General features: G+C 23.8%; 106 protein-coding genes, 3 tRNA genes, 1 rRNA gene and 4 pseudogenes (1 of these 114 only partly in view). 56 read left to right on the forward strand and 58 right to left on the reverse strand.

What is annotated here, in order from left to right:
- Positions 1-57: 57 nt before the first annotated feature.
- The 22 genes from speD to D9V64_RS01155 form a co-directional block, all read right to left on the reverse strand.
- Positions 58-861 (reverse strand): adenosylmethionine decarboxylase, encoded by an 804-nt coding sequence (gene speD / locus D9V64_RS01060; RefSeq protein WP_158366463.1) that lies wholly within the window; start codon positions 859-861, stop codon positions 58-60.
- Between the two features lie 27 nt (positions 862-888).
- On the reverse strand, positions 889-1,749 hold the full coding sequence (gene speE, locus D9V64_RS01065) for a polyamine aminopropyltransferase (protein WP_158366466.1): 861 nt from the start codon (positions 1,747-1,749) through the stop codon (positions 889-891).
- Positions 1,750-1,947: 198 nt separating this feature from the next.
- Positions 1,948-2,655 carry a 5'-methylthioadenosine/adenosylhomocysteine nucleosidase gene (locus D9V64_RS01070; RefSeq protein ID WP_158367272.1) on the reverse strand — a complete coding sequence of 236 codons (708 nt, stop codon included), beginning with the start codon at positions 2,653-2,655 and terminating at the stop codon, positions 1,948-1,950.
- A gap of 25 nt (positions 2,656-2,680) precedes the next feature.
- On the reverse strand, positions 2,681-3,016 hold the full coding sequence (erpA, locus tag D9V64_RS01075; protein WP_410051769.1) for an iron-sulfur cluster insertion protein ErpA: 336 nt from the start codon (positions 3,014-3,016) through the stop codon (positions 2,681-2,683).
- A 249-nt stretch (positions 3,017-3,265) separates the two neighbouring features.
- On the reverse strand, positions 3,266-4,423 hold the full coding sequence (gene ftsZ / locus D9V64_RS01080; RefSeq protein WP_158366470.1) for a cell division protein FtsZ: 1,158 nt from the start codon (positions 4,421-4,423) through the stop codon (positions 3,266-3,268).
- Between the two features lie 49 nt (positions 4,424-4,472).
- Positions 4,473-5,714 (reverse strand): cell division protein FtsA, encoded by a 1,242-nt coding sequence (gene ftsA / locus D9V64_RS01085; protein ID WP_158366472.1) that lies wholly within the window; start codon positions 5,712-5,714, stop codon positions 4,473-4,475.
- Positions 5,715-6,029: 315 nt separating this feature from the next.
- On the reverse strand, positions 6,030-6,965 hold the full coding sequence (locus D9V64_RS01090) for a D-alanine--D-alanine ligase (RefSeq protein ID WP_158366474.1): 936 nt from the start codon (positions 6,963-6,965) through the stop codon (positions 6,030-6,032).
- Positions 6,962-8,089, reverse strand: coding sequence for a UDP-N-acetylmuramate--L-alanine ligase (gene murC / locus D9V64_RS01095; RefSeq protein WP_261979790.1), 1,128 nt, complete (start codon positions 8,087-8,089; stop codon positions 6,962-6,964). The genes D9V64_RS01090 and murC overlap by 4 nt, the downstream gene beginning before the upstream one ends.
- 8 nt (positions 8,090-8,097) lie before the next feature.
- Complete coding sequence (locus tag D9V64_RS03190; RefSeq protein ID WP_261979791.1) at positions 8,098-8,412, reverse strand: Mur ligase domain-containing protein; 315 nt, start codon at positions 8,410-8,412, stop codon at positions 8,098-8,100.
- A 12-nt stretch (positions 8,413-8,424) separates the two neighbouring features.
- The gene (gene murG / locus D9V64_RS01100; protein WP_158366476.1) at positions 8,425-9,501 is read right to left on the reverse strand and encodes an undecaprenyldiphospho-muramoylpentapeptide beta-N-acetylglucosaminyltransferase; all 1,077 of its coding nucleotides are present in this window, start codon (positions 9,499-9,501) and stop codon (positions 8,425-8,427) included.
- A complete protein-coding gene (gene ftsW, locus D9V64_RS01105; protein WP_158366479.1) occupies positions 9,502-10,647 on the reverse strand; it encodes a cell division protein FtsW in 1,146 nt (381 codons plus the stop codon).
- Between the two features lie 16 nt (positions 10,648-10,663).
- Positions 10,664-11,980, reverse strand: a complete 1,317-nt coding sequence (murD, locus tag D9V64_RS01110) for a UDP-N-acetylmuramoyl-L-alanine--D-glutamate ligase (RefSeq protein WP_158366481.1) — start codon at positions 11,978-11,980, stop codon at positions 10,664-10,666.
- Positions 11,970-13,046, reverse strand: coding sequence for a phospho-N-acetylmuramoyl-pentapeptide-transferase (gene mraY / locus D9V64_RS01115; protein ID WP_158366483.1), 1,077 nt, complete (start codon positions 13,044-13,046; stop codon positions 11,970-11,972). The genes murD and mraY overlap by 11 nt, the downstream gene beginning before the upstream one ends.
- A complete protein-coding gene (locus D9V64_RS03195) occupies positions 13,030-13,620 on the reverse strand; it encodes a glutamate ligase domain-containing protein (RefSeq protein WP_261979792.1) in 591 nt (196 codons plus the stop codon). The genes mraY and D9V64_RS03195 overlap by 17 nt, the downstream gene beginning before the upstream one ends.
- A complete protein-coding gene (gene murF, locus D9V64_RS03200; protein ID WP_261979793.1) occupies positions 13,596-14,411 on the reverse strand; it encodes a UDP-N-acetylmuramoyl-tripeptide--D-alanyl-D-alanine ligase in 816 nt (271 codons plus the stop codon). The genes D9V64_RS03195 and murF overlap by 25 nt, the downstream gene beginning before the upstream one ends.
- On the reverse strand, positions 14,408-15,901 hold the full coding sequence (gene murE, locus D9V64_RS01125) for a UDP-N-acetylmuramoyl-L-alanyl-D-glutamate--2,6-diaminopimelate ligase (RefSeq protein ID WP_158366486.1): 1,494 nt from the start codon (positions 15,899-15,901) through the stop codon (positions 14,408-14,410). The genes murF and murE overlap by 4 nt, the downstream gene beginning before the upstream one ends.
- Positions 15,902-15,927: 26 nt before the next feature.
- Positions 15,928-17,637, reverse strand: a complete 1,710-nt coding sequence (gene ftsI, locus D9V64_RS01130; protein ID WP_158366488.1) for a peptidoglycan glycosyltransferase FtsI — start codon at positions 17,635-17,637, stop codon at positions 15,928-15,930.
- Between the two features lie 95 nt (positions 17,638-17,732).
- Positions 17,733-17,984: a cell division protein FtsL gene (ftsL, locus tag D9V64_RS01135; RefSeq protein ID WP_158366490.1), complete on the reverse strand. Its 252-nt coding sequence runs from the start codon at positions 17,982-17,984 to the stop codon at positions 17,733-17,735.
- On the reverse strand, positions 17,977-18,921 hold the full coding sequence (gene rsmH, locus D9V64_RS01140) for a 16S rRNA (cytosine(1402)-N(4))-methyltransferase RsmH (protein ID WP_158366492.1): 945 nt from the start codon (positions 18,919-18,921) through the stop codon (positions 17,977-17,979). The genes ftsL and rsmH overlap by 8 nt, the downstream gene beginning before the upstream one ends.
- A gap of 142 nt (positions 18,922-19,063) precedes the next feature.
- Entirely contained in the window at positions 19,064-19,537 is a 474-nt protein-coding gene (gene ilvN, locus D9V64_RS01145; RefSeq protein ID WP_158366494.1) for an acetolactate synthase small subunit, read from the reverse strand.
- 7 nt (positions 19,538-19,544) lie between these two features.
- Positions 19,545-21,260 (reverse strand): acetolactate synthase 3 large subunit, encoded by a 1,716-nt coding sequence (locus D9V64_RS01150; RefSeq protein ID WP_158366496.1) that lies wholly within the window; start codon positions 21,258-21,260, stop codon positions 19,545-19,547.
- 247 nt (positions 21,261-21,507) lie between these two features.
- Positions 21,508-22,518, reverse strand: coding sequence for an FAD:protein FMN transferase (locus D9V64_RS01155; RefSeq protein ID WP_187308568.1), 1,011 nt, complete (start codon positions 22,516-22,518; stop codon positions 21,508-21,510).
- A 244-nt stretch (positions 22,519-22,762) separates the two neighbouring features.
- Here D9V64_RS01155 and degP point away from each other — a divergent pair, with 244 nt between their 5' ends.
- Positions 22,763-24,196, forward strand: a complete 1,434-nt coding sequence (gene degP, locus D9V64_RS01160; protein ID WP_158366500.1) for a serine endoprotease DegP — start codon at positions 22,763-22,765, stop codon at positions 24,194-24,196.
- Between the two features lie 66 nt (positions 24,197-24,262).
- Here the strand turns inward: degP and dapD are convergent, their stop codons facing one another.
- The gene (gene dapD, locus D9V64_RS01165; protein ID WP_158366502.1) at positions 24,263-25,087 is read right to left on the reverse strand and encodes a 2,3,4,5-tetrahydropyridine-2,6-dicarboxylate N-succinyltransferase; all 825 of its coding nucleotides are present in this window, start codon (positions 25,085-25,087) and stop codon (positions 24,263-24,265) included.
- Between the two features lie 63 nt (positions 25,088-25,150).
- On the reverse strand, positions 25,151-25,933 hold the full coding sequence (map, locus tag D9V64_RS01170; RefSeq protein ID WP_158366504.1) for a type I methionyl aminopeptidase: 783 nt from the start codon (positions 25,931-25,933) through the stop codon (positions 25,151-25,153).
- Positions 25,934-26,227: 294 nt separating this feature from the next.
- Between map and rpsB the strand changes: the two genes are divergently transcribed.
- The 9 genes from rpsB (at position 26,228) to dnaE (ending at position 37,940) form a co-directional block, all read left to right on the forward strand.
- Positions 26,228-26,962: a 30S ribosomal protein S2 gene (gene rpsB, locus D9V64_RS01175; RefSeq protein ID WP_158366506.1), complete on the forward strand. Its 735-nt coding sequence runs from the start codon at positions 26,228-26,230 to the stop codon at positions 26,960-26,962.
- Positions 26,963-27,012: 50 nt separating this feature from the next.
- Positions 27,013-27,816 carry a translation elongation factor Ts gene (tsf, locus tag D9V64_RS01180; protein ID WP_158366508.1) on the forward strand — a complete coding sequence of 268 codons (804 nt, stop codon included), beginning with the start codon at positions 27,013-27,015 and terminating at the stop codon, positions 27,814-27,816.
- 90 nt (positions 27,817-27,906) lie between these two features.
- Positions 27,907-28,632, forward strand: a complete 726-nt coding sequence (pyrH, locus tag D9V64_RS01185; protein WP_158366510.1) for a UMP kinase — start codon at positions 27,907-27,909, stop codon at positions 28,630-28,632.
- A gap of 93 nt (positions 28,633-28,725) precedes the next feature.
- Positions 28,726-29,283 (forward strand): ribosome recycling factor, encoded by a 558-nt coding sequence (gene frr, locus D9V64_RS01190; protein WP_158366513.1) that lies wholly within the window; start codon positions 28,726-28,728, stop codon positions 29,281-29,283.
- A 65-nt stretch (positions 29,284-29,348) separates the two neighbouring features.
- Positions 29,349-30,542, forward strand: a complete 1,194-nt coding sequence (ispC, locus tag D9V64_RS01195; protein ID WP_158366515.1) for a 1-deoxy-D-xylulose-5-phosphate reductoisomerase — start codon at positions 29,349-29,351, stop codon at positions 30,540-30,542.
- Between the two features lie 68 nt (positions 30,543-30,610).
- Positions 30,611-31,339 carry a polyprenyl diphosphate synthase gene (gene uppS, locus D9V64_RS01200; protein WP_158366517.1) on the forward strand — a complete coding sequence of 243 codons (729 nt, stop codon included), beginning with the start codon at positions 30,611-30,613 and terminating at the stop codon, positions 31,337-31,339.
- Between the two features lie 167 nt (positions 31,340-31,506).
- Positions 31,507-33,894: an outer membrane protein assembly factor BamA gene (gene bamA / locus D9V64_RS01205; protein ID WP_261979794.1), complete on the forward strand. Its 2,388-nt coding sequence runs from the start codon at positions 31,507-31,509 to the stop codon at positions 33,892-33,894.
- Between the two features lie 89 nt (positions 33,895-33,983).
- Entirely contained in the window at positions 33,984-34,433 is a 450-nt protein-coding gene (fabZ, locus tag D9V64_RS01210) for a 3-hydroxyacyl-ACP dehydratase FabZ (protein WP_410051767.1), read from the forward strand.
- A gap of 39 nt (positions 34,434-34,472) precedes the next feature.
- A complete protein-coding gene (gene dnaE, locus D9V64_RS01215) occupies positions 34,473-37,940 on the forward strand; it encodes a DNA polymerase III subunit alpha (RefSeq protein WP_158366523.1) in 3,468 nt (1,155 codons plus the stop codon).
- An 82-nt stretch (positions 37,941-38,022) separates the two neighbouring features.
- Here the strand turns inward: dnaE and D9V64_RS01220 are convergent, their stop codons facing one another.
- Positions 38,023-39,732: a proline--tRNA ligase gene (locus D9V64_RS01220; protein WP_158366525.1), complete on the reverse strand. Its 1,710-nt coding sequence runs from the start codon at positions 39,730-39,732 to the stop codon at positions 38,023-38,025.
- A 219-nt stretch (positions 39,733-39,951) separates the two neighbouring features.
- Between D9V64_RS01220 and flhB the strand changes: the two genes are divergently transcribed.
- Positions 39,952-41,091 carry a flagellar biosynthesis protein FlhB gene (flhB, locus tag D9V64_RS01225; RefSeq protein WP_261979795.1) on the forward strand — a complete coding sequence of 380 codons (1,140 nt, stop codon included), beginning with the start codon at positions 39,952-39,954 and terminating at the stop codon, positions 41,089-41,091.
- Complete coding sequence (gene flhA / locus D9V64_RS01230) at positions 41,084-43,177, forward strand: flagellar biosynthesis protein FlhA (RefSeq protein WP_158366529.1); 2,094 nt, start codon at positions 41,084-41,086, stop codon at positions 43,175-43,177. Before flhB ends, flhA begins: the two co-directional genes overlap by 8 nt.
- A gap of 96 nt (positions 43,178-43,273) precedes the next feature.
- Here the strand turns inward: flhA and argS are convergent, their stop codons facing one another.
- Positions 43,274-45,016 (reverse strand): arginine--tRNA ligase, encoded by a 1,743-nt coding sequence (gene argS / locus D9V64_RS01235; protein WP_158366531.1) that lies wholly within the window; start codon positions 45,014-45,016, stop codon positions 43,274-43,276.
- Between the two features lie 437 nt (positions 45,017-45,453).
- On the opposite strand from argS, the gene D9V64_RS01240 reads away from it, so the two are divergent.
- The 3 genes from D9V64_RS01240 to D9V64_RS01250 all read left to right on the forward strand — a co-directional run bounded on the left by D9V64_RS01240 (position 45,454) and on the right by D9V64_RS01250 (position 47,238).
- Positions 45,454-47,000 (forward strand): 16S ribosomal RNA (locus tag D9V64_RS01240).
- Between the two features lie 59 nt (positions 47,001-47,059).
- Positions 47,060-47,136 (forward strand) — tRNA-Ile (locus D9V64_RS01245).
- 29 nt (positions 47,137-47,165) lie between these two features.
- A tRNA-Ala gene (locus D9V64_RS01250) sits at positions 47,166-47,238 on the forward strand.
- On the opposite strand, the gene gloB is transcribed toward D9V64_RS01250, so the two are convergent.
- The 3 genes and pseudogenes from gloB to D9V64_RS01265 form a co-directional block, all read right to left on the reverse strand.
- The gene (gloB, locus tag D9V64_RS01255; RefSeq protein WP_158366533.1) at positions 47,220-47,981 is read right to left on the reverse strand and encodes a hydroxyacylglutathione hydrolase; all 762 of its coding nucleotides are present in this window, start codon (positions 47,979-47,981) and stop codon (positions 47,220-47,222) included. The genes D9V64_RS01250 and gloB overlap by 19 nt on opposite strands.
- Positions 47,981-48,331: an RNase H family protein gene (locus D9V64_RS01260; RefSeq protein ID WP_158366535.1), complete on the reverse strand. Its 351-nt coding sequence runs from the start codon at positions 48,329-48,331 to the stop codon at positions 47,981-47,983. Before D9V64_RS01260 ends, gloB begins: the two co-directional genes overlap by 1 nt.
- 74 nt (positions 48,332-48,405) lie before the next feature.
- A pseudogene (locus tag D9V64_RS01265) lies at positions 48,406-48,672 on the reverse strand (RNase H family protein); the annotation flags it as partial.
- A gap of 34 nt (positions 48,673-48,706) precedes the next feature.
- Here D9V64_RS01265 and dnaQ point away from each other — a divergent pair.
- From dnaQ to D9V64_RS01290, 5 genes are all read left to right on the forward strand, one after another.
- Positions 48,707-49,414 carry a DNA polymerase III subunit epsilon gene (dnaQ, locus tag D9V64_RS01270; protein ID WP_158366539.1) on the forward strand — a complete coding sequence of 236 codons (708 nt, stop codon included), beginning with the start codon at positions 48,707-48,709 and terminating at the stop codon, positions 49,412-49,414.
- Between the two features lie 90 nt (positions 49,415-49,504).
- Positions 49,505-49,578, forward strand: a tRNA-Asp gene (locus D9V64_RS01275).
- Positions 49,579-49,616: 38 nt separating this feature from the next.
- Positions 49,617-50,219 carry a D-sedoheptulose 7-phosphate isomerase gene (lpcA, locus tag D9V64_RS01280; RefSeq protein ID WP_158366541.1) on the forward strand — a complete coding sequence of 201 codons (603 nt, stop codon included), beginning with the start codon at positions 49,617-49,619 and terminating at the stop codon, positions 50,217-50,219.
- A 74-nt stretch (positions 50,220-50,293) separates the two neighbouring features.
- The gene (gpt, locus tag D9V64_RS01285; RefSeq protein WP_158366543.1) at positions 50,294-50,758 is read left to right on the forward strand and encodes a xanthine phosphoribosyltransferase; all 465 of its coding nucleotides are present in this window, start codon (positions 50,294-50,296) and stop codon (positions 50,756-50,758) included.
- Between the two features lie 73 nt (positions 50,759-50,831).
- Complete coding sequence (locus D9V64_RS01290; protein WP_261979796.1) at positions 50,832-51,362, forward strand: nucleotide exchange factor GrpE; 531 nt, start codon at positions 50,832-50,834, stop codon at positions 51,360-51,362.
- A gap of 77 nt (positions 51,363-51,439) precedes the next feature.
- Here the strand turns inward: D9V64_RS01290 and D9V64_RS01295 are convergent, their stop codons facing one another.
- A complete protein-coding gene (locus tag D9V64_RS01295; RefSeq protein ID WP_158366547.1) occupies positions 51,440-51,724 on the reverse strand; it encodes an RnfH family protein in 285 nt (94 codons plus the stop codon).
- A 108-nt stretch (positions 51,725-51,832) separates the two neighbouring features.
- On the opposite strand from D9V64_RS01295, the gene smpB reads away from it, so the two are divergent.
- Together smpB and tadA are read left to right on the forward strand one after the other, a co-directional pair.
- Positions 51,833-52,321: an SsrA-binding protein SmpB gene (gene smpB / locus D9V64_RS01300; protein WP_158366550.1), complete on the forward strand. Its 489-nt coding sequence runs from the start codon at positions 51,833-51,835 to the stop codon at positions 52,319-52,321.
- A complete protein-coding gene (gene tadA, locus D9V64_RS01305) occupies positions 52,315-52,803 on the forward strand; it encodes a tRNA adenosine(34) deaminase TadA (protein ID WP_410051768.1) in 489 nt (162 codons plus the stop codon). The genes smpB and tadA overlap by 7 nt, the downstream gene beginning before the upstream one ends.
- Here tadA and acpS read toward each other — a convergent pair.
- From acpS to lepA, 5 genes and pseudogenes are all read right to left on the reverse strand, one after another.
- Entirely contained in the window at positions 52,800-53,180 is a 381-nt protein-coding gene (gene acpS, locus D9V64_RS01310; protein ID WP_158366552.1) for a holo-ACP synthase, read from the reverse strand. The two genes, tadA and acpS, sit on opposite strands and share 4 nt — an antisense overlap.
- A 97-nt stretch (positions 53,181-53,277) precedes the next feature.
- Complete coding sequence (gene era, locus D9V64_RS01315; protein WP_158366554.1) at positions 53,278-54,105, reverse strand: GTPase Era; 828 nt, start codon at positions 54,103-54,105, stop codon at positions 53,278-53,280.
- Entirely contained in the window at positions 54,102-54,782 is a 681-nt protein-coding gene (gene rnc, locus D9V64_RS01320; protein WP_158366556.1) for a ribonuclease III, read from the reverse strand. The genes era and rnc overlap by 4 nt, the downstream gene beginning before the upstream one ends.
- Positions 54,783-54,899: 117 nt before the next feature.
- A pseudogene (gene lepB, locus D9V64_RS01325) lies at positions 54,900-55,840 on the reverse strand (signal peptidase I).
- 13 nt (positions 55,841-55,853) lie between these two features.
- Entirely contained in the window at positions 55,854-57,644 is a 1,791-nt protein-coding gene (lepA, locus tag D9V64_RS01330) for a translation elongation factor 4 (protein ID WP_158366558.1), read from the reverse strand.
- A 242-nt stretch (positions 57,645-57,886) separates the two neighbouring features.
- On the opposite strand from lepA, the gene mnmA reads away from it, so the two are divergent.
- From mnmA to ribA, 10 genes are all read left to right on the forward strand, one after another.
- The gene (mnmA, locus tag D9V64_RS01335) at positions 57,887-58,990 is read left to right on the forward strand and encodes a tRNA 2-thiouridine(34) synthase MnmA (protein ID WP_158366560.1); all 1,104 of its coding nucleotides are present in this window, start codon (positions 57,887-57,889) and stop codon (positions 58,988-58,990) included.
- A 141-nt stretch (positions 58,991-59,131) separates the two neighbouring features.
- Positions 59,132-60,505: an adenylosuccinate lyase gene (purB, locus tag D9V64_RS01340; RefSeq protein ID WP_158366562.1), complete on the forward strand. Its 1,374-nt coding sequence runs from the start codon at positions 59,132-59,134 to the stop codon at positions 60,503-60,505.
- Positions 60,506-60,725: 220 nt separating this feature from the next.
- Positions 60,726-61,154: a transglycosylase SLT domain-containing protein gene (locus tag D9V64_RS01345; RefSeq protein WP_261979804.1), complete on the forward strand. Its 429-nt coding sequence runs from the start codon at positions 60,726-60,728 to the stop codon at positions 61,152-61,154.
- 83 nt (positions 61,155-61,237) lie between these two features.
- A complete protein-coding gene (locus tag D9V64_RS01350) occupies positions 61,238-62,020 on the forward strand; it encodes an enoyl-ACP reductase (RefSeq protein WP_158366564.1) in 783 nt (260 codons plus the stop codon).
- A 115-nt stretch (positions 62,021-62,135) separates the two neighbouring features.
- On the forward strand, positions 62,136-64,076 hold the full coding sequence (gene rnb, locus D9V64_RS01355; protein ID WP_158366566.1) for an exoribonuclease II: 1,941 nt from the start codon (positions 62,136-62,138) through the stop codon (positions 64,074-64,076).
- Between the two features lie 81 nt (positions 64,077-64,157).
- Complete coding sequence (locus D9V64_RS01360; protein WP_158366568.1) at positions 64,158-64,799, forward strand: YchE family NAAT transporter; 642 nt, start codon at positions 64,158-64,160, stop codon at positions 64,797-64,799.
- Between the two features lie 54 nt (positions 64,800-64,853).
- A complete protein-coding gene (gene lipB, locus D9V64_RS01365; protein WP_158366570.1) occupies positions 64,854-65,495 on the forward strand; it encodes a lipoyl(octanoyl) transferase LipB in 642 nt (213 codons plus the stop codon).
- 87 nt (positions 65,496-65,582) lie between these two features.
- Entirely contained in the window at positions 65,583-66,488 is a 906-nt protein-coding gene (gene lipA / locus D9V64_RS01370) for a lipoyl synthase (RefSeq protein WP_158366572.1), read from the forward strand.
- Between the two features lie 100 nt (positions 66,489-66,588).
- Complete coding sequence (gene pyrF / locus D9V64_RS01375) at positions 66,589-67,299, forward strand: orotidine-5'-phosphate decarboxylase (protein WP_261979797.1); 711 nt, start codon at positions 66,589-66,591, stop codon at positions 67,297-67,299.
- Positions 67,300-67,379: 80 nt separating this feature from the next.
- Positions 67,380-67,970: a GTP cyclohydrolase II gene (gene ribA, locus D9V64_RS01380; protein ID WP_158366576.1), complete on the forward strand. Its 591-nt coding sequence runs from the start codon at positions 67,380-67,382 to the stop codon at positions 67,968-67,970.
- A gap of 187 nt (positions 67,971-68,157) precedes the next feature.
- Here the strand turns inward: ribA and cls are convergent, their stop codons facing one another.
- The 8 genes from cls to trpD all read right to left on the reverse strand — a co-directional run bounded on the left by cls (position 68,158) and on the right by trpD (position 76,103).
- The gene (gene cls, locus D9V64_RS01385) at positions 68,158-69,618 is read right to left on the reverse strand and encodes a cardiolipin synthase (RefSeq protein ID WP_158366579.1); all 1,461 of its coding nucleotides are present in this window, start codon (positions 69,616-69,618) and stop codon (positions 68,158-68,160) included.
- Positions 69,619-69,846: 228 nt separating this feature from the next.
- A complete protein-coding gene (yciA, locus tag D9V64_RS01390) occupies positions 69,847-70,257 on the reverse strand; it encodes an acyl-CoA thioester hydrolase YciA (protein ID WP_158366581.1) in 411 nt (136 codons plus the stop codon).
- A 39-nt stretch (positions 70,258-70,296) separates the two neighbouring features.
- On the reverse strand, positions 70,297-70,830 hold the full coding sequence (locus D9V64_RS01395) for a septation protein A (protein ID WP_158366583.1): 534 nt from the start codon (positions 70,828-70,830) through the stop codon (positions 70,297-70,299).
- A 26-nt stretch (positions 70,831-70,856) separates the two neighbouring features.
- On the reverse strand, positions 70,857-71,600 hold the full coding sequence (locus tag D9V64_RS01400) for a YciC family protein (RefSeq protein ID WP_158366585.1): 744 nt from the start codon (positions 71,598-71,600) through the stop codon (positions 70,857-70,859).
- Positions 71,601-71,705: 105 nt separating this feature from the next.
- Positions 71,706-72,515, reverse strand: coding sequence for a tryptophan synthase subunit alpha (gene trpA / locus D9V64_RS01405; RefSeq protein ID WP_158366587.1), 810 nt, complete (start codon positions 72,513-72,515; stop codon positions 71,706-71,708).
- Positions 72,512-73,699 carry a tryptophan synthase subunit beta gene (trpB, locus tag D9V64_RS01410; RefSeq protein ID WP_158366600.1) on the reverse strand — a complete coding sequence of 396 codons (1,188 nt, stop codon included), beginning with the start codon at positions 73,697-73,699 and terminating at the stop codon, positions 72,512-72,514. The genes trpA and trpB overlap by 4 nt, the downstream gene beginning before the upstream one ends.
- 35 nt (positions 73,700-73,734) lie before the next feature.
- Complete coding sequence (trpCF, locus tag D9V64_RS01415) at positions 73,735-75,090, reverse strand: bifunctional indole-3-glycerol-phosphate synthase TrpC/phosphoribosylanthranilate isomerase TrpF (protein WP_158366602.1); 1,356 nt, start codon at positions 75,088-75,090, stop codon at positions 73,735-73,737.
- 2 nt (positions 75,091-75,092) lie between these two features.
- A complete protein-coding gene (gene trpD / locus D9V64_RS01420) occupies positions 75,093-76,103 on the reverse strand; it encodes an anthranilate phosphoribosyltransferase (protein ID WP_158366605.1) in 1,011 nt (336 codons plus the stop codon).
- A 191-nt stretch (positions 76,104-76,294) separates the two neighbouring features.
- Here trpD and D9V64_RS01425 point away from each other — a divergent pair.
- From D9V64_RS01425 to D9V64_RS03230, 8 genes and pseudogenes are all read left to right on the forward strand, one after another.
- Positions 76,295-77,193: pseudogene (locus tag D9V64_RS01425) on the forward strand (DMT family transporter).
- On the forward strand, positions 77,190-77,924 hold the full coding sequence (locus D9V64_RS01430; RefSeq protein ID WP_158366607.1) for a pseudouridine synthase: 735 nt from the start codon (positions 77,190-77,192) through the stop codon (positions 77,922-77,924). Before D9V64_RS01425 ends, D9V64_RS01430 begins: the two are co-directional and overlap by 4 nt.
- 152 nt (positions 77,925-78,076) lie before the next feature.
- Entirely contained in the window at positions 78,077-78,199 is a 123-nt protein-coding gene (locus tag D9V64_RS03205) for a hypothetical protein (RefSeq protein ID WP_261979798.1), read from the forward strand.
- Between the two features lie 552 nt (positions 78,200-78,751).
- Positions 78,752-78,868: a DNA topoisomerase gene (locus D9V64_RS03210; protein ID WP_261979799.1), complete on the forward strand. Its 117-nt coding sequence runs from the start codon at positions 78,752-78,754 to the stop codon at positions 78,866-78,868.
- Between the two features lie 178 nt (positions 78,869-79,046).
- Positions 79,047-79,304: a hypothetical protein gene (locus D9V64_RS03215; protein WP_261979800.1), complete on the forward strand. Its 258-nt coding sequence runs from the start codon at positions 79,047-79,049 to the stop codon at positions 79,302-79,304.
- Positions 79,301-79,609 (forward strand): DNA topoisomerase, encoded by a 309-nt coding sequence (locus tag D9V64_RS03220; protein ID WP_410051770.1) that lies wholly within the window; start codon positions 79,301-79,303, stop codon positions 79,607-79,609. Before D9V64_RS03215 ends, D9V64_RS03220 begins: the two co-directional genes overlap by 4 nt.
- Before the next feature lie 236 nt (positions 79,610-79,845).
- The gene (locus D9V64_RS03225; RefSeq protein WP_261979801.1) at positions 79,846-80,046 is read left to right on the forward strand and encodes a hypothetical protein; all 201 of its coding nucleotides are present in this window, start codon (positions 79,846-79,848) and stop codon (positions 80,044-80,046) included.
- A gap of 85 nt (positions 80,047-80,131) precedes the next feature.
- On the forward strand, positions 80,132-80,554 hold the full coding sequence (locus D9V64_RS03230; protein WP_261979802.1) for a hypothetical protein: 423 nt from the start codon (positions 80,132-80,134) through the stop codon (positions 80,552-80,554).
- Here D9V64_RS03230 and D9V64_RS01440 read toward each other — a convergent pair.
- Positions 80,446-81,237: an inositol monophosphatase family protein gene (locus tag D9V64_RS01440; protein ID WP_158366609.1), complete on the reverse strand. Its 792-nt coding sequence runs from the start codon at positions 81,235-81,237 to the stop codon at positions 80,446-80,448. The genes D9V64_RS03230 and D9V64_RS01440 overlap by 109 nt on opposite strands.
- Positions 81,238-81,433: 196 nt before the next feature.
- Here D9V64_RS01440 and rlmN point away from each other — a divergent pair, with 196 nt between their 5' ends.
- From rlmN to glyA, 4 genes are all read left to right on the forward strand, one after another.
- Entirely contained in the window at positions 81,434-82,516 is a 1,083-nt protein-coding gene (gene rlmN, locus D9V64_RS01445) for a 23S rRNA (adenine(2503)-C(2))-methyltransferase RlmN (protein ID WP_158366610.1), read from the forward strand.
- Positions 82,517-82,612: 96 nt separating this feature from the next.
- Positions 82,613-83,713, forward strand: a complete 1,101-nt coding sequence (gene ispG, locus D9V64_RS01450) for a flavodoxin-dependent (E)-4-hydroxy-3-methylbut-2-enyl-diphosphate synthase (protein WP_158366611.1) — start codon at positions 82,613-82,615, stop codon at positions 83,711-83,713.
- A 55-nt stretch (positions 83,714-83,768) separates the two neighbouring features.
- Positions 83,769-85,046 carry a histidine--tRNA ligase gene (hisS, locus tag D9V64_RS01455; protein WP_158366612.1) on the forward strand — a complete coding sequence of 426 codons (1,278 nt, stop codon included), beginning with the start codon at positions 83,769-83,771 and terminating at the stop codon, positions 85,044-85,046.
- Between the two features lie 50 nt (positions 85,047-85,096).
- A complete protein-coding gene (gene glyA / locus D9V64_RS01460; protein WP_158366613.1) occupies positions 85,097-86,350 on the forward strand; it encodes a serine hydroxymethyltransferase in 1,254 nt (417 codons plus the stop codon).
- 58 nt (positions 86,351-86,408) lie between these two features.
- On the opposite strand, the gene bioD is transcribed toward glyA, so the two are convergent.
- Positions 86,409-87,113, reverse strand: coding sequence for a dethiobiotin synthase (gene bioD, locus D9V64_RS01465; RefSeq protein ID WP_158366614.1), 705 nt, complete (start codon positions 87,111-87,113; stop codon positions 86,409-86,411).
- Between the two features lie 199 nt (positions 87,114-87,312).
- Positions 87,313-88,335 (reverse strand): biotin synthase BioB, encoded by a 1,023-nt coding sequence (gene bioB, locus D9V64_RS01470; RefSeq protein WP_158366616.1) that lies wholly within the window; start codon positions 88,333-88,335, stop codon positions 87,313-87,315.
- A gap of 78 nt (positions 88,336-88,413) precedes the next feature.
- Between bioB and bioA the strand changes: the two genes are divergently transcribed.
- Positions 88,414-89,706 (forward strand): adenosylmethionine--8-amino-7-oxononanoate transaminase, encoded by a 1,293-nt coding sequence (gene bioA, locus D9V64_RS01475; RefSeq protein ID WP_158366618.1) that lies wholly within the window; start codon positions 88,414-88,416, stop codon positions 89,704-89,706.
- Here the strand turns inward: bioA and pgl are convergent.
- Together pgl and mfd are read right to left on the reverse strand one after the other, a co-directional pair.
- On the reverse strand, positions 89,703-90,710 hold the full coding sequence (gene pgl, locus D9V64_RS01480; protein ID WP_158366620.1) for a 6-phosphogluconolactonase: 1,008 nt from the start codon (positions 90,708-90,710) through the stop codon (positions 89,703-89,705). The two genes, bioA and pgl, sit on opposite strands and share 4 nt — an antisense overlap.
- Positions 90,711-90,808: 98 nt before the next feature.
- Entirely contained in the window at positions 90,809-93,217 is a 2,409-nt protein-coding gene (mfd, locus tag D9V64_RS01485) for a transcription-repair coupling factor (protein WP_158366622.1), read from the reverse strand.
- Positions 93,218-93,594: 377 nt separating this feature from the next.
- On the opposite strand from mfd, the gene D9V64_RS01490 reads away from it, so the two are divergent.
- From D9V64_RS01490 to gap, 4 genes are all read left to right on the forward strand, one after another.
- Complete coding sequence (locus D9V64_RS01490; RefSeq protein WP_158366624.1) at positions 93,595-94,785, forward strand: FtsX-like permease family protein; 1,191 nt, start codon at positions 93,595-93,597, stop codon at positions 94,783-94,785.
- Positions 94,778-95,470, forward strand: coding sequence for a lipoprotein-releasing ABC transporter ATP-binding protein LolD (gene lolD / locus D9V64_RS01495; protein ID WP_158366626.1), 693 nt, complete (start codon positions 94,778-94,780; stop codon positions 95,468-95,470). The genes D9V64_RS01490 and lolD overlap by 8 nt, the downstream gene beginning before the upstream one ends.
- Positions 95,467-96,708 (forward strand): FtsX-like permease family protein, encoded by a 1,242-nt coding sequence (locus tag D9V64_RS01500; protein WP_158366628.1) that lies wholly within the window; start codon positions 95,467-95,469, stop codon positions 96,706-96,708. Before lolD ends, D9V64_RS01500 begins: the two co-directional genes overlap by 4 nt.
- 74 nt (positions 96,709-96,782) lie before the next feature.
- The gene (gene gap / locus D9V64_RS01505) at positions 96,783-97,778 is read left to right on the forward strand and encodes a type I glyceraldehyde-3-phosphate dehydrogenase (protein ID WP_158366630.1); all 996 of its coding nucleotides are present in this window, start codon (positions 96,783-96,785) and stop codon (positions 97,776-97,778) included.
- Positions 97,779-97,875: 97 nt separating this feature from the next.
- On the opposite strand, the gene queF is transcribed toward gap, so the two are convergent.
- Both queF and fldA read right to left on the reverse strand, forming a co-directional pair.
- The gene (gene queF, locus D9V64_RS01510; RefSeq protein WP_261979771.1) at positions 97,876-98,691 is read right to left on the reverse strand and encodes an NADPH-dependent 7-cyano-7-deazaguanine reductase QueF; all 816 of its coding nucleotides are present in this window, start codon (positions 98,689-98,691) and stop codon (positions 97,876-97,878) included.
- A 60-nt stretch (positions 98,692-98,751) separates the two neighbouring features.
- Entirely contained in the window at positions 98,752-99,261 is a 510-nt protein-coding gene (gene fldA / locus D9V64_RS01515) for a flavodoxin FldA (protein ID WP_158366634.1), read from the reverse strand.
- A gap of 251 nt (positions 99,262-99,512) precedes the next feature.
- Between fldA and phrB the strand changes: the two genes are divergently transcribed.
- The 7 genes from phrB to D9V64_RS01550 all read left to right on the forward strand — a co-directional run bounded on the left by phrB (position 99,513) and on the right by D9V64_RS01550 (position 108,802).
- Positions 99,513-100,955, forward strand: coding sequence for a deoxyribodipyrimidine photo-lyase (gene phrB, locus D9V64_RS01520; RefSeq protein WP_158366636.1), 1,443 nt, complete (start codon positions 99,513-99,515; stop codon positions 100,953-100,955).
- Between the two features lie 5 nt (positions 100,956-100,960).
- The gene (locus D9V64_RS01525; protein WP_158366638.1) at positions 100,961-101,704 is read left to right on the forward strand and encodes a Nif3-like dinuclear metal center hexameric protein; all 744 of its coding nucleotides are present in this window, start codon (positions 100,961-100,963) and stop codon (positions 101,702-101,704) included.
- A gap of 58 nt (positions 101,705-101,762) precedes the next feature.
- Positions 101,763-104,528 (forward strand): 2-oxoglutarate dehydrogenase E1 component, encoded by a 2,766-nt coding sequence (locus D9V64_RS01530; protein WP_158366640.1) that lies wholly within the window; start codon positions 101,763-101,765, stop codon positions 104,526-104,528.
- Positions 104,529-104,544: 16 nt separating this feature from the next.
- Complete coding sequence (sucB, locus tag D9V64_RS01535; protein WP_158366642.1) at positions 104,545-105,759, forward strand: dihydrolipoyllysine-residue succinyltransferase; 1,215 nt, start codon at positions 104,545-104,547, stop codon at positions 105,757-105,759.
- Between the two features lie 261 nt (positions 105,760-106,020).
- Positions 106,021-106,710: a 2,3-diphosphoglycerate-dependent phosphoglycerate mutase gene (gene gpmA, locus D9V64_RS01540; RefSeq protein WP_158366644.1), complete on the forward strand. Its 690-nt coding sequence runs from the start codon at positions 106,021-106,023 to the stop codon at positions 106,708-106,710.
- Positions 106,711-106,942: 232 nt separating this feature from the next.
- A complete protein-coding gene (gene pfkA / locus D9V64_RS01545; RefSeq protein WP_158366646.1) occupies positions 106,943-107,905 on the forward strand; it encodes a 6-phosphofructokinase in 963 nt (320 codons plus the stop codon).
- Between the two features lie 105 nt (positions 107,906-108,010).
- Positions 108,011-108,802: an MIP/aquaporin family protein gene (locus D9V64_RS01550; protein ID WP_158366649.1), complete on the forward strand. Its 792-nt coding sequence runs from the start codon at positions 108,011-108,013 to the stop codon at positions 108,800-108,802.
- Here the strand turns inward: D9V64_RS01550 and tpiA are convergent, their stop codons facing one another.
- The 8 genes and pseudogenes from tpiA to serS form a co-directional block, all read right to left on the reverse strand.
- Positions 108,803-109,573, reverse strand: a complete 771-nt coding sequence (tpiA, locus tag D9V64_RS01555; RefSeq protein ID WP_158366651.1) for a triose-phosphate isomerase — start codon at positions 109,571-109,573, stop codon at positions 108,803-108,805.
- A gap of 105 nt (positions 109,574-109,678) precedes the next feature.
- A pseudogene (gene ihfB, locus D9V64_RS01560) lies at positions 109,679-109,962 on the reverse strand (integration host factor subunit beta).
- Between the two features lie 80 nt (positions 109,963-110,042).
- Entirely contained in the window at positions 110,043-111,719 is a 1,677-nt protein-coding gene (gene rpsA / locus D9V64_RS01565; RefSeq protein ID WP_158366653.1) for a 30S ribosomal protein S1, read from the reverse strand.
- A 144-nt stretch (positions 111,720-111,863) separates the two neighbouring features.
- The gene (gene cmk, locus D9V64_RS01570; protein ID WP_158366655.1) at positions 111,864-112,274 is read right to left on the reverse strand and encodes a (d)CMP kinase; all 411 of its coding nucleotides are present in this window, start codon (positions 112,272-112,274) and stop codon (positions 111,864-111,866) included.
- Positions 112,274-112,513 carry a (d)CMP kinase gene (locus D9V64_RS01575; protein ID WP_158366657.1) on the reverse strand — a complete coding sequence of 80 codons (240 nt, stop codon included), beginning with the start codon at positions 112,511-112,513 and terminating at the stop codon, positions 112,274-112,276. Before D9V64_RS01575 ends, cmk begins: the two co-directional genes overlap by 1 nt.
- Before the next feature lie 84 nt (positions 112,514-112,597).
- Complete coding sequence (gene aroA / locus D9V64_RS01580) at positions 112,598-113,884, reverse strand: 3-phosphoshikimate 1-carboxyvinyltransferase (protein ID WP_158366659.1); 1,287 nt, start codon at positions 113,882-113,884, stop codon at positions 112,598-112,600.
- Between the two features lie 35 nt (positions 113,885-113,919).
- Positions 113,920-115,005, reverse strand: coding sequence for a 3-phosphoserine/phosphohydroxythreonine transaminase (serC, locus tag D9V64_RS01585; RefSeq protein ID WP_158366661.1), 1,086 nt, complete (start codon positions 115,003-115,005; stop codon positions 113,920-113,922).
- Between the two features lie 30 nt (positions 115,006-115,035).
- Positions 115,036-115,343: the end of a serine--tRNA ligase gene (gene serS, locus D9V64_RS01590; protein WP_158366663.1), read on the reverse strand. The gene runs 976 nt beyond the window's last position; the window shows 308 of its 1,284 coding nt (coding positions 977-1,284); the start codon falls outside the window, past its right edge — the gene reads right to left on this strand; it ends in the stop codon at positions 115,036-115,038.

Below are 115,343 nucleotides of genomic sequence, written 5' to 3' on the forward strand. Positions count from 1 at the left end.
AAAAGAATTATATTAAATATTTTATTTTTAAATATATATAATAAAATTATATTAATTTTATACTGATTTAATCATAGGAATATTTCTACCATGATATATTTCCCTCATTTCTTTCCATAATAAATCAACAATATATGAACGTTCTCTTTGTGATAAATCTTGAATACTAGTATTAAATAAATAATTTTGTAAATGAAATTCTCTTAATAACATTCTAGTATGAAATATATTTTCTTGATATACATTTACGTCGACCATTTCATACATAGATTTAATACTGTGAGACATAAAATTTTGAATAGAGTTAATTTTATGATCAATGAAATGTTTTATTCCATTAACATCACGAGTAAATCCCCTAACACGATATTCAATCGTCACAATATCTGATTCTAGTTGGTTTATAAGATAATTTAATGCGTTAAGTGGAGATATTATTCCACATGTTGAAACCTCAATATCTGCACGAAAGGTACAAATACCACTTTGAGGATGACTTTCCGGATATGTGTGGACACAAATATGACTCTTATCTAGATGCGCTAGCACAGAAGATGAAATAATGTTTTTGTTTTTTTTAATCTTTGCTGTATCTAAATTTATTGGTTCCTCACATACTAATATAGTTACACTTGCTCCCTGTGGATCATAATCTTGATGAAATATGTTTAAAACATTAGCACCAATAATTGAACATGTTTTTTTTAATATCTTTTTCAATCGAACAGCATTATATTGTTCATCAATATATGCAATATAGCTGTTTCTTGAATTATTAGTATTTGCATAACAAATATCATAGATACAAAAACTTAGGCTTTTAGTTAGATTATTAAAGCCATATAATTTTAGTTTTTGCAATTTAATTACTCTCCTATGAAAGGATTTCTAACTTTTATCTAATGTATTAATTATATATTGAGGCAAATAAAAACTGCTTATATGTATTTGAGGATTATAGTAGTTAAAAATTAATTTGGTTTTTTTTATACGGGATTTTAATTTTTTAAGATCAATTAAACGTAACTCTATATTATCAGATCCCCATGCAAACATCATTGTTCCTCCATAATACGTAGGAATTGTCGCTTGGTAAAAAGTAGTATCGTGAAAATATTTTGTTAAATTTTTATAAGTTGAAATAATCTCATTTTTTTGAAAAAAAGAAGTTCCGTTTTGTGCTACAAAAATTCCATTTTTTTTAAGATTTTTTTGGCAATTTAAATAAAAATCTGAAAAAAACAAACTTTTCCCAGACCCTACTGGATCAGTACAATCGGATATAATTAGATCAAATTTTTTGTTTGTATTCTTAATAAAATTGAGTCCATCATCAATAATTAATTGTAAACGAGAGTCATCATATGCACCATTGCTATGACTTGGAAAATATTTTTTACATAAATTAATAATACTCATGTCAATTTCTACCATCGTGATATTATTGACGTTTTTATGTTTGCATATTTCCCTTAATACGCCTCCATCACCCCCACCTATTATCAATACATCTTTTATAAATCCATGAGAAAAAATAGGTACATGAGTTAACATTTCATGATATATAAATTCATCTTTTTCTGTAGTCTGAACAATGTCATCTATTGTCATTATTTTACCCATGACTGTATTATAAAAGATCTTAATATCATGGTATTTGTTTTTTTCTTTATATAACATTTTATCAATTAAAAAATATTGTCCAATATGACGATGAAGTTTTTCATGCCATATTTTTTTATCAATCATGGTTTTTTTTACCCTTAAATATATTAATAATAAATTATTTAGTAATTAATTTTAGGTGTAATGAAATAATAGAGTTTATTTTTAGATTTTTTTAAAGAAGGATAATGATTTTTTTAAATAATATATGCTTAATAAATATTTAAAAATATTTTAATTTATTTAAGATTATCAAAAATATTATTATAATACTATTATTTATTAATTAAATTTACAAAATTTTATGTTTTCTAATATTAACTTAACTAATTTAAAAGATTGTAGTGATGCAATAGATATATTTTTTTTGAAATTTATTGTGGCTTTTTTATCAGATAAATCAGATATTGATTTTACAACAATTAATGGTATATGAAATTGATAACAAACTTGTGCTATTGCAGTAGATTCCATTTCTACTCCAATTGCATTTGAAAATTGAGATTTTAATTGATTAGCTAATTGTTTTCCGTTTATAAATGAATCTCCAGTAATAATTAATCCTGTAGTAAATTTAAATTTAAATTTCATGGAAGTGCTTATAGTAAAATCATATACGTTTTTATTAATTTTAAATTTTTTTGGATATTGAGGAACTTGTCCCATAGAATATCCGAAATTTATTAAATTTACGTCATAATAACATAAATAATTGGGAATTATAATATTTCCTATTTTTAATCGAGAATCTAAACTACCTGCTGAACCAGTATTAATAATAATATTTGGTTTAAATGAATTAATAAGAATCATACATGCAATGCTAGCAGAAACCTTGCCAATACCCGATTTTATTAAAAAAATATTATTTTTTTTAAATTTTCCTATAAAAATTTTAAATTGTCCAATATTTTTTATTTTTTTATATTTTATAATTTTTGTAAATTCTTTGATTTCTTGATCCAAAGCCCCAATAATTCCAATTTTTATATTCATATAAATTCATTTTAATTATTTAAATATTAAATGATAAACCACATCCACATGTATTTTTTGCATTTGGATTCTTAACTATAAATTTTGATCCTTCTAAATTTTCTATATAATCTATTTTGCCACCAACTAGATATTGAAAACTAATAGGATCAACAATAATAGAAACATCTCCTTGTTTAATTAATATATCATCGTTATTTTTATGCTCGTCAAAAGTAAATTGATATTGAAAACCACTACATCCACCACCAAGAATATAGACCCTTAATTTTAAGTTTTTATTTTTTTTATCGAAGATTAGATTTTTAATTTTTTTAATAGCAGTTTTTGTGAGTTTAATATGATTATTAATAATATTTTTCACTTTTAAAATATTCTCAAAATATTTAGATATTATTATAAATAAGATAACATATCTTATCATAAATTAAATAATTTAAAAAAATGTATATAAATTAATTGCTATATAATTATTTATTCCTTGCGCCGATAGATTATTTTCTATTATTGGCGCAGGTAATAATTATAATAATAAAAATATCTCAACTAATATAAATAATTTCTATTTTACACTTAAAAGTCTTTTATTTTTACTTTTACAAAATTAATCAGATCTTTTTCGAAGAAATGCAGGAATGTCTAAATACTCTGGTTCTTTGCGTTTTGTATTTTCTGTTTCTTTAATTTCATTTTTTACATGTTTCTTATCTAATGTTGTAGATGACATATTTAAATATTGATAACGATAATCCATCAATTTTTCTTTAGAAGATTTATTTTTAGTTTGGTTAGTAGTATCTGAGTATTTTTCCATACCAATTCCAGTTGCTACGACTGTTACTCTAAGAGTATCATTCATATCTGGATCTAATGATGTTCCTATAACAACTGTTGCGTTATCTGAAGCAAAAGATCTAATAGTATTCCCTACTGTTTCAAATTCATCTAATTTTAAATCAAAACCAGCGGTGATATTTACTAAAACCCCCCTAGCTCCTGATAAATCTATATCTTCTAATAAAGGACTTGATATTGCTATTTCTGCCGCTTCTTCAGCACGATTTTCTCCAGAAGATATGCCAGTACCCATCATAGCATATCCCATTTCTGCCATAACAGTACGAACATCCGCAAAATCTACATTCATAAGACCAGGTCTAGTAATTAGTTCGGCAATACCCTGTACAGCACCTTTTAATACATTATTTGCAGCTCCAAATGCATCTAATAAAGAAATACCTCTACTAAGTACTTTAAGTAATTTATCGTTTGGTATTGTTATTAAAGAATCGACGTATTTTGATAATTCAACAACTCCTTGATCAGCTACAATCATTCTTTTTTTACCTTCAAAATTAAAAGGTTTTGTTACTACAGCTACAGTTAAAATACCTAATTCTTTTGCTATTTCTGCTACGACTGGTGCTGCTCCAGTCCCAGTTCCACCGCCCATTCCAGCAGCTATAAACACCATATCAGAACCATCTAATGCTGATTTTAATAATTCTTTATCTTCTTCTGCTGAGTTTCTTCCAATTTCTGGATTTGCACCGGCTCCTAGTCCTTTAGTAATATTATTTCCTATTTGAATAGTTTGACCTACTTCTATTTTTCTTAAAGCTTGTGCATCAGTGTTAATGGCAAAAAATTCAACTCCTTCAATACGTTCTCTTACCATGTATTCCACAGCATTTCCACCACCCCCACCAACACCTACTACTTTAATTATTGCATTATTACTTAATTCTACAGGCTCAAACATAATTTAATTCCATTATCTATCTTAAATTTTAAAGACGTTTAAAATTAGTTTAAAATTCTTTTTTAAACCAATTATTAATTTGTTTAAACCATTTTTCAATAAAAGAACTTTCTTTTTTCATATTTTTAGATTTTAAGTAAAATTCTTTTCCATAGTGTAATAATCCCACTACTGTTGAATAATGTGGTTCAGTTATATTTTCTATTAATCCTGAAATATTTATAGGCTTAGCAATACGAATTTTATTTTGAAAAACTTTTTCTGCATATTTTTTTATTAATGGAATAGTTGAAGCACCTCCTGTTAATACTATACCACTTGATAATTGATATTTTCTACCTTCTTTGTAAAGTTTATTTTGTATATAAAGAATTCTATGATGAATTAAAGTTAATAATTCATTATACCTTGATTCAATTACTTCTGATACGGTATCTAGTTCTAGATTTTTAAATAGATTTTGATATTTTTCAGGAAATTGAATATCATCAGATAATTCTGAAGAGACATAATTTTGTTTTATAATTTCTGAATCAGAATAAGAAGTTCTAAATGCATATGAAATATCTTTAGTTACAATATTTCCTGCATATGGAATGACTTGACTGTCTTCTATAAATCCATCAATATATGTAGTAAAATCTATTGTCCCCCCACCTATATCAATCATACAGACACCTAGTTTACATTCTTCTTCACTTAATACCGCTTTACTAGATGCAAGACCTGAAAAAATTATTTGATCAACTTTTATATTGCATGTTTCTACTGCTTTAATTATATTTTTAGCTATATTTTCATGACAAGTAATTAAATGTACTCTTACTTGCATTCTCGTACCTGATAAACCTATTGGATTTTTTATTCCAGATTGTTGATCAATTGAATATTCTTGAGGAATTACATGTATTATATGATGTTCATTAAGTATTTTAACTGATTTTGCAGTATGTATTACGTTTTCTATGTCTTCTTTTGTAACTTCATCTTCAGAAATAGGAACCATTCCTATTTCATTTTGACAATTAACATATTTACTAGATAAAGATAAATATACTGAAGTAATATTACAATTAGCCATAATTTCAGCTTGATAAATAGATTCCTGTATACATGAAACAACTGCATCTAAATTGTTAATTCTACCTTTATCTATTCCTTTTGACTTACATATTCCAATACCGATTATTTTTATTGTATTATCTATTAAAATTTCACCTACTAATGTTACTACTTTAGTAGTTCCTACTTCTAGTCCTACTACCAATTTTTTATTTGTTGATATAATCATTATTTCTTAGCCTATACTATATTTTTTTAAATTATGCCTTGTATTATAAATCAGAATTTCTGATATTTTATATTATAGTTGTTTGACATCAACAATGTTTTAAAATTGTTTATTTAGACAGAAATAAGTTTTTAAAAATCTAAGTTTTTGTTTACAAAGTATATGATAATATTAATTATAAAAAATTAAATTCATTAAATAACATTTTTAATTTTTTATTTTAAACTAAAAAAATATGTTTATATTTAACAAATCTATCAAATAATAACAAATCTTTTATTTTTTAATATTTAAATCTTTTAAATATATTTTTTGTTAAATATTTGGTGTAATAGTTTTATTTAAAATTTTTAGTACTAATTTATCAAATGATATACCTATAGCATTTGCAGATATTGGAAGTAAACTACGATGTGTCATACCTGGAATGGTATTTACTTCTAGCAACCAAAATTTATTATTATTATCTAATATTACATCAATTCTACCACATCCATTACATCCTAACGTATTCCAAGCTCGCTTTATTATTTTTTTTAATTTTTTTTCTTGATTTAAATTTAATCCGCTTGGACATAAATATTTAGTAGAAGATGATTGATATTTTGAAATATAATCATAAAAATTATTTTTTGTAATAATTTGGATAGAAGGTAATATTTGCGTATCAAGAATGGAAACTGTATATTCTTTTCCTATAACAAATTTTTCCAATAAAATAGTATTACTATAATTAAATGCTTTTTCAATTGCATTTTTTAGCTGATCTTTAAAATGAACTAATGTAATACCTATACTTGATCCTTGATTATTTGGTTTTACTACAATTGGATATGGTAGTTTTTTAAAATTTTCTTTTATTAAAAAATTATTTATACCTTTTAAAACATCTTTTTTTTGAATATATATATCAGGTAATACAGGTAGATTATCAGATTTCCATAATAGTTTTGTTCTTTTTTTGTCTAAAGCAATTGAAGATGCCATAATTCCACTACCAGTATAAGGAATATTTAAATATTCCAATACTCCTTGAATACTACCATCTTCACCTCCTTTTCCATGCAGTGCAATATATGCTAAATCAAATCCTTGTTTTTTTAATTGCATAATAGGGAAATCACGTGTATCAAATGAATATGCGTTAATTCCAGAGCGAATTAAACTCTTTAACACTGCATTTCCTGATATTATTGATATTTCTCGTTCTGAAGAATTACCACCTAAGAGTACTGCTACTTTTTTTTTCATATTGTCACTTTTGTGTTTTTTTGAATAAAAATTTCACTAGCTATTTTATCTATATTTCCAGCACCTTGTATTAAAATAATATCATCTCCAGTGAGATAAGAAATAATAGAATTTAATATTAATTTATCATTTTTAATAAAAATTACATTCATATTTTTTGTTTTTTTTAAATCGTTATATATTGATTTACTGTCTGCTCCATTAATTATGTTTTCATTTGCAGAATAAACATTTAAAATTACTAATGTATCTACTTTAGATAAAATTTTAATAAATTCATTATATAAGTTATATGTTCTTGTATATCGATGAGGTTGAAATATCATTATTATTTTTTTTTCAGGCCAACTTGTTCTTATTGTTTTAATATTTTCGTCTAGCTCAGTTGGATGATGACCATAATCATCAATTAACATAATATTTTTTTTTAAAGTTTTGTTTGTTTTTATTGATATTTTTCCAAGATATTCGAATCTTCTACAGGTACCTTGAAAATTTTTTAATGATTTAAGAATTCTTTGATCAGGTATTTTTTCTTTAGTTGCTAGTGCTACTGCAGCTGCTGCATTTAAAGCATTATGTTTACCAGGCATTTTCAAATGAATATTTAAATTTAATTGATTTTTTCGAATTAAAGTAAAGTTTGAAATAAAATTATTTTGCTGATAATGACGAATTTGAACTTCAGCAGTATTACTGAATCCGTATGTAATAATCTTACATTTTATTTCTGGAATGATTTCTTGTATAGCAGGATTATCTATACATAATATAACCGTACTATTTGATGGAATTATATTTATAAATGTTAAAAATGATTTTTTTAATAAACTAAAATCATTATTATAATTATTCACATGATCAGATTCAATATTAGTTACAACAATGATTTTTGGAGTTAAATAAAGAAATGAACGATCACTTTCATCTGCTTCTGCAATAAAGTAATCGGAATGTCCTAATTTAGAATAAGAATTAATTGATTTTATTAAACCGCCATTAATAATAGTAGGATCCAACTTGTTTTCATTGAATATATCAAAAATCATTGAAGTTGTAGTGGTTTTACCATGTGTTCCAGAAATAGCTATTCCAAACTTAAATTGCATTAATATTTGTAACATTTCTGCTCTTAATAATATAGGAATATTTTTTTTTTTGCTTCTATAATTTCTGGGTTATTTAATGTAATAGCACTAGATATTACAATAAAATCAACATTTTTAATGTTTTTTTTACAATGTTTAAAATATATAATGATTCCTAATTCTGTTAGTTTTTGTGTAATAGAAGTTTCTGATATATCTGAACCAGTAATTTTACATCCTAATTGTAATAAAATTAAAGCAATTCCATTCATTCCAGAACCTCCAATTCCTATAAAATGAATTTTATTAAATGATTTATTTTGAAAGAAATTGTTTTTTTTTATATTTTTTACGTTCATTTTTTTATATATTTAATTATTGAGAATTTGTTTTTCAGTAATGTTATTAATTATTTTAAAGATTTTTTTTGTAGAATCTTTAACTCTTAGAGAAAAAGCTTTTTTTGCCATTATGAATAGTTTATATCTATCTAAAGAATTTAGTATTTTCACTACATTTTCTATATTAAATTTAGATTGATCAATAATTTTTGCAGCACCATTTTTTTTTAAATCTTGTGCATTTAGTAATTGTTGTTGATCTTTATGTGGGTATGGTATTAAAATTGAACCTAGTCCTACACTACTTATTTCACTTACAGTTAACGCACCAGAACGAGATATAACCAGGTCAGCCCATTCATATGCAGAAGCTATATTTTCAATAAAATCATCAATTATATGTTGATGTAATCCATATTTTTGATATTTTTTTTGTGTTTTTTCTAGTTCTTTTTTTCCTGTTTGATGCCAAATAATAACTTTTGATTTTAAAAATAATGGTATTTTAGGTAAAATACTGTTAAAAATAGATGCACCTTGACTTCCGCCTATAATTAATATTCGTAAAGGACCAGATCTATTTTTAAAACGATTAATAGGGGGTTTAATTTGTATAATGTTTTCACGTATAGGATTTCCTACAACTTCAGCATTTTTTAATGCGCCTGAAAATGCTTGCATGTTTTTTGTAGATATTTTAGAAAGTATTCGATTCGTAATACCTGGAATTTTATTTTGTTCATGTAGAATAAAAGGAATCTTTGAAGACCAAGCTGCTAAACAACCAGGGCCAGAGACATAGCCCCCCATACCTAATATAATATTTGGAAAATAATTATTTATAATTTTTTTTACTTTTAAATATGATTTTAATATATATATTGGAGAATAAATTAAGTTTTTTAAATTAGTATTTCGTAATCCATTAATCTGTATAAAATGAATTTTAATATTATTTTTAGGAACAACTTCGGATTCTATTTTATTTTTTGTTCCTATCCAATTTACTTCCCATCCATGTTTAATTAAATAATTTGCTATAGTAATACCAGGAAAAACATGTCCACCACTACCTCCTGCTATAATTATAATTTTTTTAGAATGCATTTAATTTTCCTTAGGAAGTGCTTGATTTTTACTTAATCTTGATTCGAAATCAATTCTTAATAAAATGCAAATAGCTATTAAATTAATAATTAAACTTGAACCTCCATAACTAATTAAAGGTAAAGTTAATCCCTTAGTTGGTAATATTCCAGTTACAGCCCCAATGTTAATTAATGTCTGAAAGCTAAACCATAAACCAATTGAACAAGCTAAAAAACCCGAAAAAAGTTGTTTTTTTTCAAGAGATTTTTGTCCAATATGCATAGCTCGAAAAGAAATAATAAAAATAGTTAATAATATTAAAAAACAACCTATATATCCTAGTTCTTCTCCAATAATAGAAAAAATAAAATCACTGTGAGCTTCTGGTAAATAATTTAGTTTTTGTATTGAATTCCCTAAACCTTGTCCCAAAAAATGGCCTCTTCCTAATGCTATCAATGATTGTGTCAATTGATAGCCATTGCCAAATGGATCTTTCCAAGGATTCCAAAATGATAATATTCTATTAATGCGATATGGTTTAGTTAATATTAAAAATATTATTAATAGTACAACTAAACCAATAATTGAAAAAAATTGTTTTATTTTTGCCCCAGAAAGAAATAAAATAGATAAAGATGTAAGAAACAAAACTATCACTGTTCCTAAATCTGGTTCTGCTAACAAAAAAATTGATTCCATGGCAATAACACTCATGGGTTTTAAAAATCCCCAAAAATTATTGTGTACTTCTTTAATTTTTCTTGAAAGATAGTTAGAAATATAGAGAAAAGAAGAAATCTTAGATATTTCAGCAGGTTGTATATGTAATATACCTATACTTATCCATCGATAAGATCCATGTACGGACTTTCCTACTAATAATACAATAACAAGTAAAATAGTTGAAATTATAATGATAATATTACTATATTCTTTCCAAGAAGTAATAGGTATTCTTAAAAAAACAAAAGATAATAAAAATATTAAAATAAAATAAAATATTTCTCTTTTTACAAAAAAAAAGGGATCTTTATACAAGTTTTGTCCTATAGGTATAGATGTAGATATTACCATTATTAATCCAGTAATACATAAAGCTAAAGTTAACCATACTAGCAATCGATCATATAATATAATATATTTTTCTGTATTTTTTTTTATTTTTTTTTTAAAAACATTAACTGATTTCCTTTGATAATGTTATAAAAAGATTGCCTCTTTCTTCAAAATTTTTAAATTGATCTTTACTACTACATCCTGGAGATAAAAGTACTATATCACCTGGTACTACTTTTTGTGCAATTAAAATCATAGCTTCTTTTAAACTTTCAACATAAATAGAATTATTTTTATATATTTTGGCTATATTCATACCATCTTTTCCAAAACAATATATTTTAATTTTTAATTTTTTAAAATCATTTTTTAAAAGATTAAAATTAGCAGATTTTTTATCTCCTCCTAATAATAACCATATTGTACCTTGAACATTAATATTTTTTAAAGCTATTTTAGTGCTATTTACATTTGTTGATTTTGAATCATTAATCCAAAATATATTATTTTTTTTATGTACTATTTGAAATCTATGTGGCAAATTTGAAAATTTACTAAATACGTCTTTAGTTTTATTTCTAGGAAAATTCATAGCATCTGAAATTGCTAATGATATCAAAGCGTTTTCATAATTTTGATATCCATATAAAGTAGTTTTGGATGTATCAATTATTTTTTCTTTTTTATAACATAAAAAAGCATTTTCTTTTATGTAATCAATATAATAATCACTTTTTTTTGTTCCAAAAGTAATATATTTTTTGTTTTTATTTTTAAAATAATATTTTTTTTCTGTTTCGTTTATTAAACATATTTCGGAATTTTTATAAATAGATAATTTAATTTTTTTATATTGTTTAAATCCCATTGGATATCTATCTAAATGATCTTCAGTAATATTCAGTACAACAGCTATTTTTGATTTTAAAGTAAATATATTTTCTAGTTGGAAACTAGATAACTCTAGTATATATAAATCAGCTTTTTTATCTAACATTTCTAAAGCTGGAAATCCAATGTTACCTCCTAAACAAACTTTACATCCTGATTGTTCTGCAATTTTTTTTACCATGGTTGCTACAGTACTTTTTCCATTAGTTCCTGTAACAGAAATAATTGGAGATTTTGCTTCTCTTGAAAACAATTCAATGTCGCTGATAATTTCAATACCTAAAATTTGAGCCTTGATTAAAATAGGTTTAAAAGAAGATATTCCAGGACTAATAATAATCAAATCTGATTCTAAAATCCATGTTTTATCTAAACTTCCCAATTTATATTGAATATTTTTAGGAATTTTATTTAGATAATCAGGTTTTTGAGATTCATCAATGATTTTAGGAACTATACCTCTTTGCAAAAAGAAATTAATACAAGATATTCCAGTTAATCCAATTCCTAAAATTAATATTTTTTTATTTGAATACTTATATGACATTATTTATCCCTAATGATGTTATTCCTATTAATAATAATATAAAAGATATTATCCAAAATCTAACAGTAATTAAATTTTCTGATAATCCTTTTATTTCATAATGGTGATGAATTGGTGCCATTTTAAATATTCTTTTTTTTCTGATTTTAAAATAAATAATTTGTAATATTACAGATATAGTTTCAAATACAAAAATTCCACCCATTAATAATAATAATAACTCTTGGTGTAGTAGTATAGAGATTATTCCTAATGCACCACCTAGTGATAAAGACCCGACATCTCCCATAAATATTTTAGCAGGATAAGCATTAAACCATAAAAATCCCAATCCAGAACCAGCAATTGCTGCGCATAATACACTTAATTCATTTGCTTTGAATAAATAAAAAATATTTAGATGATTACATAAATCAATATTAGAGCTAAAAAAAGCAATTAAACTAAATCCTAATGATATAAAAATTACTGGCATTATTGCTAATCCATCTAATCCATCTGTTAAATTAACTGCATTGCTTGTACCTACAATAACTAAATATGATAGAAATATATAGAAATAATTCAACTTTAGATCAATTGAAGTATAAAAAGGAACTATTAGTTTAATAGAAATTTTGATTTCTTCATTAAAATACATAATATAAATAACTAATATTGCAATTATTGATAACCAAAAAAATTTCCATAACATTTTTAGTCCTGTTGAATTATTAAATTTTATTTTTTTATAATCATCTAATAAGCCAATTAAACCATATCCTAATACAATAGAAATAACATACCAGATATATGTATTATACAAGTCACAATAAAGAAAAACAGATAGTAATATTGAAATAATAATAAATAATCCTCCCATAGTAGGAACATTATTTTTATCAAGATGAGCAATAGGACCATCAATTCGTATTGTTTGAAATTTTTCTAATTTTTTAAAATACGATATAACGTATGGTATAATAAATAAATTTATAAAAAATGATGTTAATAAGCTAAATATTATTCGAAAAAAAATCATGTTAAATATTTTCAAATTTAAGCATTTATTAATTAAAAATATCATTTTTTTTATATTCCTTGATTAAATATTCTATAATAGTTTCCATTTTCATATTACGTGAACCTTTTATTAAAATTGTACTTTTATTGTGTTTTAAAATAGTTTCTTTTAATTTTTTGTTTAATATGTGCTTCTGATTTTCTAAAAAATGTCTTCCATTTTTACATATTTTAAAAATTTCATAGCTATATTTTCCAAAACTAAAAATATGATTGATATTTGATGCATTAGCAATATTTCCTATAATTTTATGGTATAAAATACTTTTTTCACCTAATTCTGCCATATCTCCTATAACTAATATTTTATAACCCGGCATTTTTTCTAAAATTTTAATAGCTACAATCATAGAAGCAACATTTGAGTTATATGTATCATTGATTAAAATTGTATTATTGTTTAACTTAATAGGTTCTAATCGTCCTGGTACAATGGGAGTTTCTAATAATCCTATTTGAATTTGTTTTAATGGTATTTTAATTGAAAATGCAAGGGCGCTAGCAGCTAATGCATTAGATATACTTTGATAACCTAGAAAGGGTAAAACAATATTTATTGTTCCAGATGGTGTATGCATAATAAAACATGTTTTATTTGCATTAATTTTAATATTAGTAGCAAAAAAATCACTTTCTTTTTTTTTTCAATAGAAAAATATAATATTTTTTTATTTTTAATTTTTTTTGTCCATTGTGAAAGATGGTGGCTATCTAAATTAATCACAACTATACCGTTGTTTTTTAAATAAGATAATATTTCTGATTTTTCTTTTGATATGCCTAATAATGATTTAAAACCTTCTAAATGTGAGTAATAAATATTATTTATTAAAACAATATTTGGTTGAGTAATTTTTGAGGTATATCGAATTTCACCTGGGTGATTAGTTCCTAATTCAATTACTCCATATTTATCTGTTTCTTTTAATTTTAATAAAGTAATAGGTACTCCTATATGATTGTTTTCATTATGTATAGTATATATTATATTGTGACGTTTTTTTAATATAGAAGCAGTCATTTCTTTCACTGAAGTTTTTCCACAAGATCCAGTAATAGCCAATATTTTAGGATTAATTTTATTGCGAAGGTATGTAGCAATTTTTGCTAAAGCAATAGTAGAATCTTGAACTATAATATAAGAAATGCAGTATATTATTTTTTTATTAGTTAGTATTGCAGAACATTTTTTTTTAACTGCTTCTTTAATGAAAATATGCGCATCAAATTTTTTACCCTTTAATGCGATAAATAAAGTGTTTGTTGTTATTTCTTTACTATTTATGCTAATATTATTTATTATTTTATTTTCTCCATATAATAAGCCATTTGTAATATTAGCAATTTTTTTTAACGACATAGGAATCATGTTGTTTTTCCCAATAAATTTAATACTATTTCTTGATCTGAGTGGTAAATATACTGATTTTTAATTATTTGGTAATTTTCATGTCCCTTACCAGCAATAAAAATTATATCATTGATATTTGATTGAAAAAAAACATAAGAAATAGCTTTTTTTCTATTTGGAATAATTTTTATTTTTTCTTTTTGTTTACATCCAATTACAATTTCTTTAATAATTTTATTTTGATCTTCATTTCTAGGATTATCATTAGTGATGACAATTTGGTTTGCTATTTTTTCCGCAATTTTACCCATTAAAGGACGTTTTTTTTGATCTCTTTCTCCACCACATCCGAATATACACCATATTTTTTTTTTTGAATATTGTAATTTAATTGCATTTAATGATTTTTCTAACGCATCGGGAGTATGAGCATAATCTATAATGCAAATTGGTTTTTTAAAAAAATTAAATTTTTGCATTCTCCCATATATTGGATCTAGTTGAATAGATGTTTTAATAAGATCAGATAATTTATTATTCATTTCTAACATGCATGCCATTGCTAGTAATAAGTTTTCTATATTAAATTTTCCTATTAAATAAGTTGATAAAATTCCTTTTCCCCAACTAGATTCAAATTTTACATCAGTTTTTTCACCATTCATTTTAATATAAATTGCATTAATCCATTTTGTAGAATATTTTTTTTGTGTATCATCTTGAATTGTTACTGCAATTGTATATTTATTAGAAAATTGCTTTAACCAATTTTTTGCATATTTATCATTAGCATTTAATATTATTTTTTTAACTTGGTAATCAGTAAAAAGTGAACGTTTAGCTAATTCATATTTTTTCATATTTTCATGATAGTCTAAATGATCTTGTGTTAAATTAGTAAATATTGCAGCATAAAATGATATATTTTTAACACGATCTTGTACTAAACCATGGGATGAAACTTCTAAAGTAACTAATTTAACTTTATTTAATACTGAACTTAAAAATGATTGTATATCGATTGATGATGAAGTGGTGTTATTTGTATACTTTAATGATTTATAAAAACCATTACCTAGAGTACCCATTGTAGCAATTTTATTACCTAATAATTCACTCCATTGGTTTATAAGTTGTGTTACTGTTGTTTTTCCGTTTGTTCCAGTTATTCCAATTATTTTTAATTGATTACTGGGTTTATAATAAAATCTTTCAGCTAATTTTGAAAGTTGCTTAGATAGTTTAAAAAAAGATATAATAGGAGTATTATGAATATAATTTATTTTCCCATGTTGATTTTTTTCTGTAATTTCAGATAGTACTGCTGTTACTTTTTTAGAAATTGCTTCTAAAATAAAATCATGTCCATCTTTTTCTTTACCCTTTATAGCTATAAAAATATCTTTAGGTTTTAATTTTCTACTATCTAAAACTAGATTATTGATATTTTTTTTTGGAAGATTTTTAATCCAAGGTGATAAAAAATGTTTTAAGTTTTTTTCTTTCATGAATTTGATTTAAATTTATTTGTTTCTTATAAATTATCTGGTTGAATTTTCATTGTTTTCAAGACTAATGTCATAATTTTATTGAAAACTGGAGCAGAAACCGCGCCTCCATAGTATTTATTTCCTTTAGGATTATCAATAACGATTATTAAAGAAAATTTTGGATTATTGGCCGGTGCAAAACCTGCAGTGTAAGCTATATATTTCTTAATATAACATCCATGACTTCCAACTTTTTTTGCTGTTCCTGTTTTTATAGCTATACGATATTTTTTCATTTCTGCTGTAGTTTCACTTTCATCTGGTGGAATAATTTTTTGCATCATTTCAATAACTGTTTTTACATATTTTTGAGGAAAAATTCTTTTTTCATATAGTGGTTTATTAATTTTTACAATAGAAAGCGGCCGATAAATTCCATAACTACCAATAGTAGTATATAATCTAGCTAATTGAAGTGGTGTAACCATAAGTCCATATCCGAAAGAGAAAGTTGCTTTTTCTAAATTTGATAATACTTTCTTTTTAGGTAAAAATCCTTGATGTTCTCCAATTAATCCCAAGTTAGTTCGTTCTCCTAATCCAAATTTTAAATATGTATTAATTAAATCTTTGGTTGCCATAGACATTGCAATTTTGGAAACTCCGACATTACTAGATTTTTGTAATATTCCTGCAATGTTTAATTTTTCATTATATGAAACATCTTTTATTTGGTGTTTTCTAATAAAAAAAGGTTTAGTATTTATTATTGAATTTTGTTTAATAATACCTTCTTTTAATGCTTCCATGATAACTATTGGCTTAACTGTAGAACCTGGTTCAAAAACATCTGTAATAGCTCGATTTCGAAAATTTTTTGAAACTATATATTGTCTTTCATTTGGATTATATGCTGGGCTAGTAGCCATTGATAATATTTCTCCGGTTTTTATATCAATTAATACAGCAATTCCAAAATCTGCTTTGTTTTTATTAACTCCTTCATATAATTTTTGATAAGTAATCGTTTGTAGTTCTTTATTAATACTTAAGATTAAATTTTTGGATTTAGACTTATTAATTAAAGATATATTTTCAATAACGTGTCCCTCATTATCTTTTCTTATTTTTCTTTTTCCTGGTTTTCCTGTTAAGTAATCATTAAAACTTTTTTCAACACCTTCAATTCCTTCGTCATCTATATTATTAACTCCAATAAGTTGTGCAGCAATTTTACCTGAAGGATAATAACGTTTTGCTTCTTCCGTTAAATAAATTCCAGGTAGTTTTAATGCTTTAATATATTCACCAAGTTCAGGAGCAATTCGACGTGCTAAATAAATGAATTTTATATTTTTATCAAAATTAACATGAAAAATAATTTTTTTTAATGGAATAGAAAGAACTTCAGATAACGCTTTCCATCTCACATTATTTTCAATGTCTATGTCATTTTGAATCATACTAGGATCTATAAATACAGCATTTACAGGCACAGTAACAGCTAATGGATATCCAAGACGATCTTTAATAATTCCTCTTGTATTTAATACAGATTGTATTCTTAAAGTTCTACGATCTCCTTCATATGATAGTTTTTTAGAATCAATAAATTGAATAAATATTATACGTAATGTTAAGATAATCAAAAATGAGAAAAGGATACTACATAGTGCTATAAAACGCCAATTTATATAATTTCTTTTTCTTATTTTTTTTTCTTTAAATGATTTTGTATTTTTTGTTCTGTACATTTTGTAATTATCTTATTTTTCGAGATTTTTAAAAAATTGATAATATTTATATTTTATTTAAATAATTATCTATTTTAAATAAGTAAATATTTTCATTAATCAATTGGAGGCATAGTAAGAGTATTCTTTTCAATTATCAAATTTCTCCATTCATCACTTTTTTTTTTTTTTTCTATACGTAACTTTTCTTCTTCAGCAATTAACATTCGTGTCTTATAAACTATAATTACAATCGAATTAGCAGATAATATTATTGCTAATAAAAGAACAATATGTATTTTACCATATGAAAGAAAATCATTTTTAATAATATTTGGTAAGTCATAGTGTTGTTTTTTTTTATTCATATTTTTTTAATTCTGCTGTACGTAAGATAGAACTTCTAGATCTAGGATTTGTTTTAATTTCTTCGTAAGTTGGTAATAACCGATTGATAATTTTTAATTTACATACTTTAAGTTTTTCTATTTTTTTTTCTGTTATAGGCATACCATATGGAATTATTGCTTTCATACTATGTTTTAGCATAAATTTTTTGACTATTCTGTCTTCTAATGAATGAAAACTAATGACTACAATACGACCTCCTGGTTTTAATATTTTTAATGAATCTTCTAGCGCATTTTTAATTTCTTCTAATTCTTGATTAATATAAATTCTAATTGCTTGAAAAGTTCGTCTGGCCGGATGTTTAAATATACTTTTTATTGGTATTGCTTTTTTTATAATACTAACTAATTCTAAAGTTTCTGTTATTTTTTTTGTTTTACTATAGTTTTTAATTGCATATGCAATTTTTTTTGAAAAACGTTCTTCTCCAAAATTTTTTAAAACAAACATAATTTTTTTAGCATCGCTTTTATAAATCCAATCTGATGCTGTAATACCACAACTTTGATTCATTCTCATGTCTAGAGGTCCATTTTTTTTAAATGAAAAACCTCTTTTATAATCTTCTATTTGTAATGAAGAAACACCTAAATCAAATAAGATTCCATCAACTTTTTTAATAATTTTTTTAGATTTCGCATAATTTAAAATTTTTGAAAAAGTACCGTGAATTATACAAAAACGTTTATCTTGAATTTTATTTCCTATTAATATAGATTTAAAATCTCTGTCAATTGAATATAGTTTTCCATTTTTTCCTAGTGTTTTTAAAATTTCAATAGAATGTCCACCCATTCCAAATGTACTATCAATATAAATACCATCTTTTTTAATTTTTAATGATTCAATTAATTCTTTTGTCATTACAGGAATATGTGTTATGTTTTCTGTCATAAGTGAAATTTTATAATATAAATAAAAAAGACACATGATCATTTATATTTTATGACCATGTGTAAGTAATAATTAATGAAGTTTTTTAAAATATACTTGGTTTCCTATTTAAAAAACATATAATGAAGATATTATATCTGAATTAACCTCTCGAAATCCCTACAATACCAGAACGAGTCATTTCAATAATTTCAGATATATTTCTAATTATTTTAAGAAAAGAATCTAATTTTTTTGTAGTTCCTGCAAGTTGTAATACATATGTAGTAGATGTGATATCTACGATTTGTCCGCGAAAAATTTCAGTAATATGTTTAATATCATTTTTGCAATTATTTATTTGTACTTTTAATAACATAATTTCACGTTCGATATGAGATGTTTGTTCAATTTTAATTACTCTTAATACATCAATTAATTTATGTAGTTGTTTTTCAATTTGTTCAATAGATTTTTCGTTTCCTACTGTTTGTATCGTCATTTTTGACAAAGATGGGTCTTCTGTCGGTGCTACTGTGACTGTTTCTATATTATAACCTCTTTGTGAAAAGAGTCCTATTACACGTGATAGTGCACCTGATTCATTTTCTAAGAGAATAGATAAAATTCTTCGCATATTTTTATTAAAAAACCTCTTTTTTCCTTAACCACATTTCATTCATGCCTCCTCCTTGAATTTGCATAGGATAAACATGCTCAGAATTATCTATTTGAATATCTAAAAAAACTAAATTTCCTTCAGATAGTTTTTTTAATGCGAATATCAATTTTTCTTCTAATTCTTGTGTTTTTTCTATACGCAATCCAATATGTCCATATGATTCTACTAATTTTACAAAATCTGGAAGCGAGTCCATATATGAATGAGAATGTCTTCCAGAATAAATCATATCTTGCCACTGTCTTACCATGCCTAAAGAAGAATTATTTAAATTCACTATTAAAACTGATAAGTTGTATTGTTTTGCAGTGGATAATTCTTGAATATTCATTTGAATACTACCATCGCCAGTAATACAAATTACAGTAGCATTGGGTATAGCTAATTTCACACCTAGTGCAGCAGGTAATCCAAAACCCATAGTGCCTAATCCACCAGAATTAATCCAATGTTTAGGTTTATTAAATTTATAATATAGTGCTGTAAACATTTGATGTTGACCAACATCAGAAGTAATATAAGATTTTCCTTTGGTTAATTTAAAAAGTGTTTGGATAACATTTTGAGGTTTTATTTTTTCACTTTTTATATTATAATCTAAACTTTTAACTTTTTTCCATTCTTTTATAGTATCCCACCATTGATTTAATGAATGAATTTCTTTTTCTTTTTTTATTAATTCAATAATTTCTTTTAAAACATGTTTTGCATCTCCAACTATTGGTATATCCGCAGAAACAGTTTTAGAAATAGATGTAGGATCTATATCAATATGTAGAATAGTAGCATTTGGACAATATTTTTTTAAATTATTTGTTGTTCTGTCATCAAAACGAACTCCAACAGCAAAAATTACATCAGCATTATGCATAGCCATGTTAGCTTCGTATGTACCATGCATACCTAACATAGAAATACTTTGAGGATGATTTCCAGGGAAAGCTCCTAATCCCATTAAGGATGTTGTAACAGGACAATTAGTTTTTTCTGCAAATTCTATTAGCTCTTGACTACTATTAGAACTAATTACGCCACCACCAGCATAAATAACAGGTTTTTTAGCTTTTAATAATATGCTGAGTGCTTTTTTAATTTGTCTTTTATGACCTTTAGTAGTTGGATTATAAGATCGTATATGTACATTTTTAGGCCATATAAATTCTGATTTACTTTTTTGTTTTAAAATATCTTTAGGTAAGTCAATAACTACTGGTCCAGGTCGTCCAGTAGATGCTATCCAGAATGCTTTTTTAAAAACAATAGGTATATCTTCAGTTTTTTTAACTAAAAAACTATGTTTAACTATTGGACGAGAAATACCAATCATATCACATTCTTGAAATGCGTCGTAACCAATTAAAGATGATGCTACTTGACCTGAAATAACTATCATTGGAATTGAATCCATATAAGCTGTTGCAATTCCAGTAATTGCATTAGTAGCACCTGGTCCAGAAGTCACTAATACGACACCTACTTTACCAGTAGATCTAGCATATCCATCAGCCATATGAGTAGCAGCTTGCTCATGTCTAACTAAAATATGTTCAATTCCACCAATAGTTTTTAGAGCATCATAAATATCTAGTACCGCACCACCAGGATAACCAAATATATGTTGTATTCCCTGATTAATTAATGATCTAATAACCATTTCGGCTCCTGATAATATTTCCATTTTTTCCTCCAGGATGCTATTTTATTAGGTTTATTCCTATTTTTTATTTGTAGTTTATCCTGATAGTTTATCTAGATAAAGTAAGAACAAAGTAAGAACAATGTAATTTAATTTTAAAAAAAGATTTTTAATATTTATTCATTTTTGAATTTTATATATTATTACAAATATATTAAATATTATCAATAATGTTGAAGTAAATTAAACAATTATATACTTTTTTAAAATTAAATTTCTCACAATCTTTTTAGATTAAAAATTTTTTAAATTGAGGTGATATCCATGTCAAAAATTTATTTTTTTCTTTAATTATAAGACAGACTGCTAAATTTTCATTAATAGACAATTTTTTTGCTTTTTTAACACCTAGTAATAGCAATGCAGTATCCCAACTGTCTGCTTCTAAAGCAGTTGAAGAAATAACACTTACTGATACTAAATTGTTTTTTATAGGGGTTCCTTTTTCAGGATCAATAATATGTGAAACATTCTTACTATGAAGAAAATAATAATTAAGATAAGTGCCTGCTGTACTAATAGATTTGTTATTTAAATTAACGAGTAATTGAATTGATCTTTTTTTATCTGTAGGTTTTTGAATCGCGATAATTTTAGTCTTATTGTTAACTAAAACTGTACCTCCTATCGAAATAGTATAATTTTTTATTCCTTTTTTTTTTAGTATACAAGATAAATGATCTACAGCAAACCCTTCACCTAGTGTAGAAAGATTTATTTTCATACCATTTATGTTTTTTTTTAAATATATTCCATGTGAATTATTAATAATTTTTAAATTGTGAATACCTGTAAGATTTATATTTTTTTTAATGGTATTTATTAAAGGGTAATGGTGTGGTTTTTTTTCAGTTCCAAAACCCCATAAATTAATTAATGTGCCAATAGTGATATCTAGTTTTCCATTAGTTTTTTTGTGCATTGTCAGTGCTGTTAAAATAATTTTTAAAAATTTTTTATTAATTTTTAATAGTTTATATTTTTTTAATTGATTAAATTGATAAACTAAAGATTTTTTTTTCCAAGGAGATAATAATTGTTCATCTGCATCTAGATTTTTTTGTATTAATTTTTTTATGTATTTTATATTTTTTATTTTTGTATTAGGAATTTTTACTTGCCAGTATGTTCCCATGGTTTTTCCTTGCAATTGTATTGTTTGTGTTTTTTTTTTATTTTTTATAATAAAGAAAAGTGTTAAAAAACATAAAAAAATACCAATTATTTTGTTTAATATCATATATAAAACCATATATTTTAAAATAGAAAATAATATTATATAGAAATATAGTTATTTACAAAAATATTTAAAAAACTGCAATTTTTTAAATATTTTTAAGATATACTTTTTTATTTATCTACTAACGATTGATGGAGTTAATGAATTATGGAGTGTATAATAAGGGTTTATTTTAATTAAAAATTTTGTATTTTTTATTCGCTTTATCTATGAGATTAGATTGTAATTTATTGAGAAAGAAATAATGAAAAGAATAAATATAGTATTAGGCGGAACAGTATTTATTTTAACTCTGTTACTAAGTTTCGGAATGTCTTGGGGAAATGAAAAATCTGTTTCTAATAATATTTCCTCTATACATGTAATTCCTAGTTTAGCACCTATGCTAGAAAAAGTTATGCCTTCAGTAATTAGTATTAATATTGAGGGAAGTACTATAATTCAGAATTCTCGTTTACCGCATCAATTTCAACCATTTTTTGGTGATAATTCTCCATTTTGTCAAGGTAATTCACCATTTCGAAATTCTCCATTTTGTCGTTCTAATCCTAATTCTGATAATACAAACGAAAAGTTTCATGCACTAGGATCAGGTGTTATTATAGATGCTGAAAAAGGATATGCTGTAACTAATAATCACGTTGTAGAAAATGCAAATAAGATTCAAGTACAATTAAGTGATGGACGTCGTTATGAAGCTCATGTAATTGGAAAAGATCAACGTTCTGACATTGCTTTAATACAATTACAAAATGCAAATAATTTAAGTGCAATTAAAATTGCAGATTCTGATAAATTAAGAGTAGGTGATTATACTGTAGCAATTGGAAATCCGTATGGTCTTGGTGAAACAGTTACATCTGGTATTATTTCTGCTTTGGGGAGAAGTGGATTAAATATTGAACATTATGAAAATTTTATTCAAACTGATGCAGCTATTAATAGAGGTAATTCCGGTGGTGCATTAGTTAATTTAGATGGTGAATTAATAGGTATTAATACTGCGATATTAGCTCCAGATGGAGGTAATATAGGAATTGGTTTTGCAATTCCTGGAAATATGGTTAAAAATCTTACAGCACAAATAGCTCAATTTGGTCAAGTAAGACGTGGTGAGTTAGGTATAATAGGAATGGAATTAAATTCTGACTTAGCAAGAATAATGAAAATTAATACTCAAAAAGGAGCTTTTGTTAGTCAAGTCCTACCTAATTCATCTGCATTTCAAGCTGGTATTAGAGCCGGAGATATTATTGTATCTTTAAATAAAAAACTGATTTCTAGTTTTGCAGCATTACGTGCTGAAATTGGATCTTTACCAGTTGCTACTAAGATGGAATTAGGTATTTTTCGAAATGGTATTATTAAAGATGTAATTGTAGAATTAAAGCCATCGCTTAAACAAAGTATGAATTTTGGAGATATTTATCCAGGTCTTGAAGGAGCTGATTTTTCTAATTTTTCTATAGATGATCAAAAGGGTGTAAAAGTAGATAATGTTAAAATAAATACTCCAGCTGGAAAAATTGGTTTTAAAAAAGATGATATTATCATTAAAGTGAATCAAAAATTAATAAATGATTTAGATGACTTGAAAGATGAATTAGCTCATAAACCAAGCATATTAGTTTTTAGTATAAAAAGAGGAAGTAGTAATATTTATTTAGTTAGTGAGTAATAGTTAAAAAAACAGTTTATTATATGATTCCGCCCTATTTTTTTAAAATACGGGCGGTTTTTAATGTTAATTTAAACCACGTAATAATTTGTTAATTTCTACTTTACTTGTAGTTTTATGGTCTACTTTTTTAACAATAACTGCAGCATATAAATTATATTTTCCATTTTTAGATGGCAAACTACCAGAAACTACTACAGAATTCGAAGGAATTTTCCCGTAAGAAATTTCTTCAGTTTCTCGATTATAAATTTTAGTACTTTGTCCTATAAAAACGCCCATAGATATTACAGCACCTTCTTCTACAATTACTCCTTCTACAATTTCAGAACGAGCACCAATAAAACAATTATCTTCAATAATAGTAGGATTATTTTGTAAAGGCTCTAATACACCACCTATTCCAACTCCTCCTGATAAATGCACATTTTTTCCAATTTGTGCGCATGATCCTACAGTCGCCCATGTATCTATCATACTTCCTTCATCTATATATGCACCTATATTTACATATGATGGCATAATTACTGTATTGCAATTAATAAATGCGCCATATCTAACAGTAGCTGGTGGTACTATTCTAACTTTTTCTATTTCAAAATTTTCTTGAGTATATTTATTGTATTTAAGTGGAATTTTATCGTAATAATTAGTATTTTTACCTAAAAAAATGTTATTTTTTGTAAAATATATATATAATAATATTGCTTTTTTTAACCATTGATGAGTAATCCATACATTATCTTTTTTTTCTGAAATACGTAGTTCCCCTTTGTTTAATAAACTTAATATATAAGCGATAGTTTCATAAGTTTCAATATCAATATTTTTAAAATTAATTTCATTTCTATTTATATAAGCATTTTCAATTATTTTTTTAAATTTTTTCACTTTAAATTATCCCAATTTAATTATATTGAATTTTAACAAGAAAAATAAAAACATTTATTTTTATTAATTGATAAAACTAGGAAGTATTTTTTCTTTTTTTTGCCATGTTAAAATATCACATCCATAATTTGTAACTAGTATAGTATGCTCATATTGAGCAGATAATGAGTGATCTTTTGTTTTAACAGTCCATCCATCTTTCATACATTTTACCTCTGATTTTCCTGCATTTATCATAGGTTCAATAGTAAAAATCATTCCTTTTTCTAGAATCATTTTATTTTTATTTTTATAATGCAATATATGTGGTTCTTCATGAAATGAAGTACCAATACCGTGTCCACAATATTCTTTTACAACTGAAAAACCTTGTTTTTCAACATAATTTTCAATTGTTTCTCCAATTTTTAAAAGTGGTACGCCTGATTTTATAATTTTTAAAGATGTATAAAGGCTTTCTTGAGCAACTTTACATAAACGTTTAGATAGAATACTTGTTTCTCCTACAAAAAACATTTTTGAGGTATCTGCATAATAGTTATCTTTAATAACTGTAACATCAATATTAACTATATCTCCTACTTTTAAAATTTGTTTTTTACTTGGAATACCGTGACATACAACGTCATTAACAGAAATACAGACAGATTTTGGAAAACCATGATATCCTAAACATGCTGGAATAGCATTATTTTGCATGATAAAATTATGACATATATTATTTAGTTCTTCTGTACTTACATCTGGTTGAACATATTTTTCAATCATTTCTAATACTTTTGCAGCTAATTTTCCAGATATTCTCATTTTTTCTATTTCTGATTTTTTTTTTATCATATGATTCATAACATTTAACCAATTAAAATATATAAAGTTTAATTTGTATAAATTATAGTTTATAAAATTTAGTTATAAAAATTTTTATTTTAATATTTAACGAGTAATTTAAAAAAAATAAAATACGTTAATAATTATTACTGTTCTTAAATATTGAATATGATATATTTCATTTAATTTATTAGATATATTTAATATGATGTGAATATACAAGATATTTATATTTTTCATTTAATATAAAAGTTATAGAATTGTTATTAATATTCATTTTTTAAAATTTGATTTTTTAATTAGGAGATTTTTATGGAAATAGTGTCAATGAGAGATATGTTAAAAGCTGGAGTTCATTTTGGACATCAAACTCGATATTGGAATCCAAAAATGAAACCATTTATTTTTGGTTCTAAGAATAAAGTACATATTATTAATTTAGAAAAAACTCTTCCTATGTTTAATTTTGCTTTGTTAGAATTGAGAAAAATCGCTTTTAAAAAAGGAAAAATATTATTTGTTGGAACTAAACGTGCTGCTAGTATAAAAATAAAAGAAACAGCAATAAATTGTGATCAATTTTATGTTAATCATCGTTGGTTAGGTGGAATGTTAACTAATTGGAAAACAGTACGTCAATCTATTAAACGTTTAAAAGATTTAGAAATAGAATCTAAAGATGGTACGTTTTTAAAACTTACAAAAAAAGAAGCGTTAATACGAACAAGAGAATTATCTAAATTAGAAAATAGTTTAGGTGGTATAAAAAATATGGGAGGTCTTCCAGATTGTTTATTTATCATTGATGCTGCTCATGAGCATATTGCAATTCAAGAAGCAAATAATTTAGGAATTCCTGTTTTTGCTGTTGTAGATACTAATTCTAATCCTGATGGTGTAGATTATATAATACCTGGAAACGATGATGCAATTAGATCTGTTGCATTATATTTAAAAGCGGTAACAATGAGTATTTGTAAAACAGATCATCATACTTCAATAACTGAAGTTTTAATTAATTCAAAAGAAAATTTAGATATTGAATAAATATATATGTATATACTTATATTTATAAAACCTGCTAAGAGAAGATATTTATGATTGATATTCCTGCTTTATTAGTAAAAAAATTGAGATTACGTACAGGTGTTGGTTTTATGGAATGTAAACGAGCATTAATAGAAGAAAATGGAGATATTGAGTTATCAATTGATAATTTAAGAAAATCAGGAAAAATACAAGCTTCAAAAAAATTAAAAAATACTACGAATCATGGTGTAATATTTGCTAGTACTCAAAATAATATTGGAGTTATGATTGAATTGAATTGTCAAACTGATTTTGTAGCAAAAGATAATCTTTTTATTTCTTTTGGAAAAGAAATAATTTTAACGGCATTATCTGAAAAAATAAAAAACATTTTTGACATACAAAATTATTTTAAAATAAAAATAACAGAATTAATTGTAAAATTTGGTGAGAATATTAAAATTAATCGATTTGAAATTATTAATGGTAATAATATATTTTCTTATGTGCATGCTGGTCGTATTGGTGTGTTAGTTAGTGCTAATAATTTAAATCAGGATGTATTAAAAAACATTTCTATGCATATAGCAGCAAGTAAACCAGATTATATACATCCTAAAGATGTATCCAAAGAAATATTTGAAAGAGAATATAATATTCAATTAGAACTAGTAAAAAATTATAAGAAGCCTACTAATATATTAAAAAAAATAGTAGATGGTCGTATGAATAAATTTTTAAATAATATTTCTTTAGTTGGTCAAAATTTTATAATTGATCCAAATAAAAAAGTAGGTCAAGTATTAGATGAACATAATGGTAATATTATATCTTTTGTTAGGTTTGAAATTGGAGAAAATACAATTAAATAATTAACAGATATTAATTAATAGCAATATGATTTTTTTAAAATAACACTTATATTTATTTTTAAATATATTAAATATATTCGGATTAAAAAAATGTCTACCAATACAAAATTTATATACCCCCGTATTTTATTAAAAATAAGTGGAGAAGTTTTACAAGGAGTGAATAAATTTGGTATTGATGTGAATTCTTTAAAAAAAATAGCTAAAGAAATAAAATTAGTATTAAATATTGGTGTACAAGTTGGATTGGTAATTGGAAGCGGAAATTTATTTCGTGGATCAACGTTATCTAATATCGGAATAAATAGAATAGCATCTGATCACATTGGTATATTATCAACAATAATTAATAGTTTAGCGATGCATGACATCATGCAATATTATTCTATTCCTTCTTGTGTAATGTCTTCGATACCAATAAATGGAATGTGTGAGACTTATAATCATCGACAAGCAATAAAACTTTTATCTAATAATTATGTAGTTATTTTTGCAGCTGGAATCGGTAATCCATTATTTACAACTGATTCTGCAGCATGTTTACGTGGTATTGAAATACAAGCAGATATTATTTTAAAAGGGACTAAAGTTGATGGAGTGTATTCTAAAGATCCAAACAAATATGCCCATGCAACTTTTTATAAAAAATTAACTTATGAGGATGTACTTAAAAAAGAATTAAAAGTTATGGATCTCTCTGCTTTTGCCCTTGCCAGAGATCATAATTTGCCAATTCGAGTTTTTAATATTAACAAATTTCAATCTTTATATCATATTATTACAGGACATGATGAAGGTACTATTATTACCACATAAAATATGAAATATTTTTCTGTAATTATAAATATTTTAAAATATACAAAAACATTATTTAAAATTAAATAACAAATAGATATTATAGGTAAATATGTGATTAATGAACTTTTTATTAAAATCAATCAAAAAATGGAAGTATGTATTAAAAATTTTCAAATTCAAATGAGTAACATTAGAACTGGTAGAGCATCTCCAGATTTGCTTAATAATATATATATTGAATATTTTGGTTCTAAAGTCCCGATTAAGCAAATTTCTAATATAGTGGTTGAAGATTATCATACTCTTAAGATAAATATATTTGATAGTTCTAACACGACTACAATTAATAAAGCTATTTTAAATTCAAATCTCGATTTAAATCCAGTAATACATGGAAAAGATATTATTGTACCAATACCGGGTCTAACAGAAGAAAGAAGAAAAAATCTTATTAAAATTATAAGAAATAATGCTGAAAATACTCGTATTTTTATACGTAATATTCGTAGAGATGCCAATGAAAAAATTAAAATTTATTTAAGAAATAAAATTATTGGAGAAGATCAAGAACATAGTTCACAAAATAAAATTCAAAAAATGACAGATGATTATATTAAAAAAATAGAAAATATTTTACTTTTTAAAGAAAAAGAACTTATGAAATTTTAACATAGTTAAAATAAAATAAAATTTATATATTAAATATTTATGAAAATGTCTATTAAAAAATTTTTATGAAGAAAATCACAATTTTAGGATCAACTGGTTCAATTGGTATAAGTACAATATCTATTATTAAAAAACATCCTGATCTATTCAAAATAGTTGCACTAGTTGCAAATAAAAATTTTGCTATAATGTTAGAACAATGTAAATTATTTTCACCTGATTGGGTGGCCATGAAAAATGAAACATCTGCAAATATACTTAGAATTAAATTAAAAGAAGAAAAAATTAAAACACAAGTTTTATCTGGTAATAAAAATATTTCTGCATTAGCTTCTTTAGAAGAAAATGATTATGTAGTATCTGCTATTGTTGGAATGGCGGGTTTATTACCTACATTATCTGCAATATATGCTGGAAAAACTATTTTATTAGCTAATAAAGAATCTTTAATTACTTCTGGTTGTATATTTATGAATGCTTTATTTTGTAGCAATGCTAAAATTATTCCTATTGACAGTGAACATAATGCGATTTTTCAAGTTTTACCTGAACGTCTACAAAAAAATTTAGGAAAGTTTAATTTACAAGAACATGGAATTAAATCTATTATTTTAACTGGATCAGGTGGTCCATTATATCATTTAAAAAAAGAAGATTTACCTTTTGTAAAACCTGAGCAAACATTTGCTCATCCAAATTGGAATATGGGTAAAAAAATATCAGTAGATTCAGCAACTATGATGAATAAAGGTTTCGAATATGCTGAAGCAAGATGGTTATTTAATGCTTCAGCTGATGAAATTAATATTTTAATTCATCCTCAATCAATTATTCATTCTATGGTAGAATATATTGACGGCTCAGTATTAGCTCAAATTTCAGTTCCAGATATGAAAGTAGCTATTTCGTATGCAATGTCATTTCCTAAACGTATTTCTTCTGGATCTAATTATTTGGATTTTAAAAAATTAAATTATTTAAATTTTTTTGAACCAGATTTTAAGCAATTTCCATGTTTAAAATTAACAATTGATGCTTTTTCTCATGGTCAGTCAGCAATGACTGTATTAAATGCTGCTAATGAAGTTTCTGTATCTGCTTTTTTAAGTTCAAAAATTAAATTTAATAAAATTTTTGAAATAAATAATGATGTTTTAATGTCTTCTTCTTTTTCAGAACCAACTTCTGTTTTAGAAATCTTAGAAATTGACAAAAAAGCTAGAATACAAACAGAAAAAAAAATATCCTCTTTAATTTGAAATTATTAGCATTTTTAAAAAAAATTATTTTTAGAGAATATATATGTAATATTATATAAATACTTAACATGCAAAAAAATAAAAAAAAAATACCTCTTCATGTTGCCATAATTATGGATGGCAATGGAAGATGGGCTCAAAAAAAAGGTAAAATACGTTCTTTTGGCCACAAAATAGGTTTTAAAGCAGTAAAAGAAACGATAAAATTTGCTATTAAAAATAACATAAAAGTATTAACATTATATGCTTTCAGTAGTGAAAATTGGAAACGTCCAAAATTAGAAGTAATTTCTTTACTTAAACTTTTTTTGTTTACATTAAATAATGAAATAGAAAATTTAAATAAATACAATATTTGTCTTAAAGTAATTGGTGACATAACTTTTTTTAATAAAGAATTACAATTATCTATTTATAATGCAGAAAAAAAAACTATAAAAAATAGCGGTTTGACTTTAAATATTGCTGCAAATTATGGTGGTAAATGGGATATAGTACAAGGTGTAAAAAAAATAATTGCTGATGTTAGAAATGGATATTTAGATATAAATCAAATTGAAGAAGAAACATTTTCTCAATATTTATCTACTAGTACTTTATTACCGGTAGATTTAGTAATTAGAACTGGAGGTGAAAAAAGAATTAGTAATTTTTTATTATGGCAAATCGCATATTCTGAATTATATTTTACCGATATTTTATGGCCTGATTTTAATAAATTTATATTTCAAGATGCAATTAATTATTTCAGCACGAGAAAACGTCGTTTTGGAGGATTTATTGAAGATCAAAAGTAATTTTAATATTATTTAAATCTTAAATTTTTAATCTAAATACAACAAACATCTTATTTTTATTTCTTAATTTCTTTTAGATTGTATGGTATAAATACATACAAAGTATTAGATCTATTGCAGGAAAAATTGCAATAATGTTAATTAAAAAATTTTTTATGATTTTTTTGATGTTTTTTAGTATAAATATTTACTCAAAAAATTTGTGGACTATAAAAAACATTGAATTTCAAGGACTAAAATATATTTCAAAAGATGAAGCATTAAGGCATATTTTATTTAATATTGGTAGTACAATAACCAAAAATGATATTAAAAAAAGTATTAAATCTTTATTTAAAACAGGAAAATTTGAAGATATTAAAGTTTTTTTTTCAGAAAAATCAATTATTTTTAAAATAATAGAACGACCTTTAATATACAATATTAGTATTTCAGGTAATCATCTAATTAAAAATGATATTCTTAATAAATATCTTGATCAATTAAATATCAAAGTAGGTAGACAATATAATCCATATTTAAAAGATGTTTTTATAAAAAATATACAAAATTTTTACGATCATATTGGAAGATATCAGTCAAAAATTAAGGTATTGACAACGTTTTCTTCAAATAACAAAATTAATTTAAAAATATTAATTGATGAAGGACATTTAACTCAAATAAATTATATCAAAATTCTCGGAAATAAAAATTTTTCACGAGATAAAATAATTTCTTTATTTAAATTAAAAGATCATAAACCCTGGTGGAACTTTTTAGAAAAATGTATTTATTATTCTAATCAATTAGAAAAAGATTTAGATAATTTAAATAAATTTTATTTAAATAGAGGATATTATTATTTTCATATAGATAAAAAAATAATTAATTTTTCAAAAAATAAAAATAAAGTGAATATTATTTTACAAATTTTTGAAGGAAGCAAATATAAAGTTTCTCATTTTTTTGTTAACGGTAATGTATTACACTATTACGAACAAATAAAAAATTTGATTACTATCAATAATAATGAATTATATAATCAAGAAAAAATTGATTTAATTGTTCAAAAAATAAAATATTTTTTATCTGAACATGGATATATTAATACTCAAATTTTAATTAATCCTGATATAAATGTTCGAACAAAAACTATAATTTTAAATTTTAATATAAATATTAATGAACGTTATTTCGTTAATAAAATACTTTTTAAAGGTAATGAATTAACTAAAGATATAGTTTTACGACGTGAAATAAAACAAATAGAAGGTAAATGGTTTAATACAAAACTAATTAATTTAGGTAAAGAATCATTAGAAAAAATAAAATATATTCATGATATTGTAGTTACAAAAGATTTTTTAGATGATAAAAAAAATGCAGTTAATGTTATTTATGAATTAAAAGAAAATCCTACTGGTACAGTAAATTTTGGATTAGGTTATGGAAAAGATAGTGGATTAAGTTTCAATGCTTCACTTTCAAAAGATAATTTATTTGGATCTGGTAATTCACTAAAGACTAGTATTATTAAAAATGATAATCAAAAATATGCAGACTTATTAGTGACATATCCTTATTTTTTTGAGAATGGTACTAATTTGAATAGTAAACTATTTTATAATGATTTTAAATATCATCTTAATGACATGTCTATTCTTAAAAAACAGACAATTGGATTTGAAAATGATTTAAGTTTTTTGATTAATAGTTTTAATAGATTTAATATAGGTTTTGGATATACTCGAAATAATTTAATTAATGAAAATAATTTAACTAATATAAAAAATAAAAAAAATATTATAAATAATACAGTTCAAACATTTGATGATCAGTTTTTAAAAAATAGCTTAGTGAATGATTTTACTTTAAATTATTCATTTTTACATAACACTTTAAAAAATTTTTATTTTCCTATTTCTGGTAATCAAACTTATTTAAGTGGTAAAAACACTATTCCTGGTTCTGATAATAGCTTTTATAAAATCTTGTTAGATACTGAACAATATATACCTTTAGATCAAGAAAAAAAATTTATATTTTTAACTCATTTCCGAGCTGGTTTTGGAGATAGTTTTAACCAACAAAAGTTGCCTTTTTATGAAAATTTTCATTCAAATAGTTCAAATAATATTCGTGGATTTCGTATTCATACCATTGGTCCAAAAAAAGAATATACTGTTAGTAATCTAAAAGAATGTTTAGGACATAAAAATAATAATTTTTGTGAATCTTTAGATTCAATTGGTGGTAATGCAATGGTTATTGCTAATTTAGAATTAGTTTTACCAATTCCATTCATTGAAGAAAAGTATACACATTTTCTTCGATCTTCCTTATTTTTAGATATTGGTAATATTTGGGATACTAGATCTAAAAAACAAAAAAATACTTCTAATTTACAGTTTATAGATTTTAGTAATTTAAAAAATATTTATTCTTCTATTGGTGTTTCTTTGCAATGGTTTTCACCTATTGGTCCGTTAGTTTTTTCCTATGCTTATCCTATTCAAACAAATGAAAATAATCAATTAGAAGCATTTCAATTTAATATTGGTAAAAATTGGTAATTTAAATAAATTTGGTTTTTTTAAAAATAAAGACTTAATTTATAAAAAATGTATTTATTTGATGTTATCACTTTTAAAAGGTGAATATTTTGAGTTCTAGTTATAATTTTTTGGATATTAAAAAAATTTTAAAAATTTTACCACATCGTTATCCTTTATTATTAATTGATCGAATTTTAGATTTTAAAATTTTTCATTATTTACAAGCATTAAAAAATTGTACTATAGATGAACCATTTTTTCAGGGGCATTTTTTAGAAAAACCAGTATTTCCAGGTGTTTTAATTATTGAGGCTATGACTCAAGCAGCTGCTATTTTAATTTATAAAAGTACAGGAATATTAAATATTAATAAATTATATTATTTTGTTGGTATTGAAAATGCGAGATTTAAAAAAAATATTATCCCTGGAGATCAAATATTTATTCAAGTGATTTATTTAAAAAATAAAAAAAATTTAATTAAATTCAAAGTGTATGCAATGGTAAATAATATAAATATTTGTCATGCTACTATTCTTTTTTATAAAAAAAATTAATATTAAATAAAATATTTTTATATTAAATTCGGAAAATAAATGCATTCACCAAAATTTGTACATCTTCATGTACATAGCGATTATTCAATGTTTGATGGTTTATCTAAACCAGAAGATCTAGTAAAAAAAGCAGTTTCTTTGAAAATGATAGCTTTAGCTATTACAGATTTCAGTAATTTATATGGTGTAATAAAATTTTATAATTCTGCACATAAATTTGGTTTAAAACCTATTATTGGCACAACAGTGAAATTTATTTCAGAATTCGTAAAGAATGAATTAGTAGAATTAACTATATTAGCTAGCAATGAAAAAGGATACAAAAATTTAATTTTGTTAATTTCTCGTGCTTATACAAAAGGATATATTAATAATAAGTTTGTTACAATAGAAAAAAAATGGCTTTCAGAACTTAATCATGGATTAATCCTACTTTCAGGAGGGTGTCGTGGTGAAATTGGAAAAATTTTGTTAAGTAAACAATCTTCATTTATATCTTCTTGTTTAAAATTCTATGAAACATATTTTCCTTCTTCATATTATCTGGAATTAATGAGAACAGGAAGAAAAAATGAAGAAAAATATTTACATTTAGCTGTAGATTTGTCTTATTGTAAAGGTATTCCAGTAGTAGCAACTAATGATGTATGTTTTTTAAATAAAGAAGATTTTAAAATTCACAAAATTAGAATTGCTATTCATGAAGGAGAAACTTTAAAAAATTCTAAAATTCAAAATAACTATAGCCAAAATCAATATTTAAAAAGTGAAAAAGAAATATTTGAGCTGTTTTCTGATATTCCAGAAGCATTAATTAACAGTGTAGAAATTGCAAAACGTTGCAATGTTTTTATATCTTCTGGACAGTATTTTTTACCACAATTTCCTACAGGTAAAACAAGTATTCAAGATTATTTGATTATTAAAGCAAAAAATGGATTAAAAAAACGTTTAAAAGTACATTTTACAAATTGTAAAATAAGTAAAGAAATTTATTTAAAATATAAAAAACGTTTAATGATGGAGTTAAATATAATAAATAAAATGGGTTTTCCTGGGTATTTTTTAATTGTTATGGAATTTATACAATGGGCAAAAAATAATAATATCCCAGTTGGACCTGGAAGAGGTTCAGGTGCAGGTTCATTAGTTGCATATGCATTAAATATAACTGAAATAAATCCTTTATTATTCGATTTATTATTTGAACGATTTCTAAATCCTGAACGTATTTCTCTACCTGATTTTGATATTGATTTTTGTATGGATAAACGAGATAGAGTAATTGAACATGTTTCTGATATGTATGGTAGAGATGCAGTAGCTCAAATTATTACTTTTGGAACAATGACAGCAAAAGCTGTAATTCGAGATGTAGGAAGAGTTTTAGGTTACCCTTATGGGTTTATCAATCATTTATCTAAATTAGTACCATTAGATCCTGGAATCACACTTAATGAAGCTTTTTCTAAGAAATCTGAATTATATAATCTTTATAAAAATAATGAAGATATTAAAAAATTAATTGATATATCTAAAAAATTAGAAGGAGTAAATAGAAATATTGGAAAGCATGCAGGTGGTGTTGTAATTTCTCCGACCAAAATTACTGATTTTTGTCCTTTATATTGTGACGAAAATGGAAGTAATTCTGTTACTCAATTTGATAAGAATGATATTGAATATGTCGGTTTGTTAAAGTTTGATTTTCTTGGTTTACGTACATTAACAACAATTAATTGTACAGTAGATATGATTAACGTAAAATTATTACCGAATGAAAAAAAAATTAATATTAATTCTATTTCATTAGATGATGAAAAATGTTTTCTTTTATTAAAAGAATGTAAAACTACTGCTATTTTTCAATTAGAATCTTATGGAATGAAAGATTTAATTAAAAGATTAAAACCAGATTGTTTTGAAGATATTATTGCACTTTTAGCACTTTTTAGACCTGGTCCTTTACAATCCGGAATGGTAGATAATTTTATAAATCGAAAGCATGGATATGAAAAAATTTCATATCCTGATTATAAATGGCAGCATATACTTTTAAAACCAGTATTAAAATCAACCTATGGTATTATTTTATATCAAGAACAAGTTATGAAAATTGCTCAAATTTTAGCGGGTTATACTTTAGGAAAAGCTGATATTTTAAGACGTGCTATAAGTAAAAAAAATTTTAAAGATATGGCAAAGCAAAGAAAAATTTTTTTAGAAGGATCTAAAAAAAATGGAATTGATTTAAAATTAGCATCAAAAATTTTTGATTTATTGGAAAAATTTGCTGGATATGGATTTAATAAATCACATTCTGTAGCTTATGCGTTAGTTTCTTATCAAACATTATGGTTAAAATCACATTATCCTGCTGAATTTATAGCAGCTACTATGAACTCGGATATAGATAATACAGAAAAAATTATCATTTTAGTTCATGAAACACTTAATTTAAAATTAAAAATGATTCCTCCTAATATTAATTTAAGTAAATATGAATTTTATGTAGACAATTCTAACAATATAGTCTATGGTCTTGGGGCTATAAAAGGAATAGGTGAAAATTCAATAAAAAGTATTATTGAAGAAAGAGATAAAAACGGTTATTTTTATGATTTATTCGATTTATGTATGCGTTGTGATCCTAATAAAATAAACCGTAGAATATTAGAAAAACTAATTATGTCTGGTAGTTTAGATGTTATAGATAAGAATAGAAATTGTTTGCTTAATTTAATTGAAGATGCAATTAAAGTTTCAAAAGAATATCTACGAATTAAAAATAACCGGCAAATAAGTCTTTTTGGGGATTTTAAAGATGAATTAAATATAATAAAAAAAAATAATTTATCTAAATTTTCACATCTTAATCAACAAGATCAATTAAAAAATGAATATCAAGTTTTAGGTTTTTATTTAACAGGACATCCTATTAATCAGTATTTAGCAGAACTAGAATATTATGTAAATGTTTTAAAAAATTTAGAATTAAATTCCAGTCATAAAAATAAAATAGTTTTAGGAATTGTTATTTCAATTAAAATAAAAACAACTAAAAATAAAAATAAAATAGCTATATTAATATTAGATAACTATAATAGTCGTTTTGAAGTTGTAATTTTTAAACAAGTGTTTAATTTATTTGAATATTTAATTAAGTTAAATGAAATTCTAATAATAAAAGGAAAAACAGATTTAACTAAAAATAAAAAAATAATAGCATATGAAATTTTTAACTTAACATTATTAAGAGAAAAACATCTTAAAAAATTAGTTATTACATTAACGAAAAACCATGATCAATTTATTTTAGAAAAATTATATAAATTATTAATCCAACAAAATCAAGGTGGTGTTTTTGTTCATTTGTTCTTTAAAACAAAACAAATTTATTTTAGTTTAATTAAAAATAAGAATTTTTATATCACTGTTAGTAATGAATTTTTAAATGAATTAAAATCTTTAGTCGGAAAAGAACAAGTACAATTAAAACTACATTAAATAAGATTTTTTATAAAAATTCTTTGATATTTTATAATTTTATATACTATATTTTTATAATTTTTTAAAATATATAAATAAATTATTTTAGTTTGTTTTTTAAAAAATTAACAATATCTTTTAAATTAATAAGAATATTTTTTTTATTTTTACGTTCTCGATATTCAACATTACTGTTATTGACATGACGCGCACTAATAACAATTTGATGTGGAATACCAATTAAATCTATTTCATTAAACATAATACCAGGTCTTTTATTACGGTCATCTAAAATTACATCTATTTTTTCATTTTTGATATTTTTATATAATTCTTCTGAAATTTTTTTAGTTTTTTGACAATTATTTATATTAATAACTAAAATAGCCACTTCAAAAGGTGCAATCGAATTTGGCCAAATAATCCCTTGATTATCATAGTTTTGTTCAATTATAGTTGCGATAATACGTGTTATTCCTATCCCATAACATCCCATATATAAATTTTTTTGATTTCCCAATTTATCTTTTATTAACATGTTCATCTTTTCAGAATATTCTTTTTCTAATTGAAAAATATGTCCGATTTCAATACTTTTTTTAATTTCCAATGGATTTTGTTCATTTGGTCCTAAGTCATTTTTTGTAATATTTCTAATATCAATAATATTTGGAATAGGAATATCTACATTCCAGTTTACATTAATAAAAAACTTTTTATTAATATTTGCACCAATAGTAAAATTTTGCATATAATATACAGAAACATCAGCAAATATAGGAACATTTAAATTCCAAGGTCCTAGAAATTTTTTTTCAACTCCTATTAATTTAATAATTTCTTTTTCATCTAGAAATTCTAATGGTTTTTTGAGAATATTAATTTGTTCTACTTTAAATAAATTCAATTCATGTTCTGCTCGTATTAGTATAGCAGCATATGAAAATTTTTTATTATCATAGGTTCTAATTAGTATTGTTTTCACTAAATTTTCAGTAATATTTTTAATTTCATTAATATTTTTAATAGATTTTATGCTTTTTGTTTTATTGTGAATATTATGATCTTTTTGTTTGAAAAAATTAATGGATTCTATTGATTGAGCTGTATTAATATTAGAAGCATATGAAGTATTTTTTGAAAAAACTATTTTATCTTCTCCATTATTAGATAATGCTTGAAATTCATGTGAAATTTTACCACCCATTGATCCAGAATCAGCACTTACAACACGAAATTGAAGTTTCATTTGATTAAATATATTTATATAACTTTCATAAAAATTATTATAAGTTTTTTCTAAGCATCTTTTATTAATATGAAATGAATACGCGTCTTTCATAATAAATTCACGAGATCGAATAATTCCAAATCGTGGGCGTATTTCATCTCTAAATTTAGTTTGAATTTGATACATAATTAATGGTAGTTCTTGATAAGAATGTATTTCATTGCCAATTAAATACGTTATAACCTCCTCATTAGTTGGTCCTAATATAAATTTTTTATTACGTCGATCAAAAAATCGGAATAGTTCTTTTCCGTATACATTTAAACGTCCACTTTTTTTCCATAGTTCTTCAGGTTGAATAATAGGCATAGAAATTTCTAAAGCATTAATTTTTTTCATTTCATTTGTGATGATTTTATTTACTTTTTTTAAAACTCTCAAACCTGTTGGTAACCAAATATATAAACCTGAAGATAATTTTCTAATCATCCCACTTCTAAGCATAAGTTGATGACTAATTATTTCAGTATCATGAGGATTTTCTTTTAAAGTTAGTAGTAAATATTGACTTGCTCGCATATGGTTAATATCTCAATATGAATAAAAGTGATATAAAAATTAAAATATTTATTTTCAATTCTTTTGTGCTCATTCTATTATATAATGAAATATTTTATAAGATATTTTTAATACTTTAAATTTTTTAATATTAATTATACTTGGTTTAAAATATATAAATTAATTTCTATTTAAATAAAACAATAATAATGGTTAAAAATATTTAAAATGAATCATGATATGCATGAAGAGAAAACTGAACAACCAACTGAACATCATATTAAAAAATCTCGAAAAAAAGGTAAAACAAGGTATTCTCGAGAATTAAATTCTTTGTTAATTTTGATAGTTGGATTTTTAAATTTATGGTGGTATGGAGATTTAATTGTACTTGAATTTAGTAAAATTATGTCTAATAGTTTTCGTTTTAATAATAGTATCATCTTGAATGAACAAAATACTTTATTAGATATAATAATTTCTTTAAAAAAAATTTTTATTATTTTTACACCATTTTTAGGATCTTTATTTTTTATAATTATAATGCCTGCTATTTTGTTTAGTGGTGTAAAATTTAATTTTACATCATTAAAATTTAGTTTTAAAAAAATAAATTTAATAAATGGATTAAAAAATATTTTTTCTATAAAAATATTGATTGAGTTTTTTAAAAATATGTTAAAGTTGCTTGTTGTTGGGAGTGTGACTTTTTGGTATTTACGTGTGCATTTTTTTGAAATAATATTTTTTAATATGAAAGATATTTTTTCTGTTTTTTCGTTTGTATTTAATATTATTATTTTATGTTGTATTTTAGTGATTTTGAGTTTAATTCCAGTTATAATTTTCGATATTTTTTGGAATTATTTTAAATATCAAAAACAATTAAAAATGACTCGTCAACAAATAAAAAATGAATTTAAAGAGCAAGAAGGTCATCCACATTTAAAAAGTAGAATACGACAGCAGATGAAAGAAAATTTTAGAAGAAGAATGTTGTTAAATATTCCAAAATCTGATGTTGTTATAACTAATCCTGTACATTACTCAGTAGCATTAAGATATGATGAAAAAAATATGAACGCACCTAAATTAATAGCAAAAGGTATGGGAGATGTGGCTATACAAATACAAAATATTGCAATTAAGCATGATATTGCTATAATTTCTTCCCCTTCATTAGCTCGTGCATTATATCGTTATGCAGAAATAGGACAATATATTCCAGGGCCTCTTTATAAAGCTGTTGCAGAAATTTTAGCATGGGTCTGGAAAGTAAAAAAATGGAAAAAAGAAGGTGGAACTTTTCCAGAAAAACCAAAAAATATATCTGTTCCATCTGAATTTAATTTTACAGGAGAAAGTAAAAGTAATGGTTAATTTTTCTTCTATTTCTCGTATCATAAAAAATTTTAAAAATATCGAATTAAAAGTATTAGCAGGTCCGATACTTATTTTAATTATTTTATCAATGATGGTTTTACCATTAGCTCCATTTATTTTAGATGTTTTTTTTACTTTTAATATTGCTTTATCAATAATTATTTTACTTGTTTCTATGTTTACTCGTAAAACTTTAGATTTTGCTGCTTTTCCAACTGTTTTACTATTTTCGACCTTATTAAGATTGGCGTTAAATGTTGCATCTACGCGTGTGATTTTTTTAAATGGTCATACAGGAACACATTCAGCAGGTAGAGTAATAGAATCATTTGGTCATTTTTTAGTGGGTGGGAATTTTGCAATTGGCATAGTTGTATTTATTATTTTAGTCATCATTAATTTTATGGTTATTACAAAAGGAGCTGGTAGAATAGCAGAAGTTGGAGCTAGATTTATCTTAGATGCAATGCCTGGAAAGCAAATGGCTATTGATGCTGATTTAAATGCAAGTTTAATTGGAGAATCAGAAGCTAAAGAACGTCGACTTCAAATTACACAGGAAGCTGATTTTTATGGTTCTATGGATGGAGCAAGCAAATTTGTTCGAGGTGATGCAATTGCTGGTATTTTAATTATGATTCTTAATGTGTTTGGAGGCTTAATTATTGGAATATTTCAACATAATATGTTATTAACCAAAGCAGCAGAAGTTTACACTTTATTAACTATAGGAGATGGTTTGGTTGCTCAAATACCTGCATTGGTAATTTCCACAGCAGCTGGTGTAATTGTTACTAGAGTTAGCACTAATCAAAATGTTGGTGAACAAATGATTAGTCAGTTGTTTTCTAATTCTCAAGTTATTTTGTTAAGTGCTGTTGTTTTAGGTATTCTTGGTTTAGTTCCTGGTATGCCAAATATAATATTTTTAGTTTTTACAATAGTATTATTTGTTCTTTCTTGGTGGTTAAATCAAAAAAAATATGTTTTTAAAAGTGATATTTCTTCAAATTATAATGATCAATATAAACCAATTTTAAAAACAACTTCTGAAGCTTCTTGGAATGATGTTGAATTAGAAGATCCTATAAGAATAGAAATTGGATTAAATTTAATTCCTATTATAGATTCTAAAAAAAGCGATAATTTATTAGAAAAAATTCACATTGTTCGTAAAAAGGTTGCAAAAGAAGTTGGTTTTTTACCACCTTTAGTACATATTAAAAATAATGTAAATTTAATTGGCAGTGCATATCGTATTTTTATTAAAGGTTTAGAAGTAGGTAACGGAAAATGTTTTTATGGAAAATTAATGGCTATTTCTACTGGTAATGAAATAGAATCATTACCCTTTGACAAAGTTATCGAACCTACTTTTGGTTTGTATGGTTATTGGATTGAAAAATCTTTTCAAATAGAAGCTGAACAAAAAGGATATTCTGTAGTTGACTCAAGTTCCGTCATTGCAACACATTTAAATTTTTTAATTTTAAAGCATATTAATGAATTATTTGGTCGTTATGAAACTCAACAATTATTAGAACGTGTTAACGCGACAATACCTAAATTAGCAGAAGATTTAATACCTAATGTAATTGATTTGACAACTCTACATAAAATTTTAAAAAATTTACTTTTAGAGAAAGTTCCAATACGAGATATGCGTACTATTTTAGAAACGTTATCAGAACATGCTATTAATCAAAAAGATTCTAATGAATTAACTAGTATTGTTCGAATTTCCTTAAGTAAACTTATACTACAAAAATTATTTTATAAAAAAAATATTATTGAAGTTATTGTATTAGAAACAAGTTTGGAAAAATTATTATTAGATAGTTTAAAAGGTGAAAAAGTTAATATAGAACCAGGTTTATCTGAAGTTTTATTGTTAAAAACTAAAGAAATAATTGAAAAACAAAAATTAATTCATGCTCCGATTGTTTTATTAGTACCGCATCCTCTACGATTATTTTTATCTAAATTTTTACGTATTCATTTTCCAGAATTAACTGTTTTATCTCAGTTTGAAATTACAGAATTAAATAATATAAAAGTTACTAATGTGATTGGAAGTTCATAACATTTTAAAAAGTACAGATTGGTGTGGTTTTAAGTGGTACGTTTCATTAGTACTACATTATTTCCTCACCTTACTGATATTAAAATAATCTTATTTTTACATTTTTTTTAGTATTTTTATTCCTAAAATATTAAGTCCTTTTTTTAATGTTTTTGCTGTTAAGAAACATAATTTTAATCTACTTTTACTAGTTTTAATTTTTTTATTAAATAAAATTGAGCAATGTTCATAAAAATTAGAAAAATATGTGGCTAATTTATAAAGATAATTACACATAATGTGTGGGGTTCCATTTTTTTCTATTATTGAAATAATTTCTTCAAATTCTAATATTTTAATTGCTAATTTAATTTCACTATCTTTAGTCAAAATAATTTTTTCTGAAATTTTATGTATGTGTATCATAGACTTTTTTAAAATAGATGTAATTCTTGTATAAGCATATTGTATATAAGGAGAGGTATTACCTTCAAATGTCAACATAGTATCCCAATCAAATATATAATTAGTATTTCTATTTTTAGATAAATCAGCATATTTTACTGCGCTAATTCCTATGATATTTGATAACTTAATAAGTTTTTGATTAGATAAATTGGGTTTTTTTTGCTTAATTAAATTTTTAGCTCTATTTATTGCTTCTTCTAATAATTGATTAAGTTTGATAGTGTTTCCATCACGAGTTTTAAAAGGACGTTTATTTTTAGATAGCATCATTCCGAATGTATGATGTTCTAATAAAAAATTTTTAGGAATATAACTAGCTTTTTGAGCAATAGTCCAAGCTTGTAATAAATGTTGATGTTGACGTAAATCAGTATAGTATATAATTCGATCAGCACGTAATGTTTCATATCTATATTTTATACAAGCAATATCAGTTGTTGAATATAGATAAGCTGTGTCTTGTTTTTGTATCACTACTCCCATAGGTTGACCTAATCTATTTTGAAATTCATTCAAAAAAACAATAATAGATCCATTTTTTTCTATAGCTATTTTTTTTGCTTTAAGATCTTCCACAATATTCGGAAGCATTTTATTGTATAAACTTTCTCCCATAGTATGTTTTTTATTTAACGTTACATTAAGTTTTTTATATATTTTATAGTTATAATTCATTGTAATTGAGACGAGTTTTTTCCAAATAAAAAAGCAATTTTTATCTCCATTCTGTAATTTAACTACATATTTTTTTGATTGTTTTTCAAAGTTTTTATCTGAATCATATTTTTTTTTTGATTTACAATAAAATTTTTCAATTTCTTTTAGTGAAATAAGATTTTTTTTTAATTTGTTTTCTGTTTGCTTGTATTTTAAATATGCAATTAACATTCCAAATTGTGTACCCCAGTCTCCAATATGATTTGCTCTGATTACATGATGACCTAAGAATTCTAAAGCTCTTACTGTAACATCTCCTATAATTGTGGATCTCAGATGTCCTATGTGCATTTCTTTCGCTATATTTGGAGAAGAATAATCAATTACTATTCTTTTTTTAGGGTAAACATGTTTGATACCTAGACGACTTGATGTAAATACTTCTTCTAATTTTTCTGACAACCAATTCTGATTAATAAAAATATTGACATAACCAGGATGAGAAAATGTTATTTTCTTGTACATACTTTTTATATTAAGAAAAAGAAATATTTTTTTATACAAATCATATGGTTGGATATTAATTTTATTAGATATTTTTATAAAATTATCAACTTGATAATTTCCGAATTCTGGTTTTTTACTCGATATAATTAATGGTTTACAACAAATTTTTAAATTGGTATTAATTAAAGCTTGTTCAATATCTTTTTTTATTATATATTTTATTTTCATTTAAATCCTTTATTATCGTTTATAAATATAAATAAACATATTATTAATTTAACATATTTTTTAAAAAATTAAATTTATTGATTGATAAATATAATATTTTTACGTTAACAAGTAAAATATTAAATTTTAATAAAATATTAAATTTTATATATTAAAAAAAATAATTTATTTATATTTCGAAAATTTAATATCAAATATTAAAAATTAAAATTTTTATTTAGAATATTTTAATTAATTAAAATGATAATTAATTTAATTAAAAGGTTGACAAGATATAAAAAAAAATGTAATCTCTTATGTAAATCTTCAAATAAGTAATTAAAAAGTAACAACGCTCTTTAAAAAAATATTAGATAATTTGTGTGGGCACCAAAAATTAAGTACATAAAATTTGTTTACCTTTAAATTTCCTAAATTTTATTTAGGAAACGTTTTAAAAATTGAAGAGTTTGATCATGGCTCAGATTGAACGCTGGCGGCAAGCCTAACACATGCAAGTCGAGCGGCAGCGAAAGAAAGCTTGCTTTCTTGTCGGCGAGCGGCAAACGGGTGAGTAATATCTGGGAATCTGCCCAAAAGAGGGGGATAACTACTAGAAATGGTAGCTAATACCGCATAAAGTTGAAAAACCAAAGTGGGGGACTATAAAAAGCCTCATGCTTTTGGATGAGCCCAGATGAGATTAGCTTGTTGGTAAGGTAAAAGCTTACCAAGGCTACGATCTCTAGCTGGTCTGAGAGGATAACCAGCCACACTGGAACTGAGACACGGTCCAGACTCCTACGGGAGGCAGCAGTGGGGAATATTGCACAATGGGCGAAAGCCTGATGCAGCTATGCCGCGTGTATGAAGAAGGCCTTAGGGTTGTAAAGTACTTTCAGCGGGGAGGAAAAAAACAAAACTAATAATTTTGTTTATTGACGTTACCCGAAGAAGAAGCACCGGCTAACTCCGTGCCAGCAGCCGCGGTAATACGGAGGGTGCTAGCGTTAATCAGAATTACTGGGCGTAAAGAGCACGTAGGTGGTTTTTTAAGTCAGATGTGAAATCCCTGGGCTCAACCTAGGAACTGCATTTGAAACTGAAATACTAGAGTATCGTAGAGGGAGGTAGAATTCTAGGTGTAGCGGTGAAATGCGTAGATATCTGGAGGAATACCCGTGGCGAAAGCGGCCTCCTAAACGAATACTGACACTGAGGTGCGAAAGCGTGGGGAGCAAACAGGATTAGATACCCTGGTAGTCCATGCCGTAAACGATGTCGACTTGGAGGTTGTTTCCAAGAGAAGTGACTTCCGAAGCTAACGCATTAAGTCGACCGCCTGGGGAGTACGGCCGCAAGGCTAAAACTCAAATGAATTGACGGGGGCCCGCACAAGCGGTGGAGCATGTGGTTTAATTCGATGCAACGCGAAAAACCTTACCTGGTCTTGACATCCACAGAATTTCTTAGAAATAAGAAAGTGCCTTCGGGAACTGTGAGACAGGTGCTGCATGGCTGTCGTCAGCTCGTGTTGTGAAATGTTGGGTTAAGTCCCGCAACGAGCGCAACCCTTATCCCCTGTTGCCATCGGTTAGGCCGGGAACTCAGAGGAGACTGCCGGTTATAAACCGGAGGAAGGTGGGGACGACGTCAAGTCATCATGGCCCTTACGACCAGGGCTACACACGTGCTACAATGGTTTATACAAAGAGAAGCAAATCTGCAAAGACAAGCAAACCTCATAAAGTAAATCGTAGTCCGGACTGGAGTCTGCAACTCGACTCCACGAAGTCGGAATCGCTAGTAATCGTGGATCAGAATGCCACGGTGAATACGTTCCCGGGCCTTGTACACACCGCCCGTCACACCATGGGAGTGGGTTGCAAAAGAAGCAGATTTCCTAACCCTTTTAGGGAAGGCGTCTACCACTTTGTGATTCATGACTGGGGTGAAGTCGTAACAAGGTAACCGTAGGGGAACCTGCGGTTGGATCACCTCCTTAAAAAAATATACTTTTTTTTGAAGTGCCCACACAAATTATCTAATAAAACTTTCTTAGAAAGGCTTGTAGCTCAGATGGTAAGAGCGCACCCCTGATAAGGGTGAGGTCGGTGGTTCAACTCCACTCAGGCCTACCATATATCAGCAATAATATTACATCTGGCATGGGGCTATAGCTCAGCTGGGAGAGCGCCTGCCTTGCACGCAGGAGGTCAGCGGTTCAATCCCGCTTAGCTCCAAAATTATCTTTTAATTTTCTTAAATAACAAAAAATTTCGAAACTACATTTATTAAAATCTATAATTCTTCTTAAATAAATATCATCTGTTCTTAAAAAGATATTAACTTTTCTTTCTTTCTTAAGAAAAAAAGGTGGGATTTTCTTTTTAAGAAATATTTTTTCTTTGACTTCTTGAAAATAATATTTAAGATATTGATCTTCTGGTAAAATATGCATAGAAAAAATTAAATTAGATAAAGTATATTCATGACCACAACATAAAATAGTATCTTCTGGAAATGATTTAATTAATTGAATAGAATAATACATGTTTGAATAATTATTCTGAAAAACTCGACCACATCCAGCTGAAAAAATAGTATCTCCACAAAATAAATATGGATTTAAATAATATGAAACATGATTTAATGTATGACCAGGGGTAGAAATAACATAAATTTTTTTATCTAATAGATAAATTTTATCCCCCCCTTTTACGATTTTATGAACGCTATGTTTTTTGGTCTCTTTAGGGCCGTAAATAATAATATCAGGATATTTTTGTAATATTTTTTTTATACCGTCTGTATGATCTCTATGATTATGCGTTAATAAAATTGCTTCTGGTTTCCATTTTTTTTCAATGATTTTTTTTATTACAACGTCTGATAATCCTGGATCAATAATAATACAAGAGTTGTTTTTATTATATAATATCCAAATATAGTTATCTTTTAGTACATATATATTTGTTAAAATCATCATTTTCTCTTTAATTTATCAAAAAAAATTTTTTCATAAAATAAATCATACATCAATGGGTTTTTTGCAGATTTACGTGCAATCTTATCACATAGTTCGTTTTCTACATGACCTATATGTGCTTTTATCCAAAACCATTTTATGACATGTTTTTCTAATAAGTTATTAATACGTAACCATAAATCTATGTTTTTTACTGATTTTTTATTCACTGTTTTCCATTTTTTTTTTTTCCATTGATAAATCCATTTTGTTACTCCTTGTTTTACATAATTACTATCTGTAAAAACCTCAACAATACAAGGTTGTTTTAAAGATTCTAAGCCATAGACTATAGCCATTAATTCCATTCTTTTTTTTAACTGCTAATAATAGAATGGAATTAATGGCTATAGTCTATGGCGTAGAATCTTTAAATTTTCCTTTTTTTTTTTTTCCATTGATAAATCCATTTTGTTACTCCTTGTTTTACATAATTACTATCTGTAAAAACCTCAACAATACAAGGTTGTTTTAAAGATTCTAAGCCATAGACTATAGCCATTAATTCCATTCTATTATTAGTAGTTAAAAAAAAGCCAGAAGTTAATATTTTTTCTTTAACTTTATAACGTAATATAGCAGCATATCCACCAGAACCTGGATTTCCAAGACAAGAACCATCTGTAAATATTTTTACTAATTTTAACATTATATTAAATATCCTAACAACTAGTTAAATAAAAATGATAAATAATCGGAAAAGAATAATTGCATTAGATACTGAAACTACTGGTATGAACAGCTCTACTAAACCCTTTATTAACCATAGAATTATTGAAATTGGAGCTGTTGAAATTATTAATCGTCATTTCACAGGAAATAATTTTCATGTTTATATTAAACCTAATAGATTAATAGACTCAAGTGCTTTAAAAATTCATGGAATAACTGATGATTTTTTATTAGACAAACCATTATTTAAAAATATAGCTAAAGATTTTTTTAATTATATTAAAGGTTCTAATTTAGTAATTCATAATTCATTATTTGATATAGGTTTTATAAATCAAGAATTTTCTTTGTTAAAAAATAAAACAATAGACATATCAAAATTTTGTTATATTATTGATACTTTAAAAATGGCTAGAAAATTATTTCCTGGAAAAAAAAATACATTAGACGCACTTTGTAACCGATATAAAATAAAAAATTCTCATAGAATTTTACACGGAGCACTTTTAGATTCTTTTTTATTAGGTAGATTATATCTTTTAATGACTAGTGGTCAAGAATCTATGTCTTTTTACAATAACGTTGAAGATATAAAAAATTTTGAATCTTGTGGTAAATTAATAATAAATGAAAAAAAATCTTTAAAAATATTAAAAGCGAATAAAGAAGAAGTAAAAAATCATGAGAAATATATAAAACATATAAAATATTTAAAATAAAAAATATGCTTATAAATATTAAATTATTAATAACTATAAAAAGATGATTGACTGATTTTTTTAAAATATGTACAATAATGATATAAATGAGGTGCGGTAGTTCAGTCGGTTAGAATACTGGCCTGTCACGCCGGGGGTCGCGGGTTCGAGTCCCGTCCGCACCGAAAAAAATATTTTACTTTTTTCAAATTAAGTTCGAATGATGTATAAAAAAACAATTTGTTCTGAATTAAGTTCTGCTTTAGATGTATTAAAAAATTTTTTAAAAAATACAAATCAAATAAAAAATATTGAAAAATCTGCTATTTTAATAGCAAAAGCATTTAAAAATAATAATAAAGTTATATCTTGTGGAAATGGAGGTTCACATTGTGATGCCATTCATTTTGCAGAAGAATTAACTGGATTATATAGAGAAAAAAGATCAGGATATCCTGCAATACCTATTTCAGATACTGCTCATATTTCTGCTATAGGAAATGATTTTGGATATGAATTTATTTTTTCACGTTATATAGAAAGTATAGGAAATTTCAATGATATATTATTAGCAATTTCTACTTCAGGTAATTCTAAAAATATAATCAATGCAATAAAAAAAGCACGTGAAAAAAAAATGAAGGTAATTGTTTTAACAGGAAATGATGGCGGAAAAATTAAAAAATTATCTGATATAGAAATTTGTGTACCATATTATGGTTATTCAGATCGAATACAAGAAATGCATATAAAAATTATTCATATATTAATCTTAATTATTGAAAAAGAAATGAAAAACAACGAATCGTTATTTTCATTTCAATAGTTTACAATCCTAAAATAACTACAAATTATTTCCACTTTTCTAATAAATACTATTTTATAGTTTTGGAATTTTTTATGAGTGAGAAATATATTGTTACTTGGGATATGCTTCAAATTTATACTAGAAAGTTAGCTAATCGATTATTTAAAATAAATTCTTGGAATGGAATTATTGCTGTTAGCAGAGGAGGATTAGTTCCTGCTTCTTTATTAGCAAGGGAATTAGGTATTCGATATGTTGATACCATATGTATTGCAAGTTATAATTACAACTGTTTACAAAAAAATAGAAAAATTATAAAAAAAACAAAAAGTAATAGTGAAAAAATTATCGTAGTAGATGATCTTGTTGATACAGGTGGAACTGCAAATATTATTCGAAAATTATATCCAAAAGCATATTTTGTAACTGTTTTTGCAAAACCAATGGGTAAATTGCTAGTAGATGATTATGTGATTGATGTTGATCAAAATATATGGATAGAACAACCTTGGGATATGTCCATATCTTATATACCACCTATTATTAACAAAAAATAAAATTTTGACGGATTTTTCGTAAAAACAAGTATTAAAGTATATTTATAAAAATATATGAAAGGATGTATTTATGATGAATGAAATAAAAATAAAAGATGCTACAAATAAAAAAGAAATAGATAATAAAAATGATAATTCAATAGTTTTTTTTAAAAATAAGCTAGAAATTTCTAAAAAAAAAATAGAAGAGATGATTTTAAAACAAAATGACGAAATTTTTAAAATAAAAAATCGATTAAATAGTGAAGTTCAAAAACATCAAAACTTTTCTTTAGAAAAAATAATTACTGAATTTCTTTCAATCATTGATAATATTGAACGCGCTGTAAATTTAATAAAACAAAAAAAAGAAAATAAATATATTGAAATTTTAAAAAATATTGAACATGTTATGTTTTTAATTAATAATATGTTTACTGAATTTAATGTATCGAAAATAAATGATATAAAAATTCCATTTAATCCTGATGTGCATCAAGCTATATCTGTTCAATATACTGATAAAATGAAGTCTAATCAAGTTATTGAAGTGATGCAATCTGGTTATATAATTTGTAATTCTCGTTTATTGCGTCCCGCAATGGTTGTCGTTTCAAAAAATTAAATTATAAAATTCTTAAGATATAAAAAATTAGTAATTTTATTTTTTAATTTCATATAATTTAAAATTATATATTACTTTTATTTTTTCAAAGCATTATATTTTTTTCTTCTTCTTTCTTTGGGATCTATGATTAAATTTCTATAAATTTCAATTCGATCTCCATTTTTTATTTTTTTATTTAAATGAACTATTTTATTATAAATACCTACGTTATTTTTATAAAACTTAATATTTTTAACTATTTTGATTAAATTTGAAGCAAAAATAGCATCTTTTACAGTTGAATTAGATTTCATATAAATTTTTTTAATATATTGTACATCTGGTAAAGCATATACTACTGTTACCTGAATCATATTCATAGCATGAAATTTTTTATATTTTTTATATAAAATGTATTAACAAATTTTTTTTAAAAAATCAATCTTTTTAATATATTTAAATGATTTTTTTTTGGACTATATCTAACTATGTTAAATAAAAAAAAACATAATTTAAAATCTTCTACTATTTGTGTAAACAAAAAAGCACATTATAATTATTTTATAGAAGAAGTCTTTCAATCAGGTTTAGTTCTGAAAGGATGGGAAATTAAATCTATTCGATTAGGTAAAATAAATATTTCAGAAAGTTATATTAGTAACTATTCGCATGAAATGTATCTTTGCAATGCTATTATTGAACCTTTAAATACTATTTCTAACCATTTTCCTTGTGATCCTGTAAGAAAAAGAAAATTGCTTTTACACAAAAATGAAATGAATTATTTATCTATAAAAAAAAATAAAATAGGTTATACTTTAATTGCACTTTCTTTATTATGGAAAAAATCCTGGTGTAAATTAAGTTTTGGTTTAGCTAAAGGTAAAAACAAAATAGATAAAAGAAATGCAGATAAACAAAATACATGGAAAAAAGAAAAATTAAAAATACTTAAAAAAACTAAAATTATATGTTAAAAAATTTTATGAAATCTGATCAAGATGAATATTGGATGAAAGTTGCTCTTAAATATGCATATCATGCTGAAAAAAACGGGGAAATACCTATAGGTGCTGTATTAGTTTTAAAAGAAAAAATAATTGGAATAGGATGGAACAGTTCTATTATTAAAAATGATCCTACTGCTCATGCTGAAATTATAGCATTACGTCAAGCTGGTAAGAATATAAATAATTATAGATTAAATAAAACTACATTATATGTTACATTACAACCTTGTTTAATGTGTTGCGGAGCTATTATACATAGTCGTATTGAAAGATTAGTATTTGGAGCTAGTTATAAAAAAGATAAAAAAAATTTATTTAAAAATATTTTGTTAGAACTACAAGATAAATGCAAATTAAAAGTTCAGAAAAATATTATGCAATATCAATGTTCTCAAATATTAATTAATTTTTTTAAAAGTAAAAGAAAATCATTTATTATAACCAATTAATTTTCTAAAATTACTATAGCATATGCATATGATTTTTGATCAGAGATGCTGACATGTACAGATTTACAATTTATTTCGTTGATTTTATTCAAAGAATTATCTAAAAAACGTATCTTAGGTTTTCCTAAAAAATCATTATATAATTCTATTTGATTAAATGTTATTCCATGATTTATTCCCGTTCCTAACGCTTTAGAAACGGCTTCTTTAGCTGCAAATTTTTTAGCAATAAAATTAATTTTATTTCTAGATATAATATATTTCTTCCATTCTTTATAAGATAAAATCCTTTTAGCAAACTTATTTTCAAATTTTGAAACTATTTTTTTTATACGCTTGATTTCAATAATATCCGTTCCTATACCTATAATAGACATGTATTTAATTTCCTTTGATATTTTAATAAAATTGATAATTTTATTTTTAAAATTAGTTAAAATATTTTAAGTATTTTAACTAATTTTAAAAAATAAATTAATTTTTAATTTTTTCTGTTACCCATATTAATAAATATACTTTTTTGTTATTTTGTTTTTCAATATTTTGTCTAGATAACATGCTGATTTTTTTGATCATATTTCCTTGATGACCAATGACAATTTTTTTTTGGTTTGCATTATTTACATAAATAATCGCATGAATATGTAGTTTTTTAAATTCATATTTAATTGATTCAATTTTTACTCTTAATAATGATGGTAACTCATCTCTTAAAAAAATTATTAATTGTTTGCGAATAACTTCAGATATCGAAAATTCAAAAGAATTTGTCGTGATATAATTTTTAGGAAAAATATGATAATTTTTTGGTAAATATTTTTTAATAATTTTTTCTAAGTAGACAATATTTTTTGTTTTTTTTATTGAAATAGGAATAATTTCTGTTGAATCAGTTTTTTTTGAAAGAATATTGATATACGATAAAATATCACTTTTATGTAATAATTTATCAATTTTATTTATTATATAAACTATTGGAATATTAATTTTTTTTATTTTATTAAAGATCATTTCATCTTCTTTTTTCCATATATTTCGATCTATAATAAATAAAATCAAATTTGTATTTTTTATTACTTTTAAGTTTTTTATATTATTATCATAAACTCCAGGCGTATCTATATAAATAAATTGATAAGAATTAATAGTCTTAATACCTATAATATTAGTTTGTGTTGTATTTTTCTTCTTTGAGATAATAGAAATATTTTTACCAATTATTTTATTAATAAAAGTAGATTTTCCAACATTTTGTCTACCCACGATAGTTATATATCCACAAAATTTTTCTTTTTTATTCACTCTACACCTAATTGAATTAGCGCTTTTTTAGCTGCATCTTGTTCGGCTTTTCTTCTACTTGTTCCTTTACCAACAAATAATTTTGATTTTATACTAATTTCGCAATGAATAGTAAATAATTGATTATGTGCTTCACCACATACTTTTACTATAAAATATGTAGGTAATGATAAATGTTTAGATTGTAAATATTCTTGTAATCGTGTTTTTGGATCTTTTTGTGTATCTCCAGGACTGATTTTTTCTAAACGTTTTTCATACCATTTTAGTATTAGTTCTTCGACTGTTTTAATATTGCTATCTAAATAAATACTTCCTATTAATGCTTCTACAGTATTTGCTAAAATAGATTCTCTACGAAACCCCCCGCTTTTTAATTCTCCTTGACCTAATTGTAAATATTCTCCTAAATCAAATTCATATGCTATTTCTGCCAAAGTGTTACCTCTAACTAAAGTAGCCCTCATACGACTCATATCACCTTCATCGATAGATGGAAAATGTTGGTATAAAGCATTCGCAATTACAAAGCTTAATATAGAATCTCCTAAAAACTCAAGTCTTTCATTATGATTACTACTTGCACTGCGATGTGTCAGTGCCTGTCTTAATAAATCTTTATGAGTAAAAGTATATCCTAATACTTCCTGTATTTTATTTGTTACGATGTGGTTCATGTTATACCAATTTTAATGATATTTTAATTAATTTTTATATATAATAGAAAATAGTAAAATTTAATAGAATTAAAAAATATTTTTGAATTTATTAAATAAATATTATGTAATTTATTTTTAATGTATTTTATTTCCAATTCTATTAATACGTACACCTGTCGGCCATTCATTTTCTTTTTTTTCAAAACTCATCCATATTATCTTGGCTTTTCCTAAAATATTTTCTTCTGGTACAAAACCCCAATAGCGACTATCTAAACTATTATCACGATTGTCTCCCATAACAAAATATTTATTTTTTGGTACTATCCAAGTAAAATTTGGCAAATTTTTTTGTTTATAATAATTATTTCTTTGATAATTATTAGATTCATCTAATAATAATATATTATATTTGAAATTATTAATTTTTTCTTCCATAAGCTTAAAGTAAATAGAATTATATATTTTTTCTTTTTTTAAATTATTTTCTTTAATTAAATATATTTTTTGAATAAATTTAGTTAGTTGTTTTTTTGAGTAATTAATAGGTAATGTATTTTTACAGTTATGTGTATTTATATAATTAACACAAATTTTAATTTTTTTATCATTTATATTATATTCAATTTTATCTCCTGGTATTCCTATAACACGTTTAATATAATTTGTATTATATTCTATCGGATGTCTAAAGACTATAATATCACCACGTTGTGGATGCTTTTTATTTATTAAAGTTTTATTTGTAATTGGTTCTTTAATACCATATGAAAATTTTTCTACTAAAATAAAATCCCCTATTAGCAGTGTAGGCATCATTGAACCTGATGGGATTTGAAATGGTTCGTATATAAAAGAACGTATTGTAAAAACAATAAAGAACATAGGAAATAATGATGATATAAATTGAGGAATATTTTTTTTATTTTTAAAATATATTTTCTTATTTAAAAGTACTTGGTTTCTTTTTTTTTATTTAAGAAATAATTAATGATTAACTTTATATTAATGAAAAACCAAAAAAAACCAGTAAACAAGACACTAAATATTAAAAAAATTGTTAACATATTAGGCATTTTTTTCTCTTTTTTAATTGTTAATGTTTAAAATATTAAGAAATGCTGTTTTAGGCATATTAACATTACCTATTTTTTTCATTCTTTTTTTACCATCTTTTTGTTTTTTTAACAATTTCTTTTTTCTACTAATATCACCACCATAACATTTAGCTAATACATTTTTTCTTAATTGTTTAATTGTAGCCCTAGCAATAATGACATTATTAACAGTCGCTTGAATATTAATATCAAATTGATGTCTAGGTATTAATTTTTTCATTTTTTCAACTATTTCACGTGCTCGATATTGTGCATCTTTATAGTATATAAGTGTTGTTAATGCATCAACACGTTCTGAATTAATTAATACATCTATTCGAACTATTTTTACTAATTTAAAACACTTAAAATCATATTCTAATGAGGCATATCCGCTAGAAATAGATTTTAATTCATCAAAAAAGTTTAATACGACTTCACTCATTGGAATATGATATTTTAAAGATACTTGATTTTCATGATAGATTAAATCAATTTGTACTCCTCGTTTTTTTACACATAGTTTCATAACTGAACCCAGAAATTTTGGAGGTAATAAAATATTACATTCAGCAATTGGTTCTTTAATACTTTTAATTGTATTACTAACAGGAAAATTTGAAGGACTATCTAAATAAATATTTTTACCATTAACTAATTTAATTTTATATATCACAGTTGGTGCTGTTGAAATAAGATCAATAGAATATTCTCGTTCTAATCTTGCCTGAACAATTTCCATATGTAACAAGCCTAAAAATCCACATCTAAAACCAAGTCCAAGAGCATTAGAACTTTCTGGTTCATAAAATAAAGAAGAATCGTTTAAACTTAGTTTTTCTAGTGCATCTCTAAAATTTTCATATTGATTTGATGTTACAGGAAATAATCCTGCATAAATTTGAGGTTTTATTTTTTTAAACCCAGTCAACATTTTTTTTGATGGATTGTTATAATTAGTTAAAGTGTCACCAACTGGAACAGCTGATACATTTTTAATACCACATATAATCCAACCTACTTCACCACATTTTAATTTGTCTTTAACTATTTTTTTGGGTGTAAAAATACCTATTTGTTCAACAAAATAACTTTTTCCAGTACTCATGACTTGTATTTTATCTTTTTTAGATATAAATCCATTTTTAATTCTTATTAAAGATACTACACCTAAATAATTATCAAACCATGAATCAATTATAAGAGCTTGTAATGGATCTTTTTCATTTCCTGTAGGACAGGGAATATGCGTGATAATTTTTTTTATAAGTTCTTCGATACCTTCACCGGTTTTAGCTGAACATTTAATAGCATGAGCAGCAGAAATTCCAATAATATCTTCAATTTCTTTTGTTACTCGTTTTATATTTGAACTAGGTAAATCAATTTTGTTTAAAACTGGTAAAATTGATAAATTCATTTCTGAAGCAGTATAACAATTAGCTAACGTTTGAGCTTCTACACCTTGAGTAGTATCAATAACTAATAATGCACCTTCACAGGCTGCTAATGATCTAGATACTTCATAAGAAAAATTAACATGACCTGGCGTATCAATAAAATTGAATTGAAAAATATTTCCTGTATTATCGGTATAATCAATTGTAACACTTTGTGCTTTAATTGTAATACCTCTTTCTTTTTCTAAGTCCATAGAATCTAAAACTTGATCTGACATTTCTCTTAAAGACAATCCACCACATGTCTGAATCAATCGATCTGATAAAGTTGATTTTCCATGATCAATATGTGCAATAATAGAGAAATTTCTTATATTTTTCATTTTTTATTTAACTTTTTCAATTAATTAAAAACATTTAGTTGACTTGTATTTTTAATAAGAATTTATTTTATATTAATATTTTAAAAAAGTATAAATATTTAATATATTTCTTATTTTTATTTTAATATAATCTTTCTAATACTAATTATATTATATTTAAAAATATTGTAAAAATCATATATTTATTTAGTATATTGTTAATATAATATTTTTTAAATAAAAAAATAAGATGTTATTTTTTTATGATAAGACGAAAAAAAAAAGTTATAATTGCTATGTCTGGTGGTGTAGATTCATCTGTTGCTGCATGGTTTTTAAAAAAAAAAAATTATTTGGTAGAAGGTTTATTTATGAAAAATTGGGAGGAAGATGATAAAGCAGGTTATTGCCATGCAGAAAAAGATCTATATGATGCTAAAAACGTTTGTAAAAAATTAGATATTTATCTTCATAAAATAAATTTTTCCCAAGAATATTGGGAGGAAGTATTTCAAAAATTTTTAAATGAACATAAAAAAGGAAATACTCCAAATCCCGATATATTATGTAATAAAGAAATTAAATTTAAATTATTTTTTAGTTATGCTATTCAACAGCTTGAGGCAGATTATATTGCTACTGGTCACTATGCTCGTATTTTAAAAAAAAATGGAATTAGTTATCTTTTAAAAGGTAAAGATTATAATAAAGATCAAAGTTATTTTTTGTATACTTTAAAAAATAATCAATTAGAAAAAATTTTATTTCCTATTGGTTTGTTTAAAAAAAACAAGATTAGAATTATTGCTAAAAAAATAGGTTTAACAGTTGCAGAAAAAAAAGATTCTACTGGTATTTGTTTTATAGGAACTAAAAATATAAAAAGCTTTCTTTCTCGATATCTTAAAGAAAAAAAAGGTAATATCATAACTACAAATCAAGAAGTTATTGGACAACATAATGGTTTATTCTATTATACATTAGGACAGCGTAAAGGTTTAAAAATTGGAGGTATGACAGGAAGATATAATATGCCATGGTATGTAGTTGGAAAAAATATACAAACAAATTCATTAATTGTTGCACAAGGTTTTAATAATCCACACTTAATGTCAATAGGTTTAATAGCTGATAAAATAAATTGGATAAATAATATAAAATTTAATCTTCCATTTTCTTGCAAAATTAAAACAAGATATCGTCAAAATGATGTTTTTTGTAAAATAAAATATTTAGACAAATTTTATGTTAAAGTTTTATTTGATATTCCGATAATTGCAGTTACACCCGGTCAATCAGTAGTTTTTTATTTATCTGATATCTGTATTGGTGGAGGAGTCATTAAATATAAATTACCATTAATTTGATTTTTTTTATTTTAATAAAATTTTGTTATTAATTATAAAAATATTTTATTTAAATATTATCTGGTAATTTCACTTAGAAGGTCAGAGTAATAAACTATTAAATAATTTAACAGAAAATTTTAAATTACAGGAAGAAAAAACATGAATTTAAGTTTATTAAAAGCTATTTCTCCAATTGACGGTCGATATTTTAAATTAACTAAATCATTAAGAAATATATTTAGTGAATTTCATTTTTTAAAATATCGTCTTCAGGTGGAAATTTTATGGTTTAAAAAAATCTTAAGTATGCATGAAATATTTAAAATTCAAAATATAGAAAATGATGATATATTTTTTATTGATAATATTTTAAAAAATTTTACTCTAGAAGATGCAATACAGATTAAAAACATAGAAAAACAAACTAATCATGATATTAAAGCATTAGAATATTTTTTAAAATATAAATTTTCTAAATTTAAAAAGTTAGATTTAATATCAGAGTTTATACATTTTTCATGTACTTCCGAAGATATTAATAATATAGCTTACGCTTTAATGATTAAAGATGCTCGTGATCAAGTTTTATTACCCCTGTGGTCGGAAATAATTAATTTTTTAAAAAAAGACGCTATACAATATAAAAATATTTCTTTATTGTCTATGACACATGGACAACCAGCAAGTCCTTCTACTATGGGTAAAGAAATATTAAATTTTTATTATCGTTTAGAACGTCAATTTTTTAAGTTAAAAAAAATAGATATATTAGCAAAATTCAATGGATCTACTGGGAATTATAATGCACATTTAGCTGCTTATCCAACAATTAACTGGCATCTAGTTAGCAAAGAATTTGTAACATCATTAAATCTCGTGTGGAATCCATGCACAACACAAATTGAACCTCATGATTATATTGCAGAAATATTTGGATGTATTTCGCTTTTTAACACTATATTAATTGATTTTAATCGCGACTTTTGGGGTTATATTTCTCTTAATTATTTTAAGCAAATATCAATAGATAATGAAGTAGGTTCATCTGTAATGCCTCATAAAATTAATCCTATTGATTTTGAAAATTCTGAAGGTAATTTAGGATTATCAAATGCTTTAATGAATCACATGATAAATAAATTACCAATTTCTAGATGGCAACGTGACTTAAGCGATTCAACAGTTTTAAGAAACATAGGAGTAGCATTATCTTATTCTGTAATTGCTTATTATTCAATGTTAAATGGTATAAAAAAGTTACAAATTAATAATTTTCAACTTTTAAAAATTTTAAATGAAAACTGGTCAGTTTTATCTGAAGCCATTCAAACTGTCATGAGACGATATAATATTAAAAATTCTTATGAAAAGTTAAAGAAATTAACAAGAGGTAAAGAAATAAATAAAATCAACATACATAAATTTATTTCTAACTTAGATATCCCTGAAGTAGAAAAAAAGCGTTTAAAAAAAATAACTCCAGAAAATTATATTGGATATGCTGTTCAAATTGTAAAAGAAATGACTAAATAAAGTATACTTTAAAATTTATTTTTCAAGGAGTTTTTCTTGTGAAGTTAAAAGTTTTTATTTTTTCAATTGTTTTTTTACTAGGTTGTAATAGGTTTATACATATAAAAAAAAAAATTATTTAAGTAAGATACAAGTCGAAAAAACAATTGATCATTGGAATTATTATATTAAGAACGCATCAAAAAAATATAATGTTGATGAAAAGTTAATTAAATCTATTATATATGTCGAGTCTTCTGGAAATCCTTTTGCAAAAAGTAATTCTAATGCAATTGGATTAATGCAGATTAAGCCATCTGCTGCAGGTTTAGATATATATAGAATAAATGGTAAAAAGGGTCAACCATCTATAAAAGAACTATATAATCCTAGAATTAATATTAATATCGGTACATCTTACATTCATCTATTACAAAAAAAAAATTTATTTGGTATTAAAAATAAAGAAATGATGAGATATGCTACTATTGTATCTTATGTTAATGGAACAAGCGCATTGTTAAAAATATTTTCTAAAAATAAAAATATAGCTATAAAGATTATTAATAATATGACAATAAAAAAATTTTTAAAATGTATAAAAAAACATCCTTCTAAACAAGCATCAAATTATTTAGAGAAGGTAATAAAAATTTATAAATTGATTTAAATATTTTTTATATTAAATAGAAATTATATTTCATCTGCTATAAAATATTTTACATTAATAACATTTATTTTTGGAAATATAATATGAGTTTTTTGAAAGGTAAAAAAATTTTAATAACTGGTATATCTAATGATAGATCAATTGCTTTAGGTATAGCAAAAGCTTTATATAAACAAAAAGCAAAATTAACTTTTGCATGTCAAAACAAAAAAATAATTAATAAAATCAAATATTTAATTGATCCAATAAATTCAAATAATGTTTTTTTTTGCGATGTATCCAGTGATGAAAATATTAAAGAATTATTCTTTAATTTACAAAAAACATGGAATAAATTTGATGGATTTATTCATTCTATTGCTTATTGTCAAAAAGATCAAATGAACAAAGATTTCATTGAAAATAGTTCTAAAAAATCTTTTAATTTAGCTCACGAAATTACTTCATATAGCTTTTTAAGCATGGCAAGAGAATCAAAACATATGTTAAATAAATTTTCTTCTTTAATTACATTATCTTATTTAGGTGCACAAAGAGTTTTATCTAATTACAACATTATGGGACTTGCCAAAGCTTCATTAGAATCTAACATTCGATATATGGCTTATTCATTAGGTAAAACAAACATTCGAGTGAATGGAATTTCATCTGGCCCTATAAAAACTATATCTTCTTATCAAATTAAAAATTTTTGTAAAATACAAAAATATCAAAAATCTGTCTCATTAATTAAAAAATATATTACTAGCAAACAAATAGGAAATGTTGCAGCTTTTTTATGTTCTAATTTATCAATTGGAATAACTGGATCAATTATTTATGTTGATAATGGTTTTCACGTGAATATACCTAATTTAATAAATTAAAATTCGAATTTAAAAATTTTTTAATAAAATTTATCTATGATAATTTATAAATAAGTTATATATTAAAATTTCTTAAATAATAAAATTATTTGTTAAATATTTAGGTCTTATAATTATGTTCCAAAACAATCCATTACTTGAACAATTAAAAAAAAATTTACATCAGAAAACACCAAGGGTTGAAGGAATAGTAAAAAGCACTGAGAGAGGATTTGGTTTTTTAGAAATTGACACACAAAAAAGTTATTTTATTCCTCCTAAAAATATGAAAAAAGTTATGCATGGAGATAAAATATCAGCTGTATTAAAAATTGAAAAAGATCGCGAAATAGCTGATCCTGAAAAATTAATTGAACCTTTTTTAAAAAGATTTGTTGGAAAAATTGAAAAAAAAGATAATAAATTATTTATTTTACCAGATTATCCTTTATTAAAAGATCTAATAATAATATGTTATCCTAAAAAAAAATATAATGATTCATTTCAAACTGGAGATTGGGCTGTAGCTAATTTAGTACAACATAAACTCAATGGTTATACTATATTTTGTGCTGAATTAATTGAAAAAATAGTAAAAAAAAATGATCCATTAACACCATGGTGGGTAACATTATCACGTCATAATCTTGAAAAAAAAGAACCTTTAATTGAAAAACAAGATTTTTTATTAAAAGATCATTTTAAAAGAAGAGATTTAACCAATCTTGATTTTATTACGATAGACAATGTAAATACAAAAGATATTGATGATGCTTTATTTATTAAAGAATCTGATGATGGAGATTTTTGTTTAATTGTAGCTATTGCAGATCCAACATCATATATAGCTAGTGGAAGCGAGCTAGATATAATTGCTTCTCAAAGAGGTTTTACTAATTATTTACCAGGTTTTAACATTCCTATGTTACCTAGAGAATTATCAGAAAATGTATGTTCATTAATCCCTAATAAACGTCGTCCAGTTTTAGCCTGTTCTATAAAAATCAAAAAAAATGGAGATATTTCTAACATAGTTGATTTTTTTTTAGCATGGATTATATCAAAAGAAAAGTTATCATATGATGATGTATCAAATTGGATTGAACAAAAAGGATCATGGAAGCCATCAACTAAATCTATTGAAAAACAAATTTTACTTTTATATCAATTGTGTTTGTCACGTATGAAATGGAGAAAATTAAATGCAGTATTATTTAAAGATAGCTTGGAATATAGATTTCAATTTTCTGAAAATGGAACAGTAAAAAATGTAGTAGTTGAAAAAAGACGTATTGCTCATAAAATAATTGAAGAATCAATGATAATAGCAAATATTGTAGCTGCAAATTTTTTATCAAAGCATCTAGGATTTGGAATATACAATATACATTCTGGTTTTGATGTTGGTAACGCTGAACACGCAGTATCTTTCTTAAAAAGTTATAATTTAAAATTTAATGCAAAAGAAATAACTACTTTAAAAGGATTTTGTAATCTTAGACGTGTTTTAAATGTTTTATCAAATAATTATATTAATAGTCGTATTCGTCGATATCAATCTTTTGGAGATTTTAGTATTACACCTAGTCCACACTTTGCATTAGGATTTTCAGAATATGCTACTTGGACTTCACCAATTCGAAAATATAGTGATATGATTAATCATCGTTTATTAAAATCAATAATTAAAAATGAAAACATTATTAAACCTAATGAAGAAATAAAATTTAAAATTAGCGAACAAAGGCGTCGAAATAGAATAGCTGAAAGAGATATTTCAGATTGGCTTTATACATTGCTTTTGCAAAAAAAAGAATATCAAAACAAAACGTTTTCTGCTGAAATTACTGACATTTCTAGAAGCGGAGTTAGAGCTAAAATTATAGAAAATGGTGCAAATGTTTTTATTCCTGCATTGTTTATACATCCTGTTAGAGAAGAACTAATTTTAAATCAAGAAACAGGAAAAGCATTTATTAATGGTAACTTACATTATAAAGTTTCTGACTTAATTCAAATAACATTATTCGAAATTCGTTCGAAAACAAGAAGCATTATTGCAAAACCTAATCATTAAATATAAATCTAATATTTTAAATTTATTTAAAAATTAATTTAATAAAATTATAAGAATTTCAATATCAATTAAGAGTTCAATATGCATATTTCAATTTTTGATTTTTCTATATATATAAAATTTTTTATAAGTTTATGTGCACTAGTTAATCCTATAGGTATGATTCCTATTTTTACAACTATGACTGCTCATCAAAGTGAACTAGAACGAAGAAAAACAAATTTAATATCAAATTTTTCTGCATTTTTAATATTATTAATCTCATTATTTTTAGGTGATAGTATTTTAAACATTTTTGGTATATCTATTAATTCTTTTCGTATTGCAGGAGGTTTATTAATTATGGGTATTGCTTTTTCCATGATTAATGGAAAATTTACAAAGAATAACAAAATAAAAAAAGACAAAGAAAAAATTCAAGAAAATATCAGTGTTGTTCCTTTGGCTATGCCTTTAATTGCAGGACCAGGAGCGATTAGTTCAACGATTGTTTGGAGTACATATTATTCAACCTGGATAAATTTAATAGGATGTACTATATCTATTTTTTTATTTTCTTTTGTTTGTTGGCTGTGTTTTAGAGCAGCTCCATGTGTAGTTGAAATACTTGGAAAAACAGGAATTAATATTATTACACGTATTATGGGATTACTATTGATGTCTTTAGGAATAGAATTTTTTACTATTGGAGTTAAATCTATTTTTAATGAATTGTTACACTAATTTTAAAGTTTTTATTTAACATTATATTAGTTCAACATAATATTGGAATTTTTATTGAATAATAAAATTATTTTTTTTAAGAATATGGGACTAACAGATTGTATTAAAATTGTTAATAAAATGCATTTTTTTACAGAAAATCGGAATATTTTTACATTTGATGAAATTTGGTTCACAGAACATTATCCTATTTTTACTCAGGGTTTGTTAAAAAAATATTCAGTAATATCTAAAAATGATTTTATTAATAATATTCCTATTGTAACTACTGACAGAGGTGGTCAAATTACGTATCATGGTCCCGGTCAACAAATATTATATTTTTTAATTGATTTAAAACGTCGAAAAATTAATATTCGTCAATTAATAGATATTATGCATGTTTTAGTAATAGATACTTTAAATTATTTTCATATTAAATCTAATCTAAATCACAATTCCCCAGGAGTTTATGTAAATAATAAAAAAATATGTTCATTAGGTTTAAGAATTAAAAAAAGTTGTACTTTATATGGATTATCATTAAACATTAATATGGATTTAACTCCCTTTGATTATATTTATCCATGTGGAGATATACATATAAAAATGATACAAATAAAAGAATTAAATCCGTTTTTAACATTAAAAGACATTCGAGTTATTTTAATTAAAAAACTATCTCATTTGTTAAATGTCAATATTATAAAAAAATAATGTTTTGATAAATTTATTAAATATTTTAAAAAATATTTTTTTTCAATTACAATATATATTCTTTCTAATTTAGCGATAATTAAGTTAATGAATAAAAAAACAAATTTAATACCTATTAAAAATATTTTAATTAAAAAAAATAAATTAAATAAACCAGATTGGATTAAAGTTAAATTACCTTCTAATACGTCTCGTATAAATCAAGTAAAAAATGCTTTACGTAAAAATAATTTATATTCTGTTTGTGAAGAAGCTCAATGCCCGAATTTATCAGAATGTTTTAATAATGGAACTGCTACTTTTATGATTCTTGGAGATATATGTACTCGAAATTGTCCATTTTGCGCCGTATCACATGGAAAACCTAAAAATATAAATCAAGAAGAACCTCAAAAATTGTCAAATACTATATTTGATATGGGAATTAATTATGTTGTAATTACTTCAGTTGCAAGAGATGATTTATATGATGGTGGTGCGCAACATTTTGTTAATTGTATGCAATCTATCAGGAATAAAAATAAAGTAAAAATTGAAATATTAGTTCCTGATTTTAGAGGCAGAATTGAATTAGTTTTAAAAATTTTTTATTCAGAACTACCTGATGTTTTTAACCATAATATAGAAAATGTTCCTCGTCTTTACAAAAAAATACGTCCTGGAGCAAGTTATAAAAAATCTTTATTACTATTAGAATCATTTAAAAAAAAATACAATCAAATTCCTACAAAATCAGGTTTAATGTTAGGCATAGGTGAAAAAGACAAAGAAATTACTAAAGTAATGACAGATCTTTATGATAGTGGTGTTACATTATTAACAATAGGTCAGTATCTTCAGCCAAGTAAAAATCATCTTCCAGTCAAACGTTATATATCACCCTTAGAATTTGAGAATATTAAAAAAGAAGCAATATCTATTGGTTTTAAAAATGCTTATTGTGGACCTTTTGTACGTTCATCATATCATGCTAGTTTTCAAAGTAATATATAAAATTTATTGATTATCTTTTAAAAAATATTTTTAATATGATATTAAAAATTAAAAATTTATAAAGAATAAAATATAAACTATTTTAAACAGAGGTGTAATAGTGTTAAAGATTAATTATTCTAATATTCCAAAAATTATTATTGCATTGGATTTTTGTAATAAAAAAAAAGCTATGAAATTAGTTGATTTACTTAATCCATCTTTGTTTTATTTAAAGATTGGTAAAGAAATGTTTACAATTTTAGGAAAAAAATTTATTAATGAATTACATCAATTAGGATTTAACATATTTTTGGATTTAAAATTTCATGATATTCCCAATACTGTTTTTAATGCAACAAAAGCAGCAGCAGATCTTGGAATATGGATGTTGAGTATACATGCTTCTGGTGGAAAAAAAATGCTAATGTCCGCTAAAAAAGCATTAGAATCATTTAAAGAAGCACCACTTTTAATTGCTGTTACTGCGCTCACTAGTTTTAAACAAGAAGATTTAAAAGATATCGGTATTCAAATGTCGTTACAAAATTATATTTTAATTTTATCAAAATTATCATATGATTGTGGTTTAGATGGTGTTGTGTGTCCAGGTAAAGAAGCAAAAAAAATTAAATTATTATACGGTGATAAATATAAGATTGTCAGTCCAGGAATTAGATGCATTCATGATTCTGCTTTCGATCAAAATCAAATTATTACTCCAAAACAAGCAAAAAATTTTCCGATAGATTATATAGTTATAGGACGTTCTATTACTTCTTCAAAAAATCCAATTAAAAAACTAAATTTAATAATACAATCTATGCAATAATATTTATATATTTAAAAATATTTTTATATATTTATTTTAAGTTGAATTTATAAATTTTTAATATAAATAATGGAGTTTTTATGCAATTAATTAAAATAGAAAAAGCTATATTGCCTACGCGCTGGGGGGATTTTATTATATTCGGATTTGAAGAAAAAAAGAATGGAAAAAATCACATTGCTCTTGTATACGGTGATATAAAAAAAAATATACCTATTCTTTCTAGAGTACATTCCGAATGTTTAACAGGAGATGCTTTTTTTAGTTTAAGATGTGATTGTGGTGAACAATTAAAAATGTCAATGAATAAAATTGCTCATGAAGGTAGGGGAGTTTTAATATATCATAGACAAGAAGGTAGAAATATTGGTCTTCTTAATAAAATTAAAGCATATTCTTTACAAGATCAAGGATTAGATACTGTTGAAGCAAATTTAAAGCTTGGTTTTTCAGCAGATGAAAGAGATTTTTCATTATGTGCTGATATATTTAAAATATTAAATATAAAAAAAATAAGATTATTAACTAACAATCCATTTAAAGTAGATATGCTTGTTTCTGCAGGTATTAATATTGTAGAAAGAGTCCCTCTTATTGCTAAAAAAAATAATAAAAACTATTGTTATTTAAAAACTAAAGCAGAGAAAATGGGTCATTTATTATTTAAGTAAAAATTTTTTAAAAACATATATAATACAATTTTCATTAAATTTACTTTAATATATTGCTTAATGCTATTATTGTGTATGTTTTTAAAAACTTTATACTATTTTACATAGTAGGGGTTTTTTAAAACCCCAACTTAATGATTTAAGTTATTTAATTTTATTTAGTAAACTAAAAATTTTTAAAAATATTTTATAATAGTGGACTTAAAAAATAAAAAATTTTTTCTAGTATTTTTTTCCAATGTGATCGAGTATACCAAATATTTTTATCCAGTAGTTCAGAATTAGAAATATACTCTTTTTGTATCAAAGATAATTTATTACTAAAATTATTATCATCAATTATTAAAGTAATTTCAAAATTTAACCATAAACTTCTCATATCTAAATTAGCTGTACCAATTAAACTAAGTTGACGATCAACTAATATACTTTTGCTATGTAACAATCCACTTTTAAATTGATAAATTTTTACTCCTGCTTCTAATAATTCACTAAAAAAAGCTCTACTTGCCCACTTTACTAAAATAGAATCATGACATAATGGTATAATAATACTAACTTTTACACCTCTTTGTGCTGCTGTACAAATAGCATGTAATAAATCATCACTAGGCACTAAATATGGAGTAGTCATAATTAATTCATTTCTGGCAGAATAAATTGCTGTTAATAAAGCTTGATGAATTACATTTTTTGGAAAACCAGGTCCTGATGCAATCACTTGAACACTAGAATTTTGGTTAGATATATTTTTTAACATTTCTTTATTTGGTAATTTAGGCAAAATCTTAAAACCGGTTTCAATTTCCCAATCACATGAATAAATCATACCTATTGTTGTAGCTATTGGTCCTTCAATTCTTGTCATTAAATCAATCCACTGACTAATTCCTGAGGATTTTTTAAATAAATTTGGATCTATTAAGTTCATACTCCCGGAATATGAAATATAATTATCAATTAATATTATTTTTCTATGTTGTCTGACATCTAATCTATGTAAAAACATTCGAACTAAATTTACTTTTAATGCTTCTACGATTTGAATTCCAGATTTTTTCATTTTTTCAACCCAAGGACTTCTGAAAAAATCAATACTTCCAGCTGAATCTAACATTAGTCTACAACGAATTCCACGTTTAGCAGAATGAATAAGTGCTATTGCTACATCATCAGCAATTCCCCCCGGTTTCCAAATATAAAATACCATTTCAATATTTTTACGTGCTAGATAAATATCACGAATTAAAATATTAATGATTTTTTTATTATCAGTTAACAATGTAATTTTATTATTTTTAATGCCATACATGCCTTGTCGATGTTTACAAAGTTGAAATAATGAAGTTGCAACTTCACTATTTTTTAATTGAAAAATATATTTACAAGATTTAAGTTGATTTAAATATTGATTAGATATAGACCAAATTTTTTTTGCTATTATTTTATGTCTTTTTTCTAGATAAAATTCACCAAAAAAAAACCAAATGACAATTCCAACAAAAGGAATAATATAAATAGTTAAAAGCCAAGACATAGAAGAAGGTATACTACGACGTTTTATTAAAATACAGTAAGTAATATTAACAATTAGTAACCAATATATTAAAACAACTAAACATGTACTTGAATCATAAAAAATATCCATTCATTTGAAAGTCCTATTTATACTTTTTTTAAAAAGTTTTTGTATTTAATTGAATTTTTATTGTTTTTAAAATATTTTTTTAATAAATTATTACTTTTTTATAATCAATTTAAAATTAAATATAATTTCAACACTTTTTAAAAGTAATAATTACTTTAAATTAAAATATTTTTATTATTACTTTTTGAAAGTGTTGGGTTTTAATTTAAAAATTGTTAATATTAATTTTTAAATAATACTCATAGGCAATAATTCACGAGGTTTTCCCAGTTTATCAATTGCTACATAAATAAATATTGCCTCTGTAGCACAATAATATTGTCCTAATGGTTTAGAATAAATTTTTTTAATCCAAACTTCTACATTAATAGTAATAGAACTTTTTCCAATTTTAATACAATTTGCGTAACAACTAACAATATCCCCAACAGATACAGGTTTTAAAAAAGTTATACCATCTACTCTTACAGTTACTACTTTTCCACCTGCTATTTCTTTAGCTAATATAGCTCCTCCCATATCCATTTGTGACATAATCCATCCTCCAAATATATCACCATTAGCATTAGTATCTGAAGGCATTGCAAGAGTTTTTAATACTATTGTTCCTTGTGGTAATAACTTGTTTTTTTTTAACATTATTTAAATATTCACTCTATTATTACACTGAATAAAAAATTATTTCTTTTTTAACATTTTACAATTTATATAAATACTAGTAGTTAAAATAGAAAAAAACATTAAAATAGTAAGTCCAAAAACTTTAAAATCCACCCAAGTTTCTTCAGAAAAATACAATGCTATATAAATATTTAAAATACTACAAAATAAAAAAAATAATGCCCAAAAAAAATTAATTTTTTTCCAATACATATTAGAAAGTTCTATGTTTTTTTCTAAAAATATTTGTATTATTGGTTTTTTTTTAATAAATTGACTTGTTAATAGTACGATACAGAAAAACATATAAATTATTGTTATTTTCCATTTTATAAATTGACTATCATGAAAAAATATAGTTAATGAACCAAAAATAGTAATAAAAATAAAACTAATCAAGTTAATTTGATCTATTTTTTTGTAGATAATCCAATGTAATATACAAGTCAAACCAGATATAATAATTAAGAATTTAGATGCAATAAAAATATCATATGTTTTATAGCATATAAAAAATATTATTATTGGTAACAAATTTAATAATTTTTGCATATTGAAACCTAAAAAATTTTTTTATTTTAAGTACGTGAAAATAACATATAAAATCTAAATAAATATATTATTAAAATAGAAAAAAATACGTTTATACTAACATTTAATATTAAAAATATAAAATTTGTGTTGATGATAGGTATATTAAATAATACTTTTGTTAAAATAAATTTCATACACATCCAAAATAGTACTCCTGTACCTATAATGTTTATATGTTTCCAAGAAATAGAAATACTTAATTTGATAGAATCTATTAAAGTGTTTTTTTTAAAAGATAAAATGATAGGTGATAAAGCTAACAGGATTGATAAAAATATACCTGGAAAAATAAAAAATATAAAACCTATCTGAATGATAATATTGGTAATACAATTTAAAAAAAACAAACTTGGTAAAAGTTTAGTAAAAAAAATTATTGAAAATGAAATTGGTTGTTTTTTATTATCAGATAAACATGTAATTAAAGTGATTATACTTCCTAATAAAAAAGTTTTGCTAGTTAAAAACTCAATTATTTTAAATATTGAATATTTTAATAATGCTTTTTTTTCATATTCACTCATGTTATTTACAAAATCAAAAACTGAATGAGAATTAATAAATTTATTATTTTCTATTATAGAAATAATATGCATATCTGGTTTGATCAACATATTTATTAAAATACTTATTAAAGTAGCTACAATAGATATAAAAAAAATAGTTTTTATTTCTTTAGATACAAAATGATATGTATCATTACATAATTCTCGTATTGTAATAAACATATGTATATCCCCTATAATTATTTGTGTAACATTTTAAGATAATACATATTATTTTAAATTAATATATTTTTTAAATATTAAAAAATAAAGTTTATAAAAATTAGTTTAAATCAATTTTGTAGATTCTATTAACTTAGAGCTGAAATTTTTTATTTTTTCTATCATTTTTTGTTCTTCATTTAAATTTTTTTCAATTATATTTATAATTGCTGAACCACATATTACACCATTAATACCTGATGAAATTGATTTTTTAATTTGTGTAGTATTTTTAATTCCAAAACCTTGCAATAATGGAAGATTATTATATTTTTTTATTTTTTTTATAAATTTATTTTTCAATAAATTTTTTTTTTGATTGATTCCAGTTACACCAGGACGAGATAACAAATATATATAACCTTTGGCATATAAAGCAAGTTGGGATAAAAATTTATTATTTGCATCAGGTGGACATATAAAAATAGAGTCTATATTAAATTTATTAGCATATTTATAAAAAATATTATATTCTTCAATAGGTACATCAGCTATGAGTACTGAATCTAAATCACATTTTGAGCACTTTTTATAAAAATTTTCTATACCATAATTATATATAAGATTAGCATACAATAATACACCTATGGGTATGTTTAAATGTTTTTTACGCAACATTGCAATAACTTCAAAACATTTTAAAATACCATAATTTTTAGACAATGCACGTAAATTTGATTTTTGAATAATAGGACCATCTGCCAATGGATCTGAAAATGGAAATCCTAATTCTAATGCATCTACTCCAGTTTGAATTAATACTTCAATAATTTTTATTGAAATTTCTAAAGAAGGATCGCCTATTACTACAAATGGAACAAAACATCCTTCTTTAAGCAAAGTTTTTTTTTTAAACATTTTATAGTAACGACTCATGATTTTTTCCTATTATTTAAAATTTCATTTACTGTAAAGATATCTTTATCCCCTCGACCAGAAAGATTAACAACCAAAATTTGTTCTTTATCCGGATTTAGTCTCATTATTTTTATTGCATAAGCTATTGCATGGGAAGATTCTAGAGCTGGTATAATACCTTCCCTCTTAGATAGCATTTGAAATGCTTCTAATGCCTCACTATCAGTTATTGATACATATTGAGCACGTTTAATACTATTTAACCAGGCATGTTCAGGACCTACAGAGGGAAAATCTAAACCAGCCGAAATAGACCAAGATTTTTGAATTTGACCTTCTTTGTTTTGCATTAAATAAGATTTCATACCAAAATAAATGCCTGTGCTACCATTATTTAATGGTGCACCATGTTTACCTGTATTTATGCCCTGACCAGCAGGTTCTACACCAATTAAATTGACTTTTTCATCTATAAAATCAGAAAATATACCAATAGCATTTGATCCCCCACCTACACATGCAATAATGGAATCTGGCATTTTTTTTTCTTTTTCAAAAATTTGTTTCTTTGTTTCTTCACCAATTATTTTTTGAAATTCTTTAACAATTCTAGGATAAGGATGTGGTCCAGCAGCTGTTCCTATCATATAATGAGAATTTTTATAAGTATTAGACCAATCTCGTAATGCTTCATTACATGCATCTTTTAAAGTACCTGATCCGTTTTTAACAGATATAACTTTAGCTCCCATCAACTTCATACGAAATACATTTGGTTTTTGCCGTTTAATATCTTTACAACCCATATAAATTCTACATTTTAAATTTAATAATGCACATGCAATTGCAGTTGCTACACCATGCTGACCTGCACCAGTTTCTGCGATAATTTCTTTTTTTTGCATCTGTATTGCTAACATAGCTTGACCTAGTACTTGATTTGTTTTATGAGCCCCACCGTGTAATAAATCTTCTCTTTTTAAATAAATTTTTGTTTTTGTACCATTAGTTAAATTATTACACAAAGTTAATGGTGTAGGTCTTCCTGCATAATTTTTTAAAAGATCTAAAAATTTTCTCTGAAAATTTAAATTTTTTTTTGCAGAAACAAAATTTTTTTCTAATTCGTATAAAGCTGGCATTAATATTTGAGGAACATACATACCTCCAAATTCGCCAAAATAAGGATCAAGCAAAGTCATTTAAAATTATTCCTTGGTTTAATTAAAAAAAATATTCAAAGTTTTAATTTTTGAAAAATTAGTTTTATTTTATTATGATCTTTAATACCAGGTGATACTTCTACTCCAGAATTTAAATCTAATCCAGCACAATTAAATTTTAATGCTAAAGTACAATTTTTAATATTAATACCTCCTGCTAGTATTACATCATGTAATACTTGATTTTTCAAAATTGACCAATTAAATATTGTATTGCTTCCTCCTGAACTAGAATCAAAGATATATTTATTTACGTAATTTAAATTAAGTAAAGGAACTGTGGATTGAATAGAATATGCTTTCCAAATTTTAACACTTTTGGGTAATTTTTTATTTAGAAAATCAATATATTTTTGATTTTCATTGCCATGTAATTGTATAGCATATAAAGACAATTCATTACATATATCTATAATAGTATTTATATCTTGATTTTGAAATATCCCTATATATCTTAAATTACTATTTAAAATAATATTTTTTGCAATTTTTTTCGTAATTTTTCGAAGTGAGTTTTCTGCGAAAATTAAACCACCATAAATTGAACCATACTTTTCGCTTATTTGAGCATCAATAGTTCGAGTTAATCCGCATACTTTATTATGACCAAAAATCAAAGATTTTGTGCTAATTTCTAAATTTTTTTTTGACATTAAAGTTGAACCAATTAAAAAACCATTAACTATTTTACTTAATTCTCTTATTTGAGAATGTTTTTTTATACCTGATTCACTTATTATTATTTTATTTTTTATTAATGGAGCTAAAATTTTAGTACGATTTAAATCAATTGATAAATCATGTAAATTACGATTATTAATTCCAATAACTGAAGCATTTAATTCAATAGCACGATTTAGTTCTTCAATGTTATTTATTTCTGTTAAAATTCCCATGTTTAATTTTTTTGCTATACCAGATAATACAATATATTGCTGATTACTTAAAACAGATAACATAAGTAAAATAGCATCTGCATTATAGTATCGTGCTAAATATATTTGATATGGATCAATAAAAAAATCTTTACATAAAATTGGCTGATTAACATTGTTTTTTACAATATTTATAAATTTTAAGTTTCCATGAAAATATTTTTCGTCTGTTAACACTGAAATTGCCGAAGCATATTTTTTATATACATTAGAAATTTCAATTAAATTAAAATTTTCTTTAATAATTCCTAAAGAAGGAGAAGATTTTTTGCATTCTAATATAAAACTAGGATTTTTATTTTTTAAAACACTATAAAAATTACGAGTATTTATATTAATTTTATTTTTAATATTTTTAAAAGGTTCTTTTTTTTTTCTATCTTTAATCCATTCTAATTTATTTATTATAATTTTATTAAGTATTGTTTCTTGCATATTTATTTTTCTTCTTTTAACATATTAGAAATGTTAATTATATGTTTATAAATTTCACCACTACGAATTTTATTTAATACCATTTTTGTATTTTTTTTTAAATCTGTATATCCAAAAATTTTTAATAAGATTGCAACATTTGCTGCAATTAATTCTTCATGTAATTGGTCTCCTTTTCCTTGCATGACTTTTTTAATAATATCATAGCTTTCTTCTGTAGAACTGACTGTACATATTTTTTTAGAATGTTCTTTTAAACCAAAATCTTTTGCTTCTAATTGATATGAATAAATTTTTTTATTTAATAATTCTGAAACATATGTGATACCATTTAATGTAATTTCATCAGTTCCATCACTATGAAGTATGATACCGTGTTGATATTTTAACTTTTTCAAAATTTTAATCATAGGATGTATTAAATCTTGTTTATACACGCCTATAACTGTATGAAAGGGACGAGCAGGATTTAAAAATGGTCCTAATAAATTAAAAATAGTTTTAATTTTTAAAACTTTTCGAATATTAGAAACATATTGAAAACCATCATGATATTTAGGTGCAAATAAAAAACAAATATTTAATTTATCTAACGTTCTTAATAAATTTTTTAAGGATGGATTTAAATTAATTTTAAATTTTTTTAAAAGATCAGATGAACCTGACGTACTTGAAACACCTTTATTACAATGTTTAATAATTTTACATCCGCAGTAAGATGCAACAAGAGCGCTAGCAGTTGAAATATTAATTGTATTTTTATTATCTCCGCCTGTTCCAACTATATCAGAAAAAAGATAATTAGGTCTAGGAAACAACTTCATTGTTTCTAAAAAAGCATAAATTGAACCTAATATTTCTTCAATTGATTCTTGGCGCATGTGCATAGCTGTCAAAATAGATGATAATTTTATTTCATCTATTTCGCCAGAAATAACAGATTTAAATAATTTATAACTTTCTTCTTGACCTAATGTTTTTAATTTATATATTTTTTTAAATACATTTTGCATTGATAACCTTTAAAAATTTTAATTAAAATTAGTATTTTTTGTGATTTTCACAATAATCGATTAAGTTAAATAATTCAATTTAAATTTTAAAAAACTTTATTTATAATATTTATCTTTCAAATATTTTTTATTCATAATGATATATCGTTTAATATGTCATACTATGATAATTTTATTATTGGAAATTTAAAATGAATAAAATAATAATATTATTATTTTCCTTAGTCTCAATTACTTGGGGGACTACTTGGATGGCTATGAAAATTGCTGTAGAAACAATTCCTCCACTATTTGCTACTGGAATACGATTTTTAATTGCATCTCCTTTACTTATTCTTTTATCTTATATTATAAAAGCACCGCTTTTGTTTCCACATGGTCAAAGAAATTTTCAAATTTTTATTTCTTTTTTTTATTTTTCAATACCCTTTACACTAATGTTATATGGAGGTAAATATGTAAGTTCTTCTATTGCATCAGTTATTTTTTCAAATATGCCAGTTGTTGTATTAATACTTTCTGCTTTTTTTTTAAAAAAAAAATAAATTTTTTTAAAAAAATAGGGATATTTATAGCTTTAATTACATTGTTTTTTATTTTATTTATCGATTTAAAATCATCATGTTTTTCTCAATGGAAAGGAATTTTAGCTTTAATTTTAGCATTAGTTAGTCATGCGTTAATTTACATACAGTGTAAAAAAAAATGTACTAATATATCCGTAATTACATTTAATGCATTGCCATCTTTAATATCTGGAATACTTTTATCTACTATTTCTTGGTTTTTAGAAAATCCTAATTTTAATACATTTTCTAATAAATCAATTTTAGCTATTTTTTATCTTGGATATTTTTCTGGTATTCTTGGTATTTTATCTTATTTTTATTTACAACAAAAAGTTAGTTCTTTTTATGCTTCTACTGTTTTTTTAGTTTTTCCTTTAATCTCATATACTTTAGAAGTTTATTTTTATAAAAAAACATTTTTTTTATATGAATTATGGTTTATTTTACCACTTTTTGTAGGGATATTATTAACATTACTTCCAATGGATTTTTTTAAAAATATTAAAAGGCGTTTTCAATGACAGAAAAAATACAAAAAATTCTTTCTAATTTAGGATATGGTTCACGTCGTTTAATAGAATTCAATATTAAAAAAGGAAATATATTAGTAAATGGTAAAAAAGCAAACATCGGACAATATTTAGATAAAAATAATCCTGGAGAAATTTTTATTAATAAACAAAAAGTAGTTTTTAAAAAAAACAAAAAGTTAAAAGTTATTATTTATAATAAACCTATAGGTGAAATTTGTACTAGAAATGATACACAAAAACGTTCAACAGTATTTGATAAATTACCTGTTTTAAATTTGAGTAGATGGATTAGTATTGGACGATTAGATATTAACACCAAAGGATTATTATTATTTACAAATAATGGAGAATTAGCAAATGAACTTATGCATCCAAAGAATCAAATTGAACGTGAATATTACATACGTGTTTTTGGAACAATAAACAAAAATACGATAGATACTTTAAAAAATGGAATTAAAATTAAAAATGGATATGTTTCATTTAAAAGTATTCAACTTATTTCAAAAAATAAAAGTAAAAATAATTGGTTTAAAGGAATTTTATGTGAAGGTAAAAATCGAGAAGTTAGATTGATGTTTCATGCAATTAAGTGTCAAGTAAATAAATTAATTAGAGTACGATACGGTAACGTTTTTTTGCCAAAAAATTTAAAAGAAGGCGAATGGAAAAAATTAAATTATACATCATTAAATAATTTATGTAATTTAATTAAGTAATATATTTAAATTATTTAATAAAATAAACATTTGTTATTTAAAATAAAATAATATTTATCTTCTTTATTTATGTTTTATATGTTATTTAAAATTAAAAAACCAATTACACTAAAATAACAATATTTCATTCATATATTTATTGGATTAGAACAATGTTTAAATCTTTATTTATAGTTGAATCATCAGTCAAAATAAAAACTATAAATCAATACTTAAATAATAAATATATAGTAAAATATAGTATTAATAACGTACGAGATTTAATAAGTAATTAATCTAAAAAAATAAAAAAAATTAATTGAAAGAATAGGTGTTGATCCATATGAAAATTGGAAAATTGAATATGATATTTTAACTAGTAAAGAAAAAATAATTAATAAATTAAAAAAATTGCCAATCAGGTTGATCGTATATATCTTGCTATCAATTTAGATTGTAAAGGTAAAGCAATAAGCTTGGTATTTGCAAGAAGTAATTAGAGAAAATACTTCTAAGTTTATTCGAGTGGTTTTTAGTGAAATCAATCAACATTCGATTGATAAATCATTTCAAAATACTGGAAAAATTAACATGCATTGAGTTTATGTTCAATAAGATCGTAGATGTATGGATCGAATTATAGGATATATGGATTTCACTTTTATTTTATTGTGAAAAAAAATTTGCAAAGGTTTGTTTGCAGGTAGAGTACAATCAGTAGCTGTTAGAATTATAGTAGAAAGATAAGATGAAATAAAAATTTTATATAAAAAATAGTACCCCCCATTTATTACATCTAACTCACAACAATCATCTAGTATGAATTTAGGTTTTAGTGCAAAAAAACAATGTTTTTAGCACAAAAATTATATGAAGAAAAATATATAACTTATATAAGAACTGATTCTTTTTTATTAAGTCAATATGCAATTAAAAAAGTAAGAAATTATGTAAAAAAATGCTAGTAATACTGATTTTTTACCTAAAATATCTAATACATATATAAATAAAAAATATTTTCAAGAAACAAATTAAGCAATACATCCAACAAATATAAATAGTATTAATATTATGCCAGATAAAATACGTATTAATGCTATTAAATTATATAAATTAATTTGGAATTAATTTATAGATTCTTAAATGAAGTCAGAAAAATACAAATCTATTTTAATAAAAGGATTAGTAGATAAATTTACGTTAAAAACGTCTGAAAATTTGATAATATTTCCAGGTTGTACAAATTTAGTAAATAAATCTAGTTTAATTAAATCTAAATTTTCAAATTTTGAAAATCTTAAAATAGGTGATGCTTTATTTTTAAATGAATTTTTTACACATCAACTCTTAACTAAACTATATTCTAGATTTAATGAAACATCATTAGTTCTAGAAATATAGAAAAAAGGAATCGGAAAACTTCTACTTATTCAAGTATAACAACAAAAAGTAAAGAAAAAGGATATTTAAAAGTTAAAAAAAATAAATTTTATGTTACAAAAATAGGTAAAGTTTTGATTAACCAATTAAAAAAATATTTTACTAATTTAGTTGATTATAATTTTAACTCTCATATAAAAAAAATCTTAATCAAAATTTCTGATAATAAAATTTCTTGGAAAAATGTTTTAGATGTTTTTTTAAAAATTTTGTTAAACAATTTGAACAAGCAAAAAACTTCTAGAAAAAGGCGGAATGATAAATAATATTACTATATTAACAGATCTTAATTGTTCTGTATGTAATAAAAAGATGGGAATTAAAAAAGCAATGCCAGGTGTTTTTTAAATTTGTTCAGGATACAATTTAAAACCTAAAAAACGTTGTAAAAATACTATAAATTTAATTCCTTTAAATGAAATTAATTCAATTAAAACAAATGATATCGAAATAAAAAAACAAGAAAAAAATGTAAAAATGTAATACTATAATAGATGATTATTTGATTAATGCAAATTTAAAAATTTATATTTGTAACAATAGTTCTATATGTACAATTTATTATATTAAAAATGGAAAATTTCAAACTTCTATTTGTTTATCTAAAACATTATTTTGTGATAAATATAAAAATAACATATTATTAAAATTTGGGAAATTTGGTGTATTTTTATGTGTATTAACAATGCATGAAAAAATATAAGAAAAACTTTAGCTAACAGTGATATATCGCAACCTAAATTTAAACCTATTCCATTTTCAGAAATATTATACACTAAATCTAATATATGGTTTGTTTTAAGAGAAGGAATATCTGGTATTTTTTTGCTGCTCATACTTTTCGAAAATTAAAAGAAAATAGATCTCTATTCGTAAAAAAATTAGCTAAATTTAAATATTTATTATTTAAAGAATTACATTATTTAGCTGATGCTCCAAAAATAGATAAAAATGGTAATAAAACTATAATTTGTTTTGATAAATCAAATAATAAACAATATATTTCTTCTAAAAAAGAAGGTAAATTTACAGGTTTGTTAGCTTTTTCATTAAAAATAAATGGCATTTTTGTAATAAATGACAATTATAATATTTATATAAATTATACTGTTAATTTAAAATGTTCACCTATTTTTTCGGTAATTAATTTGATAAATTTAGGGCTACTAGTTAAACGTAAAGTAAAATTAATACTTGTTTCTTTTAAATGACTTATTAAACATCCAGATTCTCGTGCTTGCAATTGTCCTGCAATAAAATTAGTAGAATTTAATAAATTACAATCAATAATTAAACAATCTATTTTTCCGGAAGATACATATGCTAAATCTAGTAAAGTTGAACCAGTATATCTAAATGAAATTCCAGATAAAACAAAGTTTTTATATATTTCAAAATAAGATTGAGACTGTATTTGTTCGAAAATTAAATTAGTTGATATAATAGTGTCATTTAAAGTACTTATATTAGTACAACGTGTGCGATATCCATTTAATTGTGAACCTTGTCCTCTAACTGAGGTAAATAAATCATTTTTTATAGGGTCATATATTACAGATATTTCTATATTTTTTTTGATTATTACTGCTATTGATATACAGAAATGCGGAAAATTTTTAATAAAATTTTTTTTTCCGTCTAATTCATTGACAATCCATAAAATTTTTTTATCATTTTCTATATAATCTGTGTTTTTTTTAATAATAGTATGACTTGGATAATATTTATAAATAATCTCACTAATGGCTTGATATGTCTTATACATTACTTGTTTAATAAAATATTGTTTTTTTTCAATATTTTCTTTAATAAACTTTTGAGCATCATAATTCTGTATAATAATATTTCCTCCTTTTCGAATTGCACGAATTGCAATATTTAACATCGGATGCATGAAATTCTCCTAATTAAAAATAATTTATATATGTTATATATCAAAAATAATAATATCATAATTTAAATATATTTAATATTTTAAATCTTTTAAATTAATTTGTGTTATAACAATTAATTATTAATTAAATTTATTTAATATAGTTTTTTATTTTTTTAATTAACATAAGATAATTATTTAAATTAAGGTGTGTTGCATGAATACAAATATTAATTTAAGTATTTTAAACTCTAAAATTAATTTATTAAATTTAAGTCCTAAAAAAATGCAATTATTTTTAACATCTATGGGGGCAAAAAATTTTACTTCTGAACAAATTATGAAATGGATTTATAACTATCATTGTTATGATTTCAATAAAATGTTAAATATTAGTAAAATTATTCGACAAAAGCTAAATCAAAATTCTTATATAAATATATCAAATTTTTCAGAAGAAAAGATATCTTCTGACGGCACAATAAAATGGATTACATCTTTAAAAAATCAAAAAGTAGAAACAGTTTATATACCAGAAGAAAAACGATCTACACTTTGTATTTCATCTCAAATTGGTTGTTCTTTAAAATGTGATTTTTGTGCAACGGGAAAACAAGGTTTTAATAGAAATTTAACTGTTTCTGAAATTGTTTCACAAATTTTACAAGCTAAAAAAAAATTAAAAAACAAAAAAATAACTAATATAGTTTTTATGGGAATGGGTGAACCATTACTAAATTTAAATAATGTTGTTACAGTATTAGAAATTATTTTAAATAAGAATGGATTCGGGTTATCTAAACGTCGTATTACTTTATCCACTGCAGGAATTATACCAGCAATAGATAAATTAAGCCAAAAAATTGATGTTAATTTAGCAGTTTCTTTACATGCTTCAAACAATTCTATTAGAGATCTTATTATGCCAATTAATAAAAAATATAATATTGAATCTCTTTTAAATTCAGTATCTAGATATTTAAAAAATTCTAGTGCAAATCATAATGGAGTAACTATAGAATATGTCATGCTTAAAAATATTAATGATTCAATAGAAAATGCATATGAATTGGCTGATATTTTAAAAAAAATACCTAGTAAAATCAATTTAATTCCTTGGAATTCTTTTAAAAATTCAAATTTTATATCTAGCACTACAAATAGAATTAATACTTTTGCAAATATTTTAAGAAATAAAGGATTTAATACAACAATTCGTAAAAATAGAGGAAAAGATATTAATGCTGCTTGTGGTCAATTAACTGGTAACGTAATTAATTATAGTAAAAATAATTTATAATTATTAAAACAATATTATATATTACGTTTAATTTGGTTTTATATTAAATGTAGTTTAAAATTAAATATTTCTATAATATTAATAATATATAAAAAAATGAATAAATATAAAATTATTACAAGACGTAAATCTGATCGCATTTATGTAGGAAATGTGCCTATTGGAAATAATGCGCCGATTTCTGTACAATCTATGACCAATACAAAAACAATAGATATTATAAATACAATTAATCAAATTAATCAATTAAAAAAAGTAGGAGTAGATATTATAAGAATTTCTGTCCCAACACAAGAAGCAGCAGAAGCATTTAAAATAATTAAAAAAAAAACAGATATCCCATTAATAGCAGACATACATTTTGATTATAGACTTGCTATTAAATCTATAGAATATGGCGCAGATTGTTTAAGAATTAATCCTGGTAATATTAGTAAAAAAAGAAAAATTAATGAAATAGTTAATTGTGCTAAATATAATAATATTCCTATTAGAATAGGTATAAACTCTGGTTCTTTGGAAGATGATATATTAAAAAAATACAAATCTCCTATTCCAGAAGCTTTAGTAGAATCGGCAATAAGAAATGTAGAATATCTAGATAGTTTAAATTTTAATCAATTTAAAGTCAGTGTAAAAGCATCTGATGTTTTTTCTGCAATTAAAGCAAATAAGATGTTATCAAAAAAAATTACACAACCAATACATATTGGAATAACAGAATCTGGAAGTTTTCGAAATGGAACAGTTAAGTCATCTATTGGAATCGCTTTATTATTATTAGATGGTATTGGAGATACTTTAAGAATATCTTTAGCTGCCGATCCTGTCCAAGAAGTAAAAGTAGGTTATGATATTTTAAAAGTTTTAGGAATTAGATTTCGAGGTATTAATTTTATTGCATGTCCTACTTGTGCAAGACAAGAGTTTGATGTAATTAAAGTAGTCGAGGAGTTAGAAAAGAAACTAGAAGACATAGAAGTTTCTATGGATGTTTCTATTATTGGATGTGTTGTAAATGGTATAGGAGAAGCTCAAATGTCTACTTTAGGAGTAACAGGAGGATATAAAACTAGTGGATTTTATAAAGATGGAATACGTCAGAAAAATAAACTAAACAATGAAAATATAGTTCAAGAACTAGAAATGTATATTCGAAAAAAATCAGATGAATTAAAAAACAAAAATTATAAATAATAGTTACACTTAGTTTTTAATATTTTATAAATATATTTACAGATAAGAGATTATAGTGAATAAAAAAATTAATTCTATTAGAGGCATGCATGATTATTTTTGTGAAGATTTAGAGATTTGGAATAAATTAGAAAAAATTTTTAAAAAAATTTTAAATAGTTATTCTTATGAGGAAATTAAACTTCCTATATTAGAAAAAACAGAAATTTTTCAAAGAGTAATTGGAAATGTTACCGATATTATAGAAAAAGAAATGTATTCCTTTCTTGATAAGAGAAAAAATAGTTTAACTTTAAGACCTGAAGGAACTGTAGGTTGTGTTCGAGCTATCATACAAAACAATTTATTAACTAAAAAAAACTTAAAATTTTGGTATTTAGGTCCTATGTTTAGATATGAAAGACCTCAAAAAGGAAGATATCGTCAATTTTATCAATTAGGTGCAGAAGTATTTGGAATAAGTACAATATATATTGATTTAGAAATTATTTTATTAACAAATCGTTTATGGAAAATGCTTGGTATTAATTTAGATGTTTATTTAGAAATAAATTCAATTGGTTCACAATCAGATAGAATGAAATATCAAAATAAATTACTATCGTTTCTTAAAAAAAATGAATCTTTTTTAGATGAAGAATCTAAAAATCGTTTATATACTCATCCGTTACGGATTTTAGATTCTAAAAATTTATACATTCAAAATATATTAAAAAAAGCTCCATTATTAATTGATTATATTAATAAAAATTCATTAAATCAATTTAATAACTTATGTTATTTAATTAATTTATGTGGTATTAAATATAAACACAATCCTAATTTAATACGAGGATTAGATTATTATAATGATACTGTATTTGAATGGAAAACTGACAAATTAGGATCTCAAAATACTATTTGTGCTGGAGGTAGATATAATTCTTTAGTTGAAGAATTAGGAGGTCCAAAAACATCAGCAATAGGATTTGCTATAGGAGTAGAACGTTTAATTTTATTAATAAAATATTTAAATATTTTTTCTGTTAAATCAGAAAAAATTAATATTTATATTATTTTTATAGGAGAAGAAAATAAAATTCATGCTATTAATTTATCAGAAGACATAAGAAATATATATCCTGAACTAAAAATATTTGTAAATTTTTCAAATTTTAACCTTTCAAAAAAAATAAAACATGCTGTTGAGTCACTCTCTCGTATAGCGATTTTAATAGGTACAAAGGAAATTAAAAAAAAATGTTATTTACTAAAAGAATTACAAACAGAAAAAGAATTTTATCTTTTAAAAGATGAATTAATAAAAAAAATTAATAATATTTTTAGAAAATAGTTTTTTTTACAAGATAAAAAATTATTTTTAACTTTTAAGTTAGGAAAAAAATGTTTAATAAACATATAGATTTTAAAAAATATGATCCAGAATTATGGATAGCTATTAATCAAGAAAATAAAAGACAAGAAAACCATATAGAATTAATTGCATCTGAAAATTATGCTAGTAATTATGTAATGTCAGCACAGGGTTCGCAATTAACTAATAAATATGCAGAAGGTTATCCAGGAAAACGATATTACGGTGGATGTAAATATGTAGACATTGTAGAACAATTAGCAATTAATCGCGTAAAAAAATTATTCAATGCAGATTATGCAAACGTTCAACCTCATTCAGGATCTCAAGCAAATTTTGCTGTTTATACGGCTCTTTTAAAACCAGGAGATGTAATTTTAGGGCTCAATTTATCTCATGGGGGTCATTTAACACATGGTTCTTCTGTTAATTTTTCAGGGAAGTTATATAAAGCAATCATGTATGGAATTACTGAAGATGGAGAAATTAATTATACAGAGATACATCAATTAGCAAAAAAATATAAACCTAAAATAATAATTGGTGGTTTTTCGGCATATTCTGGCATTTGTGATTGGTCTAAAATGCGTGATATTGCTGATGAAGTTAACGCTTACTTGGTTGTTGATATTTCACACGTTGCTGGTTTAATTGCTACACAACTTTATCCTAACCCTATAGATTATGCACATGTTGTAACTAGTACAACACATAAAACATTAGCAGGCCCTCGGGGAGGGGTTATTTTAGCTAAACATGGAGATAATGGATTTTATAATCGATTAGATTTATCTGTATTTCCAGGTGGACAGGGTGGGCCACTTATGCATGTAATTGCTGCAAAAGCAATTGCTTTTAAAGAAGCTTTAGAACCAAGTTTTAAAATATATCAGAAACAAATTTTAAAAAATGCGAAAATAATGGTAGAGATATTTTTAAAAGAAAGATATGAAATTGTTTCAGGAAAAACATGTAATCATTTATTTTTAGTAAATTTAACAAATAAAAAAATTACAGGTAAAGATGCTGATATTGCTTTAGGAAAAGCTAATATTACTGTTAATAAAAACACAATTCCTAATGATTTTAGAAGTCCTTTTATTACTTCAGGTATACGTATTGGAACACCTGCTGTTACAAGAAGAGGTTTTAAAGAACTAGAAGTTTCACAAGTTACATCGTGGATTATAAGTATTTTAAATGATATTAATAATACAAAAAATATTTTTAAAATAAAAAACAAAGTTTTAGATCTTTGTTCTAAATACCCTGTTTATATTTAAATTTTATAAATATGTCCATCTTTGTTAAATATAATATTAATTTTGCTAAAAATATATTTTATTCAGGTAATAAAATATTTATGTTATTCACATTTATTTCATTTGTATTTTTAAAATAAGGAACTATTCCTAATAACGGCGACTTAATATAACTTAACAAAGTTTGGATATAATATGAATTATATTTATTTTTTGGAAAAATATTATTAGCAATCCATCCACCACATTTTAAATTATCGGAAAGGATAGATTTTTCAGTCAAAATAGCATGATTAATGCATCCTAATTTTATTGCTACAACTAAAATAACTGTTAATTTTTCTTTTTTAACCCAATCGGAAAAAGTATATTTATCAGATATAGGCGTATACCATCCACCTGCACCTTCAATTAAAATCCAATTAGATTTTTGGGCAATGTTTTTTAAACCAAAAGATAAATCCTTTTTTTTTATTTTTTTATTTTTTATAAGACTTAATATATTAGGTGGTGCATTTTCAAAAAATGAAATTGGATTAATTTCATTATAACTTAGCTTAACAGAACTATTTTTTTTTAAAATAACAACATCTTCATTAATAAATTGATATGTATTTTTAATGGTATAGGAATTTTTATTTTTATATTTTTTAATTCCAGACGATATTGGTTTATAACCTGCTGTTTTATAACCAAAGTTACTTGCTTTTTTTAATAAAATACCACTTATCGTGGTTTTTCCTATATTTGTATCAGTTCCAGTAATAAAAAATTTTTTTATCATATTTTGTTTATGTTATTTAAAAATTATATATTTTAAATAAAATTATTTTTAAAATATATTGAATTTATAGGTTTGAAATAGTAACTCAAACCAGTTTATTCTTTGTATTTAATTACATAATTAATACAAGAATATAATGGTCGGTTACTCAATTAATAATTATTTTATTATTTGAAAATATTTTTTATATTTTTTATTCCTATAATGCAGCATTATAGTATTTTGTTTTTGTCAATTGTGAAGAAGAAAAATTAAATTCATTTTCTTTTTTAACGTTGTTTTTTTTATAATCTGGTAGTAAATTTAATTTTTTAAAAAGTTTTAGATCACTTTCTTCTTTTGGATTTTTTGAAGTCAATAGTTTACATCCATAAAAAATGGAATTTGCTCCAACCATAAAACACATTGCTTGTGTTTGATCATTCATTTCATTTCGACCTGCTGATAATCTAATATAAGATTTTGGAAGCATAATACGAGTAACTGCTATAACTCTAATAAAATCGAATGGTTCTACATCTATATTCTTTTCCATTGGTGTACCTGGTATTTTAACTAACATATTTATAGGAACACTTTCAGGTTGTATAGGAAGATTAGATAATTCCATTAGCAATTCCATCCGATCTTGTTTTTTTTCTCCAAGTCCAATAATTCCTCCAGAGCAAACCTTCATTCCAGCATCACGTACTATTTTTAAAGTTTTTAAACGTTCTTCGTATGTTCTCGTGGTAATAATATTTTTATAAAATTTACGTGATGTATCTAAATTATGATTATAAAAATCTAAACCTGCATTTGACAATTTTTTTGCTTGAATATTATTAATTGTACCTAAAGTCATACAGGTTTCCATGCCCATTTTTTTTACTTCTTTAATAATTTTTTCCAAATATGGAATATCTTTTTCATTAGGATTTTTCCAAGCGGCGCCCATACAAAAACGAGTAGAACCTGAAGCTTTAGCATGCTCTGCAGATTTTAAAATTTGTTTTAATTCTAATAATGGTTCTTTTTTTAATCCTGTTTTATATCTTGCACTTTGAGGACAATATTTACAATCTTCAGGACATGCACCAGTTTTAATAGATAATAATGTACTAATTTGTATTTTATTTGGATTAAAATGTTCACGATGTTTTTTTTGAGCCTCGAAAACAAGATCAAAAAAAGGTTTTTCAAACAATAATTTTGTATCTTTTAGAGTCCATTTTTGTTTCATATTATCTCCAAAAAAATATGGTTTTATTTAATTAAACGCTTATAATAAGATATTCAATGTTTTTAGATATAAATTATAATGAGTCAATCTGATATATTATTCGATAATAAACATATTTGGCATCCATATTCTTCAATTTTAAAACCACTTCCTTGTTATTCTGTTATATCAGCTAAAGGAGTATATTTAAAATTAAAAAACGGGAAAAATATAATAGATGGAATGTCCTCATGGTGGTCTACTATACATGGATATAACCATCCTATATTAAATAAATCTTTAAAAAAACAAATCAAAAAAATATCTCATGTTATGTTTGGTGGAATAACACATCCTGCAGCTATTTCACTTTGTAGAAATTTAATTAAATTAACTCCAGAAAAATTAGATTGTATTTTCCTTTCAGATTCTGGATCTATAGCTATTGAAGTAGCAATAAAAATGTTAATACAATATTGGGAATCTTTAGGACAAAATAGAACAAAAATATTAACTATTCGAAATTCATATCATGGTGACACTTTTGGTGCTATGTCTATTTCTGATCCTGATAATTCTATACATAAAATATACAATCAATTTTTACCAAAAAATTTATTTGCTAATTCCCCTAATTCTAAGTTTAATGAAGAATGGAACTCTAATGATATTACATCGTTTCATAAAATAATAGAAAAAAATACATTAAATATAGCTGGTGTAATATTAGAACCTATAGTGCAAGGTGTAGGAGGAATGAAATTTTATCATCCTATGTTTTTGAAAAAAGTTGAAGAATTATGTAAAAATTATTCAATACCATTGGTTTTTGATGAAATTGCTACAGGATTCGGTCGAACTGGAAAATTTTTTGCCTTTCAACATGCTAATGTTATTCCTGATATATTATGTTTAGGTAAAGCTATGACTGGTGGTACAATAACATTAGCTGCCACTTTAACTTCAAGAAATATCGCTAATACTATTAGCAAAAGTAATATTCGTTGTTTTATGCATGGACCAACGTATATGGGGAATCCATTAGCTTGTTCTGTAGCTAACGCTAATATAAAAATTTTAAAAAAAAATGAATGGAAAAAACAAGTTATTAATATTGAAAAAGAGCTTGATAAAAACCTATTGCCTTTAGTTGATCATTCTAGAGTTATTGATGTCCGAGTTTTAGGTGCGATAGGCGTCGTAGAATGTAAACAACAAGTAAATTTGGAACTAATACAAAAATTTTTTGTAAAAAATGGAGTTTGGATAAGACCTTTTAAAAATTTAATTTATATTGTACCACCTTATATTATTAGTACAAAGAATTTAAAAAAACTTACTGATGTTATTAAAAAATCTTTAGATGAGAATACTTTATTCAAAAGTTTTTAAATTTTATAGGCAAGTATCCATAGTGGCTCTTCTCCTGATGTGAAATATGTATTTAATTTATTTAAATCTCCGTTTTTTTGATTAATACTATATACAGTAAATCTATTAGATGTTTGACTAGCAACTATGACATATTTATTATAAACGTCAATACAAAATGTTCTAGGTTGTTTTTCTGTAGAATATTTTTTAAAAAAAGAAATTTTACCATCATTTTCATTTACATGAAAAAGTGAAATACTATTTAATACTCTATCAGAAACATATAAAAATTTGCCATTTGATGTTAAATGAATATCAGCAGACCAATATTTATTAGAAATTATATTTTTTTCTACTATTGATATATTTTGTATGTTTTGTATTTTTGGTATATTTTTTTGTATAGATATTTTCCAAACATCTATAGTACCATTTAATTCATTTATAGTATAAATAAAATCCCCATTGGGATAAAATGTAATATGACGAGGTCCCGATTTTAATTTAGTTTGAATAAATTTTTGTTCTGTATTTTTTAATACACCATGTTCTGTTAATTGATATAAATAAATATAATCTTCTTTTAAAGCAGTGACAAATAATATGTTATATTTAATATTTAATAATGCTGCGTGACAACCTTTAATATTATGAATAATTTGAATTGGATCTTTAAGAAAACCATCATTATTTAATGGTATAACACTTAAAGAATTATGATGATATGAACTACAAAATAAAAATTTTTTATTAAAATCAAATGAAATATAATTAGGACTTCCTGGTATCTCAATTTCGTTTTTTTTTTCTAAATTACCATTATTTTTTATATTGTAAACAAGTATACGGTTTTTAGGACGTACACCAACATATAATAAATTTTTAGATTTAATAAAATTCATTGGTTGTACGTGTCCATCAGTATTAACTTTTTGAATTAATTCCATTTTTCCATCAACATAGAATTTCCATACATCTATATTTTGACTTTTTGAATTAGCAATATATACGATTTGTTTCATAATCATTTATTCCTCTCAACTAATTCTTGAAATATAATGTAATTATTCTATTAAAAATAATTTAAACTCAAATAATATATTAATTTTTAAATTAATATTTATATAATAGATTTTTTTCCAAGATTTTTTAGTAATTTTAAAATCCAATTTAAACGCAAAGAATCATCTTCAAAATTATGAAAAAAATTTAACTCTGTAGGGCTTATCATTTTCCAAAGATTTGGCTCTTTTTGAAATATTGCAAGCAAGTATTCCATATTGATTTTATTATTTTCATTAAATTTTATAATTCCTATACTTTTATTAGATTTAATATGTGAAATTCCGATTTTTTTTGTCAATAATTTAATTTTAGCAATTAATATTAAATTTTCAGAAAATTTTGGTAATTTACCAAATTGATTCAAGATTTCAAAATATATGTTTTCTATTTCTTTTTCATTATTAGCATTTTCAATTTTTTCATAAAAAAATAAACGTTGATGAATATCATTAATATAATTTTTTGGTAGTAATGAAGTAACATGTAGTTCAACATCTGATTTTTTAAATAAATTGTCTAAAAATACTTTTTTTTCTCCGTTTTTAAAAAGTTTAACAGTTTTATTCAATAATTTCATATATAAATTAATTCCTATACTATTGATATGACCACTTTGTTCTTTTCCAAGTAATTCACCTATTCCTCTAATTTCTAAATCTCTGTTAGATAAATTAAATCCTCCACCAAAGTTATTTGTTAAAAAAATTGCTTCTAATCTTTTTTTAGCATCTATTGTAATTTTTTTTAAATTATTAACAAGAAAAAAAGCATATCCTTGATTTTTAGAACGTCCAATTCTACCTCTAAGTTGATGTAATTGAGATAATCCAAAATGATCTGCATTTTCGATAATAATAGTATTAGCTTTAGGTATATCAATTCCACTTTCTATAATGGTTGTACAAACTAATATATCAAAATTATTTTGATAAAATTCATTCATTATCTTTTTTAATTCAATATTACTCATTTTACCATGCCCTACTTTAATTTTAGTATTAGGAAGTAAGTTTGATAATTTTATAGCTATCTCATTAATTCCTTTAACTTTATTGTATATATAATATACTTGTCCTCCTCGAGATATTTCTCTAGAAATTGCTTTTTTAATTAAAGTAGGATTATATTCTTCTATAAAAGTTTGTATTTCTTTTCTTTCTGCTGGAGGATTAGCAATAATTGATAAATCTCTAATATCATTCATTACCATATTTAAGGTACGAGGAATAGGTGTTGCTGTTAAAGTCAATATATCAATTTGAGAATATACTTTTTTAATTATTTCTTTATGAATAACACCAAATCGATGTTCTTCATCAATAATTAATAAACCAATATCATGCCATTTAATAAATTCAAATAAAATCTTATGAGTACTAATTAATATATTAATATTACCAGATTCAATATTTTTTAAAATTTTTTCTTTTTCTTTTTTGTTTCTAAATCTAGATAATATATCTATATTTATAGAAAAATTACGAAATCGTTTTGAAAAGCTCTTAAAATGTTGTTCTGCTAATAATGTTGTTGGTACTAAGACAATAACTTGTTTTTTGTTTGATATACAAATAAAGGCAGCTCTCATCGCAACTTCTGTTTTTCCAAAACCTACATCACCGCAAATTAATCGATCCATAGGAATAGACTTACACATATCATTTAATACAGATGTGATTGCTTTTTCTTGATCTAAAGTAACTTTAAATGCAAAATCTTTGCAAAATAGATTATATTGTTTTTCGTTTTTTTTAAATGCAAATCCTGTATTAGATAGTCTATTTGCATAAATATTCAATAAAATTGCTGCATGATCACACAAATTTTTACTAATTTTAGTTTTTTCTTTATCCCATTTATCACTTCCTAATTTATGTAAAACAATATTTTTGTCTAATTTTCCAACATATGGTGAAATAAGATGCAAATATGTAATAGGAACATATAATTTGTTTTCTTCTGCATATAAAATAATTAAATATTCAGATTCACAACTAGAAGTTTTTATCGTAGTCAATCCTTGATATTTTCCAATACCATGTTGAATATGTATAATAAGATCATTAATTTTTAACTGATGTAAAAATTGATTTTTAGTTGATGAAATAATATTTTTTTCATTTGTGAATGCAAAAATTTCTTTTGTAGAAATAAATAACAATTTTTTTTTAGAATCTATAAAACTATTATATAAATTTCCTATAATGTAAAAAAAATTAGCTTTTTTATTAATATCACAAATATTTTTTATATGTTTAGGGAAAATATTTTTTAAATTTAAAAATTTTAAAAATGTTATCAAACATTCGTTTTTTGTTATAAAAAACACGGTTTTTCCCGAAAAATTATATAAAAAAGAAAAAATTTCATTATAATTTTTTTGATTTTTATTTTTTTCGAAAAAATTCGGTAATTTTTGGTGTTTATAATTAATAAAGTTTTTATTTTTTAATACCGTTTTCATAATAGAATATTTTTAAATAAAATGAAAAATTTTTAATTTTAATTAATATTTTACTCCATAATATATCTTCAAAATATGAAATATATTTTAAAAACAATTATATAATTTAATGATTTTTTTAAAGTTATTTTATTATTATGTAATAAATGATTTAATAATTTTAACTAAGAATTTTAAAAAATAAACACAAATATTAAATTTAATTAAATTAAAATATTTTCATGTTAATTAAATTCTTTAAAAAATTTTTTAATAAAATTTAAATAATATTATTATTTATTAAAAAATAAAATGATTTACTAAAAATAATTTTGAATAAATAATTATAATTAATACATTCATTATAAAAACATCTTAACTATAAAAAGATATTCTTAATGTACAAGCCTATATATATATTTATTGGTTTACGTTATTTATGGAATTCATATTTAACAAATTTTAAAAAGATTATTACTGTTTTATCTATTATAGGTGTTAGTTTTGGCATATCATCTATTATTATAACAATATCTTTATTTAATGGATTTCAGAACGAATTTAAAAAAAATATTTTATCATTTATCCCACATTTAATTATTACTAACCAAAATTATTATATTAATGAATTAGATTTTCCTAAAAGTATTTTAATGTCAAAAAATATCCAGAAAATTTCTAGTTTTATTAGTAGTAAAGTACTCATTGAAAATAAAAAAAATATTAGTATTAGTGAAATTATTTCTTTTAAAGAAAAAAATTATTATCCTTATAATATTAAAAATATTTTATATACACTTAATTCAAAAGAAAATAACATAATTATAGGCAAAAAATTAGCAGAAAAATTAAACATACATATTAATGATTTGATTAAATTAATATCATTTCCAAGGAATAAAAAAAATTTTTTAATAAATAAAATGAATGAAAAAACATTTAAAGTAACTGGTTTTTTTGATACGAAAAACAAAGTTGATAATTATCAAATATTAATGAATAGTAAAATCGCTTTAAATTTTTTAAATTACCATAAAAATTACATTACTGGTTGGAGGATTTGGTTAAAAGATCCATTTGATTATTACATAAATTTATCAAAAAAAACGAAACAACATTTAGTTTTTTTAAATTGGCAATTAAAAGAAGGAGAATTATTTAAAGCTATACAAATTGAAAAATATATTATGTTACTTTTTTTAATCCTAATTTTATTAATTGTCACTTTTAATATTGCTATTACTTTGACAGTGAATATGGTAGAAAAACAAAATATTATTGCGATTTTACAAACACAAGGATTATGCCGAAAAAAAATGATGTTAATATTTATTACATTAGGATTAAGTAATGTTATAATTGGAAACGTATTAGGTACATTAATAAGTTTCATATTAATATATGAAGAAAGATTTTTAAATAAATTAATCAATATTTTTTTTGACAATATTGATATTACGATAGAAATTTACCCTTTTCAAGTTTTTGTGGTAAATATTATATTTATATTAATTTCAATGTTATCTACATTATATCCAATTTGGAATATTACTAAATCGACACCTTCTAAAATTTTATCTAATGAATAGTATAATTTTACAGTGTATTAATCTAACTAAATCTTATCAAGATAACGGAAAAAAAATTCAAATATTAAAAAAAACATCATTTTATCTAAATAAAAATGATATAGCAGTTGTTATTGGTAAATCAGGTTCTGGAAAAAGTACTTTTTTACATTTAATTAGTGGATTAGAAAAACCTACTTCTGGATATGTTTTATTTGATGGTATACCATTAAGTTCTATGTCATCTAATCAAATAGCCAAATTAAGAAATATAAATTTAGGTTTTATTTATCAATTTCATCATTTACTTTTAGATTTTAATGTACTTGAAAACGTTGCAATGCCAGTATTAATAAATAATAAAAGTATTAAAGAAGCTAAAGAAAAATCATATGAAATATTAAAAAAAGTTCGATTAGAAAAAAAAATTTATAAATATCCAACTGATTTATCTGGTGGAGAAAGACAAAGAGTTGCTATTGCTCGTGCTTTTGTCAATAATCCAAAATTAATAATAGCAGATGAACCTACTGGAAATTTAGATTCTTATAATGCAAAAATAATTTTTGATTTAATATTTGAATTAAATAATAATTTAAATACTTCTTTTTTAATTGTAACACATGATCTTTATCTTGCAGAAAAAGCACATGTTTTATTTGAAATTAAAAATAGTCAACTAAACATAAAAAAAAATATTAAATGAATTTTTTACCTTTTTTCATTGCAAAACGATTATACTTACAAAGTAATAAAAATCATACAATTCTATTCATTTCTATTTTATCTAAAATAGGAATTGCTATCAGTGTTTTTATATTAGTTATTAGTATTAGTGCTTTAAATGGTTTTCAAATATTAGTTAATAAAAATATTTTGTCATCTTTACCACATGGTATTATAAAGTCAGTAGATAAACCATTTTTGCATTGGAAAAAAATTATAAAAAAAATTAATTGCGTATCTGGAATTAATTATTCTGAACCATATATTTTAATGAATAGTGTTTTATTTAAAGACGATCAAATTGAATTTTTCAATATTAAAAGTTTTAAAAATATTAAATATATAAAAAAATATTTTTCTTTTCAAAAAAAAAAATATAATTTTTTACAAAATAATCATTTTAAAAACAATCAAATCATTCTTTCCTCTGATTTATCTAAAAGACTACTATTAAAAAAAGGAGATTGGATTAATATAATTATATTAGATGATAATTTTTCTTTTAAATTAAATAAAATAAAATTATTTTCTTTTCAAATTACATCTATATTTAATTCTAATGGAATTTCAAATTCTAATATGGGACTTGTTCCATTTTCTTTCTTTCAAGATAATCTGAATATAAAAAATAATATTAATACTATTGAATTATATATGTCAAATCCATTTCAAGCTAATAAAATTATTTTAGATGTAGCTAAAAATATTCAAGATCCTATTTTTTTATACACTTGGATAAATAATTATAAAGATATATATAATGATATTAAAAAAATTAAAACAATAATATATATTACATTATTTTTTCTAATAGTAATGTCTTGTTTTAGTGTTATATCTATATCTTTAGTATCTATATCAAAAAAAATAAAAGATATTTCTATTTTACGTAGTATAGGTGCTAATAATATTCTAATTCAATTAATTTTTTTATATTATGGATTCCGTTTTATTTTAATAGGAAATTTAATAGGTTTAATCAGCGGAATAATAACAGTTTTAAGTTCTAAAAAAATTATGTTTTTTTTAGAAAAACACTTCAGTAAAAATTTATTATTAAATAATATTTATTATCATAATTTTTTATTATTGAAGTTAAGTTTATTGGATATAATTATCATTTTTTTTGGCACCATAGTAATAGCAATTATTACAAATTGGTATCCTGCATATTTTGCTTCGAAAATAGATCCTAGTAAGATACTAAAAAAATTTTAATTTTTTAATTCAAATTTCTATATAAATAAACTTAATAATAATTTATAACATACTAATAAAATAATGGTAAAACTATGACTATTAAAGTAGCTATAAATGGTTTTGGTCGTATTGGACGTATTTTATTTCGGTTAGCTCAAAAACGTGAAAATATTGAAATATTAGCAATAAATGACTTAATGAGTCCTGAATATATATCTTATATGTTAAAATATGATTCTACACATGGAATTTTTAAAAAAAATATTGAAGTAAAAAATAACAATATTATTGTTAATGGAAAAAAAATTAGAATTACTGCTATAAAAGATCCTAAAAAATTAATGTGGAACAATTTATCAATTGATGTAGTAATTGAATCGACAGGTCTTTTTTTAACGAGAGAAACTGCTTATCAACATATTTTAGCAGGAGCAAAAAAAGTTGTAATCACTGGTCCTTCTAAAGATGATATTCCTATGTTTGTTAAAGGTGCTAATTTTGATCAATATAAAGGCGAAAATATTGTATCTAATGCGTCTTGTACAACTAATTGTCTAGCTCCTTTATCAAAAGTAATAGATGATAATTTTACTATTATTGAAGGTTTAATGACTACTGTTCATTCTAGTACAGCTACTCAAAAAGTTGTTGACGGTCCTTCAAATAAAGACTGGAGAGGAGGTAGAGGAGCATTACAAAATATTATTCCTTCTTCGACGGGTGCTGCTATTGCTGTTGGAAAAGTTTTGCCAAATTTAAATGGAAAACTGACAGGTATAGCATTTCGTGTTCCTACATCTAATGTATCTGTAGTAGATTTAACAGTCCGTTATAAAAAATCAGCTACATATGATGAGATATGCTCTGTAATCAAGAATGCTGCAAAACAAGAAATGAAAGGAATTTTAGGATATACAGAAGATGAAGTAGTATCATCAGATTTTAACGGAGAAGAACTAACATCAATATTTGATATTAAGGCAGGTTTATCATTAAATAAAAATTTTGCTAAATTAATTTCTTGGTATGATAATGAAACTGGTTATTCTAGCAAAGTTTTAGATTTAGTTACATTAATTTCCACTTAAATAGAATAAATTTAGCTTTGTAATTTTTAAATAGCAGTATTAAGAAAACCCTTAATACTGCCTTTTAAAAAACTATAAAATATTTAATAAATATTTTCTATTGCCTACATAATCTAATAAAAGAAGGTTTAAAAAAAGTATTGCTACGCCATGGATTAATATCAATACCTCCTCTTCTAGTATATCTTGCATATACAGTTAGTTTTTTAGGATTACATATATTTTGAATATCATTAAAAATTCGTTCAATACATTCCTCATGAAATTCATTATGATTTCGAAAAGATATTAAATATTTTAATAATGCAATATGACTAATTTTTTTCCCGGTATATATAATATTTATAGATGCCCAATCAGGTTGATGAGTTATAGGACAATTTGACTTAAATAAATTACTATATAAAGATTCAGTTACTAATTTATTTTTTTTAGAAAAAATTTTAAGTAAATACTTATTATAAGTATATGATTTGATTGATATATTTTTTTTATCTATACAAATACCAGGAAATTTTGATATACCTAAGTTTTTAATTTCATTTAAATTAAATAATTTTATGAAAACCTTTCCTTTTACACATCGACTTATATCAGATATTAATTGGTTTATTAAATCGATAGTTGTTTTAAATTTAACTTGATTAAAACTATTTATATATATTTTAAAACTTTTAGATTCAATAATATTTATACTTGTAATATCAACTTCTATATTTGCAATAGCAATACTTGGTAGTCCATTTATATTTAACCAAGATAACTCATATAAGGTCCAGATGTCTTTTCCTATAAAAGGAAGATTTATGTGATCTATTTTAATATTTTTACGATGTTTTTCTCTGGGTACAGCTTGTAGTAAATTAAATTGATTTTTTTTAACAATCATATGTTTTTTATTTAAATAACTCAATTAATTAAAATAATTTGATATATATATAAAAGTATATTTTTTAAATAATTAAAAAATATTTTAATGAAATTCAAAAATAATATTTTCTATCCATTTGTTAATTCTATATTCAGTTTGATTTGCTTGACGATCTTCATCTAAAGTCAATCCTATAAAATGATCTTTATTTAATAAAGCTTTAGAATGATCAAAATTATAACCCTTGGTTGACCATGAACCAATTACCTTTGCTTTATTTTTTTTAATAATGTTATATACAACACTTAATGCATCACAAAAATATTCACTATAATCCTCTTGATCTCCGCATCCAAAAAGTGCAACAATTTTATTTGAAAAATTTATTTTTTTTAAAATAGGTAAAAAATCATCCCAATCACACTGTACTTCACCATAATACCAAGTAGGAATGCCAAATATTAAATTGCTAAAATTTTCTATATCTTCTTTAGAAGAATTGCTAATATCATATAAAATAGAATTATTTTTACCTATTTTTTTATGAATAATTTTTGCTATTTTTTCTGTATTTCCAGTATCACTTCCAAAAAAAATACCTATTTTTTGCATATCTTTACCTGCTTATTAAAATAAATTTTTAAAAAATAAATTTTACTTTAAAAATTCAATTAATAAAAATATTTTTAAAATTAAACATATTTAATTTATGAAAATTTTTTGTAACGTATTTTTTGTTTTCAATTATAATTAATTTAATATTTAAGATATTTATTTATTTTGAGTCTATTTGAAAAAATAAAATTTTTAATAAAAATTAAATATTATCTTCAAATAAATACAAAAACTTTAAAATTATCGATATGAATAAAAACTTAATATGGTTTCGTAATGATCTTCGTATATATGATAATACAGCATTATATAATGCATGCTTGTCTGATATAGATGAAGTAATAGGATTGTTTATTTTTACTCCAAAACAATGGCAAAAACATTTTGTTTCTATCAAAAAAATATCTTTTATTTATCAAAATGTAATGCTTTTAAAAAAAGAGTTGCTAAAATTAAATATTTTTTTACATCATTACGAATGTAATGATTTTTCAAGTTCAGCAGAGTATCTATTATATTTTTGCCAAAAAAATAAAATTAACAATTTATTTTATAATTATCAATATGAAATAAATGAAAAAAATAGAGATAATTTAATAATACAAAAATTATCTATACACGGCATTTCTACAAAAGGTTTTCACGACAATGTTTTAATTGAACCTAATAAGATAAAAAACAAAAGTGATAAATCTTATAAAAAATTTTATTTTTTTAAAAAAAAAATAATAGATCATTTATTAAAAAAAATACCAATATGTTTTCCTATACCTAAAAAAAGAATTTTTCAAAAATATAATATATTTCCAATATATCATATTCAAAATTATAATATAAATTTTAATAAAAATCTGTTTCCAATCGGAGAAAAACAAGCTATTAATAAATTAAAATATTTTTGTAGTTATAAAATTGAAGATTATTTTTTAAAAAGAAATTTCCCATATTTAAATAATACAAGTATGCTTTCTCCATATTTATCTTTAGGAATAATATCTGCTAGAACGTGTTTAAAGATAATTTTAAAAAAATATAAAACAAAAGATTTATTCGTAATACTTAACTCAGCTTGGATAAACGAAATAATATGGCGTGAATTTTATTATCATTTATTAATTAATTTTCCTTTACTTGGTAAATCTCAATCATTATACACATGGGAAAAAAAAATTAATTGGGAAAATAATATAAATTACTTCAATGCCTGGAAAACTGGTACAACTGGTTTTCCTATAATAGACGCTGCTATGAGGCAATTAAATAAAATAGGATGGATGCACAATAGATTAAGAATGATTACATCTAGTTTTTTAGTAAAAAATTTATTAATTGATTGGAGACAAGGAGAGAAATATTTTATGCATAATTTAATTGATGGAGATTATGCATTAAATAATGGAGGATGGCAATGGTCTGCTTCTATTGGGACTGATTCAAGTCCTTATTTTCGTATATTTAATCCATTACGTCAATCTAAAATTTTTGATAAATTAGGTTGTTTTATTAAAAAATATCTTCCTGAATTAAAATTAATACCAAATAATTATATTCACAATCCATATGAATGGATAACGAAAAACAATTATACAATAGATTATCCAAAACCAATCATAAATTATAAAAATAGTAAAGAAAAATGTTTGTTAGTATATCAACTAGCTCAATCCTTTATAAATGAAAAAAAAGATTAAATTATATGGAAAACTTTATTTTAGAAAAAATTATTAATGAAAAATTATTTAATAAATATAAGGAAGATATAGTTCCAAATGGATTACAAATAGAAGGAGATAAAATTATTAATAGAATAATTACAGGTGTTAGTGCATGTCAGGATCTACTAAATGCAGCTTTAAATTATAAAGCTAATGCTATTATTGTACACCATGGATATTTTTGGAATAAAGATTCTAAATACATTCATAATGTACAAAGAAATCGATTAAAAACCATACTTTCGAATAATATTAATCTATATAGTTGGCATTTACCATTAGATATTCATTCAGAACTAGGTAACAATGTACAAATTGCGAAAAAATTAAATATTTTTATTAAAGGTGAAATTTTACCTTATGTTTTATGGGGTTCTTTAGACACTAAAATAAGTGGTTTTGAATTTTCTAATAAAATAGAGAGAATTTTTAAAAAAAAACCTATACATTTTTACGAAAATGCTCCAGATTATATTAGTCGTATAGCTTGGTGCACTGGTAAAGGACAAAACTTTATTAAAAAAGCACACAGATTTGGAATAGATGCTTTTTTAACAGGTGAGGTTTCTGAAGAAACAATATATATTGCTAAAGAATTAGGTGTTCATTTTTTTGCATTAGGACATTATTGTAGTGAAAAATATGGAATTAAAGCTTTAGGAAAATGGTTACATAAAACACATAATTTAGATGTTATATTTATTGACATTTATAATCCTATATAATAATTAAAAATATTATTTTAAATTTAACAGATAACTAGTTTAAAATTTAGATAAAATTATGAATAAAAAAATACTACAAGAATTATTCAATTCCTCATGGTTATCTTCTAATAATCAAAAATATATTGAATATATATATAAAAAATTTTTAAAGAATCCATCTTCTATTCATGTTATATGGCAAAATGAATTTAAAAATTTATCTATTAATAACAAAAATATTACGGAAAATATCAACATATTAGATCAAAAATTACATATACAAGAAGATAATAATCAATTGTATAAAAAAATTAATAAAATGATTAGTTTATTTAGAAAAAAAGGTTATAAAAAATCTTTAATTGATCCTCTTCAATTGAAAAAACAAAAAAAATATCCATATTTAGATCTTTTATTTTATCAATTTACTAAAGATGAATTAGAAGAAATAGTAGAAATTAATTTTCAAAAAAATCTAAATTACAAAATTAAAGTAATAGATTTATTTAATAAATTGAGTAATAAATATTGTAATACCATTGGTTTTGAATATATGTATATCGATAATATAGATCAAAAAAAATGGATTACAGAATATATAGAATTATATTTTCAAGAGAATTTAATATCAAAACAAAAAAAAACAAAGTTATTAAAAGAAATTATTTATGCTGAAACTCTAGAAAAATATTTAGGTAAAAAATTTCCAGGTACAAAACGATTTTCTTTAGAAGGAGGTGAAACACTCATTACAATATTACATGAAATTATACGTTACTCAAAAAAAAATAATATTTCTGATATTATTATAGGTATGGCACATAGAGGTCGATTAAATGTATTAGTAAATGTATTAAATAAAAGTCCCAAAATATTATTTGATGAATTTTCTGGTATTAATATATCTAGAGAAAGAAGTAGTGATGTTAAATATCATATGGGGGGTATTTCGAGTATTAAATATCAAGATAAAATAATTAATTTAAAATTAGAATATAATCCATCACATCTAGAAATAATTAACCCAGTAATTCTTGGTGTATCAAGAGCTTCTATAGATAAAGGAAAACTTTTAAAAAATCAAATTTTATCTATTAATATTCATGGAGATGCTTCAATTATTGGACAAGGTGTAGTACAAGAAACATTAAATATGTCTGAAACTGAAGGATATACGATAGGAGGTACAATTCATATTGTAGTTAATAACCAAATTGGTTTTACTACTTCAAATCCTAAACATCTTAGATCTAGCAGATACTGTACTGATATTGCAAAATTAATTCAATCACCTATTTTACATGTAAACTCTGATGATGTGGAGTCTGCTATTTTTTCGATTCAATTAGCTTTAGATTTCAAGAAAAAATTTAATAAAGATATTTTTATAGATTTAGTTTGTTATAGAAGACACGGGCATAATGAAGTAGATGATCCTTTTGTAACTCAACCTATCATGTATAAAAAAATCAAAAATCATCCTACTGTCAGTAAAATATATTCTGATTTTTTAATTAATCAAAAATTAATTAAATTAAACGATATTAATAAAATAATAGAAAAGTATTCGAATAAATTAGAAACAGGACAATCGGTTTTTTGTTCAAAAGAATATATAAATTTTCAATGTGATAATTTAAATGTTATTACAATTAAAAAAGAATTAACAAAATCAAAAAAATTAAATTTAAAAGAGATTCAAAAGTTATTAAATTGTATTAATACTATTCCTAAATCTATAGAAGTACATCCACGAGTTAAAAAAATTTATAATGATAGAGTTGAAATGTCGAATGGAAAAAAATTATTTGACTGGGGTGCTGCTGAATCTTTAGCATATGCTACAATACTTAATGAAGGTATTTCATGTCGTCTTTCCGGTGAAGATATTAGTAGAGGAACTTTTTTTCATCGTCATGCTTGTATTCATGATCAAAATAATGGTTCTATTTATATACCCTTACAAAATATAAAAAAAAACCAAGGAAAATTCGAAATTTGGGATTCTGTTTTATCAGAAGAAGCTGTTTTAGCTTTTGAATATGGATATTCATTATACCCTTCAAATACTTTAACTATTTGGGAAGCACAATTTGGAGATTTTATCAATGGAGCTCAAGTAGTCATTGATCAATTTATTACATCTAGTGAACAAAAATGGAATAAAAAATCTAATTTAGTTCTTTTTTTACCACATGGTTATGAAGGACAAGGACCAGAACATTCTTCTGCTAGAATTGAACGATTTCTTCAACTTTGTTCTCAAGATAATATACAAATTTGTATACCTACTACATCTGCACAAATATTTCATTTATTAAGAAGACAAATCTTTAAAAATATTTATAAACCATTGATTATTTTTACTCCAAAATCTATTTTACGACATCCTATGGCTACTTCTTCTTTAGAAGATCTAATAAATAGTTCTTTTAAAACAGTAATAGATGAAATTAATAAAAATTTAAAACAAATAAAACGTGTTATTTTTTGTTCTGGAAAAATATATTACGAACTTTTAGAATATAGAAAAAAAAATAATATAATAAATATTATTATAATTCGAATTGAACAATTATATCCATTTCCATTAAAAGAAATGTCAAATATATTAAAAAAATATTTTTATGTTCAAGATTTTATTTGGTGTCAAGAAGAACCATACAATCAAGGTGCATGGATGTATATAAAAGATAATTTATATAATATTTTATCATCTTCTTCTAGATTGAATTACATTGGTCGTAGCTCTTCTGCATCTCCTGCAGTAGGTCATATTATTTTACATAGGAAAGAACAAGAAAAATTAATATATAATGCATTAAATTTAATAATTGATTAGCTAATAGGAATAAAAAATGAATACAATTAATATTCTTGTTCCAGATCTACCAGACTCTGTAAATGATGCCGTAATAGTTAAATGGCATAAAAAAGTAGGAGAAACAATATATTGCGATGAAAATATAGTTGATATTGAAACAGATAAAATAATGTTAGAAGTATCAGCTCCATGCAATGGAATATTAAATCGTATTTTAGAAGAAAAGGGTGCTATTGTTAAATCAACTCAAATCATAGGAAATATAACTAAATTAAACAATGAAACAAAAAAAAAAATAGATTCAATAACAAATGCGAAAATAAATTGTATTGAAAAAAATAGTAAAGATAAAGAAAAAAAAAATATTAATTCTATTTTTAATAATTTTTTGTTTAGTAACTTAACACCCTCTGCTAGACGTTTTATAAAACTTAATAATTCTAATGAAAAGTCTATTACATCTAATCAGGTAAATTATTCTGTCAGAAAACAAGATATTTGTAAAAATATTTCAAATGATCTTCATTTAAATCATATTTTGAAAAATGAAAATAATACATATAGAGTCAAAATGACTCGAATACGTCAAAAAATAGCTGAAAGATTATTACAAACAAAAAATAATACAGCCATGTTAACTACTTTCAATGAAGTTAATATGCAATCAATTATTTCTTTAAGAAAAAAATACAATGAATCTTTTGAAAAAAAATATGGTGTTCGTATTGGTTTTATGTCTTTCTTTGTAAAAGCAGTAGTAGAAGCATTAAAAATTTTTCCAGAAATAAATGCTACTCTTGATCAGACAGATATTGTATTTTATAAAAATTTTGATATTAGTATTGCTGTTTCTACATCAAGGGGATTAATAACTCCAGTATTAAAAAATGCTGACAAACTATCAATGGCAGAAATAGAAAAACAAATAAAAGAATTTGTTATTAAAAGTGCAAATAATACAATAAAGTTAGAGGAATTAATTGGAGGTAACTTTACTATAACTAATGGTGGTGTTTTTGGTTCTTTAATATCTACTCCTATTATTAATCCGCCTCAAACCGCTATATTAGGAATGCATGCCATTAAAGAACGTCCTATGGCAATAGATGGAAAAATTAAAATTTTGCCTATGATGTATTTAGCACTATCTTATGATCATCGTTTAATTGATGGCAAAGAATCAGTTATGTTTTTAAATAAAATCAAAAATATATTGGAAGATTTTAATCGTATTATAATTAATATTTGACAATATAAAATATTTAAATAATTTAATTTTTTATACATTTTAAAAGTACAGTGTTTAAAAAAATAAACTGTACTTTTATTAAAATATGTTTAACTACTTCATTATCTTTATTTTAAATAAATAATATTTAATATTTCAATATTAATAAAAATATATTTTATTCGAAAGAAAGAATGACATATTAATAAAAATTGATTAAAATATTTTTTTTAAAATATATACAATATATATATTCTAAAATTAAATATAGAGGATAAAATCATGAATAAAGTAGTATTAATTAGACATGGTGAAAGCGAATGGAACCAATTAAATAAATTTACTGGATGGCATGACGTAGAGTTAAGTAAACATGGAAAATATGAAGCTAAAAAAACAGGTTTGTTTTTGAAAAAAAAAGGATTTTTTTTTGATTGTTCACATACTTCCATGTTAAAAAGAGCAATATATACTTTACAATATATTTTAAAAGAATTAAACCAACCTTGGTTATCAGTTCAAAAATCTTGGCGTTTAAATGAAAGACACTACGGTACTTTAGAAGGATTTAACAAAGATGAAATAATTCAAAAATATGGACATGAACAAGTTCTTTTATGGAGACGTAGTTTTAATGTTAGCCCTCCTCAAATTGATACACAAGATAAACGTTTTCCAGGCTATGATATGCGTTATTCTAATGTTAATATCAATGATCTTCCTAAAGGTGAAAGTTTAGAAGTAACTATAAAAAGAGTTATTCCTTATTGGGATCAATTCATTTATCCACAACTTAAAGAAAGAAAAAAAATACTAATTGTAGCGCATGGTAATTCATTAAGAGCTTTGATTAAATATTTAAATAAAATTGATGATAAAAATATTATAAAACTAGAAATTCCAACCGCAGTTCCAATTGTTTTAGAATTTAATGAAAAATATATTCCCACTAAGTGGTATTATTTAAAATAAATTATTTAAAAACATATTTTTCGATTTAATATCAAAATATATAATATTTTTACTTCTTATTTTAATAAGAGAAGATTTTTTTTGAAAAAATATATTATTAGAATAAATTAAATTTTTTCAATTATCAGTTTCAATATGAAATAAAAACATTAAAATATATTTTAATGAATATACTTGTATATATTAAATATTTAGAAAATAAATTTTTGTAGTAGTTAAACACGAGATTATCATGATTAAAAGAATTGGAGTATTAACCAGTGGTGGAGATGCTCCTGGAATGAATGCAGCAATTAGGGGAGTGGTCAGAACAGCATTAAGTAAAAAATTAGAAGTATTTGGTATTTATGATGGATATTTAGGATTATATCAAAATCGTATGGTAAAGTTGGATCGATATAGTGTCTCAGATATGATTAATAGAGGCGGCACTTTTCTTGGTTCTGCTAGATTTTCTAACTTTTGTAAACATGAAATACGAACTATAGCTATTAATAACCTTAAAAAAAGAAAAATAGATAGACTTGTTGTTATTGGAGGTGATGGATCTTATATAGGTGCTGAAAAATTAACAAAAATGGGTATGCCGTGTGTTAGTATTCCAGGAACTATAGATAATGATGTAGCAGGTACTGATTATACAATCGGTTATTTTACAGCATTAGAAACAGTAGTTGAAGCTATTGATAGATTAAGAGATACCTCTTCTTCACACCAAAGGATTTCCATTGTAGAAGTTATGGGGAGATATTGTGGAGATTTAACATTAGCAGCTGCAATTGCAGGTGGTTGCGAGTTTATTGTTCTTCCTGAAATCAAATATACAAAGGAAGAATTAGTTTCTGAAATAAAAACGGGAATTGAAAGAGGCAAAAAACATGCTATAGTCGCAATAACAGAATATATATGTGATGTAGAAGAATTGGCAAAATACATTGAAAATAAAACTCATCGTGAAACAAGAGCTACTATATTAGGTCATATACAAAGGGGAGGGGTTCCAGTCGCATATGATCGTATTTTAGCTTCTAGGATGGGTGCTTACGCTGTAGAATTGTTAATTAAAGGTTATGAAGGTAAATGTGTTGGTGTACAAAATGAAAAAATGGTATTTAATGATATAAAAAATGCACTAAAAAACATGAAACGTACTTTTAAAAAAGATTGGTTGAATACAGCTAAAAAGCTTTACTAACATAAAATTAGTGCCGGTTTTTTCCGGCGCTCTAAATATTTAGTTTTATTATTAAATTAAAAAATAAAATTAATTTTATGATAAAATTATATAGGTGTTGACATAATGAATGTCTTTAATAAAAAAAATATATTGCAACAATGTATTGTTGAATTTTTAGGGACTGGATTAATAATATTTTTTGGTTTTGGCAGTTTAGCTACGTCAAAATTAACAGATTTTTATTTTAACAAATATGAAATAAGTATTATTTGGGGCTGTTCGGTATCTTTTGCAATTTATTTAAGTGATTCAATATCTGGAGCTCATTTAAATCCTGCTATTACTATTTTTCTCTCTTTTTTTGATAAATTTAATAAAAAAAAAGTATTACCATATATTATATCTCAAATATCTGGTACTTTTTTTTTTACAACATTGATATATTACATATATTATAATAAATTAATATCATTTGAACATAAGTACAATATTATACGAGGAACTAAAGAAAGTCTTCAATTAGCTTCAATTTTTTGTGTTTATCCAGAAAAAAATTATATTTTTATATATGATTTTATTATAGAAATAATTATTTCAATAATTTTTATTATTATACTTATGTTAATTAATGACAAAAAAAAAATGTTTGTTATGCAAAAAAAAATTAATCCATGTTTAATAGGAGTATTAGTTGCAATTATTAATTTTTTATCTGTAAAATCTTTACATAATATTACTTTAAATCCTGCACATGATTTAGTACCTAGGATATTTTTAAGTATAATGGGATGGGGTGAGATAGCTTTTACTGGAGTATATAATCATCATTTTCCATATTTTTTAATATCTACAATTACACCAATATTAGGTATAAATTTAGGTGGTTGGATATATAAAAAATTTATAAATAATTAATTATTTACATAAAATATCATTTGATATTTTTAGAATTTTTAAAAATTCTTCATACATTAAAGATGCACTACCTATTAATAATCCATCAATATCAGGTTGTTCAAGAAAATTTTTAGCATTTTTAGAATTAACAGAACCGCCATATTGAACAATTATTTTTTCTATATCACTAGAATTATATTTATTAATATAATCTTTTATGAATTTATGTATTGATTGTACATATATAGGATCTGCAGATATACCTGTTCCAATAGACCAAATTGGTTCATATGCAATTATTGAATTTATAAACGCTTTCTCACCAAAATCTTGAAATATAACGTTTAATTGATTTGTTAAAATTTCTTTAGTTTTATTTTTCTTTTTTTGTGTTTCAGTTTCTCCTATACACAAAATAGGGATTAAATTTAAACTTTTAACTAAACCAAATTTCTTACTAATTAATTCATTATTTTCATTATGTAAAAAACGTCTCTCAGAATGCCCAACAATAACATATTTAGCACCAATATCTTTTAACATCAATATAGATGTTTCTCCTGTAAATGCACCTTGTGTGTTTATATCTACATTTTGTGCACCAAGAAAAATATTCATATCTTTAATGTAATTGTAAACTCTTTCAAGATATATTGTAGAAGGTGCAATTACAACTGTATTATTTTGCAAATAAAGTGATATTTTTAATCTTAAATGATTTAAAAAATTAGAAATTGTTTGAATGTTTCCATTTAATTTCCAATTTGCCACAATAAAATTTTTTTTCATTTGAGCTCTCTGAAATACTATTGAAATTAAAATTTCTAAAATATAGAAACTAAGTGTTTTATAAAAAAAATTAACTTAGTTTCTAAAATAAGATATTAAAATATTTTATTTATATATATTTGCTCGATTTCTTAATTGTTTCCCTGGTTTGAAATAAGGTACACGTTTCTCTTTGAGCTTAACTTTTTCTCCAGTTTTAGGATTGCGACCTATACGAGAAGCTCGATAATGCAATGAAAAACTTCCAAATCCTCTAATTTCTATTCGCCTTCCATTAGCTAATGCAAATGACATATGTTCTAACATTTCTTTTATAGCACGCTCTATTACTTTGCTTTCAATATGGTTTTTTTTTTAGCAATTTTTTTGAATAACTCTGACTTTGTCATATACCCTCTATTTTAAAAATGTATTTATTTTACATAATTTTAATTATAAAAATAAAAAATATATTTTTACTTTTGAGTAATTATTCAGTATTTTGAGCAGCTTTAAAAGCTTCTACCATTACATTTGAAAATGTTTCATCATCTTGTTTATTATTTAATTTATTTTTTATATCTTTTTTATTATCGTTATTATCTGTAATATGAAGATTTAAAATAATACTTCTATTTTTTCGATCAAAATTAGATATTTTTACTGAAATATTATCATTAATTTTAAATATTTTTGTAAATTCTTCATATTGAATAGATGATTCAGAAAATTTTATATTTCCATCAATACTTTCTGATAAATTTACAATAACTTGTTTATTATCTAAAGATTTAATTATTCCATTAATTATTGTTCCCTTTTTATATTTTGCAACATATGTGTTAAAAGGATCTTCTTCCAGCTGCTTAATACCCAGTGAAATACGTTCCCGTTCTGCATCTACTTGTAATACGACTGCTGAAATTTCATCACCTTTTTTATAGTTTTTAACGGCTTCTTCACCAGAAACTGTCCAAGAAATATCTGATAGATGTACTAATCCATCAATACCTCCTGTTAAACCGATAAAAATACCAAAATCTGTAATAGATTTAATTTTACCTACAACATGTATACCTTTTTTATGAGTTTCAGAAAACTCTTGCCATGGATTAATTTTACATTGTTTTAATCCGAGAGAAATACGACGACGCTCTTCATCAATATCTAAAACTATCACATCTACTACATTATTTACAGCTACTACTTTAGATGGATGAATATTTTTATTAGTCCAATCCATTTCTGATACATGGACTAATCCCTCTACACCTTCTTCAATTTCAACAAAACAACCATAATCTGTAAGATTAGTCACACGTCCAGTTAATTTAACTCCTTCAGGATAACGTTTGGAAATAGCTATCCAAGGATCTTCTCCTAGTTGTTTTAATCCAAGTGATACACGTGTTTTTTCTTTATCAAATTTTAAAATTTTAACGTAAATTTCATCACCAACATTCACTATTTCACTAGGATGTTTTACTCTCTTCCATGCCATATCTGTAATATGTAATAATCCATCTACACCACCTAGATCTACAAAAGCTCCATAATCTGTAAGATTTTTTACGATTCCTTTGATTTTAATACCTTCTTGTAAATTTTCAAGTAGTTGATTTCTTTCAGCACTATTTTCTGATTCAATTACAGCTCTACGTGAAACAACTACGTTATTTCTTTTTTGATCTAATTTGATAACTTTAAACTCTAATTCTTTACCTTCAAGATGAATAGTTTCTCGAATAGGTCTAATATCCACTAAGGAACCAGGTAAAAACGCACGTATATCATTTAATTCAACAGTAAATCCACCTTTTACTTTTCCATTAATAATACCAGTTACTGTTTTTGATGTTTCATGTGCTTGTTCTAAAACCAACCATGCTTCATGCCTTTTTGCTTTTTCACGAGATAACAGTGTCTCTCCGAATCCATCTTCAATAGCATCTAACGCAACATCGACATAATCACCAACTTTTACATCAATTAAACCCTGCGTATTTTTAAATTGTTCCAATGGAATTGCAGACTCAGATTTAAGACCAGCATCAACTAAAATTATATCTTTTTCGATAGAAACAATAATTCCCCGAATGATAGAACCGGGACGTGTTTTAATTTCTTTTAGTGATTCTTCAAATAATTGAGCAAAAGATTCATTCATATTAATAATATCAAAAAATTCTTATTAATGTTCATTTTAACTTCATGCTAAAATGAGCTTGTTTTATATATCTTATAATAATCCTTATTATAAAGTTTATTTTTTTAAAGTTTAAATTTTTATATTAAATCATATATTTATAAATCATATGATTATTTTTTTTTTAATTTCTTTCATAGAATGTTCAATTACTTCAGAAAGTTTCATATTAGTAGAATCTAATATTATAGCATCTTTTGATGGGCATAAAGGAGAAATTAATCGATTTTGATCACGTTCATCACGAACTTTTAATTGTTGCAATAATTTATTGTAATTAACAGATAATCCTATCTTTTTAAATTGTTGTATTCTTCTACAAACACGAGTTTCTAAATTAGCGTTTAAAAAAAATTTAATATTAGCATCAGGAAAAACTACTGTACCCATATCTCTACCTTCTGCTATTAAACCTGGTGATTTACGAAAACATCTTTGTTTATTAAGTAAAATTTTTCTAACTTGAGTAAAAGTAGCTAATTTAGAAGCTATCTCTCCGACTATCTGAAGATGAATTAATTTAGCAAATTTATTTTTTTTTTAAATAAAGAAAAATTAAAATTTTTTGTTAAAGTAATTATATGATCTTCAATAATAGGTGTATTTCGTTGTAATATCATTATTGCTAATAATCTATATATTACACCAGATTCTAAAATACACCAATTTAATTTATCAGCTATTATGTTACATAAGGTGCTTTTTCCAACACCGCTTGGTCCATCAATTGTAATGACAGGAATGTTATTATTCATATTTTTACACATATAAAATATTAAAATATATAAAAAACCACTTGTTATAAAATATTATTTTAAAAAAATTTTTATTATGTTATTCTAAATTTTGCAAATATTCAAAAAATCTTCGAAATATGACGGATAAGTTTTAATTACACAGCTAGGGTTTATTATATCAACACTCATATTAGATAAACATAACAATGAAAAACACATTGCCATACGATGATCATTATACGTATTAATTTTCGCATGTTTTATGTTATCAGGAGGAGTAATAGACAAAAAATCTTTTCCCTCATCTACTATTGCACCAACTTTTCTTAATTCATTTGTCATAGCAGACAACCTATCTGTTTCTTTAACTCTCCAATTATGTATATTTCTAATGATGGTAGTACCCTTAGCAAATAAAGCTACTATCGCAATAGTCATAGCAGCATCGGGAATATGGTTCATATCTAAATCTATTGCGTGTAATTTATTTTGAGTAGATATAATAAAAGAATCACCCCAGTTAATAATTGCACCCATTTTCTCTAGAATATCAGCGAATTTAATATCACCTTGTATACTTTTTTTTCCAGCTCCTATGACTTTGACTGATCCGCCTTTAATTGCTGCAGCTGCTAAAAAATATGAAGCTGAGGAGGCATCGCCTTCAATCGTATAATTACCTGGCGTTTTGTATTTCTGATTTCCTATAATATAAAAAACAGAATAGGAATCATGCTTAATATTTATACCAAATAATTTTATCAAGTTAATCGTAATATCTATATATGGCTTAGAAACTAAATTTCCTTTGATAAATATAGTCGTATTTTTTAATGCTAGTGGAGCAATTATTAACAATGATGTTAAAAATTGACTAGAAATACTACCATCTAATGTAATTGAACCACCTATAAAACCACCCTTTGTACATATTGGAGGATATCCAAAATTATTTTTATATTCAATAATTGCGCCTCCCTGGTGTAATGCATCAACAAGATGTTTAATAGGTCTTTCATTCATTCTGTCATCTCCAATTAACGTAATGTCGTTATTATTATATAAAGAAAAAACAGAAAGAAGAGGTCTAATAGCTGTACCTGCATTTCCTAAAAATAATGAAATAGATTTTGATATTTTAAATGATTCATGATTACCTTTAATATGACAAGTTTTATTATTATTAGACAAAGAATAATAAATTCCAATTTTTTTTAAAGCAACTAGCATATGTTGAGTATCTTCACTATCTAATAAATTACTAATAGTTGTTGTACCATTAGATAAAGCTGATAATAATAATACTCTATTCGAAATACTTTTTGATCCAGGTAAATAAACAGTCCCATTAACATAAGAAACTGGACGTAATTTTAAAAATTTTTGCATAGTAGATAGACTCGTCATTGTATGAATAAAAATTTTTATCCATATTTATTTTCAAAAAACAACATAAATTTAACTAATTTTTCTACACCTTCTACAGGCATAGCATTATAAATTGAAGCACGCATACCACCGACAATATAATGTCCTTTTAAAGCACATAGACCAAATTTTTTTGATTCTTGTAAAAATTTTTCATTTAATTTTGAATTAATTAAATGAAAAACCACATTCATTTGAGATCTATTTTGTTTATCTATATTATTAATATAAAAATCACTTTGATCTATAAACTGATACAATAAATCTGATTTTTTTTTATTTAACTGTTCAATATTTTTTATTCCACCTTGTTTTTTAAGCCATTTAAAAACTAAGCCTGCTAAATACCACGCAAATGTAGGAGGTGTATTAAACATAGAATCATGTTTATATATAATATTATAATCAAAAATAGATGGACATAATTTAGAAGCATGTCCTATTAAATCTTTTCTAATTATAATAATTGTAATACCAGAAGGACCAATATTTTTTTGAGCACCAGCATAAATAAGTCCATATTTACTAACATCAATTGAACGAGATAAAATAAATGATGAAAAATCTCCAACAATTATTTTATTTTTAAAATTTGGTTCTTCGTAGACCGATAATCCATCTATAGTTTCATTCGGACAGTAATGAATATATGCAGAGATATCACTAATATCCCATTGTGAGGGTTTTATAAGAAAACTTTTATTATTTTGAATTTTTTTTATTGAGATACTCCTAGTATTACAATATTTTTTAGATTCCAAAAATGCAGAATTAGACCAATATCCACTATTAATATAATCAGCTTTTGAAATTTTTCCTAATAAATTCATAGGAACTGCTGAAAATTGACCTCGAGCACCTCCTTGACAAAATAATATTTTATAATTATCAGATATATTCAATAAATCTCTTAAATCTTGTTCTGCTTCTACAGTAACTCGATAGAAATCTTCAGTACGATGACTAATTTCCATTACAGAACATCCTAAATTATTCCAATTTTTCAATTCTAATTGAGCTTGATATAGAACATCTTTAGGAATCATAGCTGGTCCAGCGCTAAAATTATAAATTAAACTCATTTTTTCACCAATAATCATTATTCAACATAATTAACTTATAAATTGCATATTTTGAAGATATTTAGCTTGTAATATTTTTGGGATTTTTACTCGACCATCTTCTTGTTGATAATTTTCTAATATTGCTGCTAACGTTCTACCTACAGCTAATCCAGATCCATTCAATGTATGTACAAAATTATTAGTTTTGTCTAATTTCTTTCGATATCGCGTTTGCATACGACGCGCTTGAAAATCACCCATATTAGAACAAGAAGAAATTTCTCTATATTTATTTTGTGAAGGAAACCATACTTCTAAATCATATGTTTTAGTAGCAGAAAAACCCATTTCCCCAC

Origin of the sequence: Buchnera aphidicola (Aphis nerii), assembly GCF_005083105.1 — a bacterium.
GTDB classification, from domain to species: domain Bacteria; phylum Pseudomonadota; class Gammaproteobacteria; order Enterobacterales; family Enterobacteriaceae; genus Buchnera; species Buchnera aphidicola_AS.

Excerpts from the sequence above, each read along its gene's own strand:
- speE (WP_158366466.1), bottom strand. The coding sequence starts at position 1,749 with ATGATTGATAAAAAAATATGGCATGAAAAACTTCATCGTCATATTGGA.
- ftsZ (WP_158366470.1), bottom strand. The coding sequence starts at position 4,423 with ATGTTTGAGCCTGTAGAATTAAGTAATAATGCAATAATTAAAGTAGTA.
- ftsA (WP_158366472.1), bottom strand. The coding sequence starts at position 5,714 with ATGATTATATCAACAAATAAAAAATTGGTAGTAGGACTAGAAGTAGGA.
- D9V64_RS01090 (WP_158366474.1), bottom strand. The coding sequence starts at position 6,965 with ATGAAAAAAAAAGTAGCAGTACTCTTAGGTGGTAATTCTTCAGAACGA.
- murC (WP_261979790.1), bottom strand. The coding sequence starts at position 8,089 with ATGTTACAAATATTAATGCAATTTAAGTTTGGAATAGCTATTTCTGGA.
- D9V64_RS03190 (WP_261979791.1), bottom strand. The coding sequence starts at position 8,412 with ATGAACGTAAAAAATATAAAAAAAAACAATTTCTTTCAAAATAAATCA.
- murG (WP_158366476.1), bottom strand. The coding sequence starts at position 9,501 with ATGCATTCTAAAAAAATTATAATTATAGCAGGAGGTAGTGGTGGACAT.
- murD (WP_158366481.1), bottom strand. The coding sequence starts at position 11,980 with ATGTCATATAAGTATTCAAATAAAAAAATATTAATTTTAGGAATTGGA.
- mraY (WP_158366483.1), bottom strand. The coding sequence starts at position 13,046 with ATGATATTTTTAATTAATAAATGCTTAAATTTGAAAATATTTAACATG.
- D9V64_RS03195 (WP_261979792.1), bottom strand. The coding sequence starts at position 13,620 with ATGCATACACCATCTGGAACAATAAATATTGTTTTACCCTTTCTAGGT.
- murF (WP_261979793.1), bottom strand. The coding sequence starts at position 14,411 with ATGATTCCTATGTCGTTAAAAAAAATTGCTAATATTACAAATGGCTTA.
- murE (WP_158366486.1), bottom strand. The coding sequence starts at position 15,901 with ATGAAAGAAAAAAACTTAAAACATTTTTTATCACCTTGGATTAAAAAT.
- ftsI (WP_158366488.1), bottom strand. The coding sequence starts at position 17,637 with ATGTACAGAACAAAAAATACAAAATCATTTAAAGAAAAAAAAATAAGA.
- ftsL (WP_158366490.1), bottom strand. The coding sequence starts at position 17,984 with ATGAATAAAAAAAAACAACACTATGACTTACCAAATATTATTAAAAAT.
- rsmH (WP_158366492.1), bottom strand. The coding sequence starts at position 18,921 with ATGACAGAAAACATAACACATATTCCTGTAATGACAAAAGAATTAATT.
- ilvN (WP_158366494.1), bottom strand. The coding sequence starts at position 19,537 with ATGCGAAGAATTTTATCTATTCTCTTAGAAAATGAATCAGGTGCACTA.
- D9V64_RS01150 (WP_158366496.1), bottom strand. The coding sequence starts at position 21,260 with ATGGAAATATTATCAGGAGCCGAAATGGTTATTAGATCATTAATTAAT.
- D9V64_RS01155 (WP_187308568.1), bottom strand. The coding sequence starts at position 22,518 with ATGATATTAAACAAAATAATTGGTATTTTTTTATGTTTTTTAACACTT.
- degP (WP_158366500.1), top strand. The coding sequence starts at position 22,763 with ATGAAAAGAATAAATATAGTATTAGGCGGAACAGTATTTATTTTAACT.
- map (WP_158366504.1), bottom strand. The coding sequence starts at position 25,933 with ATGAATCATATGATAAAAAAAAAATCAGAAATAGAAAAAATGAGAATA.
- rpsB (WP_158366506.1), top strand. The coding sequence starts at position 26,228 with ATGGAAATAGTGTCAATGAGAGATATGTTAAAAGCTGGAGTTCATTTT.
- tsf (WP_158366508.1), top strand. The coding sequence starts at position 27,013 with ATGATTGATATTCCTGCTTTATTAGTAAAAAAATTGAGATTACGTACA.
- pyrH (WP_158366510.1), top strand. The coding sequence starts at position 27,907 with ATGTCTACCAATACAAAATTTATATACCCCCGTATTTTATTAAAAATA.
- ispC (WP_158366515.1), top strand. The coding sequence starts at position 29,349 with ATGAAGAAAATCACAATTTTAGGATCAACTGGTTCAATTGGTATAAGT.
- uppS (WP_158366517.1), top strand. The coding sequence starts at position 30,611 with ATGCAAAAAAATAAAAAAAAAATACCTCTTCATGTTGCCATAATTATG.
- bamA (WP_261979794.1), top strand. The coding sequence starts at position 31,507 with ATGTTTTTTAGTATAAATATTTACTCAAAAAATTTGTGGACTATAAAA.
- dnaE (WP_158366523.1), top strand. The coding sequence starts at position 34,473 with ATGCATTCACCAAAATTTGTACATCTTCATGTACATAGCGATTATTCA.
- D9V64_RS01220 (WP_158366525.1), bottom strand. The coding sequence starts at position 39,732 with ATGCGAGCAAGTCAATATTTACTACTAACTTTAAAAGAAAATCCTCAT.
- flhB (WP_261979795.1), top strand. The coding sequence starts at position 39,952 with ATGCATGAAGAGAAAACTGAACAACCAACTGAACATCATATTAAAAAA.
- flhA (WP_158366529.1), top strand. The coding sequence starts at position 41,084 with ATGGTTAATTTTTCTTCTATTTCTCGTATCATAAAAAATTTTAAAAAT.
- argS (WP_158366531.1), bottom strand. The coding sequence starts at position 45,016 with ATGAAAATAAAATATATAATAAAAAAAGATATTGAACAAGCTTTAATT.
- gloB (WP_158366533.1), bottom strand. The coding sequence starts at position 47,981 with ATGATTTTAACAAATATATATGTACTAAAAGATAACTATATTTGGATA.
- D9V64_RS01260 (WP_158366535.1), bottom strand. The coding sequence starts at position 48,331 with ATGGAATTAATGGCTATAGTCTATGGCTTAGAATCTTTAAAACAACCT.
- dnaQ (WP_158366539.1), top strand. The coding sequence starts at position 48,707 with ATGATAAATAATCGGAAAAGAATAATTGCATTAGATACTGAAACTACT.
- lpcA (WP_158366541.1), top strand. The coding sequence starts at position 49,617 with ATGTATAAAAAAACAATTTGTTCTGAATTAAGTTCTGCTTTAGATGTA.
- gpt (WP_158366543.1), top strand. The coding sequence starts at position 50,294 with ATGAGTGAGAAATATATTGTTACTTGGGATATGCTTCAAATTTATACT.
- D9V64_RS01290 (WP_261979796.1), top strand. The coding sequence starts at position 50,832 with ATGAATGAAATAAAAATAAAAGATGCTACAAATAAAAAAGAAATAGAT.
- D9V64_RS01295 (WP_158366547.1), bottom strand. The coding sequence starts at position 51,724 with ATGAATATGATTCAGGTAACAGTAGTATATGCTTTACCAGATGTACAA.
- smpB (WP_158366550.1), top strand. The coding sequence starts at position 51,833 with ATGTTAAATAAAAAAAAACATAATTTAAAATCTTCTACTATTTGTGTA.
- tadA (WP_410051768.1), top strand. The coding sequence starts at position 52,315 with ATGTTAAAAAATTTTATGAAATCTGATCAAGATGAATATTGGATGAAA.
- acpS (WP_158366552.1), bottom strand. The coding sequence starts at position 53,180 with ATGTCTATTATAGGTATAGGAACGGATATTATTGAAATCAAGCGTATA.
- rnc (WP_158366556.1), bottom strand. The coding sequence starts at position 54,782 with ATGAACCACATCGTAACAAATAAAATACAGGAAGTATTAGGATATACT.
- lepA (WP_158366558.1), bottom strand. The coding sequence starts at position 57,644 with ATGAAAAATATAAGAAATTTCTCTATTATTGCACATATTGATCATGGA.
- mnmA (WP_158366560.1), top strand. The coding sequence starts at position 57,887 with ATGATAAGACGAAAAAAAAAAGTTATAATTGCTATGTCTGGTGGTGTA.
- purB (WP_158366562.1), top strand. The coding sequence starts at position 59,132 with ATGAATTTAAGTTTATTAAAAGCTATTTCTCCAATTGACGGTCGATAT.
- D9V64_RS01350 (WP_158366564.1), top strand. The coding sequence starts at position 61,238 with ATGAGTTTTTTGAAAGGTAAAAAAATTTTAATAACTGGTATATCTAAT.
- rnb (WP_158366566.1), top strand. The coding sequence starts at position 62,136 with ATGTTCCAAAACAATCCATTACTTGAACAATTAAAAAAAAATTTACAT.
- D9V64_RS01360 (WP_158366568.1), top strand. The coding sequence starts at position 64,158 with ATGCATATTTCAATTTTTGATTTTTCTATATATATAAAATTTTTTATA.
- lipA (WP_158366572.1), top strand. The coding sequence starts at position 65,583 with ATGAATAAAAAAACAAATTTAATACCTATTAAAAATATTTTAATTAAA.
- ribA (WP_158366576.1), top strand. The coding sequence starts at position 67,380 with ATGCAATTAATTAAAATAGAAAAAGCTATATTGCCTACGCGCTGGGGG.
- cls (WP_158366579.1), bottom strand. The coding sequence starts at position 69,618 with ATGGATATTTTTTATGATTCAAGTACATGTTTAGTTGTTTTAATATAT.
- yciA (WP_158366581.1), bottom strand. The coding sequence starts at position 70,257 with ATGTTAAAAAAAAACAAGTTATTACCACAAGGAACAATAGTATTAAAA.
- D9V64_RS01395 (WP_158366583.1), bottom strand. The coding sequence starts at position 70,830 with ATGCAAAAATTATTAAATTTGTTACCAATAATAATATTTTTTATATGC.
- D9V64_RS01400 (WP_158366585.1), bottom strand. The coding sequence starts at position 71,600 with ATGTTTATTACAATACGAGAATTATGTAATGATACATATCATTTTGTA.
- trpA (WP_158366587.1), bottom strand. The coding sequence starts at position 72,515 with ATGAGTCGTTACTATAAAATGTTTAAAAAAAAAACTTTGCTTAAAGAA.
- trpB (WP_158366600.1), bottom strand. The coding sequence starts at position 73,699 with ATGACTTTGCTTGATCCTTATTTTGGCGAATTTGGAGGTATGTATGTT.
- trpCF (WP_158366602.1), bottom strand. The coding sequence starts at position 75,090 with ATGCAAGAAACAATACTTAATAAAATTATAATAAATAAATTAGAATGG.
- trpD (WP_158366605.1), bottom strand. The coding sequence starts at position 76,103 with ATGCAAAATGTATTTAAAAAAATATATAAATTAAAAACATTAGGTCAA.
- D9V64_RS01430 (WP_158366607.1), top strand. The coding sequence starts at position 77,190 with ATGACAGAAAAAATACAAAAAATTCTTTCTAATTTAGGATATGGTTCA.
- D9V64_RS03205 (WP_261979798.1), top strand. The coding sequence starts at position 78,077 with ATGTTTAAATCTTTATTTATAGTTGAATCATCAGTCAAAATAAAAACT.
- D9V64_RS03210 (WP_261979799.1), top strand. The coding sequence starts at position 78,752 with ATGTTTTTAGCACAAAAATTATATGAAGAAAAATATATAACTTATATA.
- D9V64_RS03215 (WP_261979800.1), top strand. The coding sequence starts at position 79,047 with ATGAAGTCAGAAAAATACAAATCTATTTTAATAAAAGGATTAGTAGAT.
- D9V64_RS03230 (WP_261979802.1), top strand. The coding sequence starts at position 80,132 with ATGGTTTGTTTTAAGAGAAGGAATATCTGGTATTTTTTTGCTGCTCAT.
- D9V64_RS01440 (WP_158366609.1), bottom strand. The coding sequence starts at position 81,237 with ATGCATCCGATGTTAAATATTGCAATTCGTGCAATTCGAAAAGGAGGA.
- rlmN (WP_158366610.1), top strand. The coding sequence starts at position 81,434 with ATGAATACAAATATTAATTTAAGTATTTTAAACTCTAAAATTAATTTA.
- ispG (WP_158366611.1), top strand. The coding sequence starts at position 82,613 with ATGAATAAATATAAAATTATTACAAGACGTAAATCTGATCGCATTTAT.
- glyA (WP_158366613.1), top strand. The coding sequence starts at position 85,097 with ATGTTTAATAAACATATAGATTTTAAAAAATATGATCCAGAATTATGG.
- bioD (WP_158366614.1), bottom strand. The coding sequence starts at position 87,113 with ATGATAAAAAAATTTTTTATTACTGGAACTGATACAAATATAGGAAAA.
- bioB (WP_158366616.1), bottom strand. The coding sequence starts at position 88,335 with ATGAAACAAAAATGGACTCTAAAAGATACAAAATTATTGTTTGAAAAA.
- bioA (WP_158366618.1), top strand. The coding sequence starts at position 88,414 with ATGAGTCAATCTGATATATTATTCGATAATAAACATATTTGGCATCCA.
- pgl (WP_158366620.1), bottom strand. The coding sequence starts at position 90,710 with ATGAAACAAATCGTATATATTGCTAATTCAAAAAGTCAAAATATAGAT.
- mfd (WP_158366622.1), bottom strand. The coding sequence starts at position 93,217 with ATGAAAACGGTATTAAAAAATAAAAACTTTATTAATTATAAACACCAA.
- D9V64_RS01490 (WP_158366624.1), top strand. The coding sequence starts at position 93,595 with ATGTACAAGCCTATATATATATTTATTGGTTTACGTTATTTATGGAAT.
- lolD (WP_158366626.1), top strand. The coding sequence starts at position 94,778 with ATGAATAGTATAATTTTACAGTGTATTAATCTAACTAAATCTTATCAA.
- D9V64_RS01500 (WP_158366628.1), top strand. The coding sequence starts at position 95,467 with ATGAATTTTTTACCTTTTTTCATTGCAAAACGATTATACTTACAAAGT.
- gap (WP_158366630.1), top strand. The coding sequence starts at position 96,783 with ATGACTATTAAAGTAGCTATAAATGGTTTTGGTCGTATTGGACGTATT.
- fldA (WP_158366634.1), bottom strand. The coding sequence starts at position 99,261 with ATGCAAAAAATAGGTATTTTTTTTGGAAGTGATACTGGAAATACAGAA.
- phrB (WP_158366636.1), top strand. The coding sequence starts at position 99,513 with ATGAATAAAAACTTAATATGGTTTCGTAATGATCTTCGTATATATGAT.
- D9V64_RS01525 (WP_158366638.1), top strand. The coding sequence starts at position 100,961 with ATGGAAAACTTTATTTTAGAAAAAATTATTAATGAAAAATTATTTAAT.
- D9V64_RS01530 (WP_158366640.1), top strand. The coding sequence starts at position 101,763 with ATGAATAAAAAAATACTACAAGAATTATTCAATTCCTCATGGTTATCT.
- sucB (WP_158366642.1), top strand. The coding sequence starts at position 104,545 with ATGAATACAATTAATATTCTTGTTCCAGATCTACCAGACTCTGTAAAT.
- gpmA (WP_158366644.1), top strand. The coding sequence starts at position 106,021 with ATGAATAAAGTAGTATTAATTAGACATGGTGAAAGCGAATGGAACCAA.
- pfkA (WP_158366646.1), top strand. The coding sequence starts at position 106,943 with ATGATTAAAAGAATTGGAGTATTAACCAGTGGTGGAGATGCTCCTGGA.
- D9V64_RS01550 (WP_158366649.1), top strand. The coding sequence starts at position 108,011 with ATGAATGTCTTTAATAAAAAAAATATATTGCAACAATGTATTGTTGAA.
- tpiA (WP_158366651.1), bottom strand. The coding sequence starts at position 109,573 with ATGAAAAAAAATTTTATTGTGGCAAATTGGAAATTAAATGGAAACATT.
- rpsA (WP_158366653.1), bottom strand. The coding sequence starts at position 111,719 with ATGAATGAATCTTTTGCTCAATTATTTGAAGAATCACTAAAAGAAATT.
- D9V64_RS01575 (WP_158366657.1), bottom strand. The coding sequence starts at position 112,513 with ATGAATAATAACATTCCTGTCATTACAATTGATGGACCAAGCGGTGTT.
- aroA (WP_158366659.1), bottom strand. The coding sequence starts at position 113,884 with ATGCAAAAATTTTTAAAATTACGTCCAGTTTCTTATGTTAATGGGACT.
- serC (WP_158366661.1), bottom strand. The coding sequence starts at position 115,005 with ATGAGTTTAATTTATAATTTTAGCGCTGGACCAGCTATGATTCCTAAA.